Raw genomic sequence first — 114,811 nt, 5'->3', positions numbered from 1 at the left:
TCGCCCACAGCAAGGCGATATCACTTATCGCGGCCAGCATCGCAAGGACATGAATACTTATGCGGCAGCGAAAAGCGGCATCGCCCGCACCTTCCAGAACATCGCCCTGTTCAAGGGCATGAGTGTGCTAGACAACATCATGACAGGCCGCAACCTGAAGATGAAATGCAATTTCCTGATGCAAGCCCTGTACTGGGGGCCGGCACAAAAAGAAGAAATTGCCCACCGTGAAAAGGTCGAAGAAATCATCGACTTCCTGGAAATCCAGCACATACGCAAGATACCGGTAGGCCGTCTGTCATACGGTTTGCAAAAACGGGTGGAGCTGGGCCGCGCACTGGCAGCCGAGCCAGAGATACTCTTGCTCGACGAACCCATGGCCGGCATGAACGTGGAAGAAAAGCAGGACATGAGCCGCTTCATCCTTGACGTCAATGACCAGCTCGGCACCACCATCGTACTGATCGAACATGATATGGGCGTGGTGATGGATATTTCTGACCGTGTCGTCGTGCTCGATTACGGCAAGAAAATCGGCGATGGCACACCGGCAGAAGTGCTGGCGAATCAGGAAGTGATTAATGCCTATCTTGGTGTAGCACATTGAAGATGAAAAACCTTAAAACCGCTAACCACAGAGGCATGGAGGCTATGAGAAAGGCAAGAGAAGAACAAAAGATTTTTTCTGGTTTTTCCTCTGTGTCTTTGTGTTGAGAGGTCTTGCCTCAAATTTTCCTTATCAATCGCCAATATGAACATCGGCTAAGAGGTTGAAATGAATATTAGTTTTTTCTTTGAAGTATTTATCGGCGGTTTGTTATCGGGTGTCATGTATGCCCTGGTCGCACTTGGCTTTGTGTTGATTTACAAGGCCTCGGGCGTGTTCAATTTTGCCCAGGGGGCGATGGTTTTTTTTGCTGCCCTGACCTGCGTGGGCCTGACCGAACAATTTGAATTGTCATTATGGCTGGCGATACCGCTGACCATGCTGGTGATGGTTGTTCTTGGCATGGCGATAGAACGTGTGGTCTTGCGGCCGCTGGTGAACCAGCCTGAAATATCATTGTTCATGGCGACCATAGGACTGACCTTTTTCATTGAAGGCCTGGCGCAATTACTGTGGGGTTCACAGCCGCATAAACTGACGCTGCCAATTGAAGATGTACCTATAGAATTTTTCATGGAAAGATTCAATATCCTGGTATCGCAATTCGATGTGATCGCCGCACTGATCTGCGCTCTGCTGGTCACCGGCCTGGCCCTGCTGTTTTCCAAGACCAAGATAGGCCGCGCCCTGCGTGCCGTTGCTGACGATCACCAGGCTGCGCTGGCGGTCGGTATCCCGCTGCAACAGATCTGGGCCATCGTCTGGGCAGTGGCCGGTTTTGTGGCCCTGGTCGCCGGTTTGCTCTGGGGTGCGCGCAACGGTGTGCAGTTTGCGCTGACCTTTGTCGCCCTGAAAGCCTTGCCTGTACTGATACTTGGCGGTTTCACCTCGGTCCCGGGTGCAATTGTCGGCGGCCTCATCATCGGTGCCTCTGAAAAACTCGCCGAAGTCTATATAGGCCCACTGGTCGGTGGCGGCATAGAGGGCTGGTTCCCTTATGTCCTGGCCCTGCTGTTCCTGCTGGTCCGGCCCGAGGGTTTGTTTGGCGAAAAAATCATACGCAGGATTTGAGTGCCGTTTTGTCCGGCACAAGCAGGCAGCAGGTCATTGCAGATATACAAGATATAAAGGACTCATATGTTCTACCGTGAAGCAGGTCAGTTTAAAACCAGCTATCAGGCTGACAGTCAGATTTTCCCCATACGGCAGGACCGTATAGGAATGGTCCTGGTCCTGGCAGCGGCATTCATTGCCGTGCCGGGCCTGGCATCAGATTATGCGTTTTCAGCGATCTTCATCCCCTTTCTGATTTTTTCACTGGCAGCGCTGGGGCTCAATATTCTGACCGGTTATGCCGGGCAATTGTCGCTGGGTTCTGCAGCCTTCATGGCAGTCGGTGCATTTGCCTCCTATAACTTTGTCTTGCGCATACCGGGCATACCGGTCTTGCTGGCTTTTGTACTGGGTGGCCTGTCGGCAGCCATGGTGGGTATTGCTTTTGGCTTGCCATCCTTGCGCATACGGGGGTTCTATCTGGCGGCGGCGACACTGGCGACGCAGTTCTTTGTGGTCTGGTGCCTGACCAAGATACAGTGGTTCACCAACTACAGTTCTTCCGGTGTCATCACTGCGCAAGAAATGGTGATACTTGGCATTGCCATCAACACCCCTGTCAAGAAATACCTGCTGACGCTGATCGTTGTCTGCGTGATGGCCCTGCTGGCCAAGAACATGGTGCGCTCCAACGTCGGCCGTTCATGGATGGCCGTGCGCGACATGGACGTGGCGGCAGAAGTCATTGGCTTTCGCCTGATGCGCACCAAGCTGCTGGCCTTTGCCGTATCTTCCTTTTACTGCGGCATAGCCGGTGCACTGTATGCCTATGCCTATCTGGGTACGGTAGAGCCGGAGGCCTACAACCTTGATCTGTCTTTCCGCATCCTGTTCATGATCATCATCGGTGGTGTCGGTTCCATACTCGGCTCTTTCCTGGGATCAGCCTTTATCATTTTGCTGCCGATAGTGCTGAACATGCTGGCCCATGGCCTGGCCCTGCCGACCAATGTCGCATCCAACCTGGAGTTGATGGTATTCGGTGCGTTGATCATTTTCTTCCTGATCGTTGAGCCGCATGGTCTGGCCAGGTTGTGGCAAATCGCCAAGGAAAAACTGCGGCTCTGGCCTTTCCCGCACTAGCGGACTGTAACAGTGAAAGCAGACATACCGGGACAAAAAAATAAAGTTCATAATAAAGACGCTTCGCCATATCAGCATTTTGGTAAAAAAGCGTCAGAAATAACCATCCAAAACCTCTAGGAGACAAAATGAAACTCTTGAAATCCGTACTACTGGCCTCTGCGATCCTGAGCGCCGTTGGCGTTGCCCAGGCCAATGATCAATTCGTCCCCATTCTGTCTTATCGTGTCGGTCCTTATGCGGCTGGCGGGTCCGGTTTTTACGGTGGTGCCATCGACTACTTCAATCTGGTCAATGCCAAGGGCGGTTTGAACGGTGTCAAGATTTCCTGGGAGGAATGTGAGACAGAATACAATGCGTCGCGCGGTGTGGAATGTTATGAACGTCTGAAAAAAACCCAGGGCGGCGCCTCGCTGATCGAGCCTTTGTCGACCGGTATAGCCTATGGCATCCTGGATCGCGTAGGTGAAGACAAAATCCCGCTGACAACCCTCGGTTATGGTCGCTCCGATGCGGCTAACGGCAAGGTGTTTCCCTACGTGTTCCCGCTGATCACCAGTTACTGGAACCAGGCAGCGGCAATGACCAAATATCTCGGCGACAAGTCTGGCGGCATGGATAAGCTCAAGGGCAAGAAAATCGTTCATCTCTATCATGACTCTGCCTTTGGCAAGGAACCTATCCCGGTGCTTGATGCACAGGCCAAGCAATATGGTTTTGAACTGATCAAGATCCCGGTTGCCCACCCTGGTAACGAGCAGCAATCGCAATGGCTGCAAATCCGTCAGGCCAACCCTGATTATGTGATCCTGTGGGGCTGGGGTGTGATGAATGCAGTGGCCATCAAGACCGCGCAACGCAATGGTTATTCACGTGAAAAAATGCTGGGCGTCTGGTGGGCTGGTTCAGAAGAGGATGCAGTTCCAGCAGGTGACGCAGCAAAAGGCTATACCGCGATGACGTTCAATACACCGGGCAACTACCCCGTACTTGATGAAATCCGCAGCAAGGTTTATGCAGCGGGCAAGGGCAATCTTGGCGACAAGTCGCGTATCGGTTCCGTCTACCATATGCGCGGCGTCACCGCCGCCATTCTGTGGACAGAAGCCATCCTGAAAGCACAGGAAAAATTCGGCAAGGGTAAAGTCGTGACTTCAGAGCAGATACGCTGGGGCCTCGAAAACCTTAATGTTGACGAAGCCCGTCAGAAAGCACTTGGCGCCGCAGGCATGTTCCCGCCTGTGAAAACTTCTTGCGAAGACCATGAAGGTTCCGGAGCAGTCAAAGTCCAGCAATGGACAGGCGACAAATGGAAAGCCATCACGCCTAACTGGGTCACCGGTGACAAGGCATTGACACGCGCCATGCTGGAAGAGTCGTCGAACAAGTATGCAGCCGAGAAAAAAATCACGCCTGCCTGCCTGAAATAAATACCTGCACGAGCACGATGGTGAGGGCGCTGTTTTGCCCTCACCGGACTGAATAAACCATTTGCCAACCAAGATCATGAGCATACACAGCATTTCGCCTGAGGCAGCAAAGACCGACGTGGCCTATCTCAGCGTCAACAATATCGAAGTCATCTATGACCATGTCATCCTGGTGCTGAAAGGGATTTCTCTTCAGGTGCCGCAAGGGAAAATTGTCGCCCTGTTGGGTGCGAATGGTGCTGGCAAATCAACGACGCTGAAGGCGATTTCCACCCTGTTGAAAAACGAGCGTGGCGACATCACCAAGGGCGACATCAGTTTCAAGGGGCAAAGAGTCGATCACCTGACGCCGAATGAACTGGTCAAGCGCGGCCTGTCACAGGTGATGGAAGGTCGTCACTGTTTTGGTCATCTGAGTGTAGAAGAAAACCTGCTGACCGGCGCCTACACACGCAATCTGTCGCGCAGTGAATTAAAAGCCGAGCTGGACAAGGTGTATCACTACTTCCCGCGCCTGCGCGAGCGTCGCAATTCACAGGCAGGCTATACCTCGGGCGGTGAGCAGCAGATGTGTGCAATAGGCCGCGCCCTGATGGCCAGGCCGTCCATGATATTGCTGGACGAACCATCCATGGGTATCGCCCCGCAACTGGTGGAAGAGATTTTTGAAATCGTCAAAAGCCTCAATGCGCAGGAAAAAGTGTCTTTCCTGCTGGCGGAACAGAATACCAATATAGCCCTGCGTTATGCCGACTTTGGCTACATCCTGGAAAACGGCAGGGTAGTGATGGAAGGTGAAGCAAGGGACCTGGCCAGCAATGAGGACGTCAAGGAATTTTACCTTGGGGTATCGGGCGCCGGTCGCAAGAGTTTCAAGGACATGAAGTTTTATCGCAGGCGCAAACGCTGGCTGGCATGATCTTACTGCGCGAACGCGGTTGTGGCTTATGTGGGGCTCATGCGTTGCTCAAAATGCTCATGTACTGCAAGTACATTCCGCTTTTTGCGCTACTCCGCTTGTGACACCTCAACCCGCTGACGCCCGCTCGCTACAGATCATAAATAGCTTAAGAACAAAGAAAAACAATTCACACTAAACCACTATAGAGCATGCTCATGAGTGATTATCTGGACGCCCTGGAAACCCGCAATCCACAAAGCCGCGAACAAGCGCTGATGAACAAGCTGCCGCAATTGATTGCGCACGCCCAGACGGCGGAAGGCTGGGGCAGGATCTTGCAGGGAGTGGATGCGAATGACATCAAGAGCCGCAGTGCACTGACGCAATTGCCTGTGACCCGCAAATCCGACCTCAAGGATTTGCAGAAGCAGACACCACCGTTTGGCGGCCTCAATACCACACCGGCACGCCAGTTGGGACGCATCTTCATGTCACCCGGTCCCATCTTTGATCCGGAAGGCCGCGGCCAGGACTGGTGGCGTTTTGCCCGCCCCCTGCATGCGGTGGGCCTGCGCAGTGGCCACTTGCTGCAAAACTGCTTTTCCTACCATTTCACGCCGGCTGCCTTCATGGTGGAAAGTGCAGCTGCCCGCATAGGCTGCGCCGTCATCCCGGCTGGCATAGGACAGACCGAAATGCAGGTGCAGGCGATGGCAGAACTGCGCCCCGATGCTTACATCGGCACACCCAGCTTTTTGAAGATCATCGTGGAAAAAGCGGCTGACATGGGCGTCGATATTTCCAGCGTGCAGCGCGCCGTGGTCGGGGCCGAAGCCTTGCCGCCATCCCTGCGCAAGTGGCTGCAGGATCATGGCGTGGGCAATGTACTGCAAATCTATGCGTCGGCTGACATCGGCAATATCGCCTACGAAAGCATGAGTGACGGACAGGTCAACCCTGGCATGATCATGGATGAAGACCTGATACTGGAAATCGTCAGGCCCGGTACCGGTGACCTGGTGGCAGAGGGTGAAGTGGGTGAAGTCGTCATCACCTCATTCAATGCGGACTATCCTCTGATACGTTTTGGCACGGGCGACATGTCGGCCATACTGCCGGGCCCGTCACCCTGCGGCCGTACCAACCAGCGCATCAAGGGATGGATGGGCAGGGCTGACCAGACAACCAAGGTCAAGGGCATGTTTGTCCATCCCTCGCAAGTTGCCGAAGTCGTCAGGCGCCATCCTGAAATCATCAAGGCCAGACTGGTCGTCACCGGCGAAATGGCTAACGATGTGATGAGCCTGCATTGTGAAGCAGCGGGCCAGGATACCGGTTTGCAGGCCGCCATCGTCGAGAGCCTGCGCGATGTCACCAAGCTGCGCGGTGACGTGCAATTTGTCAGCGCTGGCAGTTTGCCCAATGACGGCAAAGTGATTGATGACGCGCGTAAATACGAATAACACAAAATTACCACTATCACAACAAAACCACGGGAAAGCCTGATTTTCCGTGGTTTTTCCGTTTTTGCACAAGCTGTCCAAAAATATTCTATAGTAGTTGCGTATTCCCTAATAAACAGTCTCAGCAAGCCACCCAGCGGGCCGGTTTGCTGTGGCTGCTTTTTCATGTCCAGACCTACCTGACCGGATGGAGACCCGTTCCATGACTTCACTCAATATCAATAGCAAAGAACACCAGCTTGACGCTGACCCGTCCACACCTGTGCTATGGGCCTTGCGCGATTCCCTGGGTTTGACAGGCACCAAGTTTGGCTGCGGTGCTGCACTGTGCGGCGCCTGTACCGTGCATCTGAACGGCCAGGCAATCCGTTCCTGCGTTACGCCGATCTCATCTGTTTCCGGACAGAAAATCACCACCATCGAAGCCATCGGCCAGGACAAGGTTGGCAGGGCCGTGCAGGCGGCCTGGATCAAACATGACGTGGCGCAGTGCGGTTACTGTCAGAGCGGACAGATCATGAGCGCCACGGCTTTGCTCAAAGCCAATAAAAAGCCCAGCGATGCCGATATTGATGGTGCCATGGCAGGCAATATCTGTCGCTGCGGCACCTATGTACGCATACGTGCCGCCATCCATGATGCCGCATCCACTCTGGCCTGATCAGGAGGAACGACCATGCATTTTGAAGCCCGTTTTACCGACCTGCCCAAACATTTGCAGGCATTGCTCCAACAATCCACACCGTCAGGCTCTGCTACCAGCAGCCTGCCACGCCGCAGCTTTTTGAAAATGGCGGCAGTCAGTGGCTTTGCCCTCGGTTGTTACCCAGTACTGACGCTGGCCCAGGATGCTGCCGCCAAGGCACCCGCAGGTCTGAAGCCGACCGAGCAGCCGGGCGCCTTTGTGCAGATTGCCGCCGATGGCACGGTGACCGTTACCATCAACCGTCTCGACTTTGGCCAGGGTGTACAGACTGCGCTGCCCTTGATACTGGCAGAAGAGCTCGATGCCGACTGGTCCAAAGTCAGGAGCGTCCATGGCAACAATCACCCGGCCTATGTTGACCCTGCCTTTGGCATGCACCTGACAGGTGGTTCGAATTCCATCAAGAATTCTTACACACAATACCGTGAACTTGGTGCGCGTACCCGCGCCATGCTGGTCAGTGCCGCCGCTGCCAAATGGAATGTCCCTGCAGCCGATCTGCGCACGGAAAATGGTTTTGTCATTGGCCCCGGCGGCAAGAAGCTCAGTTATGGCGAGCTGGCAGAAGCCGCCATGACCTTGCCGGTACCGGAAAAAGTTACACTGAAAGACCCAAAGGATTTTCGCCTGATAGGCAAACCCACAGGCCGTCTTGATGCAAAAGCCAAATCAACCGGTACCCAGGACTATGGCATCGATGCCCACCTGCCCGGCATGCTGACGGCCGTGGTCGCCAGGCCACCGGTGTTCGGTGCAAAAGTCAAATCATTCGATGACAGCGCAGCCAAAGCCATCAAAGGCGTCAAGGCTGTGCTGCGTGTACCGGTTGACCGTGGCGGTGAAGGTGTCGCCATCATTGCCACTGGCTATTGGCCGGCCAAACAGGCTCGCGATGTGCTGAAGCTGGAATGGGATACCGATGGTGTGGAAAAAGTCGATTCCGTCAAGCTGCTGGCCAGTTACAAGGAAATGACAAAAACACCGGGCAAGCTGAAGTTCAATGATGATGTTTCGAAAATCGCAGGTGCACCTCACAAGCTCAATGCGGAATTCGTTTTCCCCTACCTGGCCCATACACCGATGGAACCGCTGAACTGCACGGTCGCCATCAAGGGCGACAAGGCAGAGCTGTGGCTAGGTACGCAAATGCCCGGTCTCGATGGCTTCGCTGCGGCAACTGTGCTGGGCGTCAAGCCCGAGAATGTCGCCATCCATACCCAGATGGCTGGTGGCGGCTTTGGTCGCCGGGCGATTGCCACCAGTGACTATGTGGTGGAAGCCTGTCAGGTCGCCAAGGCCGCAAAAACTGCCGGCCTCGATGCACCGGTGCGTACCTTGTGGAGCCGTGAAGATGATGTCAAAGGCGGCTACTACCGCCCCATGCATCTGCACAAGGCCGAGATAGGTTTTGATGCGCAGGGCAATATCCTGGGCTGGGACCATGTCATCGTCGGCCAGTCCATCGTCAGTGGTACCCCATTCGAAGGCATGATGGTACAGAACGGTGTGGACGTCACGGCAGTAGAAGGCATGAAAGAACCATATGAAATGCCGATGCGCCTGTCCGTCCATCATCCCAAGATCAATGTCCCGGTCTTATGGTGGCGTAGCGTGGGTTCTACCCACACTGCCTTTGTCATGGAAACCCTGATCGATGAAATTGCCCAGGCCACCAAACAAGACCCGGTGGCTTATCGCCTGAAACTGATGGGCAACAAGCATCCACGGCACAAAGCCGCACTGGAACTGGCCGTAGAAAAATCTGGCTACGGCAAGAAGAAGCTACCGGCAGGCCGGGCCTATGGGGTGGCAGTGCATGAGTCATTCTCGTCAGTCGTTGCCTATGTAGTGGAAGCGTCTATCAAAAGTGGTCAGCCCAAGTTGCACAAGGTCACTGCCGGTGTGCATTGCAACCTGGCTGTCAATCCAAAAAGCGTGGAAGCGCAGGTGCAAGGTGCAGCCCTGATGGGTCTGTCAATGTGCCTGCCAGGTGCAGCCATCACGCTCAAGGATGGTGTGGTCGAGCAAAGCAACTTCGGCGACTTTGTGGTACCCCGCATTACCGATATGCCACAGATAGCCGTGCATATTGTCCCCAGTGCAGATGCCCCTACCGGCATGGGCGAACCTGGCTTGCCTGCACTGGCCCCTGCTTTTGCGAATGCCATTGCCAGAGTCAGTGGCAAGCGCTGGCGCGAATTGCCTTACAGGCAGGTTTAATGCAAGAAAATTAACTATGGAAATTGAATGTAGGAAATTGTTAAGTAGTACCAAATAAAGATAGGTCAACCTGGCTTGGGGCGTATCATATTCTGGACGTATGTTGTTGAATGCCCGGAGTGTGATGCCTCAAACCCAGGAGATTGATCATGGTCAAGTTCATCAGATTATTCGTCGCTGTTTTATCGAGTCTCTTCCTCATATTGCCCGCTTGTGCGGCAGACCATGGTACGGCGCAGGAGGCTGAAGCCATGGTCAAAAAAGCCATCAGCTATATGAAGACCAAGGGAGCCGAAGCCGCTTACCCGGAATTCAATAATCCCAAAGGCAGTTTCAGCGACCGCGATCTATATATATTTGTACTTGATTTGAGTGGCAAAAAGCAAGGGGCAAGGCTGGGTCGATTACAAATGGCCCCATCCCACGACCAAAGCGATTGAAGCCAAATCAACTTATTTTGAGAAATCTGGCGACGTGGTGGTAGGTTGCGGTATTTACAAATAAAGAAGCCAGCCGTGATAGAAGCTGGATGTAGTCTGTTGCTGTACCTGGCACTGTTACAGTGCCAGGTACAGCTTTTCTATGTATGCGACGACCATGAGCTCTGTCACTAACGCTTACTCAGGCACACCCCTGGCAAAGAAACTTGGCATACAGGCTGGCAACCATGTTCTTGTCAGGAATGCGCCACCTGACTATCCTGAGCTGCTGGCGCCTCTGCCAGAGCAGGTCCATTTTGAAAAAAAAGCCTCGTCCATGACTGACCTGGTCCACTTGTTCACCAACCAGAAAGCTGTCCTGATCAAGGAGCTGGCAGTATATAAACCCTGTCTGCGCAGTGATGCCATCATCTGGGTATCCTGGCCCAAAAAAGCATCGAAGCTGCCCACGGACATCACTGAAGATGTGATACGTGAAGTCATACTGCCCCTTGGCTATGTCGACATCAAGGTCTGCGCCGTCAACAACATCTGGTCCGGCCTGAAGATCGTCGTACGCAAGGAACTCAGGGCAACCTGGGAAAACGCATCTGCCTGAACGGCAGGTTCTTAGTTCGACTCCTTGATCAGGCGGCCTGAATTCTTCTGTATCGGCCTGGCATTCATCGGATACAGGCGACTGAAGATGGTCAACTGGTCTGGTGAAATTTCTATAGGTTCTTTCATGACCAGCCACAACACACCTTCACTGCAAGGTGGCGTGGTCAGTGAACCCATATAGGTATAGTAGTCGCGCTTGACCGGTAATATGTCGTTCATGTCCATGGTGGTCAGTGCCTGTACAGGCTCATTTTTTTCCAGCGGCAGGTTGTTCCACACATGCTGGACCAGGCTATGCGCCTTGCCGCGCTCTATCAACACGGCAACCACGGCCAGTTTGCCGTCAGCATCCTTGTGGACCAGATGAGCAACCATTTCAAAGCTCTTGCCATTGACGCGCTCTTCAGATGGCTTATGGAAATGGAACTGGGCCAGTTCGTAATTATGACCCAGCACATTGATGTAATTACCGGCCCCCATGTTCACCTGTATGGTGTGACCATTATCAACCACGCTGAAACGGCTGGGTTTGTAGTCAAAGGCAATCGGGTCCAGGTCGACCTTGATGCCATCGCGGATATCAATCGGTGACTGTCGTTCGCCAATATCGCATTTGGCATTGGCAGGATTAAGTTTGCCCCAGTTCAGCGGACCACCTTCGCCCTGATAACTCCAGTGCACCTGACCATGAACGGCCAATGTGCCTGCTGCAGCCCCATTGCCACCACCATGATCGCTTTTGCTTTTTACCACTTCTGGCCGGCGTACCGGTGGCGCATAGGCTGGACGTGGCACGGGCTTGGGTGCGCTGCGGGCGGCGGCTTCATCTTTTTCTTTGCGTATGACGCTCAGGCGTTCGGCAATGCGTGCTGCCAGTTCATCAGCTGCCAGTGCCTCTTTGGCGCGGACGGCTGCTTCTTTGGCAGACTCCTTGCTCTCTTTGGCGCCAGGTTTGCGCTCTTCCTTGGTGGACGCCGATGCAGAGGCAGACCCCGATGCAGCAGAGGCCGAAGCCTCTTCTTTGGCGGATGCCGATTTGATCGGTTTGGACGGCGGGTCGTTCGCCTGGGCGGACAAGGCCAGCAGCATAGGTACGAGCAGGGCGAGATAGCGGCGCATAATTGAATTCTTGGCAGTGAGATACCCTAGTTACGGCAAGTCTCTTTGCAAACTTGAATTCCTGCTGGCAATTTACATTTAAGGCCGCGGTCCAGCCCCTGGATCAGGTCGCAGGCGCCACACCTTCCACGATGAACAGGCGGCCGATGGAATTGGCCAGGCGTATGTCCTTGGCCTTACCATATTCGACCGAGTCATACCAGGTCTGCGCCTGCGCCAGGGAAGGGAATTCAACGATCACGGTACGCCAGCCTTCGTTATGCTGGTCATCACCACCCTCTTTTTGCAGGCGGGTACCGCCTCTTGCCAGGAACTGGCCGCCATATTGCGCAACGCTGGCCGTCGCCAGTGCGCGGTAATCAGCGTAAGGGCCGGGATTGGTCACATGGATTTCGGCAACGATATAGGCTTTGCTCATGGATATCTCATTTTCAAAAAAACAACACAACAGAATCGATCTGACCAGCTTACAGGCTGAGCAGACGGGCTTTGGCAGCCTGATATTCAGCCTTCAGACGCGCCACCACTTCGGCCACGGTGAGCACTTCATCCATCAGCCCCACCCCCTGCCCAGCTCCCCAGATATCGCGCCAGGCCTTGGCCTTGCTGCCGCCACCGGAACCAAAATTCATCTTGCTCTTGTCTGCCACCGGCAGGTTGTCGGGGTCCAGGCCAGCGGCAATGATGGATTTTTTCAGGTAATTGCCGTGCACGCCGGTAAACAGGTTGGTGTAGACGATGTCGGCGGCGGCGGATTCAACAATAGCCTGGCGATAGGCATCGTCGACGTTCGATTCCACTGTCGCCAGCCAGCGCGAGCCTATGTAGGCAAAATCTGCTCCCATGGCCTGTGCCGCCAGCACGGCGTCACCCGTGGCAATCGAGCCGGACAAGGCAATCGGACCGGCGAAGATACGTCTTACCTCACCAACCAGGGCAAACGGCGACAGGCCGCCGGCATGCCCCCCAGCGCCGGCGGCTACCAGAATGAGGCCGTCGACACCGGATTCCAGGGCTTTTTCGGCATGACGGATGGAAATCACGTCATGCATGACAATGCCGCCATAACTGTGGATGGCGTCGAGCATTTCTTTGGGTGGCGCACGCAGGGAAGAGATAATGATGGGTATCTGGTGTTTGACGCAGACCTCGACATCATGGGCCAACCTGTCATTTGACTGATGAACAATCTGGTTGACGGCAATCGGGCCTACCAATGCATCTGGGTGGGCTTCCTGGTAAGCGGCCAGTTCTGTCTGCAATTCTGTCAGCCAGGTATCAAGCAACTCTGCTGGTCTGGCATTCAAGGCAGGGAAAGAGCCTACGATACCGGCCTTGCACTGCGCAGCCACCAGTCTGGGGCCACTGGCAATAAACAGGGGAGAACCAATGACGGGCAGGCTCAGGTGTTGCAGTACCGCCGGTAGACGCGACAGGTGGGGCGAACGGGAATCCAGTGATGCAAGTGCCATAGTCGATATCCTCTAACGATAAGTAAGTTGACGTCATTAAGTGCTCATATCCAGTATGATTTTACCGTGCTGTTAACTTTTCCGTGGGGACACCATGACATATCAATGCTTTGATTTCAGTATCAGCAATAAAATCGCTCATCTGCGCCTGAACCGGCCAGCTACACTCAACACCATGCAACCAGTCTTCTTCAAGGAACTGGCCGGGATTTTGCAGGACCTGCAAAATCAGGCGAATGCGCGGGTACTGGTGATTTCGTCCAGCGGCAAGCACTTCACCGCCGGCATGGCGCTCGACGTGTTCGCCGGTGGCGGCATCAGCCTGGATGATGTCACTGCCATAGGCCGCGCCAATATCGCGCTGGCGCTGAAAGACATGCAGCACGCCTTCAACCTGATCGAATCCCTGCGCATGCCTGTCATCAGCGCCATCCACGGCGGCTGCATAGGCGGCGGCGTCGACATGATCTGCGCCAGCGACATACGTCTGGCCAGCAGCGATGCCTTCTTCTGCATACAGGAAATCAATATAGGCATGACCGCCGACCTCGGCACCCTGCAACGCCTGCCCAAACTGATACCGGAAGGCATAGTCCATGAAATGGCTTACACTGGCCGCCGCCTGCCCGCTGCCCGTGCTCTGGCGGTCGGTCTGGTCAATGAGGTGTTTGACACCCAGGAAGCGATGCTGGAAGCCGCCCTGCACATGGCAGCAGAAATCGCCGAAAAGCCACCGGTTGCCATCTGGGGCAGCAAGCAGGCCATCCACTACGCACGCGACCACAGCACTCATGACGCCCTGCAACAGATGGGCTGGCTGCAATCCGGCATCTGGCAAAGCGCCAACCTGATGGAAGCCTTCATGGCCAAGCAGCAGGGAAGACCGACCGCGTATGCAGATTTGGCGCCTGTGGGGTCGTTTTCTGAGGCAGCTTATCAATTGAAATAAGTATCACCATAATCAACGATCAAACCAATACCAAAATACGCGAGTAACGGTCGTGCTGACGTTGTTTTTGAATTTAGCAGTTCCCATGCGTAGCCGCCATTTGTGCGGTACAGAAAATGGATAAAGAAAGGCCCGTGTTTGAGGTGTAACAGGGGTTTCGTCCTGCGTAACGGCAATCGCTTGCAAGCGGCGCAGTGCAGTGCTACGCCTGGGTCGCCTTTCTTTGATTCCTTTCTTTGGCGAAGCAAAGAAAGAAATCCGGCCGCCGGGCCGAGACCCGGCTTGTGCCCACGAAGGGCAATCGTTTTAATCAAAGTACGACATTCGACAAACGATATGGCACGCCACGAACGCCGCTGGAGCACCAACCCGTTGGATTCCCGCCAAAAACACGCGGGAATGACGTAACTCAGATCAGTCGTCAATCAAATTGTCTTTAGCTCGGATGCATGTCGTTAAGACGATCAGCAAAACTTCACCCCACCCTGATTTCCCGTATCCCCTTCCCCAACCGCCTCCTCAACAAAGTTCGCAGGGTAACCCCGTCCGCATACCCCACCAGACCAGCAATCTGCTCTACGCTGTGATTGGAAGTCTTCAGCAGATGTACCGCTTTTTCTATGCGCAAATCCTGCACATACGACACCGGCGTCTTGCCCAAGACTTCATGAATACGCCGCGCCAGGGTACGCTTGCTGGTCGCCAGCGCATCAGCCGCCTCATCGAGATTAAAGCCCTGGTCCAGATGGCTGCGTGCCCAGCGATCGAAGCGTTCCACCATGGGGTCGGCATGCGAGAGATGATCAGAAATCACATATGCCGTTTGTGATGGACGGCTGTCAACCACCAGATAACTGGCAACCAGGCTAGCCAGTTCAGGGTTGCTCTGTCGTATCAGCCACAACATCATGTCCATATGACTGAACGCCGCACCGGCGGTCAGGAACTGACCGGACTGGACGATCATGTGGCTGGTGTTGAGGCGTACGGACGGATAACGCTGGCGGAACAGGGGATTGAGCCACCAGGTTGTCGTGGCATCGCGCTCATCAAGCACGCCACTCTCCGCCAGCACAAAAGTGCCTATGCAGGCAGCAGCAATACGTACACCATCATCGGCCCAGCGGGACAAGGCAGCGCTCGCCTCTTTCACATCAGGGCGTGCCAGCGCCTGGGTCAAGGTATCCGGCATCTTGTAGCCCAGGGCGGGTACGATGACCAGGTCAGGCGCGGGTACTTCATCGGCACGCATTACTGTCACACTCATGCCTTGCGCGGTTTGCACACGCCGCCGCATGCCCACCAGTGATATGTTCATGGGTGCTGCAGGGTCTGCCTGCAAGCCGGACAATTCATTCGCTGTCGTCAGTGCATCGAGCACGATGGAGAGGCCGGTATCGAAAACACCATCGAGAGCAAGGATGTTGATGTTCATGGCAAAATCCATACCAAAGATGTCAATCGCGCCAGTATCAAACAAACCGGGTCATCTGTAAAGTCTCACTTCATCGCAATCCCGCGATGCAAGTATAGATTCAAGTCAATGGAGATATATCATGATCAAGCACGCCCTGTTCGCCCGTTTTGAAGCCAAACCTGGCAAAGCCGCCGATGTTGCCGCCTTTCTGGAAATGGGTCTGGCCCTGGCCAACCAGGAAGCTACAACGCCGATCTGGTTCGCCCTGCAATTGTCTGACAATGTCTTCGGCGTATTCGATGCCTTTGAGACTGAAGCAGACCGTCAGGCGCATTTGCAGGGCCCGATCGCCCAGGCGTTGATGAGCAAGGCGGAAGAATTGTTCAGCAGCCCGCCCAGCATAGAAAAAATCGAGGTACTGGGTTTGAAAAATCTGGCAAGATAATCAGGACATCAGAACAACACTCAAGGGGGAAACAGCATGTATGAAAAAAACCTGATTGCCGGTTGGGGTGATATGGATTTCAATTCCCATATGCGCAACACCGCTTACCTGGACAAGTCTGCCGATGTCAGGATGATGTATTTTTCTGACTGCGGTTTCCCCATGAGTGCATTCATGCAACTGCGCCTGGGGCCAGTGGTGATGAAAGATGAAATCGAGTATTTTCGCGAATTCCATTTGCTTGATGAAGTCGTCGTGACGCAAAGTCTTGCAGGCCTGTCTGACGATGGGCGCAAGCTGAAGATACGCAATGAATTTTTCAACAAGGGGAAACTGGCGGCACGTGTTACCTCACTGGTAGGATGGCTTGACCTGTCCGCCCGCAAACTGACCAGCCCGCCGGAAAAATTATTGCAAGCCTTGCAGCAACTGGACCGCACCGCAGATTTCGAAGTGCTGCCCGATAGCCTGAACAATAAAGAGGGAGGTCAGCAATGAGCATACGCATAGTCCAGTTGGGTACAGCGCGCGCAGCGGATGAAGGTCTGCGTATCGGCACGGTAAGGCGACCGCCACGCGGCGTACCCAAGACTGAATTTGCCAGCCGCAACTATTATGATGTCTGGTTCCCCAATCTGTCACCGAGTGCAGAACTGATGGCACAGGGCAAGGCCGTTGACAGTGACGCGGAATGGGCCAGATTTGCCCGCAGCTACAAGGCAGAAATGAATACCGCCGACGCCGGCAAGGTACTCGATTTACTGGCGGCAATGTCAAAGACAACAAATTTTTCTGTCGGTTGCTATTGTGAAGACGAGAGCCGCTGTCATCGCTCTCTGCTCAGGCAGTTATTGCTGGAACATGGCGCAAACATGCATGATTGAACCCTGCGCTAGCGTACGCTGACCAGCGTATCGCCATCGAGCCTGGCAACACCGGCGCTGATCAATTCGCTGATCAGTTCCGGGATCAATACATCTGCACTGGTATCGAGAATACGGACAGATGAAGCGATCAGCCGGGTGCTGCCCAGTTGCCGCAATACTTCTGACGTTTTTACCTGCCGTCTGTCGAGCAGGATAAAGGCCAGCATGACTTTGGCGGCATTGCGGGCATTGCGTCTGGTGTCGGCACTGAGGTAATCGAGTCTTGATTCAGCGCGCTCCAGTGCTGCACTGACATTGCCAAATGGTGAGCCATGCCCGGGGATGACCAGGCGCGGATCGAGCTCACGTATGACTTGCAGGATGGCAGCCTGTTCGGCAAAGCCGGACTCCCCTTCCAGTTCGGGGAAGATGACGCCAAAACCGTTTTCCCACAAGGCGTCGGCAGAAATCAATATACCCTCTTGCTCACAATACAGAATCATGGAGTGAGGATCATGACCGGGGGCAGCCAGTACCTGCCAGTCCATATCACCTAACTGCAATATCTCGCCATGCTGTATGGCCGCGTCAAAGCCAAAGCGTGCACATTGCTGCCCGGTAGCAGCATAGGTCAGGGCTTCTTCATCCCAGGCTGCGACTGCATCCGTGTCCGCTATCGGTATCAGGGTGCGACAGGCATAGTGCTGCTGCAGCAAGGCGTTACCACCGCAATGGTCGGAATGCAGGTGGGTGTTGATCAACAGATCAAGGGAGCGGCCTGCCAGTGCCTGTTGCACCAGGGCCAGGGTCTGTGGCGCATGGCTCAGGTAGCCGCTGTCGACCAGCGCAGTCTGCTGCCGACCAGTGAACAGGATATTGTTCGAAGACAGCCAGCCCCGTTCAAACACTTGCATGCTGGCAGGCAGACGCATCAGATTTTTCCTGGTATCTTGCGTTGCATGCCGTATGGCATGTCTTTAGCCGCTTGCAATGCACCGGTCTCAAAGAAACCGTCACCATTCAGGTAAGCCTGCAACATGTCAGTACTATCCAATCCCCAGAAACAGCGGCCGTCAACAACGCTGGTCGGCACGCCAAAGACACCGGCGGCAATCGCCAGTTCGCCATTGCGTCTCAACGCATCCTTGACGGCCTGCGCGTCAAGCATGGCTGGTGTGACCTGCAATTCATCGAGCAAGGCTTGCCAGTGTTCTGCCTGCGTCGGGATATGTCCGTCACGCCAGACGAAACGGAATAGTCGGCGCACCACAGCTTCGCTGCAATCCAGCGCCAGGCACAGACGCAGCAATGGCAGGGGATTGAAGGGATGTTCTGGCAGCATGCGCAAGGGAATGCCATGTTTGTGTGCCAGCCAGGCGCAATGCTCGAAAGTCCACTGCCGCTTGGGCGCAATTTCTGCCGGTCCCTTGTTGTCCCAGTGATTGAGCAGGCCGGCGAACAGGATGGGGCGGTATTGTATGCTTTGCACACCGTCCAGACGATGCAGCAATTCGCTTTGCAGATAAGCAAACGGGGAAATAAAATCAAAGTACCAGTCCAGCTGTTTCATGCCTGTATCCTTTTTGTTATTCCGCTACTCCACTACTCCGACAGCTTTACATCAAAAACTACGGCAGCATCCTTTGCTGCACCAGGTCCCAGATTGCCAGTTTCTTGTGATTGTCTGCCTTGCTCCAGCAGATGATTTCATCGATAGTGCGATAGCAGCCGCTGCACAGCCCCGATTTCTCATCCATACGGCATATATTCACACAGGGTGAGGGGACGGTAGCGCCCGGTTTGAGTTCAAACTGGGCAGGATCAAATTCAAGCAGGATGCTCATGCGCGCAGGGCCACATCGGCGACAGGTGCGCCTGTCATGGTTTGCAATTGCTGCGGCGTCAGTTTGAAGACGGCATGCGGATGGCCGGCGGCAGCCCATACATGGGTATATTGCAGCAAGTCCTGGTCAATCAGCATGACGGTTTTTTCCAGGTGGCCGATAGGGCAAACCCCACCGATGGCATAACCGATTTTTTCCTTGACGAAGCGGGCGTCAGCCTTACCCAGCGGGCCTACCAGCGCGGCCACCTTGCCTTCATCAACACGATTGACACCACTGGCAACGACCATCACGGCCGCATCGTCATTGAGACGGCGGAAGACGATGGACTTGGCGATTTCTGCTACTTCACAACCAAGACCGGCAGCGGCTTCTGCCGAGGTCTTGCCGGTTTCCGGCAGCATGACGACATGCTGGTCATGTCCGAGGTCCTGGAGCAGGCGGGCAACACGCTGTACGGTTTCTGGCAAATCAGTTGAGCTGGACATAGGGCAAAAAAAAAGGGGCAAAAACTGTTTATATCACAGGAAGGGACAGCATGCTGTGGCAGGCCTGGCGGGATTAACCACCATACCATTCTGCCAGCAATGCCATGTGCTGTTCAGGCACATCAAAATATTTCATGCCTGCCCGATATTCGCTGCCGCTGAGTATGGTGTAGATGCAGGTTGCCTTACACACGACCTGGGTACGCTGCGAGGCATCGCGCGGACTGGGCACTTCCATCATCATCTGGTAAGTCTGCTTTTCTTTGAGAACGACGCTGCACTGGATTTGTATGCCACCAGCTGCAAAGTTAATAATTTTCGCCAGTACGATCTGGCCAGGAAGAACCTGTATGGCGCCGCGCCAGGTCACATTGGAGCGTGCGGTGTTTCGGTTATCACTCATACAAACAAGAACATGAAATGCGATAGACTTTAATAAAATGATGCGGCGCGGAAACTATCATTGTACCGACTTCTGTTTGTGTTGGCAGAAAGTATTTGGAGGCAAACTTAACTGGACAAGCGATTTTTTCAGGCCCTGGCAAGCCAGTCAGCAGCCCCTTGTGCAGCTGCCCGGGCCGTCGCAAAACAGGCCGTCAGCAGATAACCGCCGGTCGGGGCTTCCCAGTCCAGCATTTCCCCGGCAAAAAACAGGCCAGGACAGTGAATCGACATCAGGTTCTGATCCAGCCCTTCAAAACGCAAGCCACCGGCACTGCTGATGGCTTCATCAATAGGGCGCGCCGCATGCAGGTTCAAGGGCAGGCATTTGATCGTCTGCGCCAGCAGGCTGCTATTGTCGAAATCACTTTTGCCCAGTACTTCATGCAGGAGCGTGCTCTTCAAGGTATCGAGTCCCAGGCGGCTTTTCAAATGGCTGGACAAAGAGCGCGAACCACGCGGATGCTGCAATTCTATCAGCACCTTGTCAACAGGGATGTCGGGCAGCAAATCAAGTTCCAGCACGGCTTTACCGCTGACATTGATTTGCTCACGCAGCGCAGATGACAGGGCATAGATCAGACTACCCTCTACTCCCGTTGCCGTGATGACGAACTGGCCCTGGCGCATGGCCAGGTTGCTGCCCCTCACCCTGGCTGCGACAGTCAGCAAAGGCTGGCCGGCAAACCTGCTCCTGAAAAATTCTGTCCATGGCAAATCAAAACCACAGTTTGCCGGCTGCAAGTCAGCCACATCCAGTTTGTGCTGCCTGAGCAAGCTGACCCAGGCGCCGTCGGAACCCAGTCTGGCCCAGCTGCCACCACCCAAAGCCAGTACCACGGCCTGTGCCGGTTTGCTGATTTCACCCGTTGGTGTATCGAACCGCAACTGCTGCTGTTCATCCCAGCCCAGCCAGCGATGCCGCATATGAAAGCGCACTCCCTGGCTACGCAGTCTGTGCAACCAGGCACGCAGCAAGGGTGCTGCCTTCATGTCAACGGGAAACACCCGGCCCGAACTGCCGACATAGGTTTCGATACCCAGGCCGACAGCCCAGCTGCGCAATGCATTCGCGTCAAATTGCCTGAGCAGTGGCGTCAACCATTTCTGACGTGGGCCGTAGCGTGTCATGAAAGAGACAAAGTCTTCCGAGTGGGTGAGGTTCATCCCCCCCTTGCCTGCCATTAAAAACTTGCGTCCTACCGAAGGCATGGCATCATATAAATCGACTTGTACACCTCGTAAAGCCAAGGTTTCAGCAGCCATCAATCCGGCGGGCCCGCCACCTACCACGACAACACCGGCGGCCTGCTGATCTTGCTGATTACTTGGGTATATTTGCATAAGTTTGCGTCATAATAAGGTTTTGCATAAAAGGCCATATCCTTGCGGCAAGGCATGTGCGCACAGGAAAGGTGGGCCAGACTGAATTTTCACGATGTTCAACCGGGTTCTGCTATGGTCAATCTGGATCGTGCCACACTCGATTTGGTCGTACTCTGTATCAGTGTGATTTCCATGCTGGTCATGCTGGCGGTTTGGCGCATCAATCGTGACATACCCGGTACCGGTGTCTGGGCCGTTGCAGCTTCCATGATAGCACCGGCATTTTTGCTGGTGCGCCTGATCAATGTCATTGATATCCCCAAACCCCTGATTGTTGCTGTCAATAATTCCCTGACCCTGACCACTATCCTGTTGATGCTGGAAGGCACCCTGCGCTTTCGTGCCTATGCCTCGAAACAGCGCTGGCTATGGAGTCTGGCGCTGGTTCCCCTGTTTATCCTGCTGGCATTTCTGAACCGGGACGACATGATACGCCGATATCTGTGTCATGACGCGATTGCCGCCGCCCTGTTGTTGACAACCGCTTATATTCTGATCTGGAAAACGCGTGACCTGGACTTGATGGCGGCCGGCATAGGCGCTGTATCGCTGCTGGTGATGGCCCTTGGTTTCATGTTGCGCTGGCACCTTGCCTATATATCAAACACCAGTCAGGAGCTGATGCGACACCCGCTGCTCAACCTGGTTTACCTGATCGTCGCGCTGTGCCTGCTGGGCTGGACATATGGCGTCAGCGTGTGCTGCAATCTGCGCGCCCAGAAAAGCATACTGGAAATGGCCCGTGAAGATGTCCTGACAGGATTGCCCAATCGCCGCCATGTCGACGAGATGCTGGATAAGGCAATTGCACAAAGCTCACGCAACCAGCAGGGCTTTGGCTTCATCCTGATTGACTTGAATCACTTCAAGTCTGTCAATGACCGATACGGCCATCAGTCAGGTGACCTGCTGCTGAAAGAGGTGGCCAGGCGACTCAGGAGTTTTTGCCGGCATGCCGATTTTGTCGGCCGCATAGGCGGTGATGAATTTGTCGCATTGACATTTGGCGTGAACCAGGAGTCCCAGCTCGACAGTACCCTGATGCGCCTGAAAAAAATCCTGGAGGGCCCCTGCACGATACAGGGGCATCAAATCAACATTCAGGCAGCCCTGGGTTGTGCCATGTACCCTACCGACGGTCGTACTGCCGACAAGCTCATGCAGACGGCAGACCAGCGCATGTATCTGGACAAGTCCGTGCCCGGCAATATTCTGGCGGCACTGACTGAGAAAAACTGAACAAGGCAGTCATAAAAGCAGGAAGGCCAGCAATCATGACCGGCCTTTTGCATTTAACGATTCGAGATAATGAAAAACTTATTTCGCCCAGAATTTTTGATAGTGCGCGCGGAAATCATTGGCTGGCTCAAACATGTTCTTTTGCCCGCCGTCATAGGCAATATTCTGGCTGGTGACCAGATGCGGTGAATTCACATAACCGCTTTGTTCAGCACCGGAAAACGCACGGTTCAATTCATCAACAATCTGCCAGGCATTCATGGTCAGCGGTTCTGGCACGGTGCCGGATTGCAGGTTGTTTGCACGTATGCGCTTGTAGGCCGTCTGTGAGCCATCACCGGCCGAGACGCCAACCAGCTTGTTGTTGGCTGTCAGACTGGCCGTGGCCGGAACTTCCATCAAGTCAAAATAGAAATCGTTGACGCCGATCACATGCGTCCATTTGCTGCCATAACGCTTGACCAGATTCTCTACCACACTCTTCATCTTCAGATGTGCCTCAGCCAGCGGCAGGTCTTCCACGCTCAGCAGTTTGCAACCTTCGCATTGCTTGATGGTTTCAACAATGGCGCTGGACTTGGCCAGCAGATAGGGGTTGGTGGAATCGGTAAACACCACGATACCCGCCTTGTTATTGGATTCCACCACCGTATACAGTGCGGCCAGTTGGGCAACCTCTTTGGGGTTGGTCGTAATATTGGTAAACAGGCCATCGGTCGGGCCGCTCTTGACCGATGCATGCCAGCCGACTACCGGCACCTTGGCTTTTGCCACCGCTGCCATGCCCTTGGACAGGCTGGCCACATCCACCCCGGCCAGCACGATACCATCCGCCTTCATGTCCAGCGCCTGATTCAATATCGCTGAGCCCTGGTTGCAACGGCCACTGCAATTGATGGGCAATACTTCCCAGCCGGCGCCAGCACTTGCTTCTCGCAAGCTATTGAATACACCGCTGATGCCGGCATCCGACATATTTGCCGCAATGTAGATGATTTTCTTTTTCTTTTGCAGTTGTGGCCCATCAACCGGACCTTCCCAACGATTCTTCAAGGATGCCGCCCTGGCCACTTTGGCATTGGCACGGCTGAGAAACTGCATGGGGTTTTCCTGCGCGGAAGCAGCGCTGAAGAAGCTGAACACAACAAATAACACGGTCAGGTATTTACATTGGGTAGCAGTCATGATTCTCGGCTGTTCAGGTTGATGGAATATCTGGATGGCTCTGTCTGGATTATTGGCGTTTGAAACAAATACTTACAAGTACGCAATGATTATTGCAGAAAAAACCGTCAAATATATAAAGTTTCCACATCAAGCAAGCAGCGCCGAATTTTTAAATAAGAAACAAATAAAAAAAAGAATAAAATTTTCCACAAGCAAAAATTCCTTATGGAAAATTTCATTCTTTTAAGCAACATTGAATAATTGTACTGATTTACAACACTGTCCTGAGCAGCTTTACTTCAATTTTGTATGGTATTTCAGGCGAAAGACCAAAAGTTAATTTACAATTTACCACTATTTCCCTTATAACTGCCGTCACCAGCTCACTTCACCCGACCCCATCTTCTCCACAATTCGCTTGGCCGGATTACCGCTGACATGAACATCACCGCTGCCCATCAATTTGAGTCTGATTTCCTGACTGGCGAAAACGCGCGAATCAGCAGAGCCCGTAGAACTCAGGTTGACCTGTGCACTCTTCAGGGAAGTCGCGTTCAAATCCCCAGAACCGTTCAGCCTGGCAGTGAATTGCCTGGCCTGGCCCTTGATGACACTATCGCCAGAACCATTCACATTCAGTTCCAGCATATCCGTATTACCCAGCCCCAGATTGAGGTCGCCGCTGCCGTGGATGTTGGCAAGAACCTGCTGGAAGTCCCCGTCAAAGACGACATTGCCTGAGCCCTGCATGAGTATTTCCACCTTGTTGCCGTGAAATCCCTTGATATTGGAATCACCGCTACCTGAGGATTGCAGTTTTTCCAGATTGGGCAAACTTAATTCCACCCTGGTCTGCTCGGTTCTGCCCACCGCGATGAAGATGCCACGTGTGCCGATGTGCAGAGTATTGCCGTCCAGCCTGGTGGTGACCCGAGACACCAGTTTGCCATCCCCTTTCACCAGCAATTCTGGAGTAGTTGCCTGCCTCAGGCTCAGGTCGATGGGCCCGCTCAGTATGATATTGACAATAGAGGCATTAACGGGTCGCATCTCGCTGGCGGCGGAACCGCTGCTGCTGGCCACAACATTGCCGGCATGGGCCTTGATGAAGACCACGGACGACGCGGTCAGCACCACCGCCAGACCCAGCATGCCTATGCCCGTACGTATAATGTTTTTCATGATTTTCTCCTGATAATTAAGGATTTTTTGCTAGTTTACATGCGTTCTGCGATATGACACTTTTACTGTCGCACGATGATGACAGCTGCCGTCAGGCAGGGCGGACCAGTTGCAGTTGCGACAGATTCCAGCGCACATAGTGTTTAAAACCGATGAAGGAATATTTGGTCAGGAACATGCTGAGCATGAACAAGCCTATGCCTGCCAGTATCGCACCCAGGCCCGACAGCAGCTTGCCAGCAGAGAAATGGTTACTGACTTCGATCTGGAAACTGTCACGATCGCGGACTTTGACCTCTGTCTGGACAGTTACTGCGGGTTGACTTGCAGTAGCCGTTGCGCTCGCAACAGCGGTAGTAGCAGAAGCGCTGGCGGTATTCGGCAGTGTCACGGTGACGCCGCTACTTTCGGTTTTTTTGCCATGGTCATCAAATTGCTCACCATCGATCAGGACGCCTGTTTCAGAAATATCAACGCGTACGTCATGATAATGTCCGTCACGGCTGTTTCTGTGATGCGCGCCATGTGCTACATGGTGATGACCGGCCGGAAGCTGGAAGCTGAACTGATCCACACCTGACAGGCTGGCTGCCGTCATGCCTATGCCAGCCAGATACAGGCACAGGGCAACGCCATAGCTGCTGCACAGCAGGATAAAATATGTCATCGCCGGTATCAGCATGAACAGGTTAAATACCATCAGACCTATCATGGCTACCAGCAGGCCAGCGATATTACCTATGGTGAAATTTCTCTTCAAGGCATCATAGCGTATGCTGGCTTTTTTCTGGGCGGCGATCAATTCCGGCTGGGGCAGGCTGGCGAGCAGTTCTTCTTCAGACTTGCCGTTCAATGCTGCTTCGGCAAACTTACGCTCATAAGCCTCGATGGTTTCTTCAATAAGCGGGGCTGGCAGCCCTTCGAGTGCGCTGCGCAGTGCCTTCATATAGCTGGATTTGTCCATTGCCGTCTCCTGAAAATTGATTGCGTATGTTCAGAATACGGACCGCCTGAGGACAAGACCAGCAGGATGCGACAGTGCGCACAATTCTGGGGACAAACTGCAAAACCTCAGGACAGGCAGCAGGCATGGATCGCCAAGCAGGGTGCGCAAAATATCAAATTACTATGCCTTCCCGATACGTTTACCGTCGATCCAGGCCTGCAATCTGGCACCACTTTCATTGAGCATATGCAGACCCAGACGGCTGCGGCGCCAGAGAATGTCTTCCGCAGTGCGTGCCCATTCATGCTGCATCAGGTATTCAACTTCGGCCACATACAAGCCAGGAGCCAGCATATCCCCCATGTCCGCCAGTGACTGCCGGTTCTTGAGCAAGACATGCATGCGGCTGCCATAGGCATGGGCAAAACGTTCAACCAGATGCGGCGGCAGCCAGGCATATTGCTGCTGGCATAACTGCACATAGGCCGGGAATTCACGCACGGCGCGGTTTTCTGGCCTTGCACTGAAAATATCCCCGCCGGGCAGGCAGGCGTGCTCAGTCCAGGATGATGCTTCATTCCCCAGATGCGGCGCCAGCAAGGCCAGTGCTTCTTCTGCCAGTTTGCGGTAAGTCGTGATCTTGCCACCAAAGACGTTCAGCAAGGGTGCTCCTGCACTATCCAGCTCAAGACTGTAGTCACGGGTGAGTGCAGCGGCTTTTTCCTTACCCGTCGCCACAACCTCTTCCACCAGCGGCCGCACACCTGAATAAGACCAGATCACGTCTGCCGGGCCGATGGACTGGATGAAGTAATGACTGGCCAGCTCACATAAATAACTGACTTCGTCAGGTGTAATGGCTACCTGATCGAGCGAGCCGCTGTATTCCAGGTCGGTGGTTCCTATCAGGGTGAAGTCCTGTTCATAGGGGATGGCAAACACGATGCGGCCATCGGGATGCTGGAAAATATACGCATAGTCATGATGGAACAGGCGACGCACCACGATATGACTACCTTTGATCAGCCTCAGGGTCTTGGCGGCGTCATGATGCAGAGTCTGGTGCAGGAAACTGACAGCCCATGGCCCGCTGGCATTCACCAGGCTGCGGCTTTTGATCGTCAATTGCCGACCATCCGCCGTCTGCAATTGCGCCAGCCAGTACTGATCCGGCCCCTGCCCCTGCCTTTGCGCAGAAACACAGCGGGTACGGGTCATGACAGTCGCACCTTTTTCTGCCGCATCCATGACATTCAGGACGACCAGGCGGGAATCCTTTACCCAGGCATCGGAGTAGGCAAAACCACGCCGGAAGTCGGCCCGCAAAGGCTTGCCCGCCACATGTTCAGACAGGCGCAGGGTTTCGGCACCGGGCAAAAGTTCACGCCTGGCCAGATGATCATAAAGGAACATGCCCATCCTGATCATCCACGCCGGCCGCTGTCCCTGGTCATGCGGCATGACAAAGCGCAAAGGGCTGATGATATGCGGCGCAGAACGCATCAGCACCTCACGTTCCAGCAACGCCTTGCGTACCAGGCCAAATTCATAATATTCAAGGTAACGCAAGCCACCGTGGATAAGCTTGGTTGATGCCGACGAAGTATGTGAGGCCAGGTCGTCTTTCTCGCACAGCAGCACACGCAAGCCACGACCGGCGGCGTCGCGGGCTATGCCCGCGCCATTGATACCTCCGCCGACAATCAGTACATCGACTTCAGCAGGGGATTCGCTGCCCCCCTCTTGCCTGATTTGCCTGTTTTGCGTTTGCGACGACATCACACTCATTTTCTGGCCAGGTGATTGGGCAACCAGCCTATGCCATGGGCATGCAGGCTCTGGATGTACAGACGGTCTTCAGTTTCTGTCACACCTGTGGTTTCTGGATACTGGCCGGACGGGTCTTGCAGGTCTGCCAGTATCTTGCCGCTTTCATCAAAAGCGATTACATGCCCGTAAGCTGGCGGCACTGGCCACAGCATGCGCGGCAGACGCAGGGTCAGGCTGCGCAGCCAGGGTTTTTCCGCCATATTGTCGATGGCGGCGCCACGCGGTTTGGCCAGACCCAGCCAGATACGGCCGTTACGGCCACGCATCAGGTTATCGGGGTAGCCGGGCAGGTCGCGCAATAATATTGTGGCCAGTTTCTTGTCCGGCTTGTTTTTCAGGTTCAGTTCCCTGGCATTCACGGCGATTTTCCAGATACGGTATTCACCGGTTTCGGCCACGATCAGGTGCTGTTCATCCGCGCTCAATGCCAGGCCATTGGCAAAACACATGCCGCTGGCAATCTGCCGGGTCTGTTTGCTGACCGGGTCATATTCAAGCAGGCGGCCCGTTGATGAGTGTTCAAGTATGTCGAGCACGCTGGCATGGAAAGTGCCGCCATTTTCCTTGGCGCCAAACCGCTGGCTGGCGTCAGTGAAATAGATCTTGCCATTCTTTGCCACCACAACCGCATCAGCGTACAGGATAGGGCTGTCGCCGACCTTGTCAGTCAGCACGGTAATCTGCCTGTCAGGGCTGATGGACAAAATACCCCGAAAAGCATCTGCCGCAATCATATTGCCGGCAGCATCAAACATGAATCCCAGTACCCGTCCACCTGTATTGACCCAGGTTTCGCGCTGGCTACCATCAGTCTGCATGCGCAAAATCGCGCCCGAGGTCACCGCTGCATACAATTTGCCGTCCGGGCCAATTGCAATATGCTCGGGACCGGTTTCGTCGCCGATATCGAGGGTCTTCAGGGCAGCCAGCTTTTCATTGCGCGCATGCGGTGGTGAATAGCCGGTAAATGGCGTGGCCTGCCAGGCAACCGGGTTGATCGGTACCGGCGCCAGGAAAAGATAGGCCATCACAAGCAGCAATAAAACCAGCACAGACAAGAGCAGGCGGATTATCCATTTCATCAATATTAACTCCTGGCGGCAGAAACATTCATATCATTGGGGCCTGTGCCAGCAATGCGGGTTTTCGCAATGGCAATACAGGCAAACCTGTATTTTGCACTGTCGGCGCGCCGTCTGCGCACCATCCAAATAATAATTTGATATTTATTTTTACCAACAGGCATGCACGCCACACTTGCTGACACCACTCGCAGGTCAGCTCAGGTGGCTGACAGCATCATGGGTGCGCAGCCAGGTCAGCTGTAATATCCTGGCGTCGTTGCTGGCGCGGTGACGTGATATGTTCAAGTCTTCCTGCACCTGGGCCTTGGTGTCGTACCAGATGCTTTCTTGCCCGGAAGTAATGATTTCACGCAAATCCGCCAGACGAAAATTGGGCACATTATCAGCAGCGTCATACAGTCGTGCCATCCAGACATAATCCTGGGTCCAGCCATCGGTGTAGACCGTCATGCCGGACAACAGGCTGTTGAGCTGCTCGGTCACCAGCCTGGCGGGTTTGCCTCTTTCTACCAGGATTTCACGCGGGATGTGATGTATGCGTGCGGCATGGATATCCCAGTGCAGCCAGTCGGCCTCAGGCCGTATCAGGGTACACCAGCCTTCACCATGACGACGCGAAAAGCCGACCTCTATCGGGTAGCTGTCTTTGCCAAAGCCCGATGCTTCAAAGTCTATCATGACAGGCACGGTCATCATTACGCGCACTCCGCTGGCTGGGATGGTGGAACTGGCTCATTTTTGACAGGGGCCATGAATTCATTTTTCTACGATTTCTGCCTATGTGCAAGTTTTTGCCTGAATTCACGGCCGGATTTAAGCATTTTTGACGAATATGTCTCAAATGCTGTTTTCTTTATGTGGTGCTGGCTCTTCACATGGCCAGCAGACCAGAACCGGCCTGCTGGCAAGTTGCCTGCTGCCAAGTTGAATAATTACTGGTAAGCTCAACGACTTGTCTCGCTTCATGTTAAAGGAAATTATGCGCCTCTTACGTCTGTTCGTCATTGCCCTCGGTTTTGTCACTGTTTCAGCATTTGCCTCACCCGCTGCGCCCAAGGAAGGGGCCGATTACACTGTGCTGAAGACAGCCCAGCCCACCCAGTCCAGCGGCAAGAAAGTTGAAGTCATCGAATTCTTCATGTATCACTGCCCGGCCTGTAATGCGCTGGAACCGGTGATCAATGACTGGGTCAAGAAACAGGGCGACAATATCAACTTCCGTCGTGTACATCTGCCACGCACAGGTGAAACTGATCCGGAAGCGCATCTCTTCGTCACCCTGGAAGCGATGAACCTGGAAGAAAGCCTGCATGCCAAGATATTGGCAACCTGGCATAAAGAAAACAAACGCCTGACCAGCGATGCAGAGAACATCGACTGGGTAGTCAAGAATGGTGTGGACAAGGCAAAATTCGTCAGCTTCTATAACTCTTTCTCTGTCATCAGCAAGATGAAGAGTCTGCCAAAGACCATCGCCAACTACGGTGTGGACAGCACACCTACCCTGGTCATTGATGGCCGTTACCTGACCAATCCGTCGATGATAGGTGCAGCCAACAGCAATATGCCGCGTGAACAATTGTTCCAGGTGACGCTACAGGTACTTGATGCCCTGGTGGCCAAGAGCAAGAAATAAACGGAACACAAGCCAGCACAATTCCTGACTCAAAAAACAGAACGGGAAATCTTCCATGAATGAAGATTTCCCGTTCTGCTTTCAGGGCAAGGCGAACAGGCCCGCCTTATTCATAGCGCAAACAATCAACCGGCAATAACCTCGATGCCCTGCGCGCAGGATAAAAACCAAAAAAGATACCAACAAAACTGGCAAAGGCACATGCAACGATCATTGCCTGCAAGCCGATGACGACATCAAGCTTGCCTGTCGCCGTAATGGCGGCGGCGCCCCCCATGGCCAGCATGATGCCGATGATGCCGCCGACCAGGCAGATCACCACCGCCTCTGTCAGGAACTGCAACAAGACATCGCGCGGCTTGGCGCCGATGGCCATGCGTATGCCTATCTCACGGGTGCGCTCAGTGACCGATACCAGCATGATGTTCATGATGCCTATGCCGCCAACGATCAGGGAAATCGCACCGATCGCGCCCAGCATGGCAGCCAGGCCGGCACTGATCTTGGCCCCGGTCTCCGCTATCGATGCCAGGTTATCGATACGGAAATCGTCTTCCTGCCCTGCCTTGATATGGTGGCGGTCACGCAGCATGTCCTTGATGTCCTCATCAGCATCCTTCAACTGCTTGTCGCTCTTGCCCTGCACCACGACGTAATGCACATTGCGCGGAAAAGGGCTGCGCATCAGCGTGGCCCGTGCTGAAGTAATCGGTATCAGCACCATGTCCCCCAGGTCGCCGCCATCAAACATGCGGCCCGTACCCTGCAACACACCAACTACCTGGAAAGGCACGTTGTCTATGCGCACAAACTGACCGATGGGATTGTCCTTGTAAAAAAACTGATCTGCCAGCTTCTTGCCGATGATAACCATGCGTGCCGCACCACGGATGTCAGACTCGCTGAATTCATTGCCCTGTTCCACTTTCCAGTTACGGACCTTGAACATTTCTGGTGTTATCCCAAGCACGGCATTATTGGAATTGTCATTCCCCACAGTCAGCTGAAAAAAGCCTTGCAATGCAGGTGCGGCCCCGTTCAGGCTGGGCAATTCATTGAGCGCCATCGCATCTTCTACCGACAGGGAAGGTGCAGTGCCGGTACGTGCACGCACGCCCTGGGTGCGGTTGGCGCCGGGCGAGATAATCATCAGATTGCTGCCTAGCACTTCAAGTTCCTTGGCGATGAATTTTCTGGCGCTTTCACCCACTGCCAGCATCATCACGACTGAAGTAATGCCGATGATAATGCCAAGCATGGTCAGCGCCGTGCGCAGCCTGTTGGCGTTCATGGAACGGAATGCTTCTATAAAAACCTGGAGGAAATTCATTTGCTCACCACCTGTGCTTCTGAATATTCAGCATGCGAAGCAGCCAGCTGGCGCAAGCCTTCTGCTGCTGGACCATCGTAAAGAACATGTCCATCCTTGAGCCGCACCAGGCGTTTGCTGTATGCGGCGATATCCGGCTCATGTGTCACCAGCAGGATGGTGATGCCACGCTCCGCATTCAATTGCTGCAAGGAGCGCATGATGTCTTCACTGGTCTGTGTGTCAAGATTACCGGTAGGTTCATCGGCCAGTATCAATGGCGGATCAGCGACCAGGGCGCGGGCGATGGCGACACGCTGCTGCTGCCCACCAGACAATTGATTCGGCAAGCGCTTGGCATAATCTTTCAGGCCCACCCTCTCCAGTTCAACCAGCGCCTTCTTGTGCGCCTTGTCGCGTCCTACACCGGCATAGATCAAAGGCAGGGCGACGTTTTCAGCCACGCTCATGCGTTTGATCAGGTTGAAGCTCTGGAACACAAAACCGATAGTGCGGTTGCGTATGGTCGCCAGTTCAGAACGCGACAGGCTCAGGGTATCGACGCCGTTAAGCAGGTAAGAACCGCTGCTGGCCTGGTCCAGACAGCCAAGTATATTCATCAGTGTCGACTTGCCGGAACCGGACTGCCCCATGACAGCCAGAAAGTCGCCTCGTGGCACCTGTACGTCAATGCCATGCAGGACCTTGGTCTCTATACCGCCGGAAAAATAACTCTTGCTGACCTGGCGTATGGCTATCAGGGTATCGCTCATCAGCGCGCCTCTGTCTTGTCCAGGGAACGGGTAATGACTTTGTCGCCAGGCTTCAAATCACCGGAGATGACTTCGGTATACTTGAAGTTGGATAAACCGATTTTGACATCGACTGCCTTGGCCTGATTTTTTTCATCGAGTTTGTATAACTTGAAAGTACGAGTCAGATCTTTCTTGGTACGGAAGGCCACGTCATCATCTGCCTCTGGTGCAGGCAGGCTGCTGGCTGACGCAGAAGCTGATGCACTGGCGTTTTTCGCTTTTTCCTTCAATGCCTTGGCTTCTTTGGCCTGCTCTTCTTCTGTCGGTTTATAACGCAAGGCAGCAGTCGGGATGCGTACCACATTTTCCCTGCTGCCAACCACCAGGCGCACCTGCGCTGTCATGCCTGGCTTCAACAGTTCATCCTTGTTGTCGACATCGAGCACGACGTTATAGGTCACCACGTTTTGCTGGACATTGGCTGCCAGGCGGAATTGCCTGAGCTTGGCTTCAAATTCGCGATCCGGGTAGGCATCGACCACAAAGCGGGCTGGCAGACCGTCCCTGAGCGCACCGACATCGGCTTCAGAAACACTGGTGTCTATCTGCATCTTGGTCAGGTCACGGGCGATCTGGAACAGGTTGGGTGTCTGGAAAGATGCTGCCACGGTCTGCCCCATATCGATGGTGCGCTTGATGATGACACCATCTATCGGCGAGCGTATGACGCTGTTATTGAGGTCAGCGCGCACCCGGTCCAGCTGCGCCCTGGCCAGTTTGATATTGGCGTCTGCCACCTCGACTTCGCGTTTGGCCTGGTCCATGGCCGTGCCGGAAATATAGTTTTGCGTCACCAGTTTCTGGTTACGCTCCAGGGTAGCCTGCGCCAGCCGTCTCGATGCCTCGGCAGAGGCCAGGCTGGCTTCGCTTTGCTTGATCTGGGCATTAAAAATGGTCGGGTCCAGCTTGAGCAGTACCTGTCCCTGTTTGACGCGATCATTGAAGTCGGCTTTCAATTCCACCACCGTACCCGATACCTGGGAACCGACGTTGATCAATGCCACCGGGTTCAAGGTGCCACTGGCCGTCACGGTCTGGGTGATATTGCCCTTGTCGGCAAGGGCGGTACGGAATTTCGGTTCTTCCTCCTTGGATTTTGCGGTCTCTTTCTGGTAATACACAGCAGCTGCACCGCCAACGAGCAACAGGGTAATGACTACGAAAACACGTTTCTTGGTGAATACCGGCATAGTTGTCCTATCGCTTTGATCAGATGTGAAATAGACCTGCACTTAGTTATTTCGTTCAATACGGCCAACCCAGGCCGCTGCCAGTATCAGCAATGCCGTCGCCACCGGGGCTCCCAGCCATGCCGGGTACTGCATGCCTACATAAATACAGGCTGCCCAGGACATGGTGCCGAATGCTTCATACAAGCCTGCCAGTACCTGGCTTTGACCGCGTTTTTTAAACTGGCTGCGTGTTGCCGGTCTGGATTGCCATAGTTGTATCAGAGCCGAACTCAGCATGGCCGATGCCGTACAGGCCATGGCCAGCAAACCCAGGCCGATCTGCTGGAGCAACATCCAGATCAGGGCCGGGGCCATCAGGGAACCGATGGGCAGCATGACGGCCATCAATTTGCCGGTCAGGATTTGCGTGCTGCTGACCGGGGACGCACGCAATAAATCAGGGGCATCTTCTGCAGCAACAATAACCCAGGTTAATGAACCAGCCAGCGAACCTGCCAGAAACACAACACCTGCCGCCACTCCGGGCAAGACCGATCTGGATTTGAAAATCAGAAAAAACAGGGGGGCGATGTACAGGACTTGCAGCAATACCTGCGAAATCAGGTGTGGGTCGCGTGCGATCAGGCGCCATTCTTTCACCATCATGGTAACGCGCAGGCTGCGGCTGAAATTGCCGGCATATTGCCTGCCCGCCAGAGCGCCGGTTTTCAGAGGTTTGCGCGCATTCCCCGCCGCCTGCTGTACGCCACGGACAAAAAAACCATGGGTGAATTGTATGGTCAGCCAGCATATCGCCGCACTGAAAAGTACGAATACCAGAATCGCCGACGGCGAACCAAACAAGGCGCGGGCCGGCAACCAGACCGGACTGTCAATATCAAATATGCCGCCAGCCTGAAACCAGGGCATGACTTTTTGCAGGACGCGGCCCTGCACCTCCTTGCCAAGATTGCCAAACAGCTGGGAAACCAGGAATAATGCAGCACCTGTCACGGCCCCCAGTATCTGCGCTACGGTCCTGGTCTTGCGCACACCGATGGTTTTTACCAGGAACAGGGTCAGTACCATGGACAATGCTGCTGCCAGTGCGGACATACCCGCCAGGACAGGGTAAATTCCCAGCCAGTACCATTGGCCCAGAAACAGACCGGCATTGGCCACAGGTGTCAGCAAGAGAAAAAACCAGACGCCAACAGAAAAACTGATGCCGGCGAGCTTGACCACGAAGATGGCTTTCGATGACAGGGGTGAAGACAGCAGCAGGTCCAGGTCACCACGTTCAAACAAGGCCATTACGCTACGGCTTAAACCCAGTGACAGCATCATGCTGAAGATCATCAGCATGGCTGCACCGGCAAGCATCAGCAAAGCTGGCGGGACGGCATCAGTCAGCACCGGCATTTTGCGCATCAATAGCCAGATACCGATATGACCTGAAATGAACATCAGTGCGATCAGGCTTTTGCCAAATGCTGACATGCCACGCGCAGGCGCACGGCCAGGACGGCTTTCACCAAGATCATAAAAAGCCAGTCGACATTCATGCGCCAGCAACCAGGCAACGCCGCCTGGCTGGAGCCGGGGCCAGCGCGCCATTATGCCGGCTCCGTCAATTGCAGGAAAACTTCTTCCAGCGTGCCGGCGGCCTGACTGGTGCGGGTGCGCAATTCTTCCAGTGTGCCCTCGGCGATCAGCTTGCCATGCTGGATAATGCCTATGCGCTCTGCCAGACGTTCGGCAACATCTAGTATATGTGTGGTCAGAATGACAGTACCACCCTGTTTGACATGTGTCAGCAAGACATCCTTGACCTGTCTGGCAGCCGCGGCGTCAAGGCCAGTGAGTGGCTCGTCAAGGATAATCAGTTCAGGCTGGTGTATCAGGGCGCCGGCCAGTGCCAGTTTCTGCTTCATGCCACGCGAAAAACCTTCGGTCAGCTCGTCGGCATGTTGCAGCAAATCCAGCCATTCCAGCAATTCACGCGCCCTGCTCGCTGCCACATCGGCGGCAATACCCCACAAGCCGGCGACAAATTCCAGGTATTCAAAAGGCTTGAGCTTGTTGTACAGCATGGGGTCGTCTGGCAGGTAGGCCAGCTTGCTCTTGGCCAGTGCCGGATCGGCTGACAATTCCTGACCCAGTATGCGTATGCTGCCACTGTCGGCGGATATCAAGCCGGCCACCATACGCAAGGTCGTTGTCTTGCCAGCCCCATTGGGGCCCAGTAAGGCATACAACTCACCACGGCGCACACTGAGGCTCAGGTTTTCAACGGCAGGCCGACCAAAATTCTTACAAAGATCGCGCAATTCCAGGGCAGTGTCTGACATCATCAACAATGAATTTTATAAAAAAATCATTGTATGCCGAATTCAGAATGTGGTGATTGTATACAGGGATTTTTTATGCGGACCAGGCCTGGCCCGCACAGGACGAACAAGCAGCATGCCATCTGCCCGGTTTTATTCAGATAAAGACCGGCACATGCGGATCGACACCGCCAAAGTGTATTTCAGGATGCTGTTTGCTGACCATTTGCTGAATGTCAGAAATCTGCCGGAACGGCACATCGACCATCAGCAATACCTTGCCTGCATCAATATCAAGAAGGAAAGGCTGCAGCCTGGAACTGGGGATGGAGCGTGCCGCATTGGCCGACATCCATGAACCGAACAGCGCGCCGCCTATCGCCGATACGAGTAAAGCAACTATACGCATTTCCATGCTCTCCGGCGGGAAGATCAACCACAGACCACCAGCCAGCAAACCGGAAATACCCCCTATCAGCATGCCCACTTCGGCACCATGGATCAGGTCAGTTTTTTGCAGGCTGTTCGCTTCCGGCATGTCAGCCGCCAGCAAGCCTTCCCTTGCACAAAAATGCATATATCTTTGTTCAATACCCACTGCTACCAGCTCATCAAGCATGGCCCTGGCGCTGCTGACGTCAGGTAACATGAAATACAGTCTGCGTCTCATGACAATCTCCGTTCAGGTAAGAAGGCAAGAGGCTTTGCGATGTTATCGCGGTGACCATATTTGACTGGCCAGGGGATGAGACAGCAAGCATCGTTTTTCCCGAGCGGGCAAAGCGACAGGATGTGCAAAGCCTCACTATGGTTATAGTCAATCCCGGTAGAATTTCAAATGGTAAAAATGACTTGAATGCGGCTTTTTTTCAGATATTCAAAAATCCTGCTTGACCCGTATCTCATTAGCCAGAATACTGTGATATGCAATCTGGCGAAACATAAATTGCTTGTGCGCGCCCCTACCTTGTCCTGACATGAAAAAGACTCTCTGCCTGATGATGGTCTTGCTTGGCTTGCATTGCCAATCTTCAGTCATGGCTGGCGAAAAGATAAAATGGGTAACAGCAGAACTGCCACCGTTTGTATGGCAACAAAACAATACGCCACACGGCTATGCCTATGAGCTCATGGCAGCCATGTCGGTCCAATTGGGACGCACGCCAGACCTGACTTTCTATCCCTGGGCCAGGGCTGTCAAAATAGCCAGCGAAGGTAATTCTTACGGGATTTTTCCTCTGGCCAGGACGCCTGACCGGGAGCATCACTACAAATGGCTGATACCAATAACGACCGTTAAATACACCTTTTTTGGCCGTCAGCCTGCCTTGCCAGGAAAAACCAGCATAGAACATGCATCGCTGGAGCAATTAAGCCTGTTGCGTATAGGCTTGTTGCGTGGCTCTCCTGTCGCCCAGTATTTACAGGCCAAGAATTTTCGTCACATTGTGTACGAGAAAAGCTATCAGGACCTGCTGAAAATGCTGGCACTGGGCGGTATTGACGCCATTTATGCCGGGTACCCCATGCTGACGGCCGCCATTGAAGAATATGGGTTTCGCTTTGAAGATGTCTGCACCGGCCCCAGTCTTGGTTCTGCCGAACTTTACCTGGCCGCCTCCATAGGTCTGGACGAAGAAGAAGAACGGACCTGGAAACATGCTTATGAAGCCTTGCTAAAAGACGGCACCGTCAGCCGTCTACAGAACAAGTACTGGCCAGTAAATTAAACCTGTCCAACATGACGTCTTTGCCCACGGCGGCAGACTCAGACGCCCATGGGCGTACACAGTTCAACCAGGCTGCCGTCCGGGCAACGCAGATAAGAAACCACTTGCCCCCAGGGTTTTTCTGCCGGTGCTGCCAGCTCGCTTGCTCCCGCCGCCAGTGCCTGCGCATGTGCCTTTACCACGTCTGCCGTAGTGAAAGCCACCTCCATGCCCAGAGGCTGGGGCGAGCTATGTGCAGCGACATGACCGCAGGAATAATTCAGATCCCCCATGGCATGGGCAGCAAATGCCAGGGTCGTAGCGCCGGTATCAAGTTCGCCATACATGCCTGATTCATGCAGGAACCTGCGTGTCAGTCCAAAGGCATGTTCGTAAAAACTGAGCGATGCGGCAACATCGGGGACGTAGATAATGGTGTAGGCAAAGTTCATGAATACTCCTGGAGAAATGCCCTCTTTCATGAAAAAAGAGGGCATAGAAAAAAGCTTGAGATTTATTCCTTGATACCCCATTGCGAGAACATCCAGGCCATGTTGAATGCCCCTTCGCGCAGGGCATCAAAACGCCCGGATGCACCGCCATGGCCAGCTGCCATATTGATTTTCAGCAGCAGCGGGTTTTTGTCGGTTTTGTAATCACGCAATTTGGCGACATACTTGGCTGGTTCCCAGTACATGACCTGACTGTCATTCAAACCTGTGGTCACCAGCATGGCAGGGTAGGCTTTTCGGGCAATATTGTCATACGGGGAATAGCTGCGCATATAGTCATACGCCGGCTTTTCATTCGGATTACCCCACTCCAGGTATTCACCTGTGGTCAGGGGCAGGCTGGCATCCATCATGGTGTTCATGACATCCACAAACGGGACAGCGGCATGCACGGCATGGAACAGGTCGGGGCGCATATTGACGACTGCCCCCATCAGCAAGCCACCGGCACTGCCGCCCTGTATGATCAGGCGGTCGGGGCTGGTCCATTTCTGTTTGACCAGGTATTCTGCGCTGTCGATGAAATCATAGAAAGTATTTTTCTTTTTCATCAACATACCATCTTCATGCCAGTGCTCGCCCATGTCACGGCCGCCGCGTATATGCGCCTGCACATAAATGACACCCCGGTCAAGCATGCTGACGCGGCTGCTGTTGAAAGTCGCCTCGGTAGAATAGCCATAGCTGCCATAGGAATACAGCAACAAGGGGGCCGAACCATCGAGCTTCACACCTTTTTTGTACAAGGCCCATAGCGGTACCCTGGTGCCATCCCTGGCAGTCATCCACAGACGGCGCGTTTCATAACGGCTGGGATCGTAGCCACCAAGAACTTCTGTCTGCTTCAGTACAAAACGCTGACCAGTCGCCATGTCGATATCGAGCGTCGTCGGCGGAGTGACTGGTGACTGATAGGACATGCGAAAGCGGGTGGCAGTAAAGTCCGGTGTACCCGCCGGTGTCGCCAGATAAACCGGATCATCGAACTGCACCGTCTTCCATTGCTTGCTGCTGAAATCATAAATACGGGCTCGGTTCAGGGCCTGGGTCTTTTCATTCACGACCATGAAATCCTTGAACATGCTGACAGAGAAAACCAGTACATCCGGATCATGTTTGACCACCTCTTGCCAGTGCTTGCTGTCCGGCGTTGCCATTGGTGTACGCACGACACGGAAATTCTTGGCATCCTTGTTGGTGACAATGAACAGTTCGCCATTCCTGTGCTCCAGCGAATAGCGGTGCCCATTCTCGCGCCCCAGCACCGTACGGAACTGCCCTAGCGGTTTATCTGCCGGCAACAGCATGACTTCACTGGTGTCAGTGGCCTCGCTGCTCAATACGATGAATTGCTTGTCACGGGTACTACCTACCGAGATGGCAAACTGTTCCACCGCTTCATGCATGATCTCTACCGGCGCCTTACCTATCTCCATGCGGAACAGGCGGTCAGAGCGTTTGGTGGTCGCATCCTCCTGTACATAGAACAGAGTCTTGTTGTCTGCCGCCCAGGCCATGGACGTGACCCGTGGAACAGTATCAGCCAGTATTTCGCCAGTCTTCAGATTCTTGATCTGCAATTGATACTGACGGTAGCCGACCGTGTCGGTCGTAAAGGCCAGCAATTGTTCATCTGGGCTGACGACCATGCCGCCGACAGCGAAGAATTTCTGTCCCCTGGCCATCTCGTTCTGGTCCAGCAAAATTTCTTCTGCAGCCTTGTCGTCATAAGCCATTGCAGCATCGGCATGACGACGGCAGGACAGGGCATATTGCTTGCCGGTTTCTGTGCGGGAATAGTAATAATAATTACCGCGACGTAACGGTACCGACAGATCGGCTTCCTTGATACGTCCCTTGATCTCGCCATACAGTTTTTCTGCCAGTGGCTTGATGTCGGCAGTCATGGCCTCGGTGTAGGCATTTTCTGCGTTGAGGTAAGCAATGACTTCAGGATTTTCTTTCTTCTGCAGCCAGCGGTAATCGTCGGTAACGACTTCCCCATGACGGGTTTCCTGCCATTTTGTTTTTGCTGCCATGGGTGGAGCAGTGTCAGCCACCGCCAGGCCTGAGGTGGCTACACCTACCAGCATGCCCGACATCAGCACAGAAATTCTTTTGATCAGCACATAAACTCCTATCATAGAAAGGTACACCGGCATTTTAAGAGGATGGCAACAAAACAAGAAGCAATTTTGTTAATGCTGTTCCCGCTGTATATATCGACCCTGTTGAACACTGTTCAACGTTGCTGGTTATCAGAACTGTTAGTTTTTTAATCTTATTCGTTACCGATAATGCTGACTCCCTGCTGCAAGACGATGCAATTGTCAGAGTGACATAAGCTAAAAAAGCTTGTAAAAGGCGTTTTTTGCGACGTCGTATGCCATTTTCATTTTTCGTATATGCTTGCTCGGTATTGTGTAAGCACAAATGCAATGTCACACGGATATTGAAGGAATACATCATGAGCAATCTGTTAAACCAACGCTTGTCACTGCTGGACACTGAAGCAAATCGCCCTTTGCTGACCAAGGGATTACGTGGCATAGAGCGGGAAACCCTGCGCGTATTACCTGATGGCAAGCTGGCTTTGACTGCACATTCTCCAGCTTTGGGGTCGGCATTGACACATCCGCTGATCACGACTGATTATTCAGAATCGCTGCTTGAATTTATCACCCCGGCCGAGCATGACATCGCCACCGCCCTGGAAGAACTGGACAATATCCACCGCTTTGCCTATACGGTCATGGGTAATGAAATGCTGTGGCACCAGTCCATGCCCTGTACCTTGCCGGAAGAAAAAGATATTCCCATCGCCTGGTATGGTCACTCTCACATAGGCATGATCAAGCATGTCTATCGTCGCGGCCTGGCATTGCGCTATGGCAAGAGCATGCAATGCATAGCCGGTATTCACTACAATTATTCGCTGTCCGAAGACTTGTGGAAGGTCTTGAGCAAGGCTGAATCCAGAACCGGCAGCGACATGCACAACCAGTCAGAAAGTTATGTTGCCCTGATACGCAACTTCCATCGCTATAGCTGGCTGTTGATGTACCTGTTTGGCGCTTCGCCGGCACTATCCACGCCTTTCCTGCGCGGTCGCCCTCACCAGTTGGACACCCTGTCGGATGACACCTTGTACCTGCCGTATGCGACCAGCCTGCGCATGAGTGACCTTGGCTATCAGAACAATGCACAGTCCGGTCTGGTACCGCCGTACAACACCCTGCTCGAATACATGCGCAGCCTGTCGCTGGCGGTCCGTCAACCCTATCCCGAGTATGAAAAAATCGGCACCAAACGTGATGGTGAATGGGTACAGATCAATACCAACGTGCTGCAAATTGAAAATGAGTTTTATGCAACGATACGTCCCAAACGTGTGATACGTACCGGTGAGCGCCCGGTAGAGGCGTTGTGCGCTCGCGGCGTGCAATACATAGAAGTGCGCTGCATGGACGTCAACCCATTTGACCCGCTCGGCATCAACCTGGAAACTTCGCGTTTCCTTGATGCCTTCCTGCTGTTCTGCGCACTTGAGGACAGTCCCTTGACCAATCAGGCAGAAGGCCGTGAAAACGTCGAGAATTTTGCCCTGACCGTCAAGCAGGGACGCCGCCCGGGTTTGATGCTATCCCGCCGTGGCAAACAGATTTCTCTGCAAGACTGGGGCAGGGAATTGCTGGAAAAAATCAGGCCGGTTGCGGCTTTGCTTGATACACAGCATCGTGCCAGCTGTCACGCTGACAGCCTGCAGACCCAAGCCAGAAAACTCGACAATCCTGACCTGACCCCTTCGGCACAGGTATTGGCGGCAATTCGGCAGGCCAACAATTCATTTACTGAATTTGCCCTGCGACAAAGTAAAAAACTTGCCGATGAATTCCGCGCCCGCCCCCCCGTGCCGGCACAGCAGGAATATTTTGCCAAACTGGCCAGGCAATCGCTGGCCGAGCAGGCAGAGATGGAAGCAAGCCAGACCGGCAGTTTCGACCAGTTCATCACGGATTATCGCTCACGCACCTCAAGTGAAATTTGTTGCGACGGTGTAGTCGATACCCTGCAGGAGCAGGCAGAAGTTGCCGAACTGGACAATCCGCAAGATAGGGCTGCTTTATTGCATGTCTGACCTTACAGGCTGGCGATCAAGGTCAAGGACATTGACGGCAGCCTGTTTTCCTTTCACTGGTTTGTTTTGTCCCGTTTGACCGCTATGTTTTTTATACTCCCACTGCTTTGCTGGCCTACTTGCCGGTAACAGGTCTGCTCCTGATGTCGCAAACCCTGTATTTTTCATGGCGATCAAGCGCAAGCTTATCCATGAAGAAATTCCAAAGAGGGACATGCGCTCCGCGCACAGGTATGACCGGTATACCTGCAACATTTTTGAACTGACAACAACTGACAACCATATGCGCCGTCCTGCTGGCTGGTGTCATAGTCACCGCACTGTGCACCGTCGCTGGAGTCCTGTTCATCTGGCGCGCCACCAGGGCTTGAGAAGCCTAAACCAGGGGACTTGCCTTATTTGCGCTCTGTACCCTTGGTACGCAGGTCTTCGCGCTGTTTCTCATATTGCTCGTAGCTGGTCTTGTTTTGTGCCAGACAGCTCTTGCGATCGTTCCAGTCCTGCAGCTTTTCACACTGACGCTGATTGGCATCCTGCTGTATGTCATAGACAACGGCGCAGGCAGTCAGGCTGAACGGGAAAGACAGAATGATCGACAAAGCAAGAAATTTCTTCAACATGACACAATATTCCTGAAACATTAAGTGCAGTAAGCCGGCGTTAATAACACGATAGATTCATGTTGTGTGCTTTTAGTTCCATATTTACCAATAAAAAATCCCTCGCTTCCAACAGGGCGGGGGATTTTTTACGGTCAATAAAGACGAACAGTCTTATTCTTTTTCAAACAAATTGCCCAGACCACCAAGCACCGAGCCTTGCTCACCACCATGGCTACCACCGATTTTTGATGCACCGACGATACGGTTGGCCAGGCGTGCGAGCGGTAGCGATTGCAGCCAGACTTTGCCCGGGCCACGCAAGTGTGCAAAGAACATGCCTTCACCACCAAACAAGGCCGTTTTAACACCACCGACAAATTTGATGTCGAAATCCACTTCCTGGGTGAAGGCGACTACGCAGCCGCTATCAACACGCAGGGTCTGGCCAGGGTGCAGGGTCTTTTCTATGATCGCACCACCGGCATGCACAAATGCCAGGCCGTCACCTTCAAGTTTTTGCAGGATAAAACCTTCGCCGCCAAAGAAGCCCGCACCCAGGCGTTTTTGAAAGGCGATCCCAAGCGACACGCCCTTGGCAGCACAAAGGAAGGCATCTTTCTGGCACAACAGGGTGCCGCCTAGCTGGTCCAGATGCATGGGAATGATTTTGCCGGGATAAGCAGCACCAAAAGCAACTTTCTTTTTGCCCACGCCACCATTCATGAAGACGGTGGTGAACAGGGATTCGCCTGTGACCAGACGTTTGCCAGCGCCCAGCAATTTGCCAAAAATACCGGTCTGGCCAGCAGAACCATCACCAAAGATGGTTTCCATCTGTATGTCATCTTCCATATAGAACATGGCACCGGCTTCACCGATGGCAGCCTCGCCGGGATCAAGTTCGACTTCGACGAATTGCATATCGTCGCCAAAAATTTCGTAATCTATGACATCCATTGCCATGGTCGTTTCCTTGCTTTCTTTATGGTTGGTCAGCACTGCAATGCCTGGCATTCTAGGGAAATTCCGACGAACTTGGTAGTACTTGCGAGCGGTAATATGTTGTAGAAATTACCGCCACACGGATGCCAACAGCTCAGGCAAGCAAAGCTGACGTGATCACCACACGGGCATATTCGTCCTGCAAATTGGTCATTGCATGGACATGTACCTCTTCTGCTGATTGTGGCCTGCCTTTGATATCAATTCTGTCGAATGCAAAGCAGGCATCGGCGACCACGGTCGTAGCAAATCCCAGATTACTGGCCGTGCGCGCACTGGCTTCAACAGAATTATTGCTGCTGACACCGACCATCACCACGCTCTTGATACCGCGCACATGCAACCAGCGTTCCAGCCCCGTATTGAGAAAGGCATCGGTAATATTTTTTTCGACGATATGCTCACCCTGATACGGCTTGAAACTGTCCTGGAATTCATTACCGGGCTGCCCCGGCCAGAATACTGACTGTGGGTTCAACGACATATGTCTTACATGCACGATGGGTGCACTGGCAGCCCGCCAGGCCGCCAGTATCTGGCGCATATTGTCTTCTGCCTGCGGGTTGTTCCTGGTACCTGATTTGGGATCGGCCATGCCACGTTGCATATCGATGATGATCAGTGCTGTGTTGTGTTTATCCATTATTCTCTTTCAACTCAAATAACCGGTTTGCAGTGCCCTGGCCCAGTCATGACGACCACGCAATATGGCCAGTTGCACCATATCCTGCCAGGCATAAGGTATGGTCATCAGGGACGCAGTCCAGCCCGTCTGCGTTTTTTCCAGGATGGCATAACGCGCATCGGGCGAACCGGATTCAACCACATGCGGGTAGGGGTAATCATCTTCATAAGCTGGCTGGCCGACACTGCCGGGATTGACGATGAGTTGCCCCTGTGCTGTACGCACACTGCGCGCCACATGGGTGTGGCCACAGGCGATCACTTCGGCCCGGACCTGTCCCAGACGCTCTGTTATTTCAGCCAGACTGGCATTTTTTTCTGCTGTCTGCAATAAGGTCGTCACGTCCCTGTCCGGACTGCCATGACAAAGCAGGACTTGCTCATTGAGCTGATGCACAGGCTTCAGTGTGGCGATCCAGGCCAGGTGTTCGGCACTTAATTGTGCATGGGCATAACGGTCACTGAAACCGGATTTTTCATTGAGTTCCAGTATCTGCCTTTCGTGATTGCCGGCCAGATGTATCCAGCCCGATTGCAGCATCAGAAAATCAGCAGTTTCCCTGGGCAGCAAGGGGCCGGACAGGCTGTCGCCGAGATTGACGATCAGATCTACGGCCCGCAATTTGATATCAGCAACGACTGCCTGCAATGCCGCCAGATTGCCATGTATGTCTGAAACCAAAGCGATACGCATGACTCAAGTCCTCATTCAATCCAGGTGTTTATAGAAAAAAGTGGTAGCGCAAAATTCACCGTCAGGCATCAATGCATATTTAGGCACGACGCCGGCATGCTGCCAGCCAGCACGCGCATACAGGCGCTCGGCATCACCGCCTGTTACCGTATCGAGCACCAGCACGGTCTTGCCAGCCAGCCTGGCCTGTTCATCGAGTGCTGTCATCAGGGCTTGCGCCACGCCACGTCGTCTTGCCTTTCTGTGCACCAGCATCTTCGCCACATCGGCCCGGTGCGGCTGATTGTCAGGCAGCGCGGTGATCAATTGTACCGTGCCAACGATATCGTCGCTTTCATCCCTGGCAACCAGCAGGATACGTTCATTGCGTGCAACTCCATCAGCCACGCCCTGCCAGAATTGCAGGGCACGCCCCCTTGGCAAGGGCCACATGAAGCTGACGGACGCGCCGCCAGCAACGCAATCCATCAGGACATCGGCCAGCGCATCAATACTGGCTTGCGCCTGCGCGGCATCAAGAACCTCTACACGAATTGCTGTGGACATGATTTGCTCCTGTAAAAATGACTGCGGTTCAGTTTTTGCAAAGCGCAACCATGTAGCGCGCTGCCTGTTTGCCAGGGTTGTAATAACTGATGGCCTGATCAAGTTGCATGGACAGGCAGTCGCCAGCCTGCAAACGCCAGCTTTGATCACCGACGGTGAGTTCCATCTCACCCTCCAGTATCCAGACTTGCTGATGTATGTCGACATCGCGGTGATAGCTGTCATAGCTGACCCGCTGCCCGGCAGGGAAAAACACGTCAACCAGTTGTATCGGTGCCGGCAGATTGGGGGAGACATTGCGTCGCTGGTAACCTGACTCAGGATCAGTCCATATCTGTTGATCTGCCAGCCGGGACAAAGGTGAAGGCGGTACATGAGCCGCACGCTCTTCGAACAAAGAAGCCAGGGATACGCCCAGCCCCACTGCCAGCTTGTCCAGCACGGCGGCAGTGGGACTGCTCTCAGCCCGCTCTATCAGGGAGATATTCGAGCGGCTGACACCACTGCGCCGTGACAATGCATCCAGTGACAGTTTTTGCTGATCGCGTAATTCACGTACACGACGGGCGATAAGAGTATTGATATCCATAATTCCATTATACGAGAAATATAAATCCTGTAAACTGGAAATTATAGGAAATATTACCCTGGCCTGCTTAACTGCCGGCAAGCTGCCTGATGGCGGCAATCAGGCAGTCAAGATCTTCCAGACTGGTATACAGGTGCGGCGTGACGCGCACGATCTGGTGTCCATCAAGTTCACGTGTCACGGTAAATATCTTATGCTCCTGCATCAACTTGTCCACCACATATGCGCCAGACCTGCCGTCTATGCAGAAACCGGCTATCGCACACGAACGCTCAGGCGCTGTCGGCACCATGATGCGTACGCCAGGCAGGCCTCTTACCTGCCCGAGCCAGTATTGAGTCAGGTAACGCAGACGTGCTTCTTTATTGCGTGAACCTATCTGCTGATGAAAACGCAGGGCATCCAGTACAGCCAGTATATTTGCCGGGGGTACGGTGCCAACCTGGCTGAATTTGAAAATTTCATCTTCGGCAAATTTGGTATTACCAAACAGCGGTGCAATCTCTGCCACCCTGTGTTTGCGTATGTACAGCATGCCCACACCAAGAGGCGCGCCCAGCCACTTGTGCAGGTTCACGGCGACAAAATCTGCCCTCAGGTCCGGCATCCGGTAATCAAGCTGTGCAAAGGAATGGGCTGCATCCACCATCACTTCTACACCGTGACGTCTGGCCATGGCTGTTATCCTGGCGACCGGCATGATCTGTCCTGTTCTGTGCACGATATGGGTAACCAGGATCAGCCTGGTTTTTGCCGTGATTGCCTGCTCATACTGCTGCACGATTTCTTCATCATTGACCGGGTCAAACGGCAGGCGCAATTGCACCAGCCTGATATTCTTTTTGTGTTCCAGCATTTGCAGGGTATCAATGACGATATCGTAATCATGGCTCGCCAGTATGACTTCATCACCAGCCTGCAAGGGGTAACCTTGCAGCAGTATATTCATACCTTCGATCAGGTTGCGTGTCAGGACCAGTTCACCATCATCTGCACCACAAAATTCCTTCAGGGCCTGCATGACTTCCACAAACAGCGGCGCATAACGCACCCGCAAGAAGTAAGAAGTCTCGGCATTCACCTGCGCCTGGTAGCGCTGGAAGGCCTCAAAAACAGGGCGCGCCTGCACACCGAAATAACCGTTTTCAAGATTGATGAATTCAGGTGAAACAGCATATTGCGCGCGGATGCCGGACCAATAGGCCTCATCATCAGCGGCAATGACGGGTAAATTGCTGGACAAGACAGACTCCTTTTCAATTTTTATGAGAGACAAGCATACGCCATGCCTGCTGTAAAACAGATCGCCGACGGAAAAAGAAGTTCCGGCTAGCCTGCAACTTCTGTCATCTGTTGGTCATAATTGGCTAATTCCCGCCGCATGCAGCAAGATTCTTGCATTCTGTGCATAGCTCCTCTAGCATGGAGTGCTTAACTTTCACGCACTTGCCATGTCCGCTTTACCCGAATTGAAAGAACTGGAACGGATTATCACCCTTGGCCGCGGCCAGGTAGAAGTCGAGGTATTGTGCGAGGTCTCGCTCAAGCACAGGCAGTTCCCCGTTTACAAGCTGGCCCTGGGCAATCCTGATCCGCACTTGCCGGCCATCGGTTTCTTTGGCGGCATCCACGGCCTTGAGCGCATAGGTACGCAAGTCCTGCTGTCTTTCTTGCGCGGGCTGTTGGCGCGGCTGGCCTGGGACAAGAGCCTGCAGCACATGTTGCAGGATGTGCGGTTGGTGTTCATGCCGCTGATCAACCCGGGCGGCATGTGGCAGTCGACACGCTGCAATCCGAATGGTGTCGACCTGATGCGCAACGCCCCTGTCGACGCCAGTGACAAGGTGCCTTTCCTGCTTGGTGGCCATCGCTACAGCCCGCGCCTGCCCTGGTACAGAGGGGCGGCAGGCAAGGACATGGAGGTGGAAAACCAGGCCCTCTGCAAGGTCGTGCATGAAGAATTATTGCCGCGGCCCTTCAGTCTGGCGATAGACTGTCATTCCGGTTTTGGCTTGCGTGACCGTGTGTGGTTTCCGCATGCGCACAGCGTGCACCCCATCGACCACCTGGCTGATATCCTGGCGCTGGAAGAACTGTTCCAGCAAACCCACCCCAACAACTCTTATCTGTTTGAGCCACAGAGCCTGCAATACCGCACCCATGGCGATATCTGGGACTACCTGTATCTCCAGGCGCAGGCCGACAAGGGCAAGACCTTCTTGCCTCTGACACTGGAGATGGGGTCCTGGCTATGGGTGAAGAAAAACCCACGCCAGTTATTTTCACGTCACGGCATGTTCAATCCCGTGGCGGAACACCGCTTGCACCGGGTCTTGCGCAGGCATAATTCCTGGCTCGATTTTCTGATGCGCGCCACTTGCGGCCATGCACAATGGATGGCGAAAGGCCCAACCCGTCTGCGCCTGCAAGAACGTGCCGTTGCACGCTGGTACAGACCATGACAAACTGGATACTGTTGCGCGGATTGATGCGCGAAACACGTCACTGGGGTGACTTCCCGCAGCGATTTCAGCAAGACACAGCTGCTGAACGTGTGCTTTGCCTGGACTTCCCCGGCAACGGTCAATTGCATGAACAGAACAGCCTGACCTCCGTCGAAGCGATGGCGGATTTTTGTCATACGCAACTGGCGATGCATCAGGTACAGGGACCGGTAGCGATACTGGCTGTTTCGCTTGGTGCGATGGCAGCACTGGCCTGGGCAAAAAAATATCCTGATGACATCAGTCATCTGGTGTTGATCAATACCAGTGTAGCGCCGCATAACCCGTTTTATCACAGGCTGCGGCCCGCAAATTACCCCGCCCTTTTGCTCACCATGCTGTTTGGTTCTGCACTGGCGCGTGAAGGACTGATCTTGCGTATTACCAGCAATCTGCACACCGGTGCGCAGGCTCTGGCCATCAGTCGTCAGTGGTCGGGTTATGCGCTGGAACAGCCGATCAGGCTGATGAATATCTTGCGCCAGCTGTTTGCCGCCATGCGCTTCAGGGCACCGGCGCAGCTAGGGAAAATCCCGCTGCTGATGCTGGCCGGCGAAAATGACAAACTGGTCAACGTGGCTTGCTCGCGCACGCTGGCGGCTCTCTGGAATTGCCCTTTGCAAGTCCATGCGCAAGCCGGACATGACCTGCCGCTTGATGATGGCGCCTGGGTGATCAGGCAAGTGCTGGACTGGCAAAAGCAACTCAATCCTGCGCCAGCTCCGCAATCAGAAAGTCTATCAACACCCTGACACGCAAAGGCAGGTTACGGTCACGCGGATACAGCAACGAAAATGGCCGCGTCCGACCACCATATTCCTGCAAGACCTCGATCACTGTGCCATTGCGCAACTCTTCTTCGACCATGAAGCGCGACGTCTGTAACAGACCTGCCCCATGTTTTGCCAGGGTCACTGCGGCCAAAAGATCTTCGGAACAGGTCAGGCTGCCGCTGGTCGGCCAATCTATATCCACGCCATCGCGCCGGAACAGCCAGATAATGTTTTGCCCTGCACTGGGCAAGACAAATTGCAGGCATTCATGCTGCGCCAGGTCTTCCAGTGTCTTCGGTATGCCCGCGCGCCTCAGGTAATCCGGCGTGGCGAAGACAGCCACCGGACTGTCTTCAAGCTTGCGCGCCACCAGGCCAGAGTCTGGCGGTATGCGGCCACGTATGGCCAGGTCAAAGCCATCAGCCGTAAAATCGATATTACGATTGCTCAATTGCAGATCCAGCCTGACTAGCGGATAACGCGCGCGGAATTTGGCGATCAAAGGCAAGACCCGCAAATGCCCGTATGGCGTGGGCATGCTGATGCGTACCAAACCAGCCGGTTCCATCTGCTGCCCCGACACTTCGCGTTCAGCCTCCACCAGTTGATTGAGGGCCTGGCGACACTGGATGAAATAGGCGCGCCCGGCTTCACTCAGGCGTATCTGCCGGGTAGTGCGCACGAACAGGCGCACGCCTATGCGTTCTTCCAGCCTGGCGATCGAACGGCTGACTGCCGCTGGCGTCAGGCCTGCGGCATTAGCTGCATCCTTGAAACTTTCCAGCTCTGCCGCCAGGCAAAACAACTCTATGCTGCCGAGTAAAACGTCGCCAAATTGTCTTTTCACATTACACCATGTAATTTATCAAGTAACTTTTAGCTAGTTTATCAATTATTTTGCATGGCATACCATGCGGCCATGCCTTGAACTTGCTTGGCAACTCAGGGCTGCCATTCAAACCTCAACGAAAGTCATTCCATGAAACTCTATTTTTCTCCTGGCGCCTGCTCATTGACCCCGCATATCATCCTGCGCGAAGCAGGCCTGGATTTCAGGTTGCAAAAAGTCGATACAGGTAATCACACTACCGGTGATGGCGTGGATTTCTACAGCATCAACCCCAAGGGCTACGTTCCTGTGCTGGAACTTGACGACAATCAATTGCTGACTGAAGGTTCCATCATTGCCCAATACCTGGCAGAGCGTGCTGGAAAAACTGATTTGCTGCCAGCCACAGGCATGGCACGCTACCGGGTGCTGGAATGGCAAAACTACATTACCTCGGAATTGCACAAATCCTTTGCCCCCTTGTTTGACGCGGCGATGAATGCTGAAGTCAAGGCCGTTTTTTCTGCCCGCCTGCACAAAAAGTTCAGCTGGGTGGACAGCAAGCTCGCTGGCCTGAGCTATCTGACGGGTGAGGTTTTCACGGTAGCAGATGCCTATCTGTTCGTCGTCACCGGCTGGGCAAAATATGTGAACCTGGACTTGAGCGATCTGCCAAACCTGCAAAAATTCATTGCCACCGTCAAAGCACGGCCCGCAGTCAAAGCCGCCATGCAAGCCGAAGGCTTGCCAGCCTGAAGCATAGATTGACAAGGAGTTGCCATGCCCTATGTACACATACAGGTAACACGTGAAAATGTGACGGCTGCACAAAAGGCCGAACTGATCGCCGGCACGACAGACTTGCTGGTCCGGGTGCTCAATAAAGACCCGGCTACCACCTTTGTTGTCATAGAAGAAGTGGATACTGACAACTGGGGTGTAGGCGGTTTGCCGGTCGTACAATGGCGACAGGCAAGGCAATAAAATCGGACTGAAACCGGGCTGGCAAATCCTGTCAGCCCTTGCTCTTTTGGAGAATCGCAATGGAAACTGTTTACCCTGACATCATCGCCGTCCTGAACAGGTATTTTGATGGTCTGTACCTGAGCGACACAAACATACTGGCCACCGTGTTTCATCCTTCGGCACATTATTTCTGCGCCACCGATGGCAAGCTGTTGCATCTGGACATGCAGCAATACTTTCCCGTCGTCGACAAACGTCCCTCGCCGGCCAGCCGCGATGAAGTCAGACGCGACCGCATCGTCTCGCTGGAGATAGCCGGACCGGTCACCGCCTTTGCCCGTGTGGAATGCGCCATAGGACCAAAGTTTTTTACCGACTTTTTAAGCCTGGTTAAACTGGATGGCAGATGGCAAATCATTTCCAAAGTGTTTCACTATGAATTACATGATGCCTGAAGCGCTGTCACATAATCGCTTGAAAATTCAGGATGCAACATAGAAGAAATTAGCTTATAAGATTTTTTTTGCAATAAGTTGTACACTGGTCGGCACTGCAGGTCAGTTGCAAGACTCTGTGGCGCGCTCAGCAAGATCCAGAGCGGATGGAAAGATTGTTTTGCACCAGGCCAGAATGGCCTGCCGAATAAATTTCTTGCCCTGACATCATGCCCAACTCAAGCAACCCGGCCGAGCGACATGCTCTGGCGCGAACACCGCTGCATATCATACGTGAACTGGAAACCGGCCTGCTGGCCGACAGAGCCCATACTTCACCCAAGTATTTTTATGATACCGTCGGCTCGGTATTGTTCGAAGCAATCTGCGTGCTGCCCGAATACTATCCCACCCGTACCGAAGCAGAAATATTCAGCACCCACATGGCTGACATGGCGCGCGTGATAGGCTCAGGCGGCTGCCTGATCGATCTTGGCGCCGGCAACTGCGCCAAGGCTGCCAGGTTGTTTCCGGTCTTGCACCCTGACCAGTATGTGCCTATTGATATCTCCGTCCAGCATCTGCAGGATGCCGTTACCCGCTTGCAGCAACGCTTCCCGCATATAGAGATGACGGCGCTGGGTCTGGACCTTGCCCACGACTGGGTCTTGCCGACAGAAGTGCGTAAAGACAAGCGTCTGTTCTTTTACCCGGGTTCGTCGATCGGTAACTTTGAGCCGCATCAGGCACTGGCATTTCTGCGCCATTTGCGCGCCGCATGTGACCGCGACGGCGGCATACTGATCGGTGTGGACCTGATCAAGGACAAGCCTCTGCTTGACGCCGCCTATGCCGACAGCCTGGGCATCACAGCTGCCTTCAACCTGAACCTGCTACGGCATATCAACCAGTTGTTGCAAAGCGATTTTGATGTTAGCCAATGGCAGCATGAGGCTTATTTCAACAGCGTGAAATCAAGGGTGGAAATGCATTTGTGCGCCAAGGAAAACCTTCGTGTGAACTGGCCAGATGGTTACAGGAATTTCATACAGGGTGAACATATCCACACCGAGAACAGCTATAAATACAGCATAGACAGTTTTAGCGCCTTGCTGGCGGAAGCCGGTTTTTCCAATGCCTGTCATTGGACAGACAGGCAGGGCTGGTTTGCCGTCATGTATGCCAAAGCTGCCTGAAAAGATCAGACATCAACCCATGCAAAATCCAGAATTATTCGAACGCTGGCAACAGGTACGTCAACGCTCAGTCGCCCTTGCAGCACCTTTGTCAGCCGAAGATTGCGCGGCGCAATCGATGCCAGACGCAAGCCCCGTCAAATGGCATCTGGCGCATACCAGCTGGTTTTTTGAAACCTTCATACTGGAACAGTTTGAAGACGGCTTCCAGGCCTTTCACAGCGATTTCAGGGTGCTGTTCAATTCTTACTATAACGGTGTCGGTGAAAAACATCCGCGACCGCAGCGCGGCCTCCTGACCCGTCCATCACTGGAAACAGTGCAGGCTTACCGCCTCAACGTCGACGAACGCATGCAGCGCTGCTATGCCAGTAAATCTGATGACCTGCGCTTGCGCCAGCTGCTTGAACTGGGTTTGCAACACGAACAGCAGCACCAGGAACTGATGCTGACTGATATCAAGCATTTGCTGTCCTGCAATCCGCTCCACCCCGCCCTGTATGCCGGCCCGCCACAACTGGACAAACCGCTAGCCGCTTCTCATACGCTGTGCTGGCAAGACTATGAAGCCTGTCTGTGTGAAATTGGCCACAACGGCAAGGGTTTTGGCTTTGACAATGAAGGTCCGCGCCACCGGCAATTCCTGGAGCCTTACCAGCTTGCCACACGCCTGGTTACGAATGCTGAATACCTGGCCTTCATCGAAGACGGCGCCTATCAAAACCCTGCCCTGTGGCTGGCAGAAGGCTGGGACTGGATACGTAACAATGACCTGCGTCACCCCTTGTACTGGCACTATGATCATCAGCAGGGCTGGCAGGAATTTGGCCTGCATGGCTTGCAGCCATTATTGCCCGACCAGGCGGCAGGTCATCTCTCATTTTATGAAGCGAGTGCCTATGCGGCATGGGCAGGTTCGCGTCTTCCCACTGAAGCAGAATGGGAAAATGCCGCCGCACTGCATGAACAGGAAGGACAGCTCAGCCAGTTATTTGATTATTGCTGGCAATGGACCAGCAGCAGCTACAGCCCCTACCCCGGCTTCGCTGCCGCTACCGGCGCCATTGGCGAATACAATGGCAAATTCATGGTCAATCAATACGTCTTGCGTGGCTCCTCCTCATTTACTCCGGCAGGGCATAGCCGCATCAGCTACCGCAATTTTTTTCCGGCGACAGCACGCTGGCAACTGAGCGGACTACGCCTGGCCCGCTCACTGAATGAAGAGGAAGCATAAGCATGCCTACCGCAACATGGAAAAACACCGTCATCGCCAAAGCGACAGACGCAGAAGTCGTCATCGTGGAAGGCAATACCTATTTCCCGCTGAGCAGCGTCAGGCAGGAATACCTGCGCGACAGTGACAAGCACACTGTCTGCAGCTGGAAGGGTACGGCCAGTTATTACGACATCGTCGTCAATGGTGAAGTCAATGCCGATGCTGCCTGGTATTATCCGGCACCCAAGGACGCCGCCAGACAGATCAGCGGCTATGTGGCATTCTGGCGCGGCGTGAACGTCTCGCCCTGATCAGCAGGGCGAGTTTTCAAGAAGCCTGCATGTATCAGGGGAAAGCCGGTATATGTGGTTCCACCCCGCCATAACGATAAGCTGGATGCCTGGTCGCAATCAGCTCTTCTATCTGTTTGACCTTGCCTAGCGGTACATCAACGATCAGCAGGACCTTGCCAGAGTCTATTTCTTGCATGAAAGGTTTCAGGCGTGAATTGGGGATGGCGGCAGCGGCCATGCCTGACACCCAGGAACCAAAGAACGCACCACCTATCGCCGCAACCAGCAAAGCGATGGTACGCATCTCCAGACCTTCCGGCGGAAAAACCAACAGCAATGTACCAGCCAGCAAACCAGCGCCGGCACCGACCACCATGCCAAGCTCCATGCCGTGGACGAGGTCGGTTTTCTGGAAAAAACTGGCTTCCGGCATGTCATGTGGCAAATTGTCTTTTGCCATGAAATGGATGTAGCGCTCTTCTACGCGTGCCAACAACAACTCATCAAGCATGGCCCTGGCACTGGGAATATCGGGAAGCATGAAATAAAGACGACGGCGCATAATGGCCTCCTGTAAGCGGCTGATGACAGGAGGTTTCACAATGAAGATTGCACGCAGGAAAAAGGACAGGCAGCATGCTTAGCCTCCTGCTTAGTTATAGCAAAGAATAGCTAAAGATTAAAGCTCAATACCCATTTTTACTTGAGAACCACGACTCTTACCTTAAGCTTTGCTCAGCAAAGCCTTTTTTACCGACCTTATTGAGCCAGACGCTTGGCTGCCAGGGCATTGCCAGCCCGGCTGACAGCCTTGCGCCCCAGATGTGCAGAGATGAATTGCCCGGCATCAACCACCTGGTCGAGGTCTATCCCGGTCCTGACACCGAGTCCCTGCATCATGAACAGGACATCTTCGGTCGCCACATTGCCCGTCGCCCCTTTGGCATAAGGGCAGCCGCCGAGGCCTGCAACCGATGAATGGAAGATGGAAATACCGACTTCCATACTGGCATAGATATTCGCCAATGCCTGACCATAGGTATCATGGAAATGGCCGGACAAGGCATGGATGGGGAAATCCTGCGCCACCCGCTGCATGACCGTCTGGACCTGCCTGGCTGTGCCCACACCGATGGTGTCGGCGATATCGATCTCGTCACACCCAAGATCGCGCAAACGCCCGACCACATCGGCCACACTGGCCACCGCTACTTCACCCTGATAAGGGCAACCGAAAGAGCATGAAATACTGCCACGCAGGCGTATCTTGTTTTGTTTGGCCGCCTGCGCCACATCGCGGAAACGCTCTATCGATTCTGCGATGGAACAATTGATATTCTTTTGTGCAAAAGCTTCCGACGCCGAGCTGAAAATCACGACTTCATCAGCGCCGGCTGCCAGGGCTGCTTCAAAGCCTTTCATATTCGGTGTCAACACCGAATAAATTACACCAGGCTTGCGCGTGATGCCTGCCATGACTTCTGTCGAGGTCGCCATTTGCGGCACCCATTTTGGTGATACAAAAGAAGCGGCTTCTATATTGGCAAACCCGGCGGCAGTCAGGCGATTGACCAGTTCTATCTTGACCTCGGCCGCAATGCTTTCTTTTTCATTTTGCAAACCATCACGCGGTCCGACTTCAACGATTTTGACTTGCTGTGGCAATGCTGAATTCATCTGTTTTGTCCTGTGGGCAGAGTATGCGGCTTATTTACCTCATTCAAGCCTGACCGGCTTGCTGGTGCAAATTGCATGTTGGGCTATGTTGTCTAGCCATATTTTACCCCTACTTGCGACGAAGTTGACCTACCCCGTATTTCTACCTTCCTGCTGCAATGCTGATCAAAACACTTGCACTACCGATACCCCCAGCCTGCTGAAGTGAGGGTCCAGTCTTTCTGCCAGCTCAGGCAGGTTATAGCTCGGCACTTGAGGATATAAATGATGCTCAAGATGATAAGAAAGATTACATAGCAAGGCGGGGATGATCTTGCCTCGCAGACTTCTGGCCTGGCCAAGCAGGGCAGCGCTGGGTTTGTAATGTGGCAGCCATGCTGTCGTAACCGGATACAGACAGCTACCGGTCCAGACGAAAACGCAGTAAGTCAACGGGGCGGCACTCCACTTCAGCAATAAAATCGCAAACAATAACAACAGGACGGCCGCCATCAACTCGGCCAGCATCCAGCGTTTTTGTGAGGGACTGTGCGCCAGTCCATAGGCATGCAACCAGTGCCGCGGCAGATACAAGGGGCCAGCCAGCAATGCACCGGACAAGCTCAGATGTGCCGGACTACCTTCAAAATCATCATCTTCCAGACAATGACTATGGTGATGCAGATGCGCCTGGCGAAAAGCATGACCACTCTCAAGCAATAACAGGCTCATGGCGAATAGCCACCAGTCATTGGTACTGGGTTTGAAGCCGGCAGCGCCATGCAAGACATCATGGGTAAAGGTGACCGATACCAGAAAATGCGCAACAAAGATGGCTGGCAACACCAGATAGTATCGTGCCTCAAAAACCCAGACATAGGCGGCCAGCGTAACGAATGGCAGAACAGGCCACAATAATCGCTGGGCGCGACTGGCAAGCAGCAAGTCCTTACCCAGACTGCTCAGATTGGGCAAGCCCGCTGCACGACGATTCAATTGACCGGTGTGGGCATGGGACTTTGGCGAATGCGATATGGCGATGGTGTGCCCGACAGACTCGATTGCTCCGGTCAGCTCAGCATAGGGCAGATTGGCAGTGTTGATCATCATGGTTCCCCCGCTTAGCTGGCAAACAACTTGCGAGCGAACAGCAATGCATAGCTGATCATGATGATTTTACTGATCTGTTCAGTCTCCCCCCATTGCCAGCGCTGCATGGCCAGGGAAGTAGCGTCCCGTATATGACCTAAAACAGCGAATGGCATACGGACTATCGGAAAAAACATGAATGAAACAAACAACAAAGCCAGCGTCAGCCAGTGAGCACCAGGGATAAGACTGGCAATCATGAAAGCCAGATAAACGGACAAACCCTGGGCAACCCTGTAGCCCGACAATAAGAAACTATTACGTGGGCTCAATTTTTCGGGGCGAAAGCCATGTATGTGCATGGAAAAATTAAATTTTTCACCTTTGACTTTGGGAACACCAAACAAGACCAGCGACAAAATACCATGGGTGATCAGCAGAGAAAAATCCAGCCACAGGCAATTTTTGATGTTGGCGCTGATTAAAAATTGCAGCACTGGTGTGACCAGCATGGCCCAGGCCAATAGACGGTTAAGCCTGACCCAGTTAGCGCGTGTCAGCAAATGAAAACTACGGTATCTGTATGGAGTAGGAATCATGATCAATCCTGATTGCAAAGGTTTTTATCTATTTCTTTTTGCGGCAAAACTATCGTCAAAAAACGTCTTGCCTGATCATGTATTCGCAAGGGCTATGCCAGCCAAAAATTCTCCATAACTTATTGTTTTATAAGGAAATTCAAACAAAGCCTCGGCAACAGCTGTAAGTTTGCTATATAGTTGACTGAAATTCACTATCAAGTTAGTTGACAGTTAACTGCCATGGATGCCTACAAGATTTATTATTTTTCGCTCGCACTGCAAGGTCTGATCAGCACCTTGCTGGCCATCTGGCTATGGGTAAAAGCAGGCCAGCAACCAGGCATGAAGGCCCTGGCCCTGTTTTGCATGAGCATAGGTTTATGGGGTAGTGGCCAGTTGGCCATCAATCTTGGTAATGACAGTGTCAGTCAGTTTGGTAAACTGCTGGTCAATACCGGCCCCTTGAATGCGGTGTTCTTCCTGCATTTTGTCTTGAGCTTTCTCGGGCGCCTGCGACGTTCGCACATCATTGCCTGGTATATGCTGGCCGTGGTGTTGATCGCACTGATCGCTTTTTTTGATATGGGCAGCCTGGTACCCTGGCTGGGATTCAAGCATTTTTATATATTCCCGGCCTGGGGCTGGATACCCGGTATTTTTGTCAGCGGGCTCAGTATCTGGGCCTATATCCTGCTGATGCTGGAATGGCCGGCGGCCACAGATAAAAAGCGCAGGCAGATTACCGCCCTGTGCCTGGCCGGATTGTGGGGCTCCGGTTCTACACTGATGTTTTTGAATGCCTCGTTTGGTATTGATATCTTCCCGTATAGCGTTATCCTGCTGCCTTTTTACGCCGTGCTGCTGGTGTTTGGCATACTGCGTTACGACATCATGGCAGTCAATTTATGGGCTAATCGTCTGCTGGTCTGGCTGGCCCTGGGAGTAGCAATGGTCGCTACTGCCGGTTTACTACTGAGCCTGCTGGCACAAACCGGCTTCAGCCCCCTGGCTGCGCTGCCCCTGTGGCAATTGTGGTTGCTCGGCACCGCCATGCTGACGATTACGCTTAGCCTGGAAAGACCTACCCGCAGCCTGATGGAAAAACTGATATTCCCCGGTGCGCAACTCGATGCCAGCGTACTGACAGTATGGCGCAAGCAACTGGAAGCTGCCAGCACCTGGCAAGAACTGGCCGACGTGGCATCCGGCCTATTGCAAATACATTTGCGGCAACCCATGCCCGTCCTGCTGGCAAACGAGCCAGGTACAGACATCAGCAAACCTGAACAAACCTGTGTCTTGTTCTTTAGCCAGCACAGCCAGGCCAGCGGGCAGGATGAATGGCATTACACCCTGCATGGCTGGGAAGGCGCCACACCCGGGGTACAAAGAGCGGGCGCGGTATTTGGCGACTTGCTGGCAGCAGCGGCTGGCCGCCTTGACCAGTTGTTACGCTATGCTGCACAAGAAAACCAGCGCCTGCAACAATCCCATTTGCTGGAATTGGGTGGACTGGCGGCCACGGTCGCCCATGAATTACGCAACCCCCTCAATATCATCAGCATGGCTACCGTGTCCTGCCCGGCCGAGGTACGTAGTGATATCCGTGAACAGATAGAGAGAGCCGATCACCTGATCCAGGATTTGCTCAGCTATTCCGGGGAAATCAGGCTGCATTGCCAGCCGCTGGATTTACAAGAATTGCTCAGGCCAGTCATCACGACTTTCACCACACAAGGCCAGAACACCGGCATTACCATAGAGACTGCCTTTGACCATGCTTTCTGCTTGCTGGCAGATCGCCTGCGGGTCGAGCAGATATTCAATAATTTGCTCAATAATGCCTGCGCCATGCTACGTGGCCGCAATGATCCGCGCATCCGCATAGAGGCACAACAACCAAGCGATAGCCAATTGCTGAGAATACGTATTTGCGATAACGGTCCTGGCGTGCCCGCCGAGCTGATAGTCAATCTGTTCCAGCCTTTCAAGAGCCGTCGTCCCGGTGGTACCGGCCTCGGCCTGGCCATAGTACGAAGGATGGCCGAAGCACATGGAGGCAGCGTCGCCCTGGTCAATTGCCCGGGCTGGAATTGCTGTTTTGAACTTTACCTGCCTCTGGCAATTTCAGTGAAATCTATAACATGAACAATATAAACACACAGACCATACTGCTGGTCGATGATGAACCAGCTTTTCAACGCCTGTGCGGCAACTGGCTGGCCAGCCTGGGCTATATCGTCAAACTGGCAGCCACGGCAGAACAGGTGGAAGAACTGGTCGCCAGTAATGACTTTGACCTGGTCTTGCTTGATCTGGCCCTGCCACCATCTTTTACGCCTGATGAAGGCCTGGCCTTGTTACCAGGTCTGGCGCCAGTGCCAGTGGTGGTAATGACCGGTCATGCTGATCGTGAACTGGCTTTACGTGCGATTGCGCTTGGCGCCTGGGATTTCTTGCCCAAACCGCTGGACCCGGACATTTTGCGCGTGGTGGTGGAAAGGGCAATGAGCAAACGCCGTCTTGAGAAAGAACTGGCAGAGTGGCGTAACCGCGCCGCCCCCGACGACAATACCATGGGCTTGCTGGGTATCAGCAATGAACTCAGCGAGTTGCGCTCGCTGGTAAGGCGTATCGCGCCTACCGATGTGCCAGTGATGATCACCGGCCCCAGTGGTACCGGCAAGGAATTGGTAGCGCGTGCCCTGCATGCCCACGGCAAGCGCGCCAGTAAACCCTTTATCGCCGTGCATTGCGGCGCAATACCGGCAGAATTGTTTGAGAGTGAATTATTCGGCCATTGCAAGGGTAGCTTTACCGGAGCTGACCGTGACCGCAAGGGCCTGATCGCCGCTGCGGATGGGGGTACCCTGTTCCTCGATGAAGTTGGCGAAATGCCACTGGCCATGCAGGTCAAGTTGCTGCGCTTTTTACAATCCGGCAGTTTTTTTGCCATTGGCGCCCGTGCCGAACTCAGCGTCGACGTGCGCATCGTCGCCGCTACCAATCGTGACCTGGCGGTGATGGTAGAAGAAAAAAGTTTTCGCGACGACTTGTACTATCGCCTGAAAGGCATACAAATGCGCACTACGTCCCTGGCAGACAGAGCCGAAGACATCGCCCTGATTGCCCAGTCCATCGCTGCCCGTGCCAAGCCAGCAAAGCGCCTGACCCCGGCTGCGCTGGAATGGCTGAGTTCCCACCCCTGGCCCGGTAATGTGAGGGAATTGCAGCACTGTCTGCAAACCGCTTCAGCCCTGGCGGGCGACTTGCCGGACATTGCTGTCGATGACCTGGCCCTGGCCTGCGGTGAAGTCGCTGACCCGCCGACCGCTACAGCAAGTGGTTTGCTCGAAGAACAAGTGGCCACCCTGGAAAAACGCCTGATACTCGCAGCCCTGGACGACAATAAACACAACCACACCCATGCTGCAAAGCAACTTGGCATTTCCCGCGTTGGTTTACTAAACAAAATGCGCAGATATGGCATGCGTTGAACTGGCAAGCCAGGCTTTTAAGGTGCAGAATATTTGAACACAAGCTTTATTTTCTACTTGTCGACAACGTCACCATCAGGGTTAAAGTCAATTATTCCTGCCATGTAGATCCTGGTTGTTGCCAATTTTTTTGCCGGAGGGGCTATGAGCATCAGCTTGGTCAGTCAGCAGGGCTTAAAATTATCACAGCTGTATGTTGCCCCCAAAACCCCTGACAGCTACTTTTACGAACAGTTCAAGGCAGCCTATGCAGGCTATGCGGACGAACAGGCAGGTATCGACAGCAGCCTCGCGCTGGCGTCCAATGGCGTGCCTGATCAGGACAATAAACCTTCGGTCATGGGTGATCTCTATTCAGAAATGGCCAGGCGGCGCGGCACCAGCGCGCAAGATACCCTGGCCTATGCCTGCATACTTAACCAGGCTTACAACAGCAATGGCATCAGCGATCCCCAGGGTTTCCTGAAAAACCTTTCCGCATATCAACTCGCCGTAGTACAACACGTACATGGCCTGGCGGAGACCATCAACACCTCTACTCTGAGCAGGGAAGGCGCAACCAATCTGCTATTACCAGATGGCTATAGCGTCGATCTCAGTCATAATCATCAGGAAGAAATCGGTGCAGCCATCACCATGCATTTCCCGCCGCGTGATGCGCCAGCAGAATTCCTGCAAGCCTGGGCCAACATGGTGGATGACATGGATGAAGACGATGTCATGACCTACAGCCTGATCATGCATAGTGCCATATTTGGCAGGGCTGGCAGCGGTGAGCAAATCAAGCCCGCTGACCAACATGTCAGCGACAGGCTGGATACTTATCGTGACATCGTTCTGAACGCGCTGAATTTTCTGACAGAGACACCGTCTGGAAAACCAGGCGGCCAGCACACCAAAGACCTGGCTTTTTATACCAGGCTGCAAGATCTTCTTGATCGTCAATGAAGTGCTGAAAAGATACGGCTCAGATGCAGGACCGGCACGGTTTTGCCACCTTGTTCAAAACAGGATATGGCCAGGTCACGCCATGCCGGATTTTCGTCATCCAGGCTAGCGGCCTGTCCGTCATCGACATACACACGTACAGGTGGTGCAGCCAGGTGTATCGCGCCCAGACCCGCTGTCTTGCCATCACTATCAAGGTAAGCAACCAGGGCCAGTATATTGCCTTCACAAGCCTCACCACCAACGCAGATGGGTAACTGCATGACAGGTACGGCCCGTTTCTGCCAGAAGATCACTTCACGCATATGGGGCGGTGCCAGCGGTACTGTAAAACTATCCGTACCATCGATGATCTGTATCAGTTCGCGCTGACCAATAGCAACACGTTTACCATCGCCAACATCCAGCATCCAGGCGTTTGCACCAGCCATGTTTAGCTCCTCCCTTGCTGCAAGACCTTAGCCATGGCGCCAAATTGCAGCAAGTGACTGGTGTCACTGATGCAGGCCAGCCCTGATTCAAACTGCATTAAAGCCCGTACCGGTGTATTGGCGGTCCGCATGGCGACGGGCAGGGAATAGTCCTCAGTCCCTGGCTGCTTCAATACCCTGACATCATCACAGAGTAGGCCAAGAAAACCTTTGCCTGTCGCCAGCATCACACACGCACGCCGCCCAGGGGCCAACACATCCATTGCGGTAAATTCACCATCGAGGCACAACACCGGCCAGTTTTGCCCCAGATAGGCAATCTGCCCTATGGCAGGCGCCAGTGTTTCGTCACGCCTGACATCAGCAGCCGATTCCACGGCACAGACTTCTCCCTGCGGCAACATCAGTTGCAACTCATCGATGCACAGCAATATGCGATTGCGCACCTCTTGCTGCATGCCCGGCATCATTGCACCCATGATCAGACTCCTGTATTGCCAGTGAGACGGTTGATATGCTGGAGCAAGGCATCTGCACTGAAGGGCTTGACCAGGTAAGCATCGACACCAGCGGCGTCACCTTGCTGCCGGTGTTTTTGCGTGGAGCGCGAAGTGATCATGATGATAGGAATATGTTTGGCCAATTTGCGTGCACGTACATGGCTGGTCAGTTCCAGGCCATTCATGCGCGGCATTTCCATATCCACCAGGATTACGTCGGGCAACTCTTCATCAATACGGGCCACTGCATCGAGGCCGTCAATGGCGGTACGTATCTCATATCCTGCATCACGCATGATTTGTGCAGTAGCACGCCGTGCAGAGAGGGAATCATCAACAATCAGCGCAGTACGCACATGGCTGACCTGCGCAGCGGTATCAGTGGACACAGAGACATAAGCCTCGTCCACGGCAAACTCCTGCCTGGTTGATGCTCTCAGCAGTTCAGGCAAATCAATGACAGGTGCGACGCTGCCGTCACCGAGAATGACCGCGCCGATGGTGCCCTGTATCCGCGGCACATAGCGGCCAAATTTCTTGACAACGACTTCGCGGCCATCCACCAGCTCAGGCACCTGGATCGCACAGGTGGCACCCGTATCCGTACTGATCAGCAATACAGGGTAACCATAGCTGTGTGCGTCTTTTTGCCTGGCCGGCATATTCAGCAACTGTTCGAGCTTGAGCAATTTATGTACGGCATCGCCGACGCGATATACCTGTTGATCAGCGATCATGTCTATCTGTGCATCAGTGATGTAATGGATGTCGATGATGCGACGGCTGGAGATGGCCATCATGTTGCCACCTACACGCGCCATCAAGGTATGTTCAGACAAGAGACTGGCTGGCAGGCGCAATTCCACCACCAGGCCCTGGCCGGCGACAGAGCGCAGGTTCAGTGAGCCTTTCATTTCCAGAATACGCGCATGCACCATGTCCATGCCTATGCCGCGTCCTGAAGTCTGGGTACTGATCTCTCGGGTGGAGAATCCCGGCATCAGTATCAGCCGGGCCAGTTCTTCTTCTGACAGGATACGGTCAGCACTGATCATCCTGCGCTTGATTGCTGTACGGCGTATGGCTTCATAGTCCAGACCGGCGCCGTCATCCTTGCAGCGCACGACGATGGAACTGCCTTCGCGGGCGAAGCTCAATTCTATCTGTCCGATTACAGGTTTTCTTGCTGTGTGCCTGGCACCCGCATCCTCTATGCCATGATCCACCGCATTGCGCAAGATATGCATCAGGGGATCGGTCAGATCATTGAGCATATTGCTGTCGATATTGGTATTGGCGCCGAGTATGTTGAGGTTGACCTGCTTGTCCAGCAAACGGCAAGTCTGGCGTACGCTGCGCTGCAGACGCGAGACGACAGTAGTAACCGGCACCAGGCGGGTACGGATGACGGCATGCTGGTTTTCCATTTGCAGGCGGCGCTGCACTTCCAGCAATTCCGCCAGACCCTTCAACTGTTCATCGATGTGGTTGGACATCTCGAACGCATCGGTACGCGCTTCCACCAGTTGCGCTGTAATGGTATGCAGCTCGCTATACCGTTCAAATTCCAGCGGATCAAAATCACCGTCATGCGCGTTGATGCTGGCCATCTTTTGCGGACCAGCCATACCACGTACATCAACCAGGGTTTCCAGGTCGGCAATCAGTTTCTGGAACAGGATGTCATGTTTCTGTATGGCCTTGGACTGCTTCTGTGTCTGCTTCAATTGCTCCTGGATTTGCGCATTCGAGATGACATTTTCACCGGCCAGCCGCAGCAATTCATCAATGACCTTGGCAGGCACGCGCAGCATGGGTTCAGCTGCATGTGAACCTGGTTCCACCAAATCCAGTACCACGCCGCCGGTCTGCATTTCCGCGGAAGGCTGCTTCTGATCGACAGCATCATCCTCTGTGACCAATTTGATTTGCTCCACTCCCGACTCACCGTTGCGCATCAGGCGCGCATGGTCACAGACTTGCTGCAGGATTTCCTGTGCCTGTTCCGGCACGGAACCGCTGCCCATGACAGCTTCGCCCATGGCTTCAAGGCAGTCGCCAGCCTCGGTCAGCAAGTCCGCCAGATCCTTGTCGGGCAGGCTGCGCGTGTTGCCAAGACCTATCAGCAAATCTTCAAGGTGATGGGTCAGATTGGCGATACCTGCCACGCCCACGGTGTTTGCTGCTCCTTTCAGCGTATGCGCTGCGCGCTTGGCTTGCTCGATATCCTGCATGCTGCCGGTGCCACTGGAAAATTTTTCTATGGCCGACGTAAAGTTATTCACCTGCACAGGCAATTCTTGCAGCAGCCCATCAAACAGTTCTGTATTCAAATCATCGGGCAGTTGCAAGGACACATCGCTGGCTGTGACGACGATGGCCTCTTCAGTTCCTTCGCCCTCGGCGACAGTCACCTGCACATTGATCAATTCAGCAAACAGGTTTTCACCGGCTGGCGGCGCATCACCAGCGGGCCAGGCAGCGTCAAGCACCAGACTCAGTAATTCCAGGGCAGCCACTTCATCTGTGGGTTGCTGCAGATAATTGAGCAAACGTGAAGGCAATTCACCGAGCAAGGCATGCTGCTGATCGTCTGGCGCACCGTTCACCGAGGCAACACGACTGGCAACGATACCCAGCAATTGGTTCAATGCGGTCAGGCCGACGGATGCGGCGGTTGACCCTACGCGTACCAAAGCATCAACGTAGTTTTGTTTGGCCAAAGCCAGCTTCTCCTGATCAGCTGTCATGACTGCTGCCAGGTCTTCTGCCAGCATGTCACTCATCAGGCCAAATTCCTTGGCAAACAGATGCAGCATGTCTTCACTGATTTCCTGCCCGGCCACATAGCGATGTTCAAAACTTGTGTCGTTTGGTTCGGGTTCCGTCTGTGTCAATAGGTCTGGTGTTTCCTTATTCCATACAGGGTCATAAATCACATCGAGCAAGCCTGCTACCAACTCGGGATTTTCCGGATCAGCGATCCCATCCATCAGCATCAACGGGAAGCGGTTCAGGATGGCCAGTTCGGTTTCATCCAGGGTCTGCCGGGTTTCTGAACGCATGCTGACAACATCCGCAAAACCATGAGAAGCATCGGCAATGGCATGCATCGCCAACTGGGACGCACAGGTGGAAAAGGCCTGTAGCTGGGCTGCATAACATTGCAGGGTCGTGGTATCGCTTTCACCACCATGGCCAAAATTCTCATCGGCAGCCAGGGTCATGACCAGGGCATCAATGGCATCATGCAGGCCAGAGGACAAATTCAGATCCATGGACTGTTCAATTTCCGCATCCAGTACATCCGTTACGCTGATATCCTGGGTTTCTGCCACGGTTTCCGGCCCCGGTGCTGGCACCGGATGCGTATCTTCGCCGCGATGACTATTGGAATTTTCACTGGCGCCAGCGTCTGCATTCGTAACTGTGTTTGCATCGACACGATTTACTTCTGCTTCACCTTCCACATTTTTTTCACTCACAGATTCCACAGACGGCACCAGAAACAGCGGCGGTGGGTCTTCACTTTCATCAACCGGTGTCAAAGGGTCGGTGTTGAGCAACTGCCTTAATTCATTGCTGTCGATCTGACTCAGGGGCAAAGGCCAGCTGGCAGTCGACAAATGGGTAATCAGGGTTTCTATGTTCTTGTCACCATGGTTCAGCGCGTGGCTTGCCAGCAGGTCTGGCCATTCATTAAGCAGGCAGTACTCTTCTTCACTGAGATGACGATTCTGGTTATGCAGGCTGATCAGATTACGCTCTATCAAAGCACAGACCCAATGCAGACCAGGCATGTCTGCCGCTGAAGCAGCCGCACGGATGCGACGTAACTGCTCTATATAACAGGCCAGCGCGCGCGTGACTTCACTGACATCGGTCGAATGAACAGTATCGGCTTCAAGGGCATTGAACACTTCGTCCAGGGCGCCGAGAACAATATGGCTGAAATCTGTAGCATGGTTTTCTAGCTGTTCCATATCGCCTCAGACTTTGTGATGAGCAGCCCTGCCTTGCTTGCGGCCTGATGCAATCAGGGCCTGCTCTGGATTTACCCAAAATTCAAAATCAAAAACACATTTGCCTGTTCAGGCTGCCAACTTGAATACACGGACTGTGGACAACAGCATCTTGGCGTATTCCACCAGGTTATTGGTTTGTGCGGACTGCTCATCAAGTTGCAAACTGGTCACCTGGTTGGTTTTCTTGATCTGTATAGCACGATCAAGCAATTCTTCACTGGCCTTGGCCTGGTCCTGAGACTTGACGGCAATCTGCTGTACCGACTCCACCAATTCTGTCGTAGCATTCTGTGTTGCCTGCATCTGCAAACCGGCCTGCTCTGCCAGACGGCTGCCTTCCACAACCTGGGCAATGGCCGAATTCATGGTATTGACCGTATCGGATGTTTCCAGCTGGATGTTATTGACCAGGCCAGAGATTTGCAAAGTCGCCTGGCGCGCATTTTCTGCCAGCCTTTGCACCTCATCCGCAACCACCGCAAAACCGCGGCCTGCTTCACCGGCTGATGCCGCATGCATGCTGGCGTTCAGCGCCAGGATATGGGTACGTTCCGCAATCGCATTGATCAGGCCGACGGCACCGGAAATTTCCTGTGAACGTTCACCCAGGCGTTTGATCCGCTTCTCAGTTTCGCGGATGATTTCACGGGTGCTGTTAATACCGCCTACTGTACTGGTTACGGTTTCCATCGCCAGCTTGGTGGAGCGTATCGCATTGTCAGCAGCGCGATTGCAGTTCTGGGCCAGGTCGGCAATAGTGCGCATTTCTTCTGATGCTGTCGACAGTGACACCGTGGTGTGTTCCACTTCCAGCCTTTCTTCTGCCGCCGCAGCCAACACGTTATCTGACTGCTCTTTCACTTTCAGCGTCGCCTCGGTCACGTCGGCAGAAATATTACTTACATCGCGTAGCACCTTGGCTGTTTCACTGGTCAGCAGGTTGAGCGCATCGGATACCGCGCCGGTCACGTCAGCAGAAACAGGGACCTTGACTGTCAGGTCCCTGTTCGCCAGTTGCGCCACCGCCTGCAACAAGACCAGCACAGATTCGTTGAGCTTTTCATTTTCTTCTTCTATGCTCTTGCGGCTGGCTTCACGCTCATCCACCATCCTGTCGAACTGGCGCGAAAGTTTGCCGATCTCGTCGGGCAGTTTGCTATTGGCACGTACTGTTGCGTCGCCTTGCGTCAATTTCTGCATGACGCCAATCAGATGTGTAACCGGACGGGTGATACTGCGTGTCATCAGGTAAGCAATTGCACCAGCCAGCAGGATGGATGCAGCAGCCACCGCCAACAGGATATTTTTTGAATTCTGGTAAGTACTGTCGGCGGCTGCACCGTCCTTGTTCACCAGCCTGGTTTGATAGTCGATCAGGGTATCCATGGAAGTAAACCATTTTTCCTGGTCAGCCTGCAGATTCCCCAGAAGCCAGGCGCTGGCTTCGGCCTTCTTGCCTTCGGTTGCCAGACGCAGGAACTCCCTTTGCGCAACACCATATTTATTCCTGGCTTCAGTTGCCGTATCGAAGATGGCCTTCTCTTCATCACTGGCGATCAGCTTTTCAAAACCGGCAATATTGGCATCCTGATTCTGCCTGCGGGACAGAATCAGTTGCTGTTCTTTCTCTATCGCCGCAGCATCATTGAGCAAGAGCATATTACGCATGGAACGTGCGTTCGCATTGACATTACCGAGCATCTTGTATGCCAGCACTACCTTGGGATAGCTACCATCCACAATACGGTGCGTACCTTCATTGATGGACTTCAGGTTGGATGTAGCCAGCCAGGCTGTGATTGCCAGCAACAACAACACTGCGGTAAAACCCAGACTCAGCCGGGTACCAATATTCGGCGTACGTAATTTCATTTTGCTCTCCACAGGTGGAACATCAACAAAGAACAGTGAATCAGATTGTCGTGGTGCGAATTACCTGCTGTCGATCCGGGTCTAATTTGAAAATCAATATTGGAATTGGGCTCAGGAACTACGGCTGAGTTTTTCAAAAAAACTTTCGTGATTAAAATCCAGCCAGACCTTCTCGTCTTTCACGTAAGCTGCAGGTACATGCGCTTCCAGCGAAACCGGTAATTGCGGCATTTGCGTAATCGTGCGCAACGCAGTCAAAGGCTGGGGGTAACTGTCTATCAGCATGCCGACAGCATTTTCTGCCTTGTCCAGTATCAGGAATAATTTACCGGCAGTGATTTCCGAACGTCGGCCAGACAACACCAGGCCCAGGTCAAAGACAGGTACCAGATTGCCGCGCAAATTGATCAGGCCAAGCAGGTGGCTGGCCGCACCAGGCAAAGGTGCAAGCGCTTGCGGCCGTATCACTTCACTGCCAACCTCTGCCCTGATCAGCAGGTTGAGCGATCCGACACGGTAGCCGTAGCGTTTTCTTTCAATTACTGGCGCGGCATCGGTCCACAGCAAGTCACCCGGTGGTGTAAAGCGCTGCAAGGCAACACTGGGAGGCAGCCATTCCCTGGCCTGACCGGCATCGCCGGACGTAATTTGACTCATGACAACTCCGCTTGTAAATGACCTGCTACTTCCAGGCTTATGTCATCAGGCAGCGATTTTCAGTTGGTCGATGATCTGGTCAGCTGTGTAAGGCTTGGAAACGTAGCCTTTGGCCCCCTGCAACTGTCCCCAGATGCGATCAGCTTTTTGCGACTTGCTGCTGACAAATACGATGGGGATGTCCTTGGTCGCAGGGTCTTGTGTCAGGTTGCGGCAGGCTTCGTAGCCGTCCATCTCAGGCATGACGATATCAAGAAAGATAATGGACGGTTTTTCTGCCTTGGCTTTTTCCAGCGATTCCTTGCCGCTGGACGCTGTCACCACCAGATAACCTGCATCGGACAGTATGGATTTGATATTGGCCAGTTCAGCGCTGGAATCGTCAACTACGAGTGCTTTTTTCATGCTCATGATCAGCTCCTGAGAGTTTTGCTAAGCTATGTGCCCTGGGATCAGGACACAGGTACAAAAATCGTTTTTGAGACAGCTGTCTGTCGATCTGAATCAGGTCCCCATTGCCAGGTCATGGCCCTTGTCCATCGTGAAGATGGCATCATCTGTGGCCAGGATTTTTTCAACCACGGCGCGGAACTTCAGATGTTCCACAGGTTTGGTCAGATAGCTGCTGCACCCGGACAGCGAACCACGGATGCGATCAAATGGAGAAGACTTGCTGGTCAGCATGACGACTGGCGTGCGCTTGGTCTGAGGGTGACGGCGTATGATCTTGCAGATTTCGTAGCCATCAGCACCAGGCATGACGATGTCGAGGAAGATGATGTCATAAGCTTTTTTCTCAAGCATTTGCAAAGCTTGCTCACCGGTTTCAGCGCAGTCGGAAGCAATTTTCATGGACCGCAATTCCAGGTCTATCTTGATTCTGGCCGTAGGGCTGTCATCTACGATCAGGGCACGGTGAGCAGTTTGTAATACTGGCGCAGTGGTCGGTTTTTGCAACAAAGGCTGGGCCACGACCTGATCCGGCAATTCTGTCTGGGAAGCTGGAGATACAAGTGACGCTACCGTAGCGGTCGGTGACGGTGATGCTGGCAAAACCCGGTCCAGTTCATCAGCAACCTGGTCCAGTAAGGCCAGCATCTTGGTCGGAACCAGAGGGTGCAGCAGGTGATACTTGCCTGGCCTGGCCTGGCCGGCGTTTGAAATAAATACGGTGGCAGGTTCAGAAATATTGCGCGACTCTATCAAGGTTTGGAGAGCAGTCCGGGCCTGGATATTGTCTGGATCGAGGATGACAATGTCGGGGGCAGCGATCTGAGCAGCATCAAACAGTGCATAAGAATGCTTGCGACCACTGACCATTGTCAAGCTAAGTACGCTGCGCACCAGGCGTAACTCGTAATCAGACAGACCAAATACAGCAATGAGAATTTTCCTGGAAGCGCCCGCGAGCGCCGAAGACATGTTGTTCATGAGCGACCTGCCTCTTTACGAAAAACCGCCTATGCGGATTACGGTATCTGGCTACCCTGCCGGTCTTGCATTCACCTGCAAGAATGCGAGGGCCCTCTAGTTTTGCGTCCCATGCTTTCGTATGGTTTGCCCTTATACTGCGCCAATGATCCTGTTACCCCATACTCGATAAACTGAACACAGACACATCAACCACGGTGGCTCGTGACCACTGTTACCCCAATGTAGGTCAATTAATTGCAGGCTTCAAGGAAAAAGTTAACATTTTTTTGCTTTTCAATTTTCATTGCAAATTGAACAATAATTAGCGTGATCCACAGATTTTTACATACTTTGCCAACACGTCAGTGATGCCAGATTCCAGGCATTCGACGATCACTGCATGACCTATGGACACTTCCAGTATGCCGGGGATAGTCAGGAATTTACCGAGATTATCGAGGTTAAGATCGTGGCCGGCATTGACACCAAGACCGGCATCCTGGGCCCGTTTGGCAGCCTGCAGAAATCCCTGGAGTATCTGCTCCCCCTGCGCTGTACCAAAATGCTCGGCATAGGGTTCGGTATACAGTTCTACACGATCAGCACCGAGCTCTTTCGCCAGATGCAGCTCAGGGTTATCGTAGTCGACAAACAGGCTGCTGCGTATGCCCAGGGCTTTCAGCTCAGCCAGCACAGGGCGCAAAAAGTCTGCATCCCTGCGCAAATCCCAGCCATGGTCAGAAGTCAGCTGGTCAGGCGCATCCGGCACCAGCGTACATTGCGCCGGTTTGTTGCGTTTGACGACATCGAGAAATTCCGGCGCAGGGTAGCCTTCTACATTCAGTTCCACACCGCGCTCCTGACAGAGTAAGCCCAAGGTTTCCACATCTGAATAACGGGCATGCCTTTGGTCCTGACGCGGATGTAAAGTGATGCCATGCGCACCAAGATCCAGGCAACGGGCAGCAAATGCCTGTACATCGGGATAGTTACGGCCACGCGAATTGCGCAGCAGGGCGATTTTGTTGATGTTGATCGAGAGTGCGGTCATGGTGATTTCGAATTATGGGCAAGGTAATGAAAAAGCGTGTTTATAAATTTTTCTTGTTCAGGTTTCCATGATGGACTTGCCTGTCGTTTTGTACAAGTAGCACAGCGAGGTGATTTGTTGGTATATCTGTTTTGTTTTACAGAAAAAAAAGCCAGCACAACTGTGCTGGCTTTACTGTACAAACTCCAGGCGAGCTTACTGCTGGAACGCCAGCAACTGCGCGCCCTCAGTCACCTGGTCACCAATCGCATACAGGACTTCATCAATGACACCATCATGCGGTGCAGAGATGGTATGTTCCATCTTCATCGCTTCCATGATGAGCAGGGCATCCCCCTTCTTCACTTCCTGTGCCTTGTTGACGAGTACGGCGACGATCTTGCCTGGCATGGGCGCAGTCAGGCGGCCGGCTTCTGCCTCGGCTTCACCGGCATGCGCGAGTGCATCGATGTAATGCAGATCAGTATGCCTGCCCTGGCTGAAGACATGGACATGTTCACCATCGCGCACCACGGTCGCAGCGACAGTCTGGTCGGCAATCTTGATGACGATATCATTTTCATGCGCCAGTGCCAGTCTGACCTGTGCTGTCGATTCACCAGCCTGTACTTGCCAGCCATCGGCCAGATAAGTCACCTGCACATCATGCGTCTGCTCTTCTTCCGTGAATTGCAGGCTGCGTTGCATGAGACTGTTCATGCGCCAGCCGTGGCTGGATTGCCATGGGTCTGTGCCAGCAGATTTTTCTGAGTTCAGCAGGGACACGACTGCCAGAGCCAGCGTCGTCAGGCTGGCTGCTGCGGGTGCAGGGAACAGTTCTGCCTGATTGCGCTCTATGAGACCGGTATCCAGATCAGCGCCAGAAAAAGCCGTGCTGTTCACCAGACGCGACAGGAAGGCGATATTGCTGTGCAGGCCGACGATCTGGTATTGCGCCAATGCCTGACTCATGTGCATCAGTGCTTCTTTCCTGTCCTTGCCCCAGACGATCATCTTGGCGATCATAGGATCGTAGAAAGGCGAAATCGTATCGCCTTCACGCACACCACTGTCGATACGGAAAGCCGCAGGATCAGTCGTGCCACCAAGTTCAAAATTCACAGCCACCGGGGTGCGTGCATGGCGCAGCGTACCTATCGATGGCAGGAAGCCTTTTTCTGGATTTTCTGCATACACACGCGCTTCTATGGCATGACCATGGATCTTTAATTCATTCTGTTGCAGCGGCAATTTTTCACCGGCAGCCACACGCAATTGCCATTCAACCAGGTCAGTACCAGTGATCATTTCCGTGACCGGATGCTCCACCTGCAAACGCGTATTCATTTCCATAAAATAGAAAGAACCGTCCTGGTTGGCAATGAATTCCACAGTACCTGCACCAACATAGCCCACTGCTTTTGCAGCAGCCACAGCAGCCTCACCCATGGCAGCGCGGCGCTCTGCCGTCATGCCGGGTGCTGGTGCTTCTTCCAGTACTTTTTGATGGCGGCGCTGTACCGAGCAATCGCGTTCAAACAGATAAACGCAATTGCCATGGGTATCGGCAAACACCTGGATTTCTATATGGCGCGGCCTTTGCAGGTATTTTTCTGCCAGTACCTTATCGTCCCCAAAAGAGTTGATGGCTTCACGTTTGCAGGACGCCAGTGCATCCTTGAAGTCAGCCGATTTCTCGACAACACGCATGCCCTTGCCACCACCACCAGCACTGGCTTTGAGCAGCACCGGGTAACCAATACGGTCAGCCTCGGTTTGCAGGAAATCAGCGTCCTGGTTGTCGCCATGGTAGCCAGGCACCAGGGGCACATGGGCTTTTTCCATCAGGGATTTAGCGGCAGATTTGCTACCCATGGCTTCTATCGCCGAGGCTGGCGGGCCGATGAAGGCGATACCGTTTTTGGCGCAGGCTTCAGCAAACTCACTATTTTCAGACAAAAAACCATAACCCGGATGGATAGCCTGTGCACCCGTTGCCAGGGCCACTTCTATGATCTTGTCGGCACGCAGATAACTTTCTTTTGCAGCTGCCGGGCCTATCAGTACTGCCTCATCACAAACCGCGACATGCTTGGCATTGGCATCGGCTTCGGAATACACAGCGACAGTCTTGATGCCCATGCGGCGTGCGGTAGCAGCAACACGGCAAGCAATTTCGCCACGGTTGGCGATCAGGATTTTGGTAAACATGTCTCTAACCTTTTGGGTGGATGTATCAGTTGCGATAATTTTTCTTTACTCAGTCATCAGAAAAAGGCTTTGGCTTCCTCTGTGTCTCCATCTTTTCTCTTTGTGCTCAAATAAGCTCTGTGCTGAAGAAGTAAGGTCTTCTTCAAGAACAACTACCAGACTTAGCCTCAACCTTGCCACGCGTCTTCAAGCCCAGTTTATCCAGCAAAACACGGTCATCCTGCGCTTCTGGATTAGCCGTAGTCAGCAATTTATCGCCGTAGAAAATCGAGTTCGCCCCGGCCAAAAAGCACATGGCCTGCACGGCTTCACCCATCTGGCGACGGCCAGCCGACAGACGCACACGCGCCTTGGGCATGGTGATGCGGGCAACCGCTATCGTGCGTACGAATTCCAGCGGATCAAGCGGGTCAAGACCATGCAAAGGCGTACCCTCTACCTGCACCAGATGATTCACCGGCACCGATTCTGGATAAGGATTCAGGTTCGCCAGTTGTGCGATCAGGCCAGCACGCTGACGGCGTGATTCACCCATGCCGACGATGCCACCGCAGCAGACTTTCAAACCGGCATTGCGTACATGGCCCAGGGTATCGAGCCTGTCCTGGTACTCGCGGGTAGAGATCACATTGCTGTAAAACTCAGGCGCAGTATCGAGATTGTGGTTGTAGTAATCGAGACCTGCATCTTTCAGGCGTTGTGCCTGTTCTTCTTTCAGCATACCCAGTGTGGCGCAGGTTTCCAGACCCATGGCCTTGACTTCACGCACCATGGTTTCTACCTTTTCCATGTCGCGGTCTTTTGGCGAACGCCATGCTGCGCCCATGCAAAAACGGGTTGCGCCGTTTTCGCGGGCAGCTTTGGCTGCGTCGAGTACCTCGCGTACATCGAGAATTTTTTTTGCTTCTACGCCAGTGTCGTAACGGGCAGCCTGCGGGCAATAACCACAATCTTCTTCGCAACCGCCGGTCTTGATGGACAAGAGTGTCGCCAGCTCTACATCACCGTCAGGGAAGTTGGCACGATGCGCAGTCTGTGCCTTGAACATCAGGTCATTGAAGGGCAAATCAAACAGGGCCAGTACTTCATCCACGGGCCAGGTCTCGGCTTCGATCTTCTTGACCGGTGGCTGGAATTGCATGGCTTGCAAAGTCGTATCAGTAGCTTGCATCTTTGTTTCCTTTTACTTCAATTGACTCAAATCCAGATACGAGGCGGCCACTTCTGCCTTCTCATGATCAGGGACATTCAAACGGGGAATATGCCCCAGCATGGGCGCAACGATGCGTTCACGCAGGGCGTTTATATTTTCTTGCGGGTACAGCATGTTGGCATCAACAGTATTAGCAACCCAGCCTGCCAGCCTGAGGCCGCGGGCAACGATGGCTTCGACAGTCAGCAGCGCATGGTTGATGCAACCGAGACGCATGCCGACTACCAGTATCACCGGCAAGGCCAGCTCTTGCGCCATGTCTGCCGTCGTCACTTGCGCATTCAGGGGTACGCAAAACCCACCTACACCTTCCACCACGACGGCATCTGCCTGCTCGCGCAATTGCTGATAGCTGTTGACGATAAGCGACAGCTCTATCTTCACTTGCTCAAGCTCAGCCACGATATGCGGCGCTGCAGGAGTCTGCATCAGGTAGGGGCATACCAGGCTCAACTCTGTCTTGATGCTGGCAGCGGCGACCAGCATATCAACATCTTCATTATGCAAAATACCTTCATGCATTTCTGCCCCGGCAGCGATGGGCTTCATGCCCACAGTCTGCAAACCCTGAGCCTGCATCGCACGCAGCAAGGCAGCGCTGACCAGGGTCTTGCCTATCTCTGTATCTGTGCCAGTCACGAAGAAATCATGCAGCCGCTTTTGCATCAGGCCACCTCGGCAAAACATTGGGCGACATAACTCATCTGGTCAAGGCGGTTAATCGCCTGCACCAGTTGCAATACCTGCACTTCTGTATGCGCCGCCGACAGAGTGGCGCGCAGGCGCGCCGTACCGACAGGTACGGTAGGCGGACGTATTGCGCCTACCCACATGCCCTGGTCCATGAGGTTGCCGGCCACCCGCAACATGGCGGCATTGTCACCGATGACCACAGGCTGTACCGCCGTATCCGATGGCAAGGCGTGCCAGACCTGCAGATGCAGGCCATCGCGGAAGAGTTTGATCAATTTGTTCAAATGCGCGCGTCTTTGCTGGCCTTCTTCACCATCTATGATGTCTATGCTGGTCAGCAAGGCGTGTGCCAGCGCAGGCGCCGCCGCTGTCGTGTAGATGTAACTGCGGGCACGCTGCACCAGCCATTCGATGACGGTGGCATCTGCTGCGACAAAAGCGCCGCCGACACCGGCCGCCTTGCCCAGTGTGCCCATGTACACGAGATTGGGCGACTTGATATTCAGGTGCTCAAGCACACCACGGCCATGGGCACCGAGTACACCAAAGCCATGGGCATCATCGACGATGAGCCAGGCATCATAGCGTTCACAAATTGCCAGCAAAGGGCCAAGTTCTGCGATATTACCGTCCATGCTGAAAACGCTGTCGGTCACCACAACCCTGTGCTTGGTCTTGCATTGCTGGAGCATGCGTTCCAGCGCTGTGTAATCACCATGCGGAAAAACCTGCACGGCGGCGCGCGAGAGACGTGCACCATCTATCAATGAGGCATGGTTCAGTGCTTCAGAAAATACTGTGGTGTCCTTGTTGATCGCCAGTGCCGTGATGACAGCCAGGTTGGCCATATAGCCCGTGCAGAAATACAGGGCACGGACATTGTCTATATGCGGCGAGACAAATTCTGCCAGGCGTTCTTCCAGTACAGCATGGGCACGACTATGACCACTGATCAGGTGTGATGCACCGCTGCCGACACCATACAGGGCCGCACCTTCCTGCAAGGCAGCAGCCAGTTGAGGATGGGCGGCCAGACCCAGGTAATCGTTGCTGCAAAATGCCAGCAGGTCACGACCGTCGACTTTCATCGTTGGGGCCGATGGTGTTTCTACCGTACGTCGCTGACGTAGCAGGTGTTTCTGATCAAGTACCTCAAGTTCCTGTTGCAAACCTTGCACCAGAGACCTGCGCTGGGTGGCAATGCGTATGCCGGGATTGTTTTTACTAGCATCGGTCATGCCATTACCTCTTCAAATACTTGTCTGGTCTTACGTGCCAGCAGACTCAATTCATCCTGCTCCAGGATGTAGGGTGGCATCATATAGACAGTGCGGCCTATGGGCCGCATTAATAGTTCATGCTTCAGTGCCGTGGCAAAAAAGCGGCGTGAAAAAGTCGCCGTGCGTTCTGCATCATCAACCACGGCATCAAACGCCAGTATCATGCCTTGCTGGCGGAAATGAAGTATGCGTTCATCCTGTTTCAGTTCGGCAAAAGCAGCATGTAAAAATTCAGCCTTATGGCGATTCTTTTGCAAGACCTGATCATCTTCAAAAATCGCCAGGGTCGCCAATGCAGCACGGCAAGCCAGCGGGTTACCGGTGTAGGAATGTGAATGCAAAAAACCACGACGCATATCTGCATCATAAAATGCCTGGTACACGATATCAGTGGTCATCACCAGCGACAAGGGCAGATAACCACCACTGATACCTTTGGAAAGACACAGGAAATCCGGCCAGATATGCGCTGATTCACAGGCAAAGAAAGTACCTGTACGACCACAGCCAACAGCAATCTCATCGGCGATCAGGTGTACCTGGTACTGGTCGCATAATTCACGCAAAAGCTTCAGATAAACCGGATCATGCATGGCCATGCCGGTCGCGCATTGCACCAGTGGCTCTATGATGACGGCAGCGATCTTGCCTGCACGCTCCTGCAATTTGGCTTCCAGTGCAGCAGCGGCACGCCTGGCAACATCGGCGGCAGTTTCGCCAGCCCCTGCCAGACGCGCATCGGGTGAAGCGACGACATGGGCGCGCTGCAGCATGGGACCATAGGCTTCGCGGAACAGGCTCACATCAGTCACTGCCAGCGCACCCACGGTTTCACCATGGTAGCTGCCCTGTATGCAAATAAACTCCTGTTTTTCAGTCTGACCACCATTGCGCCAGGCATGGAAGCTCATCTTCAGGGCGATCTCGACGGCTGATGCACCATCGGATGCATAGAAACAATGGCCGAGGGCATGATTGCTCAGGGCCGATAATTTTTCCGACAATTCGATGACAGGCGCATGAGTAAAACCGGCCAGCATCGCATGTTCCAGCTTGTCGAGCTGGTCTTTCAGTTCAGCGTTGATGCGCGGATTGGCATGACCGAACAGATTGACCCACCAGGAACTGATGGCGTCAAGATAACGCTTGCCTTCCATGTCAAACAGCCATGCACCGCGGCCATGGCTGACGGGTATCAGCGGCACGGTTTCATGATGCTGCATCTGGGTACACGGGTGCCATACATGTTGCAGGCTGCGTGTTACCCATTCATTCTGTTGATTCAAATTATTTCCAGACATTTAACAAATTACATTCACCAGGCTGGCAACCCGCTCAAGCCACCAGCATTGCCTTCAGATGGTTTTCTATATGCATGACATGGGCTTTGGCAAATTCTGCCTTGCTTAGCTCGCCATACGCGAAATGTGGCTTGATCTCGCCAGCATGGCTCTCAAATTTCTGCAAGGCAGCAATCACCATGTCTATTGCTGCATTGGTCTCACCGCTATCGGCAATCACCGGCGCGCCGGGTATGGGCTCGCTCAGGTTATGCTTCATGGCACCGGCGACAGAAAATGCATAGAAGGCGGCACTGCCTGCCGTGTGTTGAAACGCTGCCGGTTTCATTTCAGGATAACCTGTCAGCGAATACTCTATGCTTTGCGCCAGATGCACAAACACTTTATACGGCGACCATTCTGTTTGACTGGTCAATTTGCCCGACTTCAGACTGGCAAGTTTTGCCTGCATGTCCGGTATCGAGGTCATCACGATCGTGGACTTGCGATAGCTCGCATAGCCCGCTGTGGCCAACAAGGATGCGGCAAGGGCAGTAAATACAAATCTGCGTTTTTTCATCTTTGCTCCCCTCGCTCAAGACATCTTTTCAAAGATTCACTACAACTGCTTTTAACTACCGGCCAACCAGCCTGGTTTACGCTTCTCCAGGAAAGACCGCACACCTTCACGTCCCTCGTCAGAAGCACGTATCTGCGCTATGCCTTCCACTGTGGCAGCAATCAGCGCAGGGGTCAGTTCGCGGCTGGCCACATCCTGAACCAGGCACTTGGCCTGCTTCACTGCATTCGGGCTATTGCTGACCAGGGCCTTGACAATTTCTGCCAGCTTGCCATCCAGTGCATCTGCCGTCACGACTTCATGCACGAAACCTGTACGGTGAGCTTCTGCCGCTGTGAAACGCTCGGCTGTGATGAAATAACGGCGTGCAGCACTCTCACCCATGGCCTTGATCACATACGGCGAAATCGTCGCCGGTATCAGGCCCAGCCTGACTTCACTGAGGCAAAAATTGGCGGTATCCACACTGACAGCAATATCACATGCTGCCACCAGGCCCATGCCGCCGGCATAGCAATCACCCTGCACTTTGGCAACGACGGGCTTGCTGCAGCTATAGATGGTGCGCAGCATTTCTGCCAGCTGGCCAGCATCCGCGAGGTTTTCCTCATGGGTGTAATCAGCCATCTTTTTCATCCAGTTCAGGTCAGCCCCGGCGCAGAATGCAGGACCGTTCGCGGCCAGCACAATAGCACGAATGCTGTCATTCGTATCCAAATCACGGAAAACACGGGTGATTTCAGCTATGGTGATTTCATTAAATGCATTACGTACATCAGGACGATTCAATGTCACAGTTGCCACAAAATCCTGGTAACTAAGCTTGATATTTTCCATTTTAGCAATTCCACATTATTCGTTCGTTGCCCTTACCTTGTTTTGGTAAAGCCGTTAGCTTCAAGAAATTCGCTGACCAGAGGTTCCCAGATTTTGCTGCCAGAGGCAAACAGGGTATGACCGTCTTTGGCAAACGGTGGCAGCAATTTGAATTCTGCCTTGCCGCCTGCTTTTACAAAAGCGGCATGCCATTCCTGGGAATGTTTGGGCGCAAAATACTGATCGTTTTCCGTATATATCCACAGCATGGGTACTTTGACACCGGCGCCGAATTCGCCATACATTTTTTCCAGCTTATAGGCTTGGCAAGGCTCGCCGGGGCGCTCGGCCGGGTTACCGCCGGAACCACCGGCGAAGTTGATGGCAGCGACCAGACCTGATGGATTTTTTGCCGCTACCGCCACGGTACTGTAGCCCCCCACCGACTGACCAACGACCAGTACCCGGCTGGCGTCGACATAAGCTTGTGTTTTGGCATACTCCAGCACCGCCAGGATTTCTTTGCTGGCAGCATCGGCCATGGGCGCATAATTCTTGTTATTGCAGCTACCGCTTTCTTCCGGATCAGGCGTGGTTCCCTTCTCACCATAGCCTATACGGGTAGGTACAAATACGGCAAAACCACGCTTTACAAAATACCTGGCCTGCTGGGTAAAACGGAACCTCGGCGATGCAGCGCGATTGGTGGCGCTACGACCATGATTCAAGATCAGGATAGGGAAAGGGCCATCGCCATCGGGTTTAAACTGGGTAATCACCACTTCACCTTTGATGTCCCGCCCGTATAAATCCTTGACTGCCACCGTGATGGCCGTCACCGACTCATGCAACTCGGTTGCCAGTTTGACCGTACCTGCATTTGCTTGCTCTTCTGCCTGTTTTTCTTCTTGCAGCGTGCGTGCCTGAGCCATCAGGCTGAACAGTGTCAACAGGACAAGGACCGGCATACGGACCGGCAGAAAGGGGTTTCGCATGATCCGGCTTACATCCTGAACACACCAAACTTTACATCCGGTATCGGTGCATTCAATGCCGCTGACAAACCCAGGCCCAGCACCATGCGGGTATCTGCCGGGTCGATCACGCCATCATCCCAAAGGCGAGCGGATGCATAGTAAGGGTGGCCCTGATGTTCGTACTGGTCCTTGATCGGTTGCTTGAAAGCTGCTTCTTCTTCGGTTGACCAGCTACCGCCTTTGCCTTCTATGCCATCGCGTTTTACCGTCGCCAATACACTCGCAGCCTGCTCGCCACCCATGACGCTGATACGGGCATTTGGCCACATCCACATGAAGCGTGGAGAGTAAGCGCGGCCACACATGCCATAGTTACCCGCACCAAAGCTGCCACCGATGATGACGGTGAACTTGGGCACATTGGCTGTCGCCACAGCCGTCACCATTTTGGCGCCATTACGGGCGATACCTTCGTTTTCATATTTGCGGCCCACCATGAAGCCGGTGATATTCTGCAGGAAGACCAGAGGTATCTTGCGCTGACAGCACAGTTCTATGAAGTGCGCACCCTTCAGGGCAGATTCAGAGAACAGAATGCCGTTGTTGGCAATGATGCCGACTGGCATGCCGTGGATATGCGCAAAGCCGCAGACCAGGGTAGTGCCATAGCGCGCCTTGAATTCATCGAAATGGCTGCCGTCAACGATACGGGCAATTACCTCACGTACGTCAAAGGGCTTGCGGGTATCGACCGGTATCACGCCATACAATTCAGATGCCGGGAACTTGGGTTCTTCGACTTCTTTCATGACCACGGTTTGTGGCTTCTGGCGATTCAGGTGCGAAACGATGGTACGCGCCAGCGACAGCGCATGCGTATCATTTTGCGCCAGATGATCTACCACGCCAGACAGACGGGTATGCACATCGCCACCACCGAGGTCTTCAGCACTGACGACTTCACCAGTAGCGGCTTTAACCAGCGGGGGGCCACCGAGGAAAATCGTACCCTGGTTCTTGACGATAATCGACTCGTCACTCATCGCCGGTACATAGGCGCCACCGGCGGTACAGGACCCCATGACTACGGCAATCTGCGGGATATCCTTGGCGGACATATTGGCCTGGTTGTAGAAGATACGGCCAAAGTGATCACGGTCAGGGAAGACATCATCCTGGTTGGGCAGGTTCGCACCGCCACTATCGACCAGGTAGATACAGGGCAGGTTGTTTTGTTCGGCAATTTCCTGTGCGCGCAAATGCTTCTTGACTGTCATCGGGTAATAGGTGCCGCCTTTGACCGTCGCGTCATTACACACAATCACGCATTCCTGCCCGGCCACGCGGCCTATGCCGGTAATGACACCGGCAGATGGGGCGGCATCGGCATCATTCTTTTCCTTGTACATGTTGTAGGCGGCAAGTTGCGAAAACTCGAGGAAAGGCGTGCCTGGGTCCAACAACATCTGCACACGGTCACGCGGCAGGAGCTTGCCACGCGCCAGATGCTTCTTGCGTGCTTCATCGCCACCGCCCAAAGCGATTTTGGCGATTTTATCTTTGAGGTCATCCACCACGGCTTGCATGGCAGCAGCATTGACCTTGAATTCTTCAGAGCGGGGATTGAGTTTGGAATCTAAAGTTGTCATTATCTTTTTCACTTTTCTGGAAAACTGCCATCCACGTAAAACCACTTGCCTTCATACCGCACAAAACGGCTGAGTTCATGCAGCCTGTGCGCCTTGCCGCCTATCTTGTAACGGGCAACAAATTCCACAGTCGCCGCATCACCATCGGCCTTGAATTTCTTTACTTCCAGACCCAGCCATTTGGTTGGGTCATCATGCGTGATACGTTCTTTGGGACAGGTTCTTTCATCCCAGGTCGCACGCAGATAGGCTTCATCATTCAGGGTATAAGCCGTATAGCGCGAACGCATCAATGCTTCTGCCGTAGGTGCCACAGCGGCACTGCTGATGTACTGGCCGCAGCACAAATCAAAATTTTTATTCGAGCCACAAGGGCATATGTATTTCATTTACTTACTCGCTTGCCATCCAGCACCATCACGACAAAATCAATTCGGGCAGATTGCGCATATCATCAAAGACCTGTCTGGCACCGGCGGCCAGAAGGGCATCAGCCTTGCTACTGCGGGTAAAGCCAATAACATGCATGCCTGCAGCCACACCTGCGGTCACCCCGGCAACCGTATCTTCGATGACTACGCAACGCTCTGGTTGCGCCGCCAGTGTTTTTGCCGCCAGCAAATACACGTCCGGTGCGGGCTTGGTCCTGGCCACATCCGTACCGCTGAACATCCTGCCTTCGAAATAAGGCAGCAAACCTGTGTGCCCCAGGGTAATCTGCATCTTTTTACCATCTGCACCAGATGCCACACAAAATGGCATGGCTGACAGTTGCAATCTTTTCAGTACCGGCTCAATTTCGGGAATGGCCTTGATCTGCTGACGCAAGGCTTCGTCCCGGCGTCTTTGAAATTCTTGCAGAAAATTTTCTGGCAACGTCATCCCCAGTTTTTCTTCTATGAACGGCATTTGCTCTTTCACGGAGCGGCCTATGAAGGTTTCATAGGTTTCACTCAGGGAAATTGCCCAGCCCAGTTCATTGAGACTATCCTTCAATACCAGATTGGTAATTGGCTCGCTATCAACCAGCACACCATCACAATCAAATGCCACCATATCAAAGCGTGTCTTCAATTTTTCTTTACCTTTTCTTCAGTCGGTGCGCCTGCTGCTTTCCAGGCAGTAAAACCACCGTCTATATGCGCGACATTTTCCAGGCCCATGTCTTGCACAGTCTTGGTGGTCAATGCACTACGCCAGCCTGCTGCGCAAAACAAAATAAATTCTTTTTTCTCGCCGAAGACAGGTTTGAAATAAGGTGAATCTGGATCAACCCAAAACTCTATCATGCCGCGTGGTGCGTGAAAGGCACCGGGGACAACGCCTTCACGTTCGAGTTCGCGGATGTCACGGACGTCAATGAACTGCACATTGGCATCAGCGAGTTTTGCCTGGGCTTCTGCCACGCTATAGGTTTTGATCTCGGCGTTGGCTTCGTCAACTAATTGCTTGTAACCTTTTTTCATTTCGTCGCCCTTATCTCAAAATTTCCTGGACATTCCCTACCATTGAAGGGGAAGGAGAAATTAACCAGCCAGCGCTCGCCCAATCAAAATCTTTTGAATATCTGAAGTACCCTCATAAATCTGGCAAACCCGCACATCTCGATAAATGCGTTCTACCGGGAAGTCGCTGACATAACCATAGCCACCGTGTATCTGGATCGCATCCGAGCAGACTTTTTCTGCCATTTCTGAGGCAAACAGTTTTGCCATGGCCGCTTCTTTGAGGCAGGGCTTACCTGCGTCTTTCATACTGGCGGCGTGCCAGATCAGTTGGCGGGCGGCCTCTATCTGCGTCGCCATGTCAGCCAGTTTGAATTGAACAGACTGGTGTTCAAAAATGGGCTTGCCAAAACTGGTTCTGTCCTTGGCATAAGCCAGTGCTGCTTCAAACGCTGCGCGCGCCATGCCGACTGATTGCGAGGCTATGCCTATGCGCCCACCTTCAAGGCCAGACAGGGCGATCTTGTAGCCCATACCCTCTTCACCGATGAGGTTTTCTGCCGGGATGCGGCAATTCTCGAACAGGATTTGTGCAGTGTCTGACGAATGCTGGCCCATCTTGTGTTCAATCCCGGCGACGATATAGCCAGGTGTACTGGTCGGCACCCAGAAGGCGCTGATACCTTTCTTGCCAGCGTCTTTATCAGTGACAGCCATGACGATGGCGACATCTGCATGTTTGCCGCTGGTGATGAATTGCTTGACACCATTGATCACATAATGATCGCCATCGCGTTTTGCAGTCGTGCGCAATTCAGAGGCATCGCTGCCTGCATGCGGCTCGGTCAGGCAAAAGGCACCCAGCATTTCGCCTTGTGCCAGCGGTGTCAGCCATTGTTTTTTCTGTGCGTCATTGGCATACATCATGGCGATGCTGCAGACCGGGCAATTGTTGACGGAGACTACGGTAGAAGTACCGCCATCACCGGCAGCGATTTCTTCGAGTACCAGGGCCAGCGACAGGTAATCCATGCCAGCGCCACCAAACTCTTCTGGCACGGCCACACCATAGGCCCCCATTTGCGCCAGTTCCTTTAATTCTTCTGCGGGAAAGTGATGTTCCTTGTCCCAGCGGGCTGCATTGGGTACCAGGCGCTCCTGTGCAAAAGCGCGCACGGCGTCGCGTATCATTTCGTGTTCTGGTGTGAGTAGCATGATGGTTCTGTTTTCTATTTTATGAGTACGATACTTGTGTAGACTTACCAGTCGTGTTCTGCGCCCGTATATTCCAGATATTTGCCATTGTCGGCAGGCTTCAGGGCAGCCAGGGTCTGGCGTATGCCGACCACGCTGACATCGACGGTGATTTCTGCGGCATCACCACCCATGTCGGTTTTTACCCAGCCAGGGTCCATGGCGACACAGATGGCTTTGCTGGTACTCAGCGAGACATCTTTCAATACTGAATTCAATGCCGTCTTGCTGGCCCGGTATAACCAACCGGCTGGATTACTGCGTTCGCCTATCGATGCCATGCTGGATGAAATCACAGCCAGCCTGCCATGGGCGCTTTCTACCAAGGGCAACACTATTGGCAATATCCGCATGGCCGACAGGACATTCGTATGCATCACTGCATCAAACTGTTGCTGCTCGGGCGCAGTCAGGCCCTCTGTTCTTGGGCCGAACACACCTGCATTCAAAATCGCTACATCGATTTTTTCATCATCGAGACGCCAGCCCAGGCCTGCGCAATCATTCAGATTAGTGACATCCAGTGGCAAGGCCTCACAGCCTGCTGACTGCAAACTTGCCAGGTCTTCCTGCTTGCGTGCAGTGGCAATGACGCGCCAGCCAGCTGCCTTGTATTGCATGGCCAGTTCGTGGCCTATACCGCGTGATGCACCGATGATTAAAGCGACTGGCATTGTTTTCCCAAACTTTGAAAATTTTCGTATCCCCTCCCCTTCAAGGGGAGATTTGTGGGAATTCGCAAAGCATGCTTTGCGCCACAGATTTCCCCTTGAAGTAGAAGGAGTTTAAAACACTGCTTAGACCATTTCTATCGCGAGTGCCGTACCTTCACCACCACCGATACACAGCGAAGCCACACCACGCTTTTTACCCTGCTTCTTCAAGGCACCCATCAACGTGATGATGATACGCGCACCAGAAGCACCGATAGGATGACCCAGCGCACAGGCACCGCCATGCACATTGACCTTGTCATGCGGAATGCCGAGTTCTTTCATCGCTGCCATGGGCACAGTCGCAAAGGCTTCATTGATTTCGAACAGGTCTACATCATCTGTCGTCCAGCCGAGTTTCTTATACAGCTTCTGGATCGCGCCTACCGGTGCTGTGGTGAACCAGCCTGGCTCCTGCGCATTGCTGGCATGGCCGAGGATTTTGGCGATTGGTGTCAGGCCCAGTTCTTTGGCCTTGGATTCGCGCATCAAGACCAGTGCAGCGGCACCGTCATTGATGGAAGAAGAAGAGGCAGCCGTGATGGTACCGTCTTTTTTGAAGGCTGGTTTCAATGCAGGGATTTTGTCGAGCTTGGCTTTCAATGGACCTTCATCCTTGTCGATGACAACATCACCGCCGCGGCCAGATACGGTCACTGGGGCGATTTCCCAGGCGAAGGAGCCATCGGCAGTTGCTGCTTGCGCGCGCTTGACGGAGGCTATCGCAAAAGCGTCCTGCTCTTCGCGGCTGAAGTTGTATTTGGCAGAGCAGTCTTCAGCAAAAGTACCCATGGAACGGCCTTTGTCGTAGGCGTCTTCGAGGCCATCGAGCATCATGTGGTCATACATCATGCCGTGGCCGATACGATAGCCGCCACGTGCCTTGGGGATCAGGTAAGGGGCATTGGTCATGGATTCCATGCCGCCAGAAACGATGACATCATTGCTACCTGCATTGATGGAATCAAAAGCCATCATGGTGGCCTTCATGGCAGAGCCGCACATCTTGGACAGGGTGACTGCACCTGTGGAAACCGGCAAACCCGCCGCCAGCAAAGCCTGACGTGCCGGGGCCTGGCCCTGGCCTGCCATCAGGCAGTTACCGAACAAGACTTCCTCCACCAGCTCTGGTTTGACACCGGCGCGCTCAACAGCGGCCTTGATGGCAACTGCACCGAGTTGACTGGCTGTCAGGGAAGAAAAATCGCCCTGGAAAGCACCCATGGGGGTACGGGCGGCACCAACGATTACGATAGGATCATTCATCTTGTTCTCCAAAAATAAAAGCAGATTGACTGCCTGACTAATGCGGTTCTGCGTGCAATGCCAAACACACAGTGACTAATTTGTAATGCTGCTCTGATTGCAAAAACGGATTTCCTGCGGGTACGGGAACACGTCATCCACCTTGCCATCGACAATGCGTTTTTTGCGTGCCTGCCAGTAATCGGCGGTCAGCAGGTCAGCATGGTGCTTCATGAAATACTGTTTCACTTTCTGATTGCCTAGCAAAAAAGTACCAAACTGTTCGGGGAAGACATCATTTTTCGCAATCGGATACCAGGGTTCGGCAGACATCTCGTCTTCTTCATTGCGTGGCAAAGGTATCTTGCGGAAATTGCAGTCGGTGATGTATTCGATTTCATCATAGTCATAAAAGACGACACGGCCATGACGGGTGACACCAAAGTTTTTATACAGCATGTCACCAGGGAAGATATTCGCCGCCACCAGGTCCTTGATGGCGCTGCCATATTCTTTGAGGCCATGTTCCATGGCATCCATGTCACCGCGCTGTTCAGCTTCGGTCAGCCAGATGTTCAGCGGTGTCATGCGGCGTTCTATGTACAGGTGCTTGATAACGACTTCGTCATCATTGACTTCCAATAACGACGGTGCGTATTGCCTGATCTCGGCCAGCAATTCTTCTGAGAAACGGGCGCGCGGAAAAGCTACGTCTGAATACTCCAGCGTGTCTGCCATGCGGCCTACACGGTCATGGTTTTTCACGAGCAGGTATTTTTCCTTGATCAGGGCCTTGGTGGTTTCCTTGGGTGGCGGGAAGCTGTCCTTGATCAACTTGAACACATACGGGAAAGACGGCAGCGCAAACACCAGCATCACCAGGCCGCGTATGCCTGGTGCGGCTTCTATGCGGTCGGATGAATATTTGAGGTGATGCAAAAAATCACGGTAGAACAAATTCTTGCCATGTTTTTGCAAACCTATCATGGTGTAGATTTCACTGCGTGGCTTCTTGGGCAGGATGCTGCGTATGAATTGCACATAGGCCGATGGCACCTCCATATCGACCATGAAGTAGGCGCGGGTGAAAGAGAACAGCACCGTAATCAGCATGGTGTCAAAGATCACCGTATCGAGCACCAGTTCACCCTTGCGCTTGTGCATGATGGGAATGACAAACGGGTATTCCTTATTGCCATTGATACCCTTGCCTATGATGTAGGCGGACTTGTTACGATAGAACAGACTGGCCAATACCTGAATCTGATGATTTGGCTCCAGCTTGGCGGGGCCAAAATTCTCGTGCAGGCGCGCCTCCACCAGAGCAACGTCGCGATCAAGATCTTCAAATTTTGCGTTCAGCTGGAAGTTCGTGACGATGCGCTTGATCGTGAAATTCAGGCCATCTGTCGCCGGATAATACACGCGGTAACTCGGTGGCGTGTCTTCACTTTCCAGATACTCGGTCGAAGTGGCCGGGCGAACGAAGATGAAATCATTGTGGTAATAATTCCTGTGCAGGAGCTTGGTACAGACCGTATTGAAAAAGGTCTCTGCCAGCTCTGGGCGCAGATGATCGATCAGCATGCCCATGTAATGCAGTTTGACTTCGCGCCAGACTTCATCGCTCAAGTCTTCTTCTGCATATTCATCTTCGAGTGCCTGCACGCATTCGCGCACGCGGGTGTCGTAATAACCTATGCGCTCACGCGCGGCGATTTGTGCGGCTTTCCAGTCACCCGTTTCAAATTGCTGTTTTGCTCTCTGACTACTGGCTCGAAACAAATGGTAGTGCCTGTCAAAACCGTCAAGTATCGTTCTGGCGATATCAAAGGCGATTTGCGAAGACAGCAATTTGGGGAAATAGGTGTGGGGCATGGTGGTCGCTCAGGTCAACTGAAACTGGTTTTTCCAAGCCTGTAGTTTAGCCAAGTCCACGGCTATACCGCCACAAACAACAATCAACGGTTTTTTATACTGCGCCAGTACCGGCAGGTTCTGGTAAGCCACTGCCAGGGCTGCGCCGCAGGCCGGTTCCACCAGAGTGCGCATATCGTCGGCAAAAGCCAGGCAGGCCTGCACGGCCTGGGCATCGCTGACAGTCACCGTGTGAATCGTGCGTTTGCGCGTCCAGTCAAATGCCTGCTGTGCAACACGTCTCGCACCCAGCGTACTCGCAATCGACGTGATCGCTGGCAAGGTCACCAGTTCACCAGCCTGCACGGCTGCATGCAGGGAAGCTGCACCTTCTGTCTCTGAAGCAATGATGGGGATATGGCCGAGGCCATTGCGTTCCAGACCGAGGGCGATGCCACTGAGCAAGCCACCGCCGCCGACTGAGCAGATGACCACATCAAAGTCGAGCTTGCCCGCCACTTCATCTATGGTTGTGGCGTTGCCATCCCAGATGTCGGCATGATCAAACGGTGGAATATACACGGCACCCGGCTGCTCGCACAGGCGCAATGCCTCCAGGTTGGCTTCGTCCCAGACGCTACCCGCAACAATGACTGTCGCACCGATTGCGCGTATTGCCGCACGCACACTTTCATGCGTGGTTTCCGGCACGACAATGGTGGTTTGCAAGCCCAGGGCCACGCCTGCAACAGCGGCAGCAAAACCGGCATTGCCGCCGGAAGGGCAGACAAAATGTTTTGCCCCCTGCTCAGCGGCACGCTGGCACATCAGGCCTATGCCGCGCAATTTGAAGGAACCGGAAGGCTGGTTGTTTTCCATCTTCAGCCAGACCTGTTTGTCCAGGCTGGCTGAAAGAGCGCGGTGTTCCAGCAGCGGTGTAGTGATATGCAAATGTGTCATATAAATAGACTCAGTTTACAACAATCCCTGTTACTTGGTTTCGGCAAACAATTCACGACCTATCAGCATGCGTCGTATCTCGCTGGTGCCGGCACCGATTTCATACAGTTTGGCATCGCGCCACAGGCGGCCTACCGGGTATTCATTGATGTAGCCATTACCACCGAGGGTTTGAATTGCTTCACCAGCCATCCAGGTGGCTTTTTCTGCCGAGTAGAGAATCGCACCGGCCGCATCCTTGCGCAGGGCACGCACTGCTTCTGGCGTGGTGGCACGGTCACAGGCCTGGCCAACTGCATACACATAGGCCTTGCAGGCCATCATGGTGGAATACATGTCCGCCAGTTTGCCCTGCATGAGCTGGAATTCGCCGATAGGCTGGCCGAATTGCTTGCGGTCATGTACATAAGGGACGACCACGTCCATACAGGCTTGCATGATGCCCAAAGGACCACCGGACAGGACAGTGCGTTCAAAATCCAGACCGGACATCAATACATTGACGCCCTTGCCCAGACCGCCGAGCACGTTTTCTGCCGGGACTTCGCAATCCTCAAACACCAGCTCACCAGTGTGGGAGCCACGCATGCCGAGCTTGTCGAGCTTTTGCGCAATGCTGAAGCCTTTGAAACCTTTTTCGATGAGGAAGGCTGTCATGCCGCGCGGGCCAGCTTCCAGGTCATTCTTGGCATACACGACCAGGGTGTCGGCGTCCGGGCCATTGGTAATCCACATCTTGGTGCCGTTCAAGACCCAGCGATCACCCTTCCAGTCAGCACGCAATTTCATACTGACGACGTCGGAACCGGCATTTGGCTCGGACATGGCGAGTGCACCTACATGTTCGCCAGAGATCAGCTTGGGCAGGTATTTGGCTTTTTGCTCTTCCGTACCATTGCGCTTGATCTGGTTCACGCACAGGTTGGAGTGGGCGCCATACGACAGGCCGACAGAGGCGGAAGCGCGGGAAATTTCTTCCATGGCAATGATATGGGCAAGGTAACCCATGTTGGCACCACCGTATTCTTCACTGACGGTCACACCGAGGATGCCGAGATCGCCCATCTTGCGCCACAAATCCATGGGGAACTGGTCACTGCGGTCGATCTCGGCGGCGCGCGGGGCGATTTCTGCCTGGGCAAATTGCTGCACGGCTTCGCGCAAGGCGGCGATATCTTCGCCATGGTCAAAAGTCAAGCCTGGTAAATGGAGCATGTCGTCCTCACACTTTTATAAAATTGAAATTGCTGGTTTCTGCTGACTGATACTGATCTGCAATCAAGCATGCCAGCCTTGGTACTGCCTTATATCCTATATCCTGGATTCTGCCTTGGGTATCACAAACAAAGTCTGTTGCATGATGGCACACAGTTTTTCCTGCCCCTTGTCCACCACAAATACTTCTGCACTGGAGACCACCAGGTTTTTGCCAGCCTTCAGGACCTTGCCACGAGCAATCAGGGTGTCGCCTGCACCGGGAGCAACTATATTGATCTTGTACTCCGCAGTTAAGCACTCACTTACCGGCATCAACAAGGTATTAGCGGCATAGCCACCGGCAGAGTCGGCAATGGCGCCAATGACACCGCCGTGGAAATAGCCATGTTGCTGGCTGACCGAAGCACTGTAAGGCAGGCTGATTTCACAGGCGCCGGGGGTAATGCTGGTCAGGCGGGCATCCCAGGCCATCAGCGTGCCCTGGGCATTAAAGCTTTCCAGCAGGCTCAAGGCCAGCTTGTGATCCAATGTTGCCTGATGACTCATAGTGACTCCGGTTTGCCGATTAAAACCACGTCCGACAAAAATGATACGTCTAATTGACGTTTACGTAAACGTCAATTCATTATTTTGCTGCATTTCGTCCATTACATGCAACTGCACGATCACATTACAAAAAAGCAATTCCATCCCAGACAAACCTCTCTCCACCCGGTCTGCACAAATCAAAATCATGTCGCCAAATGAAAAACCTAATCTGACCGGGAACTGGCCTGCTGCAACAAGGCATGGCTCTTTTCTTCATGCGCACTGATCTCGGCAAGCATGACTTCTATGTCTTCGCGCTGCTGTTCCAGCGCAGCCCTGTGCCTTGCCAGGACGACCAGGAAACTTTGCAACTGTGCCTCGGTGTCCTTGGGGGAGCGGTACATGTCGACCAGGCTCTTGATGTCTGACAGGCTGAGTCCCAGGCGCTTGCCGCGCAGGGTCAGCTTGAGATGGGTACGTTCGCGTGCGGTATAGACACGGTTGCGTCCGCCCGGCCCTTCACGGCTGGGGCTGAGCAGGCCCTGGTCTTCGTAGAATCGTATCGCCCTGGGGGTGATATCAAATTCTTTGGCTAGTTCGGTAATAGTGTAGGTTGCCATGGCTGAAGTCTGTTGAAAAACACAGGAATGGATTTCTGATTACAATTCGCTGCAAATTTTAACTAAGCGCAGTTAACGTTAACGTCAAATAGTTTTAAATCGCATTGTAGGCTATTCCAGACGTCCTGGCGTCGCCCATAATGTAAATTCTGGTGCAGTCCATCTGCATCGAAGCCAGTCCTCACAATAAGAAAACCGAGACCAGCCATGAACCTGCTAGAACAACAACTGCACTACCCTTTTGGCGATACCCTGCCAGACACCGGCAAGACCATGGAAATTGCACCTGGCGTCTTATGGATACGCATGGGCTTGCCATTTGCGCTCAATCACATCAATCTGTGGCTGCTGGAAGACGAGATAGAAACTGAACGCGGTCACGTACATGGCTGGACCGTGGTTGATTGCGGCATTGCCAGCGATGCAACCCGCGATGCCTGGGAAATCCTGTTTGGCGACCTGCACAGTCACATGCGCGGTCTGCCCATCGTGCGGGTGATCGCAACGCATTGCCACCCCGATCACATAGGCCTGGCCGACTGGCTGTGCAGCCGCTGGAATGTACAGCTCTGGATGACGGCTGGCGAATATGCATTTGCCCGCATGATGTCAGCCAGCCTGCCCGGAGCCGACGGCACGGCCATGTTCCCGCATTTTCGCAGGCATGGGCTGGTCGACACCGTCATGCAGGAACAGATACAGGAAAGAAAGTCCCATTACACCAGGCTGGTGCCCACGGTACCGACAGCCTATCGACGCCTGCAGGAAGGGCGGGACCTCGTCATTGGCCAGAAACAGTGGCAAGTCATCACCGGTTTTGGTCATTCGCCCGAACATGCGTCGCTGTACTGCGCCGGGTTGAACCTGCTGATCTCTGGCGACATGCTGTTGCCGCGCATATCCACCAATGTCTCGGTGTTTGCGATAGAGCCGGAAGCCAATCCCGTGCAGCAATATCTGGATTCCCTGCTCAAGTATCTGCCGCTGCCAGAAGATGTGCTGATCCTGCCGTCACACGGCAAACCCTTCAAGGGCCTGCATACCCGTGTGCAGCAACTGCAGGACCATCATGCAGAACGCCTTGCCGAAGTCCAGACAGCCTGCACCACGCCGCAATCGGCAATGGATATCGTACCCATCATGTTCCGCCGCCCGCTCGACTCCCACCAGCTGACTTTTGCCATCGGTGAAGCCCTGGCCCATCTGCACAAGCTCTGGTATGACGGCAAGCTGAGCAGGAATATGGGAACAGATGGCGTGATGCGCTTTACCACCAGATAACACTTGACAGAAGCAATCCGGCTTTTGCCGGACTGCTTCTGTCAACTTGCTTATTGCTGCGGAATTTTACTGATCTGCACACTGACAATCTGCCATTTGCCATCACGCTGGGCATAAATGTCTATATAGCGGTAATGCGATTTGAAAGGTTTGCCATCATAGCGGCCTGTCATCCTGGTACGGCCGCTGAGCAAGGCAACATTACCGTACAGGCGCACGTCAAATTCTTCCACCGTATAGGGATCGATTTCCAGCTTGGCAGATACCAGTCCATTGACAAAGCTGGCCTTGGTTTCCACATCGCCTTCACCATCGATCTGGCGAAAATCCTCGGCCATATTGGCTTCTATGGCAGCCCTGTCCTTGCGGATGATGGCCTTGTCCCAGGCATCAGCCTGGCGCGTCAGTTCTGCAATGATTGCTGCCTGCTTTGCATTGCTTGCGATCTCTGCGGCCTGCACCGGAAACAAGCTGACAACCAGGCTGACAACTGCCACAAACTGGCAGATGCCTTTGAAGAGCGCCCGCCTCACAGTGCACGCCCGTCATAGTGATGCACGGGTATCGCCTCCAGGTCTATGTCTTCCAGGCAACGGATATTGATGGCTGCGACAGGATTCCCTTTTGGGTCCACACCTTCAGCGTAGGGATGCATGCCGCAATTTGGGCAGAACTTATGCTTGATCACGTGTTTATTGAAGATATAGGTGCTGGCTGCCGCTTCAGGCGTCAGCAGTTGCAAATGCGCACGCGGCACAAACCACAACAATGAACCTTTGCGCTGACAGATGGAACAATTGCAGGCGAGTCCGCTCTCTATCTCACCTTCAACTTCAAAAGCAATCTTGCCACAATGGCAGCTACCCCGATGTTTCATGTTTTATCTCCTGTGTTTTTTGTCTCTGAGCCTGCTTTTCATGGGCTGGCGAATGGCCCATGAGTTCAATTCGACTGCTCCGGCCAGTATGCACCTGGCCGATAATTTCCAAAATACCAGATATGTCCCTCAGGGTCGGTCACCATATAGCCCCGGGCACCATAGTCTTCGGTTTGCAGGGGACGCAGCAAGGTGGCGCCGGCAGCCATTGCCACCTCATAATGTGCGTCCGGATCAGCGACGTAAACGCTGAGAGCCTGGGAATAGCCATTTAATGCCCTGGGACTGAAGCGGCGCTCATCATGCTTGGGCGAACTGATCATGACCACGCCATTACCCATGCTCAGCTCGGAATGCTCTACCCGATTATCGGGGCCAGGGACTACAAAGCGTTTGGTAAATCCAAACGCCCGTGTCAGCCAGTCGATGGCAGCAGGAGCATCGTCATAGGTCAGGCTGGGATAAATGTCCGATGAAATATTCGGCGGCAGGGACATGACTTACTCCTCGTTGGCAAACTGCTTGCGGACTGGGAACAGTGAATCCAGAGGCTTACTTTATATACAAAAAAGCAAACTTGCACAAGCATCAATCAATGCGCACTGCAAACCTCTGCGCATTGTCATCTTTCGTCTGCCATGACTTGCTTGTGATCGCCCAGTAACTGTCACTCGGTTACGGCCAGATCACGCTCGCGGCAACTGAGCGTCGCATAGTCAGCTTTGGGAAGCCAGTGGCTGATACCATAAGTCTTGAGCCGTTCCGCCAGATCGGCATGGGCAGTAAAAGTACAGGCGTTTTTTTGCGCAAATTCCTGCACGGTGCTGGTGTCGCCATGAACCTGCACCGCCAGGCCCATGCCAGGACTGACACAGCAGCCTACATAGCTGTCCATGTACTCTTCTTCCAGCAAAACCAGCCTGTGCCCCATGAAGCTGGCAGGCTTGCGCAGGAGGTAGAAGTCGATATAGTCAGCGCGCTGCTGCGGCACTTTGCCCAGAATACCGGCCTGCTTGTAAGCCAGTATCACGGGGCGTGACCTGGCCTGCCGTTCTTGCCCGTTTTTTCTGATTTGCAAAGCCTTGCGCAAGCGCGGCTCCAGCCCCTTGTCAGTAAGCTCGCCATAAGATGGAAAACTCAACAGGCTCAGGCCCGCGATCAGTACACGAACAGCAATTTTTTGCATGAAAATTAAAGAGAAATGTATCAGTGTTTGACCAGACGGATTTCAAACATCTTGGGCCACAACTTGCCCGTCACGAAAAGACGGTCACTGGCAGCATCATAAGCAATGCCATTGAGGACATCGGGATGATTCATGAGACGGTCGCCCATGGACAACAGGCCTTGCAAATCGATCCAGCCGACGACCTTGCCGGTTTTGGGATCAATCCTGGCAATCCTGTCGGTCTGCCAGATGTTGGCAAATATTTCGCCCTTCACCCATTCCAGTTCATTTAATTGCTCGACCAGCTTGCCGGCAGCCGTGACCTTGATGCGGCGGTTTTCACGCAAGCTGTCAGGGTCAAGGAAGCGCAGTTCCGCCGTGCCGTCACTCATGATGATTTCTTTGTCATTACGCGTCAGGCCCCAGCCTTCACCCTTATAGGCAAATTCTTTTTGAAAGGCAAAGCTGTCAAGATCAAGCACATAACCAGCCTGGCTGGTCCAGGTAATGCCGACGATGCGCTTGTCCCACCAGGTAATACCTTCACCAAAAATCTGCCTGGGCAAATCGGCTTTTTGCAATACCTCACCGGTTTCCAGTCTCACCTTGCGTACCGATGATCGCCCCTGCAAACCCGTGCTTTCGTAGAGAAAACCGTCCTTGAAAAACAGACCCTGGGTAAAAGCATTCGGATCATGCGGATAACTGCGCACAATTTCGTAACCATAGGTGGGAATGGCAGCAACGGTCAATGCAGCCGCCTGTACGGTGACAGGGCTGAACGCGCCAGCCGCCGCCAGCAAAATGCCAGTCGTCAATGCAACCAGCAATCGCTTGTCCTTCTTTTGTGTCATGCAGATATCCCGATTCGGTATCAAAGGGGAAAAGGATAGATATTTTCCTTACATCTGTCATCTGGTTTAACTTGTCGTGACAAATTAATATGTCTTTGATACACAAGCAGAATAGTCTGCTGTCTGACATCTGGTGGCTCAAGACCGGGTACTGAAGAAACTGCTGCCTGCATCATTATTCCTTGACGATATGCCAGACATCCTTGAAATTGTCACCCTTGCGATCACCAACCTGCTTGTCTGCCGCATACAGATATAAAGGCTTGCCGGCATAAGCCAGTTGTTTGCTGCCATCCTCGCGGGTGACGACAGAGTATTTACCTGTCGGCAGCTGTACCGGTGCGATCAAAGGTGGCCAGTTTCCGGCACAGGGGCCATTGCAATTGCTCTGGCCGCTGCCGGCTGCATCTTTATCAAAAGTATACAAAGTCATGCCGGTGGCACTGACCAGTATGCCATCGCTGACTTTAGGCAGGGTCTGGGCTTGCGCCAGGGAATAGCCGTTGAACAGCATGGTGCTTGCCAGCAAGGCGAGGCCGATTTTTCTGATTTTCATCTGGGACCCCCTGTTTGTATGAAATATGCATCAGGGATGCAAGCCTGTCACGCTGCTTACCAAGGCATAAACGTCATCCCTGACCGCTTTATGCCATCCACCTGAACATATTTTTACTGGCCCGTATCAATTTGTCCTGTGCACGCTGTCGTCGACCACGACACAGTTGCGACCGGCAGCCTTGGCGGCATACATGGCGTCATCCGCACGCTTCAACAGGCTCTCACGGCTTTCGCGTCCGTCCCAGGTAGCAATGCCAAAACTGCCTGTGGTGCGGGGTGGGTTTTGTATTGACTGCTGTTCCATCAACCTGCGCAGGTTTTCTGCCAGGCCTTTGGCGCCGGCTATCGTTGTATGCGGCAACAGCAGCGCGAACTCCTCCCCACCGATGCGTGCCAGTTTGTCATTCGAGCGCAAACCCGCCTTGACCAGGCTGGCGGTATCACGCAGGACCAGATCACCCTTGTCGTGGCCATGTGTATCGTTGACCGTCTTGAAAAGGTCGAGGTCAAATACCAGGACAGATAAGGGTTCGTACTTGTAGCGGGCAGCTTCCATTTCCAGCTGAAAATGATCCATGAAGGAACGGCGGTTCATGACCCCGGTCAGCGGGTCGGTGGTTGCCTGATGACTGAGTTTGAAATTTTGCGCGCTCAGGGGATTGATGACCCAGTATTGCAGCAAGATGTTGAGAGCAGCAAACATCAGCAGCAGTACTGCCACCATGGGCCACAGGAAACTCCCGAAAGCAGCGGCACTGCGCTCCCTGGCCCGGTCCAGCGGAACAGTCACGGCTTGCAGGCCGACTATCTCGCCCAGCTTCCAGCCATAACCATGAGTATCCCCATAGATCCTGACCATGTTGAGTGGAGCGTCTTCCACCCGGCCATGGCAGGCCATGCAGGACGCATCAGTAATCTTGATCGGCCGGAACAGGTGCAGGGTCTGGTCCCGTATATGGGTACTCACCTCGGCATCGGCATAGGGGGTTTTGCCGCTGCGGTAATTTTCTATGATTTCCCTGATCCAGGGTTCCTGCGCTTCATTGGTCAGGTTGAGGGGATTGAGAACTGCTTCGGAATATTGATAACCAGGGTATTTTTCAAACAGGATACGCATGGTTTCCATGGCGACGAAGGCCGGTACACCATCGGGATTGAATAAGGCGTCTTCCCCCAGGTCGAGGCGTTTTTTGACATGCCGCGAAGAATAACTGCGTATCGCCAGTGCCGCCTGCAAGCTCAGTCTGGCTTCGTGTTTTACCTCATCGAGTGTCGCCTGCTGCACTTCATTCCTGAAATAGGCAGTCGCCAGCACCAGCGCCAGGCCAAAGGTCAGCAGCAACACCAGATTGAATTTCGTTCGGAAACTCATGATCACACCCAGGTTTACTTAGCGCTCGTATTTCATTAGCGTAGATTACTCCAATGAAACGCTGGTCTGCTCCCGGTTTTGCATTTATTTGCACAATCAGCTGGTATTGCCGCCCCCTGTATCAACAACTTCGCACAACTTTGCCGCTGCCGTGTCCCTAGCAGTGTCAGCGCACCTGCTCAAGTGATTTTAATGCCAGGCAAGGTACCCTGTTTGGATGGAGCAAATGCAGCATAAGGCGAGGCAAGCAGGATCTGGTTGCGCATTTCCATGTTTTTCTGGTTCCACACCGCATTGTCATTGCTGAGTTTTTCATAAGCAGCCTGGTAGGACTTGATCTGGTCGGTCCATTCGGCCGATCCATAGGCCCCTGTCGGCGCTTTCAGGGAATTCAGGGAATCAGGCCTGGGGTCGGTATTGAATACCAGGTCAGACGCCAGCAAGTTGGGGCCGCCGCCAGGATTTGATGGTTCAACAAAGGCAAAAGGGTTGCCAGGGTCGTAGACGCGGTAAGCAGGATGGGTGGTATTGACGGCGGCAATGGTGGTGTTCGGTGCGGCAGCCGGTGGTGCAGCGGCTGGCGGTGCAGCTTTTACTGCGGTCGTAGTGGTGGTAGCCGCTGTGGTAACTGCATTGGTCGCTGCGGTGGTCGTGGCAGTGGCCGCACTGACAGCTGCCGCAGTCGTGCTGGCAGCAGCGGCAATGGCCGTGGTGGCATTCGTTGTGGCAGCAGTTCCGGTGCTTGCACCGCTGGTTTGCAGCTGATCACGCAAAACCGACAAGGCTGCCTGTATCTGCTCAGCAATACCGGCCGAAGTCTGGGCATTGCTGCTGCTCACTTCTGCAACTTTTTCTTTCAGGGCTGCGACGATTTCTGTCTTGCTCTCTGGTTTTACCGCTGCCTGAAATGCTGCCTTGAATTTGTCGGCATTCTGCTCTGCCTCTGCGATACGGGTTTTCAGCTTGCCTTGCAATGCCTGGACGTCGCCGAAAATTGCTTTCAAATTTGTAATGTCTTTCATATACCCTCCTGGGATAGTAGCCGCCCCAACCTTGCGCCCCACGCTGTAGCTGTTTTTGAGCCTGCTGTAACAAGCTTGAAAATATCAAACAATACGCCTTACGGAAGCTCAAAAAAGAGGCAGAACCTGGCGTCATTTCTGCCTTTCAAAATGGTCATTGCTAACAAATGCCATCAAATAAGTAGCGAAAGTACATTTTAGTTTCATGAAAAGATGAGAATTATCTGAATATATTTAGCCTAATCATTATTTATGTAGTTAAATTACATATAATCAGAAAAATAAGACCACAAGTATGGAGATGCAGTGAAAACCTTGCCCGGCAAATATCTGTTGTACGCTCTGTCCCTGGGCATGCTCTCGCCCATCCTGCTGCATGCTCCTCTTGCCCGTGCCCGGAGCACCCCGGCAATACAGCACGTAGAACCAGGTAACTGGTGGGTAGGGATGAAGAGCGACAAGTTGCAAATCATGTTGCATGGCAAGCAAATCGCCGATTATGCAGCGCAGATTCATTACCCTGGTGTAGCGCTCAAAGGGGTGACACGGGTCAGCAATCCGAATTACCTGTTCCTGGACCTGCAGATTTCTCCCAGGGCCCGCGCTGGCAAATTCAATATAGAAATGCGCGCGGGCCAGCAAAAATTTATCATCCCTTATGAATTACAGGCACGCGCACCGGGTTCAGCGCAACGGCGAGGTTTTGGTCCAGCCGATGTGATACTGAACCTGATGCCCGACCGCTTCGCCAATGGTGACAGCAGCAATGACCAGGTACCCGGCTTCGCCGACAAATTTGACCGGGCAGACGCCAGTGCCGGCCGCCATGGCGGCGACCTGAAAGGCATACGCGATCATCTCGATTACATTGCCGGCATGGGTTACACCATGCTCTGGCCAACACCGGTGGTCGAAAATAACCAGCAAAGCTATTCCTATCACGGCTACGCCGCAACCGATTACTATAAGGTCGATGCGCGCCTGGGCAGCAATGAAGACTACCGGCAACTGGTGGCTGCTGCCAGGCAACATGGCATCGGTGTAATACAGGATGTGGTGCTCAATCATATCGGTGACGGGCATTGGTGGATGCGGGACATGCCTTCAAAAGACTGGCTGAGTTTTAATGGTGAGTTTGTGCCCACTTACCATGCACGGACTACAGTTATTGATCCATACGCTTCGGCAGCAGATAAAAAGAATTTCATCCAGGGTTGGTTTGAAGTCCACATGCCGGACATGAACCAGCAAAACCCGTTGCTTGCCAACTACCAGATACAGAACACCATCTGGTGGATAGAGTATGCCGGTCTGGCTGGCATACGCGCTGACACTTACGGTTATTCGGACCCGGCATTCCTGACACAGTGGTCGCGCCGCATACTGGAGGAATACCCGCACCTGCGCATGGTAGGTGAAGAATGGAGTGATAACCCCAACCTGGTCGCGCATTGGCTGCACAGGCATAAAAACGCCAATGGCTATGTCTCGCACATGCCCAGCATGATGGACTATCCCTTGCATGACACCCTGCGCCAGGCGCTGGTCGCACCGGAAACCCTGCATTCCGGCTTTGCCACCCTGTACGAGGCCCTGATCAATGACCAGCTCTATCCGGACCCTTCGGCCATGGTGCTGTTTGAGGGTAATCATGATGTCAGCCGCCTCTACAGCGCCCTTGATGAAGACCTGGATTTGCTCAAGATGGCCGTCACCTATGTCGCCACCATGCCGCGGACACCACAGTTCTACTATGGCACAGAGATACTGATGACCAGCACCAAACACCGGGATGACGGTGCTTTCAGACAGGACTTTCCCGGTGGCTGGGCTGGCGACAAGATGAATGCCTTTACCGGCGCAGGCCTCACTGCCAGACAAGAGGATGCACAAACCTTTATCAGGAAACTGCTGAACTGGCGCAAGACCCAGCCTGTCATCCATAAGGGCAAGCTTATGCACTTTGCACCACAGGATGGTATCTATGTCTATTTCCGCTATGACCCGAAGCGCAAAATGATGGTGGTGATGAACAAGAACAGGACTGAAACAGAATTGGCAACTGCACGTTTTGCCGAGATGCTGCCCGCACATGCCAGGGCCAGAGATGTACTGAGCGACCGGGAATTTGCCATGACACAAAAAATAAAAGTACCTGCACGAGGTGTTTTACTGCTGGAGATCATGTAGGCTCGGACCATTGATTGCCTGGCTTGATGCCGACAATCAAGTCTGTTACCATCAAATCATGAAGAGCCCATTTGCATCCACGCTGAGCATTAAGACCACCATCATATCCATGGTGGGTTAGCGCTTTTCATTTTTTAGCAACCCGCCTCCGAGGCGGGTTCATACTGATTGATGCCTGTCTCCTGGCCTACTTTTAAGGAGATTTACATGGCATCATCCCCTGATCATCCGCAGCAAACAAATCCGCGTTACCCGCATGGCATGCACGTAGGCATCGTCGGCGCAACCGGCCTGGTTGGTGAATTCATGCTGGCCTTGCTGGCAGAGCGCAATTTTCCTGTGCATTCCTTGCGCCTGTTTGCCTCCGCACGTTCTGCCGGAAAAACCCTGAGCTGGAACAATACGCAAATCGTTGTCGAAGATGCGGCAACGGCCAGCTACGCGGGCCTGGACGTGGTCTTTTTCTCAGCCGGTGGCGAAACCTCCTTGCGTCTGGCCCCCGTAGTCGCCGCTGCAGGCGCCATTGTCATCGACAATTCTTCGGCATGGCGCATGGATGCTGCCGTGCCGCTGGTGGTTGCGGAAGTCAATCCGCATGATCTCCAACACATCCCCAAAGGTATTATTGCCAATCCCAATTGCACTACCATGGCAGCCATGCCTGTGCTCAAACCGCTGCATGACCTGGCCGGATTACGCCGACTCGTCGTCAGTACGTATCAGGCTGTTTCCGGCGCAGGTGTGGCGGGCGTGGAGGAACTGACAAGCCAGTTGGAAGAAACAGATGCTGATTGCAACAAACTTGTCCGCGATGGCGCCAGCATCAGCTTTGCTCCGCCACAGAAATGGCAGGCCCCAATTGCGTTCAATGTCATCCCCTACAACTATAAAATAGTGGAAGATGGTTACACCGAAGAAGAAATCAAATTCCGTAATGAAAGCCGCAAGATACTGGGCATCGCTGACCTCAGTGTTTCTTGTACATGTGTACGGGTGCCCGTGTTCACGGGACACTCGATCTCTGTCAATGCCGAGTTCGAGCAAGCCATCCCGGCAGATACAGCACTTGCACTATTGGAAAAGGCTCCTGGTGTAGTCGTCACTGAAGTCCCCAATCCCCTGATGGCAACTGGCCAGGACCCGGTGTTTGTCGGACGGCTACGCCGTGACCCTACGGTCGAACACGGTCTTGCGTTCTTCGCCAGTGCAGACAACCTGCGCAAGGGTGCCGCCCTCAACGCTGTCCAGATTGCAGAAATTCTCTATGAGCAAGGTCTGCACAGAAACCCGCACTGGGAAACCAGCCAAGCCAATGAAAAACGAAGGGCTTGATTTTGGTGTAGGCTAGCAGGCTTTTGCATGGCAAACACGCTGGTGAATACTGTGAATAAAGTACCTGTAACAACGTATCTGAAACTTGTCTGTGTCGCCCTGTTCTGGGGCGGCACTTTCATTGCCGGGCGTCTGGTCGCAAAAGAGATTCCGCATATGATCGCCGCCTTCATCCGTTTTGCCGTGGCCAGTATCCTGCTACTGATACTGGCATGGCGTGCAGAAGGTGGTTTGCCCAGGCTGAACAGGCAGCAATTGCATGCGACTTTTGCACTCGGTGCCACTGGCATCTTTTTGTACAACCTGTGTTTTTTTGCGGCGCTGGAACGCATGCCCGCCGGCCGCACAGCCCTGTTCGTGGCCCTCAATCCCATCGTTACCGCGCTGGCGCTGGCCATGCTGTTCGGCGAAAGGCTGAGCAAGACACGCTGGCTGGGTATACTGATCGCTTTTACCGGTGCTGCCGTGGTGATTACACGTGGCGATCTGCTTGGCGCCTTCCATGACCTGTCTCAATCACTGGGTAAGGGTGAGCTGTTCATGCTGGTGGCGATATGCGGCTGGGCTGCCTACACCATCATAGGACGTCATGCCCTGAAAGGCCTGTCGCCGATTGCTGCAACGACCTATGCATCCTTGTGGGGCCTGTTACTGCTGGGTCTGGGCGCTGTGCTGGAGATACCGCAATTTGAACCGACCCACATGCGCTGGGAAGTACTAGCATCCCTGGTCTACCTTGGCGCATTTGGCACGGTAGTCGGCTTTGTCTGGTATTACGAGGGGGTCAAGAGCATAGGGCCGTCACGTACCGCTGTTTTCAATAACCTGGTGCCGGTATTCGGCATCAGCCTGGGTTCGCTCATCCTTGGCGAATCCATACTGACATCGATGGTGGTGGGCGGCTTGCTGGTCATCGCCGGAGTAACGCTGACCAACAAATCCTGAGCCTGAAAAAAACCGGCCATGCAGAAACTGCCGGCCGGTTTGATGGCAGAGGGTTGCCCCTCCTGAACATGGTGCTTAGAACTTCTTCCAGAGTTTGATGAAGTAGGAAGCGCCGCCAAGACCAAACTGTACGCTGTCATAGCGGAAACCGTTGTCGGTTTCGTTCGGGTCCTGATTGCTTGGTTTGACATTGAAAATGTTATTGCCGCCGATAGTCAGCTTGGTGGTGTCATTGAACGCATAGGTCAGGGACACATCAGCCGAAGTTTTTGGCTCATAGTAGGCGTTCGGTACGCCAGCTGCCGTACCCGAGAACGTGCCCAGGGTTTGTGAGCCATAGTGGATGACCTTGAATTCACTGGACCATGGTCCCTGGTCGTAGTTAAACGCCAGTGTTGCTTTCATCCTTGGGCCACCCTGCTCAATGAACAGGCGTTCACGTTCGGACAACAATACGTCTTCATAGCCGCGCAGTGATGGTGGTGCCTGCACCTTGGTGACTTCAGTCTTGCTATAGTTCAAACCCAGATAAGTCGACAATTTACCGGCGCCAAGATTGGTCCTGTGCGAAGCCGTCAAATCCAGGCCCTGGGTCTTGGTATTGATGGAATTGACAAAGAACTGCGCCTGGCCTACGCCCAGTGCAGACAGGGTGGCGCCAAGTGCCGGGTAATTGTTGGCGTCAAAACGGCCAGACAGCACGATACGGTCAGAGATATCGATACGGTACAAGTCAGCCGTCATCGAAAAGGTGCTGCTGGGCTTGAAGGTCAGGCCCAGGGTATAGTTGTTCGAGGTTTCCTGCTTCAGCTTGGGTATGCCTGCCGCATTGGCAACCGCGCCGCCATTTGGCGCCAGCACCACGTCCATGGGCTTGCCGCTGATGAAATCAGTGAAGGTTGACGAGAAATACACCTGCTGTAAGGACGGCGCACGGAAACCCGTACTGAGTGAGCCGCGCATCAGGAAATCATCAGACACCTTGTAGCTACCCGCCAGTTTGCCGGTCAGGGTGGAGCCAAAGTCGCTATAGCGTTCGCCGCGCACAGCTGTTTGCAGCTTGAAACGGTTGCTGACATCGGTTTCTATGTCTATATAGGCAGCGATACTGTTACGGTTCTTGTCTGTGCGGTCGCCAGGCTGGAAGCCGGGAAAACCCTGGCTGCCGGCATTGCCACCAAAACCGACACCGTCAACGTCATTGTAAGAACCAGGCTCACCGGCAAATATCTTGTAGTTTTCACGGCGGTATTCGGCACCGAAGGCAACGTTGACGCCATTCATGAAGCCATCAAAGAAACGGCTGAAATCAAGATTAGTAGTCGCTTGCGAGAATGAAAAACCGCCAGCATCAAAACGATTGGGGCTGATACCCTTGCCACCGGCCAGCAAATCCTTGTTGGCGATAGAGGCGTTCAAGGTATTGCTGATGTTGTACTTGAGTTCGTTGAAGCCATAAGTTTGCGAGAGGTCGGCACGCCATTCACCGATTTCCCAGCGATAACCAAGGGTGCCATAGATATCATTGATGTCGCCATTGATATAGGGCACAAAGCCATTCGGATACATGGCAGCCGAATTGCGTGAAGGGATATCGTCCGAGCCTATGCCGCCACGCGCCCAGGCGGCTGAAGATGCCTTGCGCTGCTGGGTACCCAGAGTGAAATACAGTTTGTCGTTGCCCCCGTTTGGCACTTCACCATTGAGGTAGACGGTAGGGCCGGTCACCTTGGTATCACCGATGGTACGCGGATTGCCAGGGTCTGCACGGTTGGAGCGGCCACGGTCGGTGTATTCAACCGTAATGCCGAGCACGCCTTTTTCGCCTATGCCTATGCCGCAATAGGCAGTAGGCAGATAGTTTTTACCGTCACCAACGGAATACTGGCTGTAACCAAAGCTGGCTTCGCAGCCCAGGCTTTTCTTGAGTGTGATATCAAGCACGCCTGCAATCGCATCTGAACCGTACTGTGCTGCCGCACCGTCGCGCAAGACCTGCACATTGCTGATGGCCATGACAGGGATGGCATTCAAATCCGTCCCCGTATTACCGCGATTGCGTGCACCGAACAGATTGACCAGCGCCACTGTATGACGGCGCTTGCCATTCACCAGTACCAAAGTCTGGTCAGACCCCAGGCCGCGCAGGGAGGCCGAATCGATCAGGTCGGCACCATCAGCGCCTGTCTGGCGGGTGGAATTGAAAGAAGGGGAAATATTGGCCAGCGTTTGCGCCAGGTCAAATTGACCGCCCTGCTCTGCCTGTTTGGACACAGAGATGAAGTCGATAGGCAAAGGGGTATTGGTCGCACTGGTGTTGGCACGGCGCGAGCCAACGATAGTCATGGTCTGTATAGGGGCATCTGCCGGTTTTTCTGCGGCAGGGGTTGCTGTTTGTGCGCTACTGATGCCAGGGGTGAAAACAGTGGCGGCACTTGCACCATACAGGGCAAGCAAAATCGCTTTGCGCATCTTACTCATAACAAACTTCTCCAAGAATATATAGAAAACCTTAACTGGTATGCCCAGAAGTATGGTTGTCCAGATATTAGAGTGTCAATTATTGTGCGCCGCAGTGTGGCATTTTTGTGTAAATTGTATAGACGTATTTCGAATTTGGCGCTGATGTGCGAAATTGCATAACCTTATTGCTTTGCCAGTTGCGCAAGATATTGCAGACCTGCAATAGCTCTGCTGCCATACCAGGACAACATTTCACCATCGACGAGCTGTACGGGCAAGCCCAATTGTTTCTCCAGTGCATCGACATGGCTTTCGGTAAAGCGATAAGGCTCGGTCGACAGCAATACCCGGTCTATCGGGTATTCCAGGGCGTTGCTCCACTGAAAACCAGGGTAACGCAAGATGCTGTTTGGTGGTGACCAGGTTTGCCAGCCTATCAGGCGCAACATGGCCGAGATATAGGTGTCGGGGCCGACTGTCATCCACGGGTCTTGCCAGATGCAATACACGACTTGCTGAACTGGCTGCTCCGGGGACAGCCGGGCAGGTTCCAGGCTGTCATAAGCGCTTTCAAACTGGCGACACAAGTCGCCGGCTTTTTCTGACACACCAAAAATACCACCGAGTAATTGATACAGTGCCAGATTATCGCGTGGCGTCACAGGGTGGGTGACGATGACATGAGGAATGAATCTGGCCAGGGCGTCAGCGGTTGGCCTTTCATTTTCATCGATATTGACGATCAGGTGGCTTGGGGCAAGCCGGCGGATTTTTTCTATATTGACATCCTTGGTGCCGCCTATCTTGGCGATGTCCCGGACCACTTCTTTGGGATGTATGCAAAATCCGGTACGGCCCACCAGGTATTTTGCCAACCCCAGCTCGCAGAGCAATTCTGTTATCGACGGTACCAGGCAGACGATACGCGGCTCAGCCGTATAAGGCTGATGTATCGTCCCTAATGCATCGCTCAATATCTGCATCTGTCCGTCCTAGTCTTTTTTTATTGGTCGCTGGCACGCGGCTTTCTGGCGGCCCTGGCAAAAGCAGCATCATATAGCCAGTTGGGCAGGCTGCGTAAAAGCTTGGCTACGACACCCATCTGCCAGGGAATGACGCGGTAAGAGGAGCCGCTGGCGATGGCCTTGAGCGCAGCCTGACAAAATGCCTGTACCGGCATCAGGAAGGGCATGGGATAAGGATTACCACGTGTCATCGGCGTATCGATATAACCAGGGGCAATGGTCACTACCTGTATGCCGCTGCCTCGCAATTCCACCCGCAGTGATTCACAATAACTGATAACGGCCGCCTTGGATGCACAATAAGCACCGGCCCCGGGCAAGCCGCGTATGCCTGCCACGCTACCTATGCCGACCAGGCGACAATCAGCAGACTGCGCATAGGTTTTCATGGGATTGATAAAAGGTGAAAACGTCGCGACAGTCGCCATCAGATTGGTTTGCAACACACTGTCGAAAACCTGAATATCATCGGCATATTCACTGAGGGTACCGACAGAGATACCGGCATTGGCGATCACCACATTGACCTGGCCAACTGCCTGCATGAAATCTGTTGCAGCCTTGGACAGGGCGGCATGGTCGGTGACATCTACTGCATAGATATGATGCTTGCCAGGGTCAGGCAAGCTCTGCCGCAGCTCCTCCAGGACCTCCTGCCGGCGCGCCAGCAAGCCCAGCGTCGCGCCCTGCTCTGCATAAGCCCTGGCGAGTGCTGCGCCTATGCCGGATGAAGCACCGGTGATAAAAACAGTTTTCATGATGTCCAATGAAAAAGTCCGCCGGATTGGCGGACTTGTTGCAACAGCTGATATTTATTTCTTCTTGCTGGCGGCTGGTGCCGGTGATACTGTGGTTGCGGCTGGCGCAACCGGCGTACTTGCATGAGCAGCCGAACTGCTTCTCTCTTTCTGTATCTTGGCGACCATGGCATCAAGCACCTGTATCAGTGCACGATTTTGTATTTCTTCATTGACGCGTGACATGCCGGTTACTGCCATGACAGGTGAAGTGACGAAACGACCGTCAATGGCAAGCGATGGCACACCATCAATCTGATACGCCGTTGCCAGTTGCGTGGCACGGCTCAGTTTGCCTGACATGGAAAAAGCTGAATTATAAATCTCGGTAAATTTTTGTTTGTCCAGGCCTGACTTGCTGACAAACTCCATGACGTCCGCATCGGATTGCAGGCGGTTGCGGTCAACATGGAAAGCATTAAAGGCTTTCATATGGTACTCATCGGCCTTGCCCATGGTTTCCAGCGTGAAATACAGTTTTTGCTGGGAAACCAGGTCATGAAAATTCACGGGCATGCGTTTGAATACAATATTGTCACCCTGTTTCTTCACCCATTCAGCAAGCAAAGGTTCGAGCGCAAAGCAATGCGGACAGAAATAGCCGAAAAACTCGGTTATTTCAATTTTCTTGCCACCATCAACAGGTTGTGGGCGCTTGAGCACCTGGTATTCCACGCCGGGTTGTGGTGCGGTCGGGGCGGCAAGAACACTACCTGCCACCATACCCAGACCTGCCAGCATCAACAGACGACGTTTTTCTTGATTCAATAATTGCATCATGATTCCCTTTACTGTTTGATCACTTGACCGTGCGCACAACGGCAACATCGATACTATTTTCTGACAGTTTGGAACGCATACGGTTCATTGTTTCCTGCTGTGCGTATGGGCCCAGACGCACATGATAGAGTGTGCCGGAATCAGAATTTCTTTCGACAATGCGTGCCTCAAAACCGATCAAAGCCAGTTTGGCGCGGCTGTTTTCTGCAGCGGCCTGCTCCTTAAACGCACCAACCTGCAAATAGTAAATATTTTTTTCTTCAGGATTTTCATTTTTTGCAGCTTCGACAGCTTTTTCTGCTTTTTCCGCTGCCTTCTCGGCAGCTTTTTCAGCAGGTGTTTTTTCTGCAGGCTTGGTTTCTGTCGCTTTAGGCATGCTGGCGGTAACAGCTTCTGCCGGTTTGGCGGTCAGCTCTTTATTGGCTTCCTTGGCAGCTTCCTTGTTGCTATACAAAGGTTTGTTCGGGTCAACCAGTTGCGCCAGCGGAGTATCAGCCTTGTCTGACTTGCCCCCCTTGTTGGTGAACGGTGTACTGGACTTGGTAATCACCATCGCCACGCCCACGGCGATAGCCAGACCGATGACCAGGCCGATGATGACGCCAGTTAAGGTATTACCGCGCTGGCCATGCAGTGATTTTGGGGCGTTATGATGAGCTTTCATGCGTCTCCGACGTGTTTATGAGCGAGATTACTGCTGGATTACATCTTGTTGGGTGCCGATACACCGATCAGTGCCAGGCCATTACGCAAGACCTGACGTGTGGCAAGCATCAATGCCAACCTGGCCAGCTTGGTTGCTTCATCGTCAACCAGAACCCTTTCGGCATTGTAATAGCTGTGCAATTCGCCAGCCAGATCGCGCAGGTAGAATGCCACCTGATGCGGGCCGAGTTCATCGAGGGCTTTTTCCAGTGCTTCTGGGTATTCAGCCAGCTTGGTCAGCAAACTGGCTTCACGTGGGGCCGTTAGTGGCGACAGATCAACATTGACCAGCGGTGCAAAAGCCGCTTCGTCAGTCGCGTATTGTGCCAGCACGGAACAGATACGCGCGTGCGCATACTGGACGTAATAGACCGGGTTTTCGTCTGAGCGCGCCAGGGCAACGTCAACGTCGAACACGAATTCGGTATCTGCCTTGCGTGAGATCAGGAAGAAACGCACGGCATCACGGCCACGCTGCTCATCACCGCCGCCCGACCATTCGATCAGATCACGCACAGTCACATAAGAACCGGCGCGTTTGGAAATCTTTACCTCGGCGCCATCCTTCATGACAGTAACCATCTTGTGGAGGATATAGTCGGGGTAACCCTGTGGTATGCCCACGTTCAGCGCCTGCAGGCCGCCACGTACACGGGCTGTGGTGCCATGGTGGTCACTGCCCATAATATTGATGGCCTTGCGATAACCACGTTCCCATTTGGTGACATGGTAAGCCACGTCAGGGACGAAGTAAGTGTAAGTACCATCGGTCTTCTTCATGACACGGTCTTTGTCGTCACCATATTCCGTCGTGCGCAACCACAGTGCCCCGTCCTGCTCATAAGTCTTGCCCGCAGCTGTCAATGCAGCTACGGTAGTCTCGACCTTGTTTTCTTTGTAGAGCGAAGTTTCAAGATAATAATTATTGAATTTGACGCCAAAGGCCAGCAAGTCAGCATCCTGCTCGCGGCGCAGGTAAGTGACGCTGAAATGACGTATGGATTCAATATCATCGACATCACCACTGGCAGTCACTGGCGCGCAATCACCGGCGGAGACCGTCTGTTTCGCCAAAAAGTCTTTTGCGATATCGGCAATATAATCGCCGTTATAGGCAGATTCAGGCCAGCCAGCATCACCGGGGGCAAAACCCTTGGCGCGCGCCTGTACTGACAGAGCCAGGTTATGGATCTGTACACCAGCGTCGTTATAGTAAAACTCGCGTGTAACATCGTAACCCTGAGCATCCAGCAAGGCAGACAAGGCATCACCCAGCGCACCCTGACGGCCATGACCTACGTGCAGGGGGCCAGTAGGGTTGGCAGACACAAATTCCACCACCACTTTTTCACCGGCGCCACGCTGGCTTTTGCCAAAATCGGCAGTCTGCTGCAAGATCGTTTTGACCACAGCCTGCTTGGCAGATGCAGCAAGACGGATATTAATAAAGCCGGGACCAGCGATTTCTACGCTGGCAACCATGGGATGCGCCTGTACTTCAACTGCTGCAACAATGGACTGAGCCAGTTCACGTGGATTCTTGCGCAGGGGCTTGGCAATCTGCATGGCAATATTGCAGGCAGCATCGCCATGGGAAGGGTCGCGCGGACGTTCCAGCGCTATCGTAGGCTTGAGCTCGGAACCTGCTAACAGAGGTTCTACCGCGTTCTGGAATAATTTCAGTAATTCTTGTTTTTGTTCAGCTAGCATGGCACAAAATTTTTATTGTATTTTGACAATAAATAAAATAAGGACAGGGGACATTATACTGTCTCACCTGTCCCCTGTCTGAGTTGCAGCCAGCTTATCAAATTTTTCTTGTTACGAATTATTTTTTTACTAATTCTGTTTTCACATATCCCTGCCTGGAGTACAGAAGATCAGATTGCCAGAGCCGGAACAGCATTCTTTGCCTGTTGGAACATCAACAATACGCGCAGCATTTTACCGAGGAAGAGACCGCTGAAAATACCGAACAAGGCTGTACTGACGATGGCAAACATCATGTTGGTGTGCAATTCAGGCGCAACATGCAAGGCCACATTGACAATGTATTTCAAGACAAAGATAGACATCATCATGATCATGGGCCCCCAGCTGCCGCGATAGAACACCATGTTTTTATCTGCCAGGATGCGGACATTAGTTTGATTCACGGCATTCCATGACAATACGGCCCCCGCCAGCATTGCAATAATCCAACTTGCCAGCACCAGCGGCTGAACACCAAAACCAGACAAAATGCCCTGCACCGACAAAGCCAGCATGACAACAGGAATGATAATGACAGCCCGGATACTCAATTCCCTGTCGATGGCAGCTTTAAAGCCACGGTACATCAAAAATGCCAGAATTGCCCATACATAAGTCGGTGTGTTGCTGATGATTTGGTTCAACATGATGATCTCCTTAAGTGTTCGCTTGGGGTAGTTGCAGTACTTGTTGTGCTGCGGTGAATGAAGTATTGCAAAGCTGATCTCGCTTGTATGCCGGAAAGCGACGGACTGCACATTCCTGCCGTAAAGGGCTGCATTTCTGGCGTGAGCCAGTTCGTGCAGGCGTGTAGAATGTCAGGTTTTCTTCGTCTGGATACGCTATGTGGTTTAAGAATTTGCAAGTTTTCCGTCTGACGGCTCCCTGGAAGATTACTGCCGAGGAGTTGAACAGTCAGCTGTCACGTATCGCCTTTGCGCAATGTGCCTCGAATGAGATGCAAAGCCAGGGCTGGGCCTCTCCACGCAATAATGACCTGCTGGTGCATAGTGTGAATCAGCAATTCCTGATCTCCCTGGTGACAGAAAAGAAATTGCTGCCATCGAGTGTCATCAACCAGGTGACCAAGGCACGCGCCCTGGAGATAGAAGAAGAACAAGGCTTCGCACCTGGTCGCAAAGCCATGAAAGATTTAAAAGAGCGCGTCACGGAAGAATTGCTGCCGCGCGCCTTTGGCGTCAAGCGCAACACCATGGTCTGGATAGACCCAGTCAACCGCTGGCTGGTCATTGACGCATCAAGTCCGTCCAAGGCTGACGAAGTCATCAAACTGTTATTGAAATGCTGCGACAAGCTGCCTATCGAAGGTTTGCGTACAAAATCCTCGCCACAGGCAGCGATGACGGGCTGGCTGGCCGGCAATGAAGCCCCGAAAGGTTTCACTATCGACCAGGACACCGAGTTGAAGTCCTCGACAGAAGACAAGGCCACCGTACGCTATGTCAGGTACACCCTGGAGCCGGACGATATACAGAAGCACATCACCGCCGGCAAACAATGTACCAAGCTGGCATTGACCTGGGATGACAAGATCAGCTTTGTGCTGACTGACACCCTGACCATCAAGCGTGTCAAACCTCTGGATGTGCTGGATGAAAGCAAAGACAAGGGCACCAACGAAGAAGAACGTTTCGATGCGGACTTTGTGCTGATGACCGCTGAGCTGGCGCGTTTGCTTGATGATGTGGTGTTTGCCCTGGATGGTGAGATGGATAGCGCACAGGCAGCTTGATTCTTGCATTCTTGATTATCAGGTACGGCAGATAAAATGCAATTCTTACAAATTGAAAATTAGCGTGTCTTTGTAGAAAAAATGTCCATCATCATTTACCGTGCGGCTTCATAGGCCCAAGTAGATATACGGAATATAAGAACTGTTAAATTTTCAATAATTGATGATCAGTGTAGGTTGCTTAAAATACCTGTAGAACAATTTTTCAATGGCAAACCATTATGCAATGTTCGAAATGTCACTCTGATAATACGCAAAAACTGGAAGTTGTTTTTAATCACGGGACCCAGCATATCAGTGCAGTTGGCCACATCAGTGGTACAGGAACTGGCAGTACCCCTGGAATTGCAGGTGGAACTACCCACCTATATGGAACTGCGCAAACCAAGATGGCAAGTAAAGTTGCGCCACCTGACAAAAAAACACATGGTAATGCTGCAATTCTCTTTTGCATTGCCATTTTTTGCCTGAAGTTAGGAGACAGGAACATTTACGGCATACTGTTTTTGCTATTCATCTGTGCTAGCGGCTTCTCTATTTATAAAACCAGGACTTACAATAAAACGGTGTGGCCTGGGCTCTATCAACAATGGAAAGACTCCTGGCTATGCAATAAATGCGGCAATATTTACCACCAGCCTTGAAACATTTGCGATAAACGACAAACGGAGAGTAATGATTATTACTCTCCGTTTTTTTATTGTTTACTTGGTGTTAATTGAGAACTCAATGCATGTTCCGCCATGTCATCTCTCCAAGCACGATTCCGGTGAATGAGCAGTTGCTGCATCCGTAGTAATGGGATTCTTGCGCTGGCAACAGAAAATCTTTGATCACAAAATACTACAAACATTCTCATGATCAGATTTAGCATTCCGCTATACCTGCAAACCATATGAGCTATGCTGTCCTGGAGCATTATTTTCAATTGAGTAAACAAAAAAAAGACAAGCATAGCTTGTCTTTTTTTATAACTGGCGGAGCGGACGGGGCTCGAACCCGCGACCCCCGGCGTGACAGGCCGGTATTCTAACCAACTGAACTACCACTCCGAAACTACTTAACCGTTGCTGCTGTTTATCTGTGGTGGGTGCTGAGAGGCTCGAACTCCCGACCTACGCCTTGTAAGGGCGCCGCTCTACCAACTGAGCTAAGCACCCATATTCTTGCTTAGTCAGATAAACCTGATGTGTGTCACCACATCAACAGAAGCAAAATTATACTTCACAATCATGCTTCTTGTCTAGTCTTTTCATCGCCTATTTCGCTAATTTCTGCGAAACAGCTTACAAAATCGACTATTCTCAC

Annotated in this window: 114 protein-coding genes, 2 tRNA genes and 1 riboswitch (1 of these 117 cut by a window edge); of the genes, 35 read left to right on the top strand and 81 right to left on the bottom strand. The window is 53.3% G+C overall.

Annotation, left to right across the window (positions count from 1 at the left end; genetic code table 11):
• The 10 genes from LZ463_RS22605 to LZ463_RS22560 all read left to right on the top strand — a co-directional run.
• Positions 1-607, top strand: the 3' portion of a protein-coding gene (locus tag LZ463_RS22605; RefSeq protein ID WP_241458557.1) for an ABC transporter ATP-binding protein. The gene continues 182 nt to the left of window position 1, outside the view; the window shows 607 of its 789 coding nt (coding positions 183-789); the start codon falls outside the window, past its left edge; it ends in the stop codon at positions 605-607.
• 174 nt (positions 608-781) lie between these two features.
• Positions 782-1,678, top strand: a complete 897-nt coding sequence (locus LZ463_RS22600; protein ID WP_241458599.1) for a branched-chain amino acid ABC transporter permease — start codon at positions 782-784, stop codon at positions 1,676-1,678.
• Positions 1,679-1,744: 66 nt separating this feature from the next.
• Positions 1,745-2,803 carry a branched-chain amino acid ABC transporter permease gene (locus LZ463_RS22595; RefSeq protein ID WP_241458556.1) on the top strand — a complete coding sequence of 353 codons (1,059 nt, stop codon included), beginning with the start codon at positions 1,745-1,747 and terminating at the stop codon, positions 2,801-2,803.
• Positions 2,804-2,931: 128 nt separating this feature from the next.
• Positions 2,932-4,233 (top strand): ABC transporter substrate-binding protein, encoded by a 1,302-nt coding sequence (locus tag LZ463_RS22590; RefSeq protein ID WP_241458555.1) that lies wholly within the window; start codon positions 2,932-2,934, stop codon positions 4,231-4,233.
• A 76-nt stretch (positions 4,234-4,309) separates the two neighbouring features.
• Positions 4,310-5,152 carry an ABC transporter ATP-binding protein gene (locus tag LZ463_RS22585; RefSeq protein WP_241458554.1) on the top strand — a complete coding sequence of 281 codons (843 nt, stop codon included), beginning with the start codon at positions 4,310-4,312 and terminating at the stop codon, positions 5,150-5,152.
• Between the two features lie 197 nt (positions 5,153-5,349).
• Entirely contained in the window at positions 5,350-6,597 is a 1,248-nt protein-coding gene (locus LZ463_RS22580; RefSeq protein ID WP_241458553.1) for a phenylacetate--CoA ligase family protein, read from the top strand.
• Positions 6,598-6,799: 202 nt separating this feature from the next.
• Entirely contained in the window at positions 6,800-7,258 is a 459-nt protein-coding gene (locus tag LZ463_RS22575) for a (2Fe-2S)-binding protein (protein ID WP_241458552.1), read from the top strand.
• Positions 7,259-7,273: 15 nt separating this feature from the next.
• Positions 7,274-9,523, top strand: a complete 2,250-nt coding sequence (locus tag LZ463_RS22570) for a xanthine dehydrogenase family protein molybdopterin-binding subunit (protein ID WP_241458551.1) — start codon at positions 7,274-7,276, stop codon at positions 9,521-9,523.
• A 149-nt stretch (positions 9,524-9,672) separates the two neighbouring features.
• On the top strand, positions 9,673-9,963 hold the full coding sequence (locus LZ463_RS22565; protein WP_347176289.1) for a hypothetical protein: 291 nt from the start codon (positions 9,673-9,675) through the stop codon (positions 9,961-9,963).
• A gap of 157 nt (positions 9,964-10,120) precedes the next feature.
• On the top strand, positions 10,121-10,561 hold the full coding sequence (locus LZ463_RS22560; protein ID WP_241458550.1) for a DUF3052 domain-containing protein: 441 nt from the start codon (positions 10,121-10,123) through the stop codon (positions 10,559-10,561).
• 11 nt (positions 10,562-10,572) lie between these two features.
• Here the strand turns inward: LZ463_RS22560 and LZ463_RS22555 are convergent, their stop codons facing one another.
• The 3 genes from LZ463_RS22555 to LZ463_RS22545 form a co-directional block, all read right to left on the bottom strand.
• Positions 10,573-11,682, bottom strand: coding sequence for a carbonic anhydrase (locus LZ463_RS22555; RefSeq protein WP_241458549.1), 1,110 nt, complete (start codon positions 11,680-11,682; stop codon positions 10,573-10,575).
• A gap of 103 nt (positions 11,683-11,785) precedes the next feature.
• Positions 11,786-12,100 (bottom strand): DUF1330 domain-containing protein, encoded by a 315-nt coding sequence (locus tag LZ463_RS22550; RefSeq protein ID WP_241458548.1) that lies wholly within the window; start codon positions 12,098-12,100, stop codon positions 11,786-11,788.
• Between the two features lie 49 nt (positions 12,101-12,149).
• A complete protein-coding gene (locus LZ463_RS22545; protein WP_241458547.1) occupies positions 12,150-13,154 on the bottom strand; it encodes an NAD(P)H-dependent flavin oxidoreductase in 1,005 nt (334 codons plus the stop codon).
• A 94-nt stretch (positions 13,155-13,248) separates the two neighbouring features.
• On the opposite strand from LZ463_RS22545, the gene LZ463_RS22540 reads away from it, so the two are divergent.
• Positions 13,249-14,103, top strand: coding sequence for an enoyl-CoA hydratase-related protein (locus LZ463_RS22540; protein ID WP_241458546.1), 855 nt, complete (start codon positions 13,249-13,251; stop codon positions 14,101-14,103).
• Positions 14,104-14,578: 475 nt separating this feature from the next.
• Here the strand turns inward: LZ463_RS22540 and LZ463_RS22535 are convergent, their stop codons facing one another.
• Entirely contained in the window at positions 14,579-15,538 is a 960-nt protein-coding gene (locus tag LZ463_RS22535) for a GlxA family transcriptional regulator (protein ID WP_241458545.1), read from the bottom strand.
• A 121-nt stretch (positions 15,539-15,659) separates the two neighbouring features.
• Between LZ463_RS22535 and LZ463_RS22530 the strand changes: the two genes are divergently transcribed.
• From LZ463_RS22530 to LZ463_RS22520, 3 genes are read left to right on the top strand one after another with little or no spacing between them, the layout of a single operon-like run.
• Positions 15,660-15,965, top strand: coding sequence for a putative quinol monooxygenase (locus tag LZ463_RS22530; protein WP_241458544.1), 306 nt, complete (start codon positions 15,660-15,662; stop codon positions 15,963-15,965).
• 36 nt (positions 15,966-16,001) lie between these two features.
• Complete coding sequence (locus LZ463_RS22525) at positions 16,002-16,463, top strand: thioesterase family protein (protein ID WP_241458543.1); 462 nt, start codon at positions 16,002-16,004, stop codon at positions 16,461-16,463.
• Complete coding sequence (locus tag LZ463_RS22520) at positions 16,460-16,849, top strand: DUF488 domain-containing protein (protein ID WP_241458542.1); 390 nt, start codon at positions 16,460-16,462, stop codon at positions 16,847-16,849. The genes LZ463_RS22525 and LZ463_RS22520 overlap by 4 nt, the downstream gene beginning before the upstream one ends.
• Before the next feature lie 8 nt (positions 16,850-16,857).
• Here LZ463_RS22520 and LZ463_RS22515 read toward each other — a convergent pair whose 3' ends face one another.
• From LZ463_RS22515 to LZ463_RS22490, 6 genes are all read right to left on the bottom strand, one after another.
• Complete coding sequence (locus LZ463_RS22515; RefSeq protein ID WP_241458541.1) at positions 16,858-17,763, bottom strand: MBL fold metallo-hydrolase; 906 nt, start codon at positions 17,761-17,763, stop codon at positions 16,858-16,860.
• Complete coding sequence (locus LZ463_RS22510) at positions 17,763-18,401, bottom strand: 2-hydroxychromene-2-carboxylate isomerase (RefSeq protein WP_241458540.1); 639 nt, start codon at positions 18,399-18,401, stop codon at positions 17,763-17,765. Before LZ463_RS22510 ends, LZ463_RS22515 begins: the two co-directional genes overlap by 1 nt.
• Before the next feature lie 58 nt (positions 18,402-18,459).
• Positions 18,460-18,675, bottom strand: coding sequence for a DUF1289 domain-containing protein (locus tag LZ463_RS22505; RefSeq protein WP_241458539.1), 216 nt, complete (start codon positions 18,673-18,675; stop codon positions 18,460-18,462).
• Positions 18,672-19,163: a YbaK/EbsC family protein gene (locus LZ463_RS22500; RefSeq protein WP_241458538.1), complete on the bottom strand. Its 492-nt coding sequence runs from the start codon at positions 19,161-19,163 to the stop codon at positions 18,672-18,674. Before LZ463_RS22500 ends, LZ463_RS22505 begins: the two co-directional genes overlap by 4 nt.
• 73 nt (positions 19,164-19,236) lie before the next feature.
• Positions 19,237-19,566, bottom strand: coding sequence for a hypothetical protein (locus LZ463_RS22495; RefSeq protein ID WP_241458537.1), 330 nt, complete (start codon positions 19,564-19,566; stop codon positions 19,237-19,239).
• A gap of 128 nt (positions 19,567-19,694) precedes the next feature.
• Positions 19,695-20,948 carry a TIGR03862 family flavoprotein gene (locus LZ463_RS22490; protein WP_241458536.1) on the bottom strand — a complete coding sequence of 418 codons (1,254 nt, stop codon included), beginning with the start codon at positions 20,946-20,948 and terminating at the stop codon, positions 19,695-19,697.
• A 114-nt stretch (positions 20,949-21,062) separates the two neighbouring features.
• Between LZ463_RS22490 and LZ463_RS22485 the strand changes: the two genes are divergently transcribed.
• Complete coding sequence (locus LZ463_RS22485; RefSeq protein ID WP_241458535.1) at positions 21,063-22,229, top strand: GGDEF domain-containing protein; 1,167 nt, start codon at positions 21,063-21,065, stop codon at positions 22,227-22,229.
• 78 nt (positions 22,230-22,307) lie between these two features.
• Here the strand turns inward: LZ463_RS22485 and LZ463_RS22480 are convergent, their stop codons facing one another.
• From LZ463_RS22480 to LZ463_RS22455, 6 genes are all read right to left on the bottom strand, one after another.
• Positions 22,308-23,414 carry a substrate-binding domain-containing protein gene (locus LZ463_RS22480; protein ID WP_241458534.1) on the bottom strand — a complete coding sequence of 369 codons (1,107 nt, stop codon included), beginning with the start codon at positions 23,412-23,414 and terminating at the stop codon, positions 22,308-22,310.
• Between the two features lie 357 nt (positions 23,415-23,771).
• Positions 23,772-24,578: a head GIN domain-containing protein gene (locus tag LZ463_RS22475; RefSeq protein WP_241458533.1), complete on the bottom strand. Its 807-nt coding sequence runs from the start codon at positions 24,576-24,578 to the stop codon at positions 23,772-23,774.
• Between the two features lie 91 nt (positions 24,579-24,669).
• The gene (locus tag LZ463_RS22470; protein WP_241458532.1) at positions 24,670-25,542 is read right to left on the bottom strand and encodes a DUF1700 domain-containing protein; all 873 of its coding nucleotides are present in this window, start codon (positions 25,540-25,542) and stop codon (positions 24,670-24,672) included.
• A gap of 162 nt (positions 25,543-25,704) precedes the next feature.
• Positions 25,705-27,303, bottom strand: a complete 1,599-nt coding sequence (glpD, locus tag LZ463_RS22465; protein WP_241458531.1) for a glycerol-3-phosphate dehydrogenase — start codon at positions 27,301-27,303, stop codon at positions 25,705-25,707.
• Positions 27,304-27,308: 5 nt separating this feature from the next.
• Complete coding sequence (locus LZ463_RS22460) at positions 27,309-28,436, bottom strand: SMP-30/gluconolactonase/LRE family protein (protein WP_241458530.1); 1,128 nt, start codon at positions 28,434-28,436, stop codon at positions 27,309-27,311.
• A 195-nt stretch (positions 28,437-28,631) separates the two neighbouring features.
• Positions 28,632-29,135 carry a hypothetical protein gene (locus LZ463_RS22455; protein ID WP_241458529.1) on the bottom strand — a complete coding sequence of 168 codons (504 nt, stop codon included), beginning with the start codon at positions 29,133-29,135 and terminating at the stop codon, positions 28,632-28,634.
• Positions 29,136-29,418: 283 nt separating this feature from the next.
• On the opposite strand from LZ463_RS22455, the gene LZ463_RS22450 reads away from it, so the two are divergent.
• Positions 29,419-30,075, top strand: coding sequence for a thiol:disulfide interchange protein DsbA/DsbL (locus LZ463_RS22450; protein ID WP_241458528.1), 657 nt, complete (start codon positions 29,419-29,421; stop codon positions 30,073-30,075).
• A gap of 106 nt (positions 30,076-30,181) precedes the next feature.
• Here LZ463_RS22450 and LZ463_RS22445 read toward each other — a convergent pair whose 3' ends face one another.
• From LZ463_RS22445 to LZ463_RS22420, 6 genes are all read right to left on the bottom strand, one after another.
• A complete protein-coding gene (locus tag LZ463_RS22445) occupies positions 30,182-31,405 on the bottom strand; it encodes an ABC transporter permease (protein ID WP_241458527.1) in 1,224 nt (407 codons plus the stop codon).
• Positions 31,402-32,157, bottom strand: a complete 756-nt coding sequence (locus LZ463_RS22440; protein WP_241458526.1) for an ABC transporter ATP-binding protein — start codon at positions 32,155-32,157, stop codon at positions 31,402-31,404. The genes LZ463_RS22445 and LZ463_RS22440 overlap by 4 nt, the downstream gene beginning before the upstream one ends.
• Positions 32,157-33,389, bottom strand: a complete 1,233-nt coding sequence (locus tag LZ463_RS22435; protein WP_241458525.1) for an efflux RND transporter periplasmic adaptor subunit — start codon at positions 33,387-33,389, stop codon at positions 32,157-32,159. Before LZ463_RS22435 ends, LZ463_RS22440 begins: the two co-directional genes overlap by 1 nt.
• A gap of 42 nt (positions 33,390-33,431) precedes the next feature.
• Complete coding sequence (locus LZ463_RS22430; RefSeq protein WP_241458524.1) at positions 33,432-34,988, bottom strand: hypothetical protein; 1,557 nt, start codon at positions 34,986-34,988, stop codon at positions 33,432-33,434.
• Complete coding sequence (locus LZ463_RS22425) at positions 34,988-35,725, bottom strand: ABC transporter ATP-binding protein (protein ID WP_241458523.1); 738 nt, start codon at positions 35,723-35,725, stop codon at positions 34,988-34,990. The genes LZ463_RS22430 and LZ463_RS22425 overlap by 1 nt, the downstream gene beginning before the upstream one ends.
• A 133-nt stretch (positions 35,726-35,858) precedes the next feature.
• Positions 35,859-36,371 (bottom strand): DUF1269 domain-containing protein, encoded by a 513-nt coding sequence (locus tag LZ463_RS22420; RefSeq protein ID WP_241458522.1) that lies wholly within the window; start codon positions 36,369-36,371, stop codon positions 35,859-35,861.
• Positions 36,372-36,678: 307 nt separating this feature from the next.
• Here LZ463_RS22420 and LZ463_RS22415 point away from each other — a divergent pair, with 307 nt between their 5' ends.
• The gene (locus tag LZ463_RS22415; protein ID WP_241458521.1) at positions 36,679-37,431 is read left to right on the top strand and encodes a substrate-binding periplasmic protein; all 753 of its coding nucleotides are present in this window, start codon (positions 36,679-36,681) and stop codon (positions 37,429-37,431) included.
• A gap of 38 nt (positions 37,432-37,469) precedes the next feature.
• Here LZ463_RS22415 and LZ463_RS22410 read toward each other — a convergent pair whose 3' ends face one another.
• Positions 37,470-37,862 carry a VOC family protein gene (locus tag LZ463_RS22410; protein WP_241458520.1) on the bottom strand — a complete coding sequence of 131 codons (393 nt, stop codon included), beginning with the start codon at positions 37,860-37,862 and terminating at the stop codon, positions 37,470-37,472.
• Positions 37,863-37,924: 62 nt separating this feature from the next.
• Entirely contained in the window at positions 37,925-40,051 is a 2,127-nt protein-coding gene (locus LZ463_RS22405) for a S9 family peptidase (RefSeq protein WP_241458519.1), read from the bottom strand.
• A 338-nt stretch (positions 40,052-40,389) separates the two neighbouring features.
• Between LZ463_RS22405 and gshA the strand changes: the two genes are divergently transcribed.
• Positions 40,390-42,060 (top strand): glutamate--cysteine ligase, encoded by a 1,671-nt coding sequence (gshA, locus tag LZ463_RS22400; protein WP_241458518.1) that lies wholly within the window; start codon positions 40,390-40,392, stop codon positions 42,058-42,060.
• A gap of 395 nt (positions 42,061-42,455) precedes the next feature.
• Here the strand turns inward: gshA and LZ463_RS22395 are convergent, their stop codons facing one another.
• The 7 genes from LZ463_RS22395 to LZ463_RS22365 all read right to left on the bottom strand — a co-directional run bounded on the left by LZ463_RS22395 (position 42,456) and on the right by LZ463_RS22365 (position 47,420).
• Entirely contained in the window at positions 42,456-42,680 is a 225-nt protein-coding gene (locus LZ463_RS22395; protein ID WP_241458517.1) for a hypothetical protein, read from the bottom strand.
• Positions 42,681-42,833: 153 nt separating this feature from the next.
• Entirely contained in the window at positions 42,834-43,625 is a 792-nt protein-coding gene (locus LZ463_RS22390) for a TIGR00266 family protein (RefSeq protein WP_241458598.1), read from the bottom strand.
• 133 nt (positions 43,626-43,758) lie between these two features.
• The gene (locus LZ463_RS22385) at positions 43,759-44,307 is read right to left on the bottom strand and encodes a cysteine hydrolase family protein (protein ID WP_241458516.1); all 549 of its coding nucleotides are present in this window, start codon (positions 44,305-44,307) and stop codon (positions 43,759-43,761) included.
• A 9-nt stretch (positions 44,308-44,316) separates the two neighbouring features.
• On the bottom strand, positions 44,317-45,042 hold the full coding sequence (locus tag LZ463_RS22380; protein ID WP_241458515.1) for a metallophosphoesterase family protein: 726 nt from the start codon (positions 45,040-45,042) through the stop codon (positions 44,317-44,319).
• Between the two features lie 15 nt (positions 45,043-45,057).
• Positions 45,058-45,588, bottom strand: coding sequence for a GNAT family N-acetyltransferase (locus LZ463_RS22375; protein ID WP_241458514.1), 531 nt, complete (start codon positions 45,586-45,588; stop codon positions 45,058-45,060).
• Positions 45,589-45,616: 28 nt separating this feature from the next.
• Positions 45,617-46,177, bottom strand: coding sequence for a helix-turn-helix domain-containing protein (locus LZ463_RS22370; protein WP_241458513.1), 561 nt, complete (start codon positions 46,175-46,177; stop codon positions 45,617-45,619).
• A gap of 67 nt (positions 46,178-46,244) precedes the next feature.
• Positions 46,245-47,420 carry an aminotransferase class V-fold PLP-dependent enzyme gene (locus LZ463_RS22365; protein ID WP_241458512.1) on the bottom strand — a complete coding sequence of 392 codons (1,176 nt, stop codon included), beginning with the start codon at positions 47,418-47,420 and terminating at the stop codon, positions 46,245-46,247.
• Between the two features lie 208 nt (positions 47,421-47,628).
• On the opposite strand from LZ463_RS22365, the gene LZ463_RS22360 reads away from it, so the two are divergent.
• Positions 47,629-48,639, top strand: coding sequence for a M14 family zinc carboxypeptidase (locus LZ463_RS22360; protein WP_241458511.1), 1,011 nt, complete (start codon positions 47,629-47,631; stop codon positions 48,637-48,639).
• Entirely contained in the window at positions 48,636-49,433 is a 798-nt protein-coding gene (locus tag LZ463_RS22355) for an alpha/beta fold hydrolase (protein WP_241458510.1), read from the top strand. The genes LZ463_RS22360 and LZ463_RS22355 overlap by 4 nt, the downstream gene beginning before the upstream one ends.
• On the opposite strand, the gene LZ463_RS22350 is transcribed toward LZ463_RS22355, so the two are convergent.
• Positions 49,387-50,301, bottom strand: a complete 915-nt coding sequence (locus LZ463_RS22350; protein WP_241458509.1) for a LysR family transcriptional regulator — start codon at positions 50,299-50,301, stop codon at positions 49,387-49,389. The two genes, LZ463_RS22355 and LZ463_RS22350, sit on opposite strands and share 47 nt — an antisense overlap.
• Positions 50,302-50,433: 132 nt before the next feature.
• On the opposite strand from LZ463_RS22350, the gene gstA reads away from it, so the two are divergent.
• The 6 genes from gstA (at position 50,434) to LZ463_RS22320 (ending at position 54,409) form a co-directional block, all read left to right on the top strand.
• Positions 50,434-51,039 carry a glutathione transferase GstA gene (gene gstA, locus LZ463_RS22345; protein ID WP_241458508.1) on the top strand — a complete coding sequence of 202 codons (606 nt, stop codon included), beginning with the start codon at positions 50,434-50,436 and terminating at the stop codon, positions 51,037-51,039.
• Positions 51,040-51,063: 24 nt separating this feature from the next.
• On the top strand, positions 51,064-51,267 hold the full coding sequence (locus tag LZ463_RS22340) for a tautomerase family protein (RefSeq protein ID WP_241458507.1): 204 nt from the start codon (positions 51,064-51,066) through the stop codon (positions 51,265-51,267).
• A 59-nt stretch (positions 51,268-51,326) separates the two neighbouring features.
• A complete protein-coding gene (locus LZ463_RS22335) occupies positions 51,327-51,704 on the top strand; it encodes a nuclear transport factor 2 family protein (RefSeq protein ID WP_241458506.1) in 378 nt (125 codons plus the stop codon).
• A 209-nt stretch (positions 51,705-51,913) separates the two neighbouring features.
• Positions 51,914-52,879 (top strand): L-histidine N(alpha)-methyltransferase, encoded by a 966-nt coding sequence (egtD, locus tag LZ463_RS22330; protein ID WP_241458505.1) that lies wholly within the window; start codon positions 51,914-51,916, stop codon positions 52,877-52,879.
• 19 nt (positions 52,880-52,898) lie between these two features.
• Entirely contained in the window at positions 52,899-54,116 is a 1,218-nt protein-coding gene (gene egtB / locus LZ463_RS22325) for an ergothioneine biosynthesis protein EgtB (protein ID WP_241458504.1), read from the top strand.
• A gap of 2 nt (positions 54,117-54,118) precedes the next feature.
• On the top strand, positions 54,119-54,409 hold the full coding sequence (locus LZ463_RS22320; RefSeq protein WP_241458503.1) for a DUF427 domain-containing protein: 291 nt from the start codon (positions 54,119-54,121) through the stop codon (positions 54,407-54,409).
• 34 nt (positions 54,410-54,443) lie between these two features.
• On the opposite strand, the gene LZ463_RS22315 is transcribed toward LZ463_RS22320, so the two are convergent.
• The 4 genes from LZ463_RS22315 to LZ463_RS22300 all read right to left on the bottom strand — a co-directional run bounded on the left by LZ463_RS22315 (position 54,444) and on the right by LZ463_RS22300 (position 57,735).
• Positions 54,444-54,953 (bottom strand): DUF1269 domain-containing protein, encoded by a 510-nt coding sequence (locus LZ463_RS22315; protein WP_241458502.1) that lies wholly within the window; start codon positions 54,951-54,953, stop codon positions 54,444-54,446.
• Between the two features lie 197 nt (positions 54,954-55,150).
• Entirely contained in the window at positions 55,151-56,068 is a 918-nt protein-coding gene (locus LZ463_RS22310; protein ID WP_241458501.1) for a hydroxymethylglutaryl-CoA lyase, read from the bottom strand.
• A gap of 165 nt (positions 56,069-56,233) precedes the next feature.
• Complete coding sequence (locus tag LZ463_RS22305) at positions 56,234-57,157, bottom strand: fatty acid desaturase family protein (RefSeq protein WP_241458500.1); 924 nt, start codon at positions 57,155-57,157, stop codon at positions 56,234-56,236.
• Positions 57,158-57,168: 11 nt separating this feature from the next.
• A complete protein-coding gene (locus LZ463_RS22300) occupies positions 57,169-57,735 on the bottom strand; it encodes a hypothetical protein (RefSeq protein ID WP_241458499.1) in 567 nt (188 codons plus the stop codon).
• A 222-nt stretch (positions 57,736-57,957) separates the two neighbouring features.
• Between LZ463_RS22300 and LZ463_RS22295 the strand changes: the two genes are divergently transcribed.
• The 3 genes from LZ463_RS22295 (at position 57,958) to LZ463_RS22285 (ending at position 62,162) form a co-directional block, all read left to right on the top strand.
• Positions 57,958-59,865: a sensor histidine kinase gene (locus LZ463_RS22295; protein ID WP_241458498.1), complete on the top strand. Its 1,908-nt coding sequence runs from the start codon at positions 57,958-57,960 to the stop codon at positions 59,863-59,865.
• Positions 59,862-61,214 carry a sigma-54-dependent transcriptional regulator gene (locus tag LZ463_RS22290; protein ID WP_241458497.1) on the top strand — a complete coding sequence of 451 codons (1,353 nt, stop codon included), beginning with the start codon at positions 59,862-59,864 and terminating at the stop codon, positions 61,212-61,214. Before LZ463_RS22295 ends, LZ463_RS22290 begins: the two co-directional genes overlap by 4 nt.
• Positions 61,215-61,358: 144 nt before the next feature.
• Complete coding sequence (locus LZ463_RS22285) at positions 61,359-62,162, top strand: hypothetical protein (RefSeq protein ID WP_241458496.1); 804 nt, start codon at positions 61,359-61,361, stop codon at positions 62,160-62,162.
• Here LZ463_RS22285 and LZ463_RS22280 read toward each other — a convergent pair.
• The 28 genes from LZ463_RS22280 to LZ463_RS22145 all read right to left on the bottom strand — a co-directional run bounded on the left by LZ463_RS22280 (position 62,156) and on the right by LZ463_RS22145 (position 92,629).
• The gene (locus LZ463_RS22280) at positions 62,156-62,593 is read right to left on the bottom strand and encodes a hypothetical protein (RefSeq protein WP_241458495.1); all 438 of its coding nucleotides are present in this window, start codon (positions 62,591-62,593) and stop codon (positions 62,156-62,158) included. The two genes, LZ463_RS22285 and LZ463_RS22280, sit on opposite strands and share 7 nt — an antisense overlap.
• Positions 62,594-62,595: 2 nt before the next feature.
• Positions 62,596-63,072 carry a hypothetical protein gene (locus tag LZ463_RS22275; protein WP_241458494.1) on the bottom strand — a complete coding sequence of 159 codons (477 nt, stop codon included), beginning with the start codon at positions 63,070-63,072 and terminating at the stop codon, positions 62,596-62,598.
• Positions 63,073-63,074: 2 nt separating this feature from the next.
• A complete protein-coding gene (locus LZ463_RS22270; RefSeq protein WP_241458493.1) occupies positions 63,075-67,076 on the bottom strand; it encodes a hybrid sensor histidine kinase/response regulator in 4,002 nt (1,333 codons plus the stop codon).
• Positions 67,077-67,184: 108 nt separating this feature from the next.
• Positions 67,185-68,990 (bottom strand): methyl-accepting chemotaxis protein, encoded by a 1,806-nt coding sequence (locus tag LZ463_RS22265; protein WP_241458492.1) that lies wholly within the window; start codon positions 68,988-68,990, stop codon positions 67,185-67,187.
• A gap of 111 nt (positions 68,991-69,101) precedes the next feature.
• Complete coding sequence (locus LZ463_RS22260) at positions 69,102-69,647, bottom strand: chemotaxis protein CheW (RefSeq protein ID WP_241458491.1); 546 nt, start codon at positions 69,645-69,647, stop codon at positions 69,102-69,104.
• A gap of 45 nt (positions 69,648-69,692) precedes the next feature.
• Entirely contained in the window at positions 69,693-70,058 is a 366-nt protein-coding gene (locus LZ463_RS22255; RefSeq protein ID WP_241458490.1) for a response regulator, read from the bottom strand.
• Between the two features lie 93 nt (positions 70,059-70,151).
• Positions 70,152-71,078 (bottom strand): response regulator, encoded by a 927-nt coding sequence (locus LZ463_RS22250; protein WP_241458489.1) that lies wholly within the window; start codon positions 71,076-71,078, stop codon positions 70,152-70,154.
• A 39-nt stretch (positions 71,079-71,117) separates the two neighbouring features.
• Positions 71,118-71,219: riboswitch (cyclic di-GMP riboswitch) on the bottom strand.
• Positions 71,220-71,382: 163 nt separating this feature from the next.
• A complete protein-coding gene (locus tag LZ463_RS22245) occupies positions 71,383-72,111 on the bottom strand; it encodes a pyridoxine 5'-phosphate synthase (protein WP_241458488.1) in 729 nt (242 codons plus the stop codon).
• A 195-nt stretch (positions 72,112-72,306) separates the two neighbouring features.
• Positions 72,307-74,301 carry an acetyl/propionyl/methylcrotonyl-CoA carboxylase subunit alpha gene (locus LZ463_RS22240; protein WP_241458487.1) on the bottom strand — a complete coding sequence of 665 codons (1,995 nt, stop codon included), beginning with the start codon at positions 74,299-74,301 and terminating at the stop codon, positions 72,307-72,309.
• A gap of 142 nt (positions 74,302-74,443) precedes the next feature.
• Positions 74,444-75,472 carry a biotin synthase BioB gene (gene bioB / locus LZ463_RS22235; RefSeq protein WP_489686142.1) on the bottom strand — a complete coding sequence of 343 codons (1,029 nt, stop codon included), beginning with the start codon at positions 75,470-75,472 and terminating at the stop codon, positions 74,444-74,446.
• Between the two features lie 12 nt (positions 75,473-75,484).
• On the bottom strand, positions 75,485-76,180 hold the full coding sequence (bioD, locus tag LZ463_RS22230; protein WP_241458486.1) for a dethiobiotin synthase: 696 nt from the start codon (positions 76,178-76,180) through the stop codon (positions 75,485-75,487).
• Positions 76,180-77,445 carry an 8-amino-7-oxononanoate synthase gene (gene bioF, locus LZ463_RS22225; RefSeq protein ID WP_241458485.1) on the bottom strand — a complete coding sequence of 422 codons (1,266 nt, stop codon included), beginning with the start codon at positions 77,443-77,445 and terminating at the stop codon, positions 76,180-76,182. The genes bioD and bioF overlap by 1 nt, the downstream gene beginning before the upstream one ends.
• The gene (bioA, locus tag LZ463_RS22220; protein ID WP_241458484.1) at positions 77,442-78,788 is read right to left on the bottom strand and encodes an adenosylmethionine--8-amino-7-oxononanoate transaminase; all 1,347 of its coding nucleotides are present in this window, start codon (positions 78,786-78,788) and stop codon (positions 77,442-77,444) included. The genes bioF and bioA overlap by 4 nt, the downstream gene beginning before the upstream one ends.
• Positions 78,789-78,822: 34 nt before the next feature.
• The gene (locus LZ463_RS22215) at positions 78,823-79,347 is read right to left on the bottom strand and encodes a DUF1569 domain-containing protein (protein ID WP_241458483.1); all 525 of its coding nucleotides are present in this window, start codon (positions 79,345-79,347) and stop codon (positions 78,823-78,825) included.
• A gap of 51 nt (positions 79,348-79,398) precedes the next feature.
• Positions 79,399-80,184 (bottom strand): enoyl-CoA hydratase/isomerase family protein, encoded by a 786-nt coding sequence (locus LZ463_RS22210; RefSeq protein WP_241458482.1) that lies wholly within the window; start codon positions 80,182-80,184, stop codon positions 79,399-79,401.
• Positions 80,185-80,216: 32 nt separating this feature from the next.
• Positions 80,217-81,158: an alpha/beta hydrolase family protein gene (locus LZ463_RS22205; RefSeq protein ID WP_241458481.1), complete on the bottom strand. Its 942-nt coding sequence runs from the start codon at positions 81,156-81,158 to the stop codon at positions 80,217-80,219.
• 8 nt (positions 81,159-81,166) lie between these two features.
• A complete protein-coding gene (locus tag LZ463_RS22200; protein ID WP_241458480.1) occupies positions 81,167-82,789 on the bottom strand; it encodes a carboxyl transferase domain-containing protein in 1,623 nt (540 codons plus the stop codon).
• An 8-nt stretch (positions 82,790-82,797) separates the two neighbouring features.
• The gene (locus tag LZ463_RS22195) at positions 82,798-83,178 is read right to left on the bottom strand and encodes a YchJ family protein (RefSeq protein ID WP_241458479.1); all 381 of its coding nucleotides are present in this window, start codon (positions 83,176-83,178) and stop codon (positions 82,798-82,800) included.
• Positions 83,179-83,206: 28 nt separating this feature from the next.
• Complete coding sequence (locus LZ463_RS22190; RefSeq protein WP_347176288.1) at positions 83,207-83,863, bottom strand: HAD family hydrolase; 657 nt, start codon at positions 83,861-83,863, stop codon at positions 83,207-83,209.
• Entirely contained in the window at positions 83,860-84,255 is a 396-nt protein-coding gene (locus tag LZ463_RS22185) for a rhodanese-like domain-containing protein (protein ID WP_241458478.1), read from the bottom strand. The genes LZ463_RS22190 and LZ463_RS22185 overlap by 4 nt, the downstream gene beginning before the upstream one ends.
• Positions 84,256-84,315: 60 nt before the next feature.
• Positions 84,316-85,449, bottom strand: a complete 1,134-nt coding sequence (locus tag LZ463_RS22180) for an acyl-CoA dehydrogenase family protein (RefSeq protein ID WP_241458477.1) — start codon at positions 85,447-85,449, stop codon at positions 84,316-84,318.
• Positions 85,450-85,493: 44 nt separating this feature from the next.
• Positions 85,494-86,162: an SDR family oxidoreductase gene (locus LZ463_RS22175; protein WP_241458476.1), complete on the bottom strand. Its 669-nt coding sequence runs from the start codon at positions 86,160-86,162 to the stop codon at positions 85,494-85,496.
• A 123-nt stretch (positions 86,163-86,285) separates the two neighbouring features.
• Positions 86,286-87,467, bottom strand: a complete 1,182-nt coding sequence (locus tag LZ463_RS22170; RefSeq protein ID WP_241458475.1) for an acetyl-CoA C-acetyltransferase — start codon at positions 87,465-87,467, stop codon at positions 86,286-86,288.
• A 75-nt stretch (positions 87,468-87,542) separates the two neighbouring features.
• Positions 87,543-89,324, bottom strand: a complete 1,782-nt coding sequence (gene aceK / locus LZ463_RS22165; RefSeq protein WP_241458474.1) for a bifunctional isocitrate dehydrogenase kinase/phosphatase — start codon at positions 89,322-89,324, stop codon at positions 87,543-87,545.
• A 9-nt stretch (positions 89,325-89,333) separates the two neighbouring features.
• Positions 89,334-90,263: a pyridoxal-phosphate dependent enzyme gene (locus tag LZ463_RS22160; protein ID WP_241458473.1), complete on the bottom strand. Its 930-nt coding sequence runs from the start codon at positions 90,261-90,263 to the stop codon at positions 89,334-89,336.
• 30 nt (positions 90,264-90,293) lie between these two features.
• On the bottom strand, positions 90,294-91,478 hold the full coding sequence (locus LZ463_RS22155; protein WP_241458472.1) for an isovaleryl-CoA dehydrogenase: 1,185 nt from the start codon (positions 91,476-91,478) through the stop codon (positions 90,294-90,296).
• Positions 91,479-91,574: 96 nt separating this feature from the next.
• Positions 91,575-92,027, bottom strand: coding sequence for a PaaI family thioesterase (locus tag LZ463_RS22150; protein ID WP_241458471.1), 453 nt, complete (start codon positions 92,025-92,027; stop codon positions 91,575-91,577).
• A gap of 206 nt (positions 92,028-92,233) precedes the next feature.
• Positions 92,234-92,629 carry a MerR family transcriptional regulator gene (locus tag LZ463_RS22145; RefSeq protein ID WP_241458470.1) on the bottom strand — a complete coding sequence of 132 codons (396 nt, stop codon included), beginning with the start codon at positions 92,627-92,629 and terminating at the stop codon, positions 92,234-92,236.
• A gap of 207 nt (positions 92,630-92,836) precedes the next feature.
• On the opposite strand from LZ463_RS22145, the gene LZ463_RS22140 reads away from it, so the two are divergent.
• Positions 92,837-93,910, top strand: coding sequence for an MBL fold metallo-hydrolase (locus LZ463_RS22140; protein WP_241458469.1), 1,074 nt, complete (start codon positions 92,837-92,839; stop codon positions 93,908-93,910).
• Positions 93,911-93,960: 50 nt separating this feature from the next.
• Here LZ463_RS22140 and LZ463_RS22135 read toward each other — a convergent pair whose 3' ends face one another.
• From LZ463_RS22135 to LZ463_RS22100, 8 genes are all read right to left on the bottom strand, one after another.
• Positions 93,961-94,443 (bottom strand): nuclear transport factor 2 family protein, encoded by a 483-nt coding sequence (locus LZ463_RS22135; RefSeq protein ID WP_241458468.1) that lies wholly within the window; start codon positions 94,441-94,443, stop codon positions 93,961-93,963.
• A complete protein-coding gene (locus LZ463_RS22130; protein ID WP_241458467.1) occupies positions 94,440-94,787 on the bottom strand; it encodes a GFA family protein in 348 nt (115 codons plus the stop codon). The genes LZ463_RS22135 and LZ463_RS22130 overlap by 4 nt, the downstream gene beginning before the upstream one ends.
• 65 nt (positions 94,788-94,852) lie before the next feature.
• Positions 94,853-95,284: a VOC family protein gene (locus LZ463_RS22125; RefSeq protein WP_241458466.1), complete on the bottom strand. Its 432-nt coding sequence runs from the start codon at positions 95,282-95,284 to the stop codon at positions 94,853-94,855.
• 170 nt (positions 95,285-95,454) lie between these two features.
• Positions 95,455-95,973 carry a hypothetical protein gene (locus tag LZ463_RS22120; protein WP_241458465.1) on the bottom strand — a complete coding sequence of 173 codons (519 nt, stop codon included), beginning with the start codon at positions 95,971-95,973 and terminating at the stop codon, positions 95,455-95,457.
• Between the two features lie 20 nt (positions 95,974-95,993).
• The gene (locus LZ463_RS22115) at positions 95,994-96,809 is read right to left on the bottom strand and encodes a glutaminyl-peptide cyclotransferase (RefSeq protein WP_241458464.1); all 816 of its coding nucleotides are present in this window, start codon (positions 96,807-96,809) and stop codon (positions 95,994-95,996) included.
• 175 nt (positions 96,810-96,984) lie between these two features.
• Entirely contained in the window at positions 96,985-97,365 is a 381-nt protein-coding gene (locus LZ463_RS22110; protein ID WP_241458463.1) for a COG4315 family predicted lipoprotein, read from the bottom strand.
• 126 nt (positions 97,366-97,491) lie between these two features.
• On the bottom strand, positions 97,492-98,739 hold the full coding sequence (locus tag LZ463_RS22105) for a diguanylate cyclase (protein WP_241458462.1): 1,248 nt from the start codon (positions 98,737-98,739) through the stop codon (positions 97,492-97,494).
• Between the two features lie 179 nt (positions 98,740-98,918).
• Positions 98,919-99,761, bottom strand: coding sequence for a hypothetical protein (locus tag LZ463_RS22100; protein ID WP_241458461.1), 843 nt, complete (start codon positions 99,759-99,761; stop codon positions 98,919-98,921).
• 306 nt (positions 99,762-100,067) lie between these two features.
• Here LZ463_RS22100 and LZ463_RS22095 point away from each other — a divergent pair, with 306 nt between their 5' ends.
• The 3 genes from LZ463_RS22095 to LZ463_RS22085 all read left to right on the top strand — a co-directional run bounded on the left by LZ463_RS22095 (position 100,068) and on the right by LZ463_RS22085 (position 104,228).
• The gene (locus tag LZ463_RS22095; RefSeq protein WP_241458460.1) at positions 100,068-101,951 is read left to right on the top strand and encodes a glycoside hydrolase family 13 protein; all 1,884 of its coding nucleotides are present in this window, start codon (positions 100,068-100,070) and stop codon (positions 101,949-101,951) included.
• 207 nt (positions 101,952-102,158) lie between these two features.
• On the top strand, positions 102,159-103,283 hold the full coding sequence (locus tag LZ463_RS22090) for an aspartate-semialdehyde dehydrogenase (RefSeq protein ID WP_241458459.1): 1,125 nt from the start codon (positions 102,159-102,161) through the stop codon (positions 103,281-103,283).
• 27 nt (positions 103,284-103,310) lie between these two features.
• Positions 103,311-104,228, top strand: coding sequence for a DMT family transporter (locus LZ463_RS22085; protein ID WP_241458458.1), 918 nt, complete (start codon positions 103,311-103,313; stop codon positions 104,226-104,228).
• 75 nt (positions 104,229-104,303) lie between these two features.
• Here the strand turns inward: LZ463_RS22085 and LZ463_RS22080 are convergent, their stop codons facing one another.
• The 7 genes from LZ463_RS22080 to LZ463_RS22050 form a co-directional block, all read right to left on the bottom strand.
• A complete protein-coding gene (locus LZ463_RS22080) occupies positions 104,304-106,709 on the bottom strand; it encodes a TonB-dependent receptor plug domain-containing protein (RefSeq protein ID WP_241458457.1) in 2,406 nt (801 codons plus the stop codon).
• A 164-nt stretch (positions 106,710-106,873) separates the two neighbouring features.
• Positions 106,874-107,674 carry a helical backbone metal receptor gene (locus tag LZ463_RS22075; protein WP_241458456.1) on the bottom strand — a complete coding sequence of 267 codons (801 nt, stop codon included), beginning with the start codon at positions 107,672-107,674 and terminating at the stop codon, positions 106,874-106,876.
• A gap of 20 nt (positions 107,675-107,694) precedes the next feature.
• On the bottom strand, positions 107,695-108,474 hold the full coding sequence (locus LZ463_RS22070) for an SDR family oxidoreductase (protein ID WP_241458455.1): 780 nt from the start codon (positions 108,472-108,474) through the stop codon (positions 107,695-107,697).
• A 54-nt stretch (positions 108,475-108,528) separates the two neighbouring features.
• On the bottom strand, positions 108,529-109,293 hold the full coding sequence (locus tag LZ463_RS22065) for a thiol:disulfide interchange protein DsbA/DsbL (RefSeq protein ID WP_241458454.1): 765 nt from the start codon (positions 109,291-109,293) through the stop codon (positions 108,529-108,531).
• Positions 109,294-109,312: 19 nt separating this feature from the next.
• Positions 109,313-109,957, bottom strand: coding sequence for an SPOR domain-containing protein (locus LZ463_RS22060; protein ID WP_241458453.1), 645 nt, complete (start codon positions 109,955-109,957; stop codon positions 109,313-109,315).
• A gap of 38 nt (positions 109,958-109,995) precedes the next feature.
• Positions 109,996-111,708, bottom strand: coding sequence for an arginine--tRNA ligase (gene argS, locus LZ463_RS22055; protein ID WP_241458452.1), 1,713 nt, complete (start codon positions 111,706-111,708; stop codon positions 109,996-109,998).
• 170 nt (positions 111,709-111,878) lie between these two features.
• The gene (locus tag LZ463_RS22050) at positions 111,879-112,397 is read right to left on the bottom strand and encodes a DUF6622 family protein (protein WP_241458451.1); all 519 of its coding nucleotides are present in this window, start codon (positions 112,395-112,397) and stop codon (positions 111,879-111,881) included.
• Between the two features lie 197 nt (positions 112,398-112,594).
• Here LZ463_RS22050 and LZ463_RS22045 point away from each other — a divergent pair, with 197 nt between their 5' ends.
• On the top strand, positions 112,595-113,503 hold the full coding sequence (locus LZ463_RS22045) for a recombination-associated protein RdgC (protein WP_241458450.1): 909 nt from the start codon (positions 112,595-112,597) through the stop codon (positions 113,501-113,503).
• 303 nt (positions 113,504-113,806) lie between these two features.
• Positions 113,807-113,974 carry a hypothetical protein gene (locus LZ463_RS22040; protein ID WP_241458449.1) on the top strand — a complete coding sequence of 56 codons (168 nt, stop codon included), beginning with the start codon at positions 113,807-113,809 and terminating at the stop codon, positions 113,972-113,974.
• A gap of 504 nt (positions 113,975-114,478) precedes the next feature.
• Here LZ463_RS22040 and LZ463_RS22035 read toward each other — a convergent pair.
• Positions 114,479-114,555: transfer RNA gene (locus tag LZ463_RS22035), tRNA-Asp, on the bottom strand.
• A 32-nt stretch (positions 114,556-114,587) separates the two neighbouring features.
• Positions 114,588-114,663 (bottom strand) — tRNA-Val (locus LZ463_RS22030).
• Between the last annotated feature and the right edge of the window lie 148 nt (positions 114,664-114,811).

The sequence above is a fragment of the Undibacterium paludis genome (assembly GCF_022568815.1).
Lineage (GTDB): Bacteria > Pseudomonadota > Gammaproteobacteria > Burkholderiales > Burkholderiaceae_D > Undibacterium.
This window is presented reverse-complemented; position numbering and strand designations above follow the sequence as displayed.

Coding starts and splice junctions, on each gene's coding strand:
- LZ463_RS22595 (WP_241458556.1), top strand. CDS start 1,745: ATGTTCTACCGTGAAGCAGGTCAGTTTAAAACCAGCTATCAGGCTGAC.
- LZ463_RS22590 (WP_241458555.1), top strand. CDS start 2,932: ATGAAACTCTTGAAATCCGTACTACTGGCCTCTGCGATCCTGAGCGCC.
- LZ463_RS22585 (WP_241458554.1), top strand. CDS start 4,310: ATGAGCATACACAGCATTTCGCCTGAGGCAGCAAAGACCGACGTGGCC.
- LZ463_RS22580 (WP_241458553.1), top strand. CDS start 5,350: ATGAGTGATTATCTGGACGCCCTGGAAACCCGCAATCCACAAAGCCGC.
- LZ463_RS22575 (WP_241458552.1), top strand. CDS start 6,800: ATGACTTCACTCAATATCAATAGCAAAGAACACCAGCTTGACGCTGAC.
- LZ463_RS22570 (WP_241458551.1), top strand. CDS start 7,274: ATGCATTTTGAAGCCCGTTTTACCGACCTGCCCAAACATTTGCAGGCA.
- LZ463_RS22565 (WP_347176289.1), top strand. CDS start 9,673: ATGGTCAAGTTCATCAGATTATTCGTCGCTGTTTTATCGAGTCTCTTC.
- LZ463_RS22560 (WP_241458550.1), top strand. CDS start 10,121: ATGAGCTCTGTCACTAACGCTTACTCAGGCACACCCCTGGCAAAGAAA.
- LZ463_RS22555 (WP_241458549.1), bottom strand. CDS start 11,682: ATGCGCCGCTATCTCGCCCTGCTCGTACCTATGCTGCTGGCCTTGTCC.
- LZ463_RS22550 (WP_241458548.1), bottom strand. CDS start 12,100: ATGAGCAAAGCCTATATCGTTGCCGAAATCCATGTGACCAATCCCGGC.
- LZ463_RS22545 (WP_241458547.1), bottom strand. CDS start 13,154: ATGGCACTTGCATCACTGGATTCCCGTTCGCCCCACCTGTCGCGTCTA.
- LZ463_RS22540 (WP_241458546.1), top strand. CDS start 13,249: ATGACATATCAATGCTTTGATTTCAGTATCAGCAATAAAATCGCTCAT.
- LZ463_RS22535 (WP_241458545.1), bottom strand. CDS start 15,538: ATGAACATCAACATCCTTGCTCTCGATGGTGTTTTCGATACCGGCCTC.
- LZ463_RS22530 (WP_241458544.1), top strand. CDS start 15,660: ATGATCAAGCACGCCCTGTTCGCCCGTTTTGAAGCCAAACCTGGCAAA.
- LZ463_RS22525 (WP_241458543.1), top strand. CDS start 16,002: ATGTATGAAAAAAACCTGATTGCCGGTTGGGGTGATATGGATTTCAAT.
- LZ463_RS22520 (WP_241458542.1), top strand. CDS start 16,460: ATGAGCATACGCATAGTCCAGTTGGGTACAGCGCGCGCAGCGGATGAA.
- LZ463_RS22515 (WP_241458541.1), bottom strand. CDS start 17,763: ATGCGTCTGCCTGCCAGCATGCAAGTGTTTGAACGGGGCTGGCTGTCT.
- LZ463_RS22510 (WP_241458540.1), bottom strand. CDS start 18,401: ATGAAACAGCTGGACTGGTACTTTGATTTTATTTCCCCGTTTGCTTAT.
- LZ463_RS22505 (WP_241458539.1), bottom strand. CDS start 18,675: ATGAGCATCCTGCTTGAATTTGATCCTGCCCAGTTTGAACTCAAACCG.
- LZ463_RS22500 (WP_241458538.1), bottom strand. CDS start 19,163: ATGTCCAGCTCAACTGATTTGCCAGAAACCGTACAGCGTGTTGCCCGC.
- LZ463_RS22495 (WP_241458537.1), bottom strand. CDS start 19,566: ATGAGTGATAACCGAAACACCGCACGCTCCAATGTGACCTGGCGCGGC.
- LZ463_RS22490 (WP_241458536.1), bottom strand. CDS start 20,948: ATGCAAATATACCCAAGTAATCAGCAAGATCAGCAGGCCGCCGGTGTT.
- LZ463_RS22485 (WP_241458535.1), top strand. CDS start 21,063: ATGGTCAATCTGGATCGTGCCACACTCGATTTGGTCGTACTCTGTATC.
- LZ463_RS22480 (WP_241458534.1), bottom strand. CDS start 23,414: ATGACTGCTACCCAATGTAAATACCTGACCGTGTTATTTGTTGTGTTC.
- LZ463_RS22475 (WP_241458533.1), bottom strand. CDS start 24,578: ATGAAAAACATTATACGTACGGGCATAGGCATGCTGGGTCTGGCGGTG.
- LZ463_RS22470 (WP_241458532.1), bottom strand. CDS start 25,542: ATGGACAAATCCAGCTATATGAAGGCACTGCGCAGCGCACTCGAAGGG.
- glpD (WP_241458531.1), bottom strand. CDS start 27,303: ATGTCGTCGCAAACGCAAAACAGGCAAATCAGGCAAGAGGGGGGCAGC.
- LZ463_RS22460 (WP_241458530.1), bottom strand. CDS start 28,436: ATGAAATGGATAATCCGCCTGCTCTTGTCTGTGCTGGTTTTATTGCTG.
- LZ463_RS22455 (WP_241458529.1), bottom strand. CDS start 29,135: ATGATGACCGTGCCTGTCATGATAGACTTTGAAGCATCGGGCTTTGGC.
- LZ463_RS22450 (WP_241458528.1), top strand. CDS start 29,419: ATGCGCCTCTTACGTCTGTTCGTCATTGCCCTCGGTTTTGTCACTGTT.
- LZ463_RS22445 (WP_241458527.1), bottom strand. CDS start 31,405: ATGAATTTCCTCCAGGTTTTTATAGAAGCATTCCGTTCCATGAACGCC.
- LZ463_RS22440 (WP_241458526.1), bottom strand. CDS start 32,157: ATGAGCGATACCCTGATAGCCATACGCCAGGTCAGCAAGAGTTATTTT.
- LZ463_RS22435 (WP_241458525.1), bottom strand. CDS start 33,389: ATGCCGGTATTCACCAAGAAACGTGTTTTCGTAGTCATTACCCTGTTG.
- LZ463_RS22430 (WP_241458524.1), bottom strand. CDS start 34,988: ATGGCGCGCTGGCCCCGGCTCCAGCCAGGCGGCGTTGCCTGGTTGCTG.
- LZ463_RS22425 (WP_241458523.1), bottom strand. CDS start 35,725: ATGATGTCAGACACTGCCCTGGAATTGCGCGATCTTTGTAAGAATTTT.
- LZ463_RS22420 (WP_241458522.1), bottom strand. CDS start 36,371: ATGAGACGCAGACTGTATTTCATGTTACCTGACGTCAGCAGCGCCAGG.
- LZ463_RS22415 (WP_241458521.1), top strand. CDS start 36,679: ATGAAAAAGACTCTCTGCCTGATGATGGTCTTGCTTGGCTTGCATTGC.
- LZ463_RS22410 (WP_241458520.1), bottom strand. CDS start 37,862: ATGAACTTTGCCTACACCATTATCTACGTCCCCGATGTTGCCGCATCG.
- gshA (WP_241458518.1), top strand. CDS start 40,390: ATGAGCAATCTGTTAAACCAACGCTTGTCACTGCTGGACACTGAAGCA.
- LZ463_RS22395 (WP_241458517.1), bottom strand. CDS start 42,680: ATGTTGAAGAAATTTCTTGCTTTGTCGATCATTCTGTCTTTCCCGTTC.
- LZ463_RS22390 (WP_241458598.1), bottom strand. CDS start 43,625: ATGGCAATGGATGTCATAGATTACGAAATTTTTGGCGACGATATGCAA.
- LZ463_RS22385 (WP_241458516.1), bottom strand. CDS start 44,307: ATGGATAAACACAACACAGCACTGATCATCATCGATATGCAACGTGGC.
- LZ463_RS22380 (WP_241458515.1), bottom strand. CDS start 45,042: ATGCGTATCGCTTTGGTTTCAGACATACATGGCAATCTGGCGGCATTG.
- LZ463_RS22375 (WP_241458514.1), bottom strand. CDS start 45,588: ATGTCCACAGCAATTCGTGTAGAGGTTCTTGATGCCGCGCAGGCGCAA.
- LZ463_RS22370 (WP_241458513.1), bottom strand. CDS start 46,177: ATGGATATCAATACTCTTATCGCCCGTCGTGTACGTGAATTACGCGAT.
- LZ463_RS22360 (WP_241458511.1), top strand. CDS start 47,629: ATGTCCGCTTTACCCGAATTGAAAGAACTGGAACGGATTATCACCCTT.
- LZ463_RS22355 (WP_241458510.1), top strand. CDS start 48,636: ATGACAAACTGGATACTGTTGCGCGGATTGATGCGCGAAACACGTCAC.
- gstA (WP_241458508.1), top strand. CDS start 50,434: ATGAAACTCTATTTTTCTCCTGGCGCCTGCTCATTGACCCCGCATATC.
- LZ463_RS22340 (WP_241458507.1), top strand. CDS start 51,064: ATGCCCTATGTACACATACAGGTAACACGTGAAAATGTGACGGCTGCA.
- LZ463_RS22335 (WP_241458506.1), top strand. CDS start 51,327: ATGGAAACTGTTTACCCTGACATCATCGCCGTCCTGAACAGGTATTTT.
- egtD (WP_241458505.1), top strand. CDS start 51,914: ATGCCCAACTCAAGCAACCCGGCCGAGCGACATGCTCTGGCGCGAACA.
- egtB (WP_241458504.1), top strand. CDS start 52,899: ATGCAAAATCCAGAATTATTCGAACGCTGGCAACAGGTACGTCAACGC.
- LZ463_RS22320 (WP_241458503.1), top strand. CDS start 54,119: ATGCCTACCGCAACATGGAAAAACACCGTCATCGCCAAAGCGACAGAC.
- LZ463_RS22315 (WP_241458502.1), bottom strand. CDS start 54,953: ATGCGCCGTCGTCTTTATTTCATGCTTCCCGATATTCCCAGTGCCAGG.
- LZ463_RS22310 (WP_241458501.1), bottom strand. CDS start 56,068: ATGAATTCAGCATTGCCACAGCAAGTCAAAATCGTTGAAGTCGGACCG.
- LZ463_RS22305 (WP_241458500.1), bottom strand. CDS start 57,157: ATGATGATCAACACTGCCAATCTGCCCTATGCTGAGCTGACCGGAGCA.
- LZ463_RS22300 (WP_241458499.1), bottom strand. CDS start 57,735: ATGATTCCTACTCCATACAGATACCGTAGTTTTCATTTGCTGACACGC.
- LZ463_RS22295 (WP_241458498.1), top strand. CDS start 57,958: ATGGATGCCTACAAGATTTATTATTTTTCGCTCGCACTGCAAGGTCTG.
- LZ463_RS22290 (WP_241458497.1), top strand. CDS start 59,862: ATGAACAATATAAACACACAGACCATACTGCTGGTCGATGATGAACCA.
- LZ463_RS22285 (WP_241458496.1), top strand. CDS start 61,359: ATGAGCATCAGCTTGGTCAGTCAGCAGGGCTTAAAATTATCACAGCTG.
- LZ463_RS22280 (WP_241458495.1), bottom strand. CDS start 62,593: ATGGCTGGTGCAAACGCCTGGATGCTGGATGTTGGCGATGGTAAACGT.
- LZ463_RS22275 (WP_241458494.1), bottom strand. CDS start 63,072: ATGGGTGCAATGATGCCGGGCATGCAGCAAGAGGTGCGCAATCGCATA.
- LZ463_RS22270 (WP_241458493.1), bottom strand. CDS start 67,076: ATGGAACAGCTAGAAAACCATGCTACAGATTTCAGCCATATTGTTCTC.
- LZ463_RS22265 (WP_241458492.1), bottom strand. CDS start 68,990: ATGAAATTACGTACGCCGAATATTGGTACCCGGCTGAGTCTGGGTTTT.
- LZ463_RS22260 (WP_241458491.1), bottom strand. CDS start 69,647: ATGAGTCAAATTACGTCCGGCGATGCCGGTCAGGCCAGGGAATGGCTG.
- LZ463_RS22255 (WP_241458490.1), bottom strand. CDS start 70,058: ATGAGCATGAAAAAAGCACTCGTAGTTGACGATTCCAGCGCTGAACTG.
- LZ463_RS22250 (WP_241458489.1), bottom strand. CDS start 71,078: ATGAACAACATGTCTTCGGCGCTCGCGGGCGCTTCCAGGAAAATTCTC.
- LZ463_RS22245 (WP_241458488.1), bottom strand. CDS start 72,111: ATGACCGCACTCTCGATCAACATCAACAAAATCGCCCTGCTGCGCAAT.
- LZ463_RS22240 (WP_241458487.1), bottom strand. CDS start 74,301: ATGTTTACCAAAATCCTGATCGCCAACCGTGGCGAAATTGCTTGCCGT.
- bioB (WP_489686142.1), bottom strand. CDS start 75,472: ATGCAAGCTACTGATACGACTTTGCAAGCCATGCAATTCCAGCCACCG.
- bioD (WP_241458486.1), bottom strand. CDS start 76,180: ATGCAAAAGCGGCTGCATGATTTCTTCGTGACTGGCACAGATACAGAG.
- bioF (WP_241458485.1), bottom strand. CDS start 77,445: ATGACCGATGCTAGTAAAAACAATCCCGGCATACGCATTGCCACCCAG.
- bioA (WP_241458484.1), bottom strand. CDS start 78,788: ATGTCTGGAAATAATTTGAATCAACAGAATGAATGGGTAACACGCAGC.
- LZ463_RS22215 (WP_241458483.1), bottom strand. CDS start 79,347: ATGAAAAAACGCAGATTTGTATTTACTGCCCTTGCCGCATCCTTGTTG.
- LZ463_RS22210 (WP_241458482.1), bottom strand. CDS start 80,184: ATGGAAAATATCAAGCTTAGTTACCAGGATTTTGTGGCAACTGTGACA.
- LZ463_RS22205 (WP_241458481.1), bottom strand. CDS start 81,158: ATGCGAAACCCCTTTCTGCCGGTCCGTATGCCGGTCCTTGTCCTGTTG.
- LZ463_RS22200 (WP_241458480.1), bottom strand. CDS start 82,789: ATGACAACTTTAGATTCCAAACTCAATCCCCGCTCTGAAGAATTCAAG.
- LZ463_RS22195 (WP_241458479.1), bottom strand. CDS start 83,178: ATGAAATACATATGCCCTTGTGGCTCGAATAAAAATTTTGATTTGTGC.
- LZ463_RS22185 (WP_241458478.1), bottom strand. CDS start 84,255: ATGAAAAAAGGTTACAAGCAATTAGTTGACGAAGCCAACGCCGAGATC.
- LZ463_RS22180 (WP_241458477.1), bottom strand. CDS start 85,449: ATGCTACTCACACCAGAACACGAAATGATACGCGACGCCGTGCGCGCT.
- LZ463_RS22175 (WP_241458476.1), bottom strand. CDS start 86,162: ATGCCAGTCGCTTTAATCATCGGTGCATCACGCGGTATAGGCCACGAA.
- LZ463_RS22170 (WP_241458475.1), bottom strand. CDS start 87,467: ATGAATGATCCTATCGTAATCGTTGGTGCCGCCCGTACCCCCATGGGT.
- aceK (WP_241458474.1), bottom strand. CDS start 89,324: ATGCCCCACACCTATTTCCCCAAATTGCTGTCTTCGCAAATCGCCTTT.
- LZ463_RS22160 (WP_241458473.1), bottom strand. CDS start 90,263: ATGACACATTTGCATATCACTACACCGCTGCTGGAACACCGCGCTCTT.
- LZ463_RS22155 (WP_241458472.1), bottom strand. CDS start 91,478: ATGCTCCATTTACCAGGCTTGACTTTTGACCATGGCGAAGATATCGCC.
- LZ463_RS22150 (WP_241458471.1), bottom strand. CDS start 92,027: ATGAGTCATCAGGCAACATTGGATCACAAGCTGGCCTTGAGCCTGCTG.
- LZ463_RS22145 (WP_241458470.1), bottom strand. CDS start 92,629: ATGGCAACCTACACTATTACCGAACTAGCCAAAGAATTTGATATCACC.
- LZ463_RS22140 (WP_241458469.1), top strand. CDS start 92,837: ATGAACCTGCTAGAACAACAACTGCACTACCCTTTTGGCGATACCCTG.
- LZ463_RS22130 (WP_241458467.1), bottom strand. CDS start 94,787: ATGAAACATCGGGGTAGCTGCCATTGTGGCAAGATTGCTTTTGAAGTT.
- LZ463_RS22125 (WP_241458466.1), bottom strand. CDS start 95,284: ATGTCCCTGCCGCCGAATATTTCATCGGACATTTATCCCAGCCTGACC.
- LZ463_RS22120 (WP_241458465.1), bottom strand. CDS start 95,973: ATGCAAAAAATTGCTGTTCGTGTACTGATCGCGGGCCTGAGCCTGTTG.
- LZ463_RS22115 (WP_241458464.1), bottom strand. CDS start 96,809: ATGACACAAAAGAAGGACAAGCGATTGCTGGTTGCATTGACGACTGGC.
- LZ463_RS22110 (WP_241458463.1), bottom strand. CDS start 97,365: ATGAAAATCAGAAAAATCGGCCTCGCCTTGCTGGCAAGCACCATGCTG.
- LZ463_RS22105 (WP_241458462.1), bottom strand. CDS start 98,739: ATGAGTTTCCGAACGAAATTCAATCTGGTGTTGCTGCTGACCTTTGGC.
- LZ463_RS22100 (WP_241458461.1), bottom strand. CDS start 99,761: ATGAAAGACATTACAAATTTGAAAGCAATTTTCGGCGACGTCCAGGCA.
- LZ463_RS22090 (WP_241458459.1), top strand. CDS start 102,159: ATGGCATCATCCCCTGATCATCCGCAGCAAACAAATCCGCGTTACCCG.
- LZ463_RS22085 (WP_241458458.1), top strand. CDS start 103,311: ATGGCAAACACGCTGGTGAATACTGTGAATAAAGTACCTGTAACAACG.
- LZ463_RS22080 (WP_241458457.1), bottom strand. CDS start 106,709: ATGAGTAAGATGCGCAAAGCGATTTTGCTTGCCCTGTATGGTGCAAGT.
- LZ463_RS22075 (WP_241458456.1), bottom strand. CDS start 107,674: ATGCAGATATTGAGCGATGCATTAGGGACGATACATCAGCCTTATACG.
- LZ463_RS22070 (WP_241458455.1), bottom strand. CDS start 108,474: ATGAAAACTGTTTTTATCACCGGTGCTTCATCCGGCATAGGCGCAGCA.
- LZ463_RS22065 (WP_241458454.1), bottom strand. CDS start 109,293: ATGATGCAATTATTGAATCAAGAAAAACGTCGTCTGTTGATGCTGGCA.
- LZ463_RS22060 (WP_241458453.1), bottom strand. CDS start 109,957: ATGAAAGCTCATCATAACGCCCCAAAATCACTGCATGGCCAGCGCGGT.
- argS (WP_241458452.1), bottom strand. CDS start 111,708: ATGCTAGCTGAACAAAAACAAGAATTACTGAAATTATTCCAGAACGCG.
- LZ463_RS22050 (WP_241458451.1), bottom strand. CDS start 112,397: ATGTTGAACCAAATCATCAGCAACACACCGACTTATGTATGGGCAATT.
- LZ463_RS22045 (WP_241458450.1), top strand. CDS start 112,595: ATGTGGTTTAAGAATTTGCAAGTTTTCCGTCTGACGGCTCCCTGGAAG.